We start from the raw sequence: 113,279 nt of genomic DNA, 5'->3' as shown, positions 1-113,279 counted from the left end.
ACCTCGCCGCTGCCGAGGATGACCACCGAGCCGATCAGCACGGCGACGGTGACGGAAGCGAGCCAGGCCGGCCGCGACCACTCGAAGACCGCCCGGCCGGGCAGGGTGGCGATGGGCAGCACCAGCACGACCACCGACCCGAGGCCCGCGAGGGCGACGGTGGCGAGGGTCTCACCCGCGAACAGCGCCCAGAATCCCGATGCCGAAGCGAACAGACCGTGAAGGAGCCACGCGGCCGCGGCGAGGGCTGTGACCGTGCCGATCTCCACGAGGCCCACGATGGCCCGGGCGTGTGCGGGGACGGTGCTCGCGAATCCGACCCCGATCAGCACTCCCGCGATCACCGGGGGATGGATGCCGGTGGCGCGCGACAGGAGCGCGGCGAGAAGTGCTGCGAGGAGCAGGAGCGGCACGAACCGCAGGCGCCCACTCACCCGCTGCCAGCGGGATCCGGCCCGGGTCGCCACGGCGACCCCGACCACGTTGAGTACTGCGAGACCGACCACGACCGCCGCGGAGAGCCGCAGGTAGCGCACCTGGTCGTCGATCCCGCCGGCGATCAGGATGAGGGCGGCTGCGGCGGCGAGCGGAACGGCTCCCGCGATCCACGGGTTCATTCCGTCGGTCAGGGCCGGCGACGGCTCGCGGGACCGCGACCGGTTGCGCCCCGTGAACTGCAGCGATGGCACCCGGATGCGCCCGCGGAGCGCGCCGGCCAATAGCCGGAGCGGCAGCGCCACGAGCACGACGAACACGAGCACGAGCAATGGCGCAAGGAACAGGTTGCCGGTGGAGACGCTGCTCGCGAGGGTGGGAATCAGGGCACCGAAGGTCGTCGGGGTGCCCCAGTTGTCGGGGGATCCCGCCGGCGGGGCGGCCGGGCCGGACTGGTCGGGGGCGGGCGTGCCGGGAGTCTCGCTCGGGGGAGGGCTTGTCGACGGCTGGCCGGGACTCGCCGGGCCGTCCGGCTGTGGGGGTGTGACCGGCGGCACCGGCACGATGGATCCGGGCTTTGCGCCGAAGTAGACGGTGACCGGGGTGCTCGGCATGCTGAAATTGCCGGCCGCGTCACGCTGAATCACGAGCAGGGAATGCGCGCCGGGAGCAGTGCCGTGAAGCACGCAACTCCAGGCGCCCCCGGTGATCGGCACGCGGCAGGCCGGAATGTTGTCGAGGTAGAGATCGGCAATGCCGTCGAGGCCCGGTGCCGCGACCTCACCGGTGCCCGAGACGGTCACGTCTGTGCCGGTGACGCGGGATCCCGCCGCGGGAGCGGTGATCGCCGCGGCCGCGGGGGCATCCCGGTCCACCACGAGCGAGAGGGAGCCGGACAGGGAGGACGAGGCACCACCTCCGAGGTCGGCGCGCGACTGTTCCACCCTCACGACATAGCGGCCGGAGGGCACGGTGAGTGCGCACGACCAGTAACCCGCGTCGGTGGCCACCGACGAGCATCCGATCGCACCGCCCTCGAGCACGGTGGACACGGTGCTGCCCGCGAAGCCGTAGCCGGAGACCAGGCCGGTGGTGACGGAGTCGGGCTCACCGTCGATGGTGGGAGCACCGAGCACATCGACCGTGGCGGAGAGGGGGGCGGATGCCACGCCGTCGAGTGTCTGGATCGCGCTGAGGACGATCGCTCGGCCGCTGGCCAGCGGTGCGTAACAGCTGTAGTCGGTGGCATCGGAGGCCGCGATCGTGCAGGCTGCCGAGCTGCCGGAGCCTGCCGTGACGGCGACCCCGGCGCCGGCATCCTTCGTGCCGGTGAGGCGTACCGCGTTGGTGGGGGAGAACGAGGGGGCGCTGAAGCTGAAGTCCGGAGTTGCCCCCATCGGGCTGGTCGGGGTCGGAGACGGCGACGGTGACGCGCTCTCGGTAAGCGGTCCCGGCGCTGTTGGCTCGACCGCCGCGGCACCCATCAGGGCCACGGATTGGACTGCGAATCCGGTGATGGCGAGGATGGTGCCGAGTCGCCGATGTGTGCTCGGTCGACGGCTGGCGCTCGCTCCGCGATCGCGAAACGGACGTCGGGAGACGTTCGAGAGGGAGGGCTGCACCGTGAGTCCATTCAGCCCGGCAATCCCACCGGTGTCAATTGTCTGTGCGCGGTAATGGAACCGGAGTCCCGGGGTGTTGACGACGCCGGTGATCCCCGCCATGATTCAAGTCATGCGTCTGGGACGACTGACCCACATCGCACCAGCCCCAGATCGCAGGGAGAGGATGGCGCCATGGCCCGCGTGAGTTCCGCCGAGAGACGTGCGGCCCTGGTGAGGGCCGCCCTTCGTGTCATCGACCGCGACGGCGTGCACGGCGCGACGACCCGAGCGATCGTCGCCGAGGCGGAGATGTCCCTGGCGAGCTTCCACTACGCCTTCAGCTCGCGCGACGAGATGATCCGCGAACTGATCGCCTTCGTGCTCCAGGACGAGCAGCGGGTCTCACTCGAAGCGCTCGACCCGGATGCCGACATCCGCTCCGCCGTGCGCGCGGGGATGCAGGCCTACTTCGACCTGCTGCGCGCGCATCCGTCGCGCGAGCAGGCGATGCAGGAGCTCGTGCAGTACTCCCTGCGCACCCCCGGTCTCGAGGAGCTGCCCCGGGCCCAATACGCGAGCTACCTCCACACAGCGCGGGTGCTTCTCGAGCGGGGAGCCGAGCTCACCGGGGTGGAATGGACCCTGCCGATCGAGCAACTCGCCCGCATCCTCATCGCCATCACGGATGGCCTCACCATCGCCTGGCTCGCCGACCGTGACGACGAGGCCGCCGGGCTCCTCATGGACTTCGCCGCCGACACGATCGGGGCTCTCGCGGTGAGCGTGGCCCTCCCCGCCCCCTCCGCGCCGAAAGGCAACTGACCGATGACGACACCCGCCCTCGACCGCTCGACCGCCGGCACCGCGGTCTCGCCGTTCGTCGAACCGAAGCGCCCGGTCTCCGGGGCGTGGATCGCCCTCTTCGCCATCGCCTGGCTCGGAGTGTGGATGGCGCAGCTCACGCCCATCCAGTTGCTGCTCCCCGCCCAGGTCGAGGCCCAGTTGACCGCCACCTCGTGGGTCGACAAGGTCGTCGCGTTCGGCATCGTCTCCGGCATCGCGGGCGTCTTCGCCCTGATCACCTTCCCCCTCACGGGGGCGCTCTCCGACCGCACGACCTCGCGCTTCGGCCGCCGCCGCCCCTGGATCTTCGGGGGAGCAGTCCTCTTCGCCGCGGCCCTCATCCTCCTGGGCGTGCAGGATTCGCTGGTGGGGATCGGCGTCTTCTGGTCGCTCGCCCTGATCGGATTCTGCGTGCTCACCGCGGCGCTCACGGCGGTGATCTCCGACCAGGTTCCTGTAGACCAGCGCGGATTCGTCTCGGGGTTCATCTCGGCGCCCCAGGCCACCGGCACCATCCTCGGCGTTCTGCTCGTGGTCGTGCTCGCGCTCAGCCAGGTGGTCGGGTACACCCTCGTCGCGGTTCTCCTCGTGCTGCTGGTGCTGCCGTTCGTGTTGCGCATACCGGATGCCGTGCTTCCGCGATCCGCTCGCTCGCCGCTCACCCTCCGCAGCCTGGTCGCCGGATTCTGGATCAGCCCGCGGCAGTATCCCGACTTCGGCTGGACCCTCACGAGTCGCATCCTGGTCAACTTCGGAAACGCCTTCGGCACCTCGCTCCTCTTGTACTTCCTGCAGGACGGCCTGAGGGTGAAGGACGCAGAGGATGTGCTGCTCGTGCTGATCCTCATCTACATGGTCTTCGTGGTGCTCGCTTCGCTCGTGCTCGGGCGACTCTCCGACCGGCTCGGGCGCCGCAAGGTCTTCGTCTTCGTTGCGGCGGCGCTCCAGGGGGTCGCGGCTCTCATGCTGGCCTTCGTTCCAGTGCTCGGGGTCGCGATGGTGGCGGCAGGCATCCTGGGCCTCGGCTACGGCTGCTTCCTCTCGGTGGACCAGGCGCTCGCCACCCAGGTGTTACCCGACGCCCACACCCGGGGCAAGGATCTCGGCATCATGAACATCGCCACCGCTGTTCCGCAGGCGATCGCGCCGCTCATCGGTGCCTTCGTGGTGGCCGCCCTCGCCGGATTCCAGGGGCTGTTCGTGCTGTCCGCGGTCGCCGCCATCCTCGGCGCCCTCGCCGTGCTTCCCATCCGATCGGTGCGTTGATGACCCTGACCCTCACCCCGCCGGCGGGCGAGCCCTGGCTCACCCCCGCCGAATACTGGCCGCGCCTGCAGGCGGCGACGGCCGAGCTCGATCCTCCCTTCGGGGTGATCTCGGTGCCCGCGCTCGCGCACAACGCGTTCGACATGCTGCGACGGGCCGGAGGCACCACCATCAGGGTCGCCTCGAAGTCGGTGCGAGTGCGCGGAGTGATGGACGCGGTGCTCGCCCTTCCGGGCTTTGCCGGGGTGCTCGCATACACGCTTCCCGAGGCGCTCTGGCTCGCGGAAGGGGATGGGCTGCACGAGGGCATCTCCGACGTCGTCGTGGGGTACCCGAGTGTCGATCGGGCGGCCATCCGACGGCTCGCGCTCGACCCCGTCCTCGCTTCCCGCGTCACCGTGATGATCGACAGCGTCGAGCAGCTCGATTACATCGATGCCGTCGTCTCGCCGCTGAATCGCGAGACCATCCGGGTCTGCCTCGAACTCGACGCCTCCTGGAGCCCACCGGTGCTCGGTCACCTCGGCACCTATCGTTCCCCCGTATTCACCGCAGCGGATGCCCGCGCCCTGGCCGAGCGGATCGTGGCTCGCGCCGGGTTCCGCCTGGTGGGGATGATGGCCTACGAGAGTCAGATCGCCGGTCTCGTGGACGAACCGGCGAGTGCTCTCCGCGGCATCGCCGTGCGCTGGATCCAGAAAAATTCGGCCAGGGAGCTCGCCGGGCGGCGGTCCGAGGCGGTGGCCGCGGTGCGGTCCCTCGCCGACCTCGAGTTCGTCAACGGCGGCGGCACCGGGTCGCTCGAGTCGACGAGTGCGGAGTCCGCCGTCACGGAGATCGCTGCCGGTAGTGGGCTGTTCGGCCCGCACCTCTTCGACCACTACCGGCGCTTCCTGCCGGCTCCGGCCGCCTCTTTCGTGCTGTCGGTGGTGCGAAAGCCGACACCGCAGATGGCGACGCTCCTCGGGGGCGGCTGGGTGGCATCCGGGCCGCCAGCCAGTGACCGGCTGCCGATCGTGGTCTGGCCGATAGGTACGAAGATGGTCGGCAACGAGATGGCCGGCGAGGTGCAGACCCCTCTCACGGGGGAGGCCGCGGGCCGGCTCGCCGTCGGTGACCGGGTGTGGCTGCGGCACACCAAGGCGGGCGAGCTCAGCGAGCACCTCGATGCCTTCGCCCTCGTCGACGGGGACCGGATCGTCGACACCTGTGCGACCTACCGGGGTGACGGAAAGGTCTTTCTGTGAACGGATCGAAATCCCGGCCCGCTAGAGTCGCGCTGAGGAGGCAATCGTGACTGTCGAAACAGCGATCGCGGGTCTCACGCCTGGCACGACCTGGCGCAACTGGGGCCGCACGGAATCGGTGCGCCCACTCATGATGGCCAGCCCCGCCAGCATCGACGAGGTCGCGGCCATCGTGCGCTTCGCCCGTGAACGCGAATACACCGTCAAGACGGTGGGCGCCGGCCACAGTTTCACCGCCATCGCCCGCGCCCAGGACGTGCAGCTCGACGTCTCCCGCATCGAGGGCCTTCTCGCGGTGGATCTCGACCACGACCGGGTGACTCTCGCCGCGGGAACCCGGTTGCACCAACTGCCCGCGCTGCTCGAGCCCTACGGCCTTGCCCTGCCGAACATGGGCGACATCGATCGCCAGACCATCGCCGGGGCCACGTCCACCGGCACGCATGGCACCGGAGCGTGCTTTCCGGGTCTCGCTGCCCAGATCGTGGCGCTGACGATGGTGACTTCGGATGGTTCGGTGCTGCGCATCAGCGAGACCGAGCATGCCGAACTGCTGCCCGCCGCACGCCTCGGACTCGGCGCCCTCGGCATCCTCGTCGACCTCACCCTGCAGTGCGTGCCCGCCTTCCTGCTGCACGCCGTCGAACGCCCGGGCGGTTTCTCCGAGGTGCTCGACGGACTCGAGCAACGGGTCGCCGCCGTCGATCACTTCGAGTTCTACTGGTGGCCGCACACCGACGGCGTGATGACCAAGTCCAACACCCGGCTACCCGCGGATGCGGAGAGGCACCCGGTCGGTGCGGTCGCGGGGTTCATCGAAGACCGGATCGTCTCGAATGCCGTGCTCGCGCTGCTCTGTAACGTCGGTCGCGTCGCGCCGCCGCTCACCCCCCGGATCAATCGTCTCGCGACCCGGGTCTACGGCAACCGCACCTACACCGACCATTCCTACGAGGTTTTCGTGAGTCCGCGCACCACCCGCTTCCACGAGATGGAGTACGCGATCCCTCGGGCGGCGATCCCGGAGGCCCTCCGCGACATCCGCTCGCTCATCGACGCGCGCGGGTGGACCATCTCCTTCCCGGTCGAAGTGCGGGTGGCGGCCGCCGACGACAACTGGTTGTCGACGGCATCCGGGCGCGACAGCGGCTACATCGCCGTCCACCGCTACTTCCGCGACGACCACAAGGAGTACTTCCGCGGCGTCGAGCAGATCATGCGCGGATACCAGGGCAGGCCGCACTGGGGCAAAATCCACTACCGCGATGCGGCATCGCTCGCCGAGGTGTATCCGCATCATGCCGACTTCGTCGCGGCGCGAGATCGGCTAGACCCCGACCGCGTGTTCACGAACGCGTACCTCGACCAGGTGCTCGGGGCCTAACTGACGTGCACGGCGGGCCGGCGCTTGGGGTCCTTCTCCGACTCCCGCAGCACCTCGCGCGTCACCGGGGCGACGTCGCCGACGCCGGTCACGAGGAATTTGAACATGTTGGAGATCGGATTGCCCGAGCTCCACTCGAAGTAGATCGTCGGCACCATCGCGGTCTCGTCCCGAATTTTCAGCAGTACAGCGGCGATGGTGTTCGGGATGTTGCCACTCCTGACCTCGAGCACGCGGTAACCGTGCTTGTCGACGCCCCGCACGTACAGGTCCTCCTCGAAATCGGAGGAGTCGGCCGGGTGCACCTCGAGGAAGATGATCTTCGACTTCGCGGGGATGTGGCTGAAGCGGCGTTCGTCGGAGTTCTTCTTCTTGTACTCCGACTTGCTTCCGTCGTCGGGCTCGTTCGCGATGATGCGGATGTGGCCGTTCGCCGCATCCGCCGTCACGAATTCGAGGGCCGTGGCATCCAGCTCGACCGAGGTCGCCCGTAGCTGCAGCGACCGCTGCACCCGGGAGACCGTCGAGATCACCAGGATGCCGATGATGAAGAGCGCAGCGATGCGGATGCCGTCCGGCCGCTCGATCACGTTGGCGATGGTCGTGTAGAGGAAGACGAGCGACACGATAGCGAACCCGACGGTGCGCTTGCGCTGCTTCTTGTGCAGCGCCGACAGCGTCACCGCGACGGATGCCGAGGTGATCAGCACGAGCACGCCGGTCGCGTAGGCACCACCCTGGGCATCCACGTTGGCCTGGAACACGATCGTGATGATGAAGGCGATCGTCGTGAACACGAGCACGAGGGGCCGTACTGCGCGGGCCCAGTTGGGCGCCATCCCGTAGCGGGGAAGGTAGCGCGGCACGAGGTTGAGCAGGCCGGCCATCGCGGACGCCCCGGCAAACCAGAGGATGCAGATCGTGGAGATGTCGTAGACGGTGCCGAAGATCGGTCCGAGGTATTCGTGCGCAAGGTAGGCGAGCGCTCGGCCGTTGGCCGGGCCGCCGGACTGGAACGCCTTCTGCGGGATGAGGATCGTGGTCACGAGGCTCGAGGTGATGAGGAAGACGCTCATGATGATGGCCGCGCTCGTGAGCAGGCGGTGGGCTCCCCGGATGCGTCCGACCGGCTTGGCATCCGTGTCAGTCGGATCCCCGGTGATCTGCGGCATCACCGCGACACCGGTCTCGAAGCCGGAGAGACCGAGGGCGAGCTTGGGGAACACGATGAGGGCGATGCCCACGATCACCAGCGGATTTCCGTGCTGGGTGTTCACGGCGGTCCACCAGTTGGTCACATCGATCGGGTGCACGAAGATCTGGCCGATAGAGACCAGGATCACGACCACGTTGAGGGCGAGGTACACCGCCACGAGCACGACGGCGATGCCGATCGCCTCCCGGAATCCGCGGAGGAAGACAATGCCGAGCAACGCGACGAGCAGCAGGGTGATCAGCACTTCGTTGCCATGGAACCAGGAGGGGGCGAAGGGATTCTCGATGGCGTGAGCCGAGGCATCCGCCGCGGAGAGGGTGATGGTGATCATGAAATCGGTGGCGGCGAAGCCGAGCAGCACAAGCACGAAGAGCTTGCCGGTCCACCAGGGCAGCAGGCGCTCGAGCATGGCGATCGAGCCGGAGCCGCGGAAACTCTCGCGGGCAACCCGACGGTAGACCGGCAGGGCGCCGAAGAGGGTGAGCGCCACGAGCACGATGGTGGCGAAGGGGGAGAGCAGCCCGGCCGCGACGGCCGCGATGGCCGGCTGGTACCCGAGGGTGGAGAAGTAGTCCACACCGGTGAGGCACATCACCCGCCACCAGGAGTGGGTCTTCTCGGCGACCTTGGCGTGGGGACCCTGGTGCGATCCGGATCGATCGGTCAGTCCCTGCAACATCCAGCTGCGGAAAGATCCGGATCTCCGCAGCGGTCCCGTCGTCGTGGCCATGAGCACCAATCCCCTCGGAGGTCGACCCTCGTCGTCCAGAATATCTGCCCCGCGCGCGGAATCTCACCCGATCAGGAGCGGGAATCGCTCAGATCGTGAGCAGCGAGTTCACCCGGCGGTCGGGCAGTTTGTCGGTGCCGTGCAGCGCGCCGAGCTCGAGCACCACGCTGATGCCCGCAACGGTCCAGCCCGCCCGCTCGGCGAGGCGGCAGCTGGCGGCCAGCGTGCCCCCGGTGGCGAGCACGTCGTCGAGCAGCAGCACGCGGGTGCCGGGGGCGAGCTCGTCGGGATGCACCTCGAGGGTCGCCGTGCCGTACTCGAGCTCGTAGTCCTCGGTGATCACCGGTCGCGGCAGTTTGCCCGGCTTGCGGATCATCACGCAGCCGAGCCCCGTGGCGTAGGCGGCTCCGGCGGCGAGCACGAAGCCCCGCGCCTCCATGCCGGCCAGGGCATCGAACTCTCCCTCGAAAGGCTCGAGGAGCGCATCGATCACGCTGGTGTAGGCGGGTCCGTCGGCGAACACCGGGCTCAGGTCGCGGAAGACGATCCCGGGGGAGGGGAAGTCGACGACAACCCGGCTCAGACGTTCTATCGCTTCGCGGGCGGCGTGCGACATCCGTTCTCCTTCGTCATGGGTGCATCGTCGGTGGGACTGTGCCGACAGTGAAGCCTGTCATGGCCCGCAGGCGACCGTCGGGGTTGGCTCGGAGTGTGCTCCGAACCCGCTGGGAGCAAAGCCACCGCGGTTATAGTTATGAGGTCCTGCGGTTCGCCGCTTCGCAGCATCTTTGCTCTCGAGAGAACAATCATGGAAACCCTTATCGTCGTCGGCATCATCGTCGTACTCGTCGTCATCATCGGCATCTACCTGTGGTCGACCTACAACGGTCTCGTGCGCCTCAACGTGCGCGTCGACGAGGCGTGGAGCGACATTACCGTGCAGCTCAAGCGCCGTGCCGACCTGCTTCCCAATCTCATCGAGACGGTGAAGGGGTACGCGGCCCACGAGTCCGGTGTCTTCGAGGCCGTGACCAAGGCCCGCGCCGAGTCCATCAGCGCCTCCACGCCAGCGGATGCGGCGGTCGCCGAGAACCACGTGCAGAGCGCCCTGAAGAGCATCTTCGCCGTCGCAGAGGCTTACCCGCAGCTCCAGGCCAGCCAGAACTACCTGCAGCTTCAGGGCGAGCTCGTCGACACCGAAGACAAGATCCAGGCTTCGCGCCGTTTCTACAACGGCGGCGTGCGGGAGCTCAACACCAAGATCAAGACCTTCCCGAACACCCTCTTCGTGCGCGGCCTCGGCTTCACCGAGCGCGATTTCTTCGAGGTGGCAGACTCCGCAGCCATCGCGGAGCCGCCTCGCGTCCAGTTCTGATCGCGGCGCGAAGCGCCCGTGATCAGGTCGAGTAGCGAGCGCCAGCGAGCGTGTCGAGACCTCTCCCATGCCGACTCCGTGAACTGAGCCATCCATGTATCGCGCAATAGCGAAGAACAAACGCAACACCGTCTTCATCATCCTGCTGTTCCTGCTGATCATCGGCGGGCTCGGCGCACTCGCGGCCTACGTGTACAACAGTCCGTCGATTGCGGTCACCGTGATCGTGATCGCAGTGGGATATGCCGCAATCCAGTACTTCGCGGCCTCGCGGCTGGCGATCTCGATCTCGGGTGGCCAGGAGATCCAGAAGGCCGACAATCCGCGGCTGTACCGCATCGTCGAGAACCTGTCGATCACCGACGGCCTTCCGATGCCGAAGGTGTACATCATCAACGATCCGGCCCCGAATGCCTTCGCCACCGGGCGGGACCCCCAGCATGCCTACGTCGCCGCAACCACGGGCCTCCTCGACCTGATGGACGATTCCGAGCTCGAGGGCGTGATGGCTCACGAGATGGGTCATGTGCAGAACTACGACACCCGGGTCTCGATGATCGTGTTCGGGCTCGTCGTCGCGATCGGCTTCATCGCCGACCTCTTTCTGCGCTTCGCCTTCTTCGGAGGCGGCCGCGGCAATGACCGCAACGGAGGAGGCGGCGGGGGCAACCCCATCGTCATCGTCTTCGGACTCGCCGCCATGATCGTCGCGCCCCTCGTCGCCGCCGGTGTGCAGGCGGCGATCTCGCGCCAGCGGGAGTACCTGGCCGACGCGACAAGCGCGATGACGACAAGGAACCCGGAGGCCCTCGCGAGCGCCCTGGAGAAGCTCGGGCAGTACGGCCGCCCGATGCGCAAGCAGAACTCCTCGATGGCGCACCTGTGGATCTCCGACCCGACCAAGCCCGGCTTCATGAGCCGCCTGTTCAGCACTCATCCCCCGATCGAGGACCGGGTCGCCCGGCTCCACAAGATCGGCGGGGAGTTCTAGCAGCCCCGACGGGGCCTTCTCGTTCTCCACGGATCCTCCCGCATCTCTGCCGCCGTGAGTGACACTCGCGCCTGCAATTGCGGTCGCGCGTGTCACTCACCGGCGCGCTGGCATGGCGTGGCGTGAGCTGGCGTGGAGCGGCGTGGCGTGAGCTATTCCACGACCGACGGAGCGTGCACGCCGAGCTCCGCGGCCAGGGCGGGGGCGAGGTCGCCCCTCGCCATGACCTCGATGCGTTCGAGCCCCTGCCAGGCGGCGGTCTCGTGAAGCAGGAAGGCGAGTCTCGCGGCCGTCTCGGGCGGGGCATCCGGCTCGGTCCAGGCCGATTGCACCCGCAGCACGCGGTCCTTGCGATCGTTCTTGAGATCCACGCGACCCACCAGCCGGTCGTCGATGAGCAGCGGCAGCGTGTAATAGCCGAACACGCGCTTGTCGGCTGGCGTGTAGATCTCGATCCGGTAGTGGAACCCGAACATCCGCTCCGCTCGCGTGCGCTCCCAGACCACCGGGTCGAAGGGCGAGAGCAGCGCCGTCGCGTCGATGCGACGGGGGATGCGGGCATCGCGATGCAGGAAGGCCGGCCGGTTCCAGCCCGGCACCGTCACCGGCTCCAGCTCCCCGGCATCCACGAGATCCTGCAGTGCGGCGCGGGCGGGCTCGGTCTTGATGCGGTAGTAGTCGGCGAAATCGGTGAGGGTGCCGATGCCGTGCGCGCGGGCGGAGCGCCGCATCAGCTCGCGGATGGCGTCGCTCGGGGAGACCTCCTTCTCGAACACCTCGGTGGGCAGCGCCGTCGATGCCAGGGCGTAGCGGCGCTCGAATCGGGTACGACCGGCAGACACCGCCTCGCCAAAGCGGAAGAGCCATTCCAGCCCCGTCTTGACCTCCGACCAGCCCCACCAGCCGCCGGCCCCCTTGCCGGTGTCGTGCTCGATCTCGCTCGCAGCGACCGGCCCGCGGGCGGCGAGCTCCGCGCGGAGCCAGTCGAGCATCGCCGTGTTGTCGGCAACCCAACTGCCGGATGCCGAGTACTTCTGCCGCATGGCGTCCATCCGCCAGCGGAACAGCGGCCACTCCTCCACGGGGATCAGCGCGGCCTCGTGCGCCCAGTACTCGACGAACCGGGTCTTGCGGCCGAAGGTGATTCGATCGAGGCCGGACTTGTCGTACGCCCCCAGCCGCGCGAAGAGCGGCAGATAGTGGCTGCGCTCGAAGACGTTGACGGAATCGAGCTGCAGCAGGCCGAGCCGGTCGATCGTGCTGTTCAGCTGACGGATGCCCGGATCCGCCGGGCGCGCGCGCCCGAAGCCCTGCGCGGCGAGAGCGATGCGGCGGGCCTGCGCTGGAGAAAGGGAAGCGGGCGTCACCCGACGACCCTATCCAGGGCAGCCGACCTTCGCGCCGCAATCCCGATTCTGGGCCGAAGCCTTCCGGTGCGGTGTTTGTCTGTCGTAGGGTCGTCGTTAGCCTGCCGTTCACGGACGGTACCCATGGCGGACAGTGTTGTTGCCTAGCCTCCCAAAAGGTCGTGGCGGTACCCACTGTCTGCTCACAGCGCAGGCGGCCGAGCGGCTCAATGGAGGAACAGTGTTCAACAGGCGCACCATCGTCGGAATCGCAGCAGTCGCCGCGATCACCATCTCTCTCAGCGCGTGCTCGAGCACGCCGACGCCGGCGTCGTCCGGCGCCGCGGACGCGAAGACCGCAACGAGCGTGTCGGCATTCGGCGACATGGCCGGCCTTGTGAAGGCCGCCAACAAGGAGGGCGCACTCAATGTGATCGCCCTTCCCGACAACTGGGCGAACTACGGCAAGATCATCGCCGCGTTCAAGAAGAAGTACCCCAAGATCACGGTGAACTCGGCGAATCCCGACGGCTCGAGTGCCGAGGAGATCAAGGCCGCCGACGACCTCGCCGGCCAGGACACGGCCCCGGATGTCTTCGACATCGGCCCGGCCGTCGCGCTCGCCAGCACGGCCAAGTTCGCGCCATACAAGGTGGCGACCTGGGACGACGTTCCCGCCGCCAACAAGGAGAAGACCGGCCTCTGGGTCAACGACTACACGGGCCTGATGTCGGTCGGTTACGACTCCAAGGTGATCAAGACGGCACCGAAGAAGCTCTCCGACCTGCTGGGAAGCGCCTACAAGGGCAAGGTCGCCATCAACGGCGATCCGACGCAGGCCGGCGCGGCCTTCGCCGCCGTCGGACTCGCGGCCATCCAGAACGGTGGCTCCGCCGACGATTTCCAGCCGGGCATCGACTTCTTCCAGAAGCTGAGCAAGGCGGGCAACTTCCTCACCCTCGACCCGACTCCGGCCACGATCGCCTCCGGTGAGACCCCGGTCGTCTTCGACTGGAGCTACAACAACCTGGCCCAGGCCGCGACAACGCCCAACTGGAAGACCGTCGTCTTCCCGGGAAGCGCCTATGGAAGCTACTACAACCAGGCAATCAACAAGGATGCCCCGCACCCGGCCGCAGCCCGCCTCTGGGAAGAGTTCGTCTACAGCCCCACTGTGCAGAACCTGTACCTGGCCGCCGGTGCGTTCCCGGTGCAGATCGCCGCGATGGACAAGGCCGGCACGACCGACAAGAAGGCGCAGGCAGTCGCCGGCAAGATGCCCTCCGAGTTCGTTTCGCCGACCGATGCCCAGACCACCACCGCGGGAGCACTCCTGACCGCGAAGTGGGCCGCGGCGATCAGCCAGTAGACCCGAACAGACCGGGTCACCGTCATCGCCATCTCCACCGCGAGCACCACCACAGAGACGAGCCGTCCGCGCCCCGCGCGGCGGCTCGCCTCCGTGCGCCCCTCCGTGCTCGGTCTCGCGCCTTTCGCCCTCTACGTGCTGCTGTTCCTGGCCATCCCCACAGTTCTCGCGGTGCTCTCCGGGCTCTTCGACGCACAGGGCAGGTTCACGACAGCCAATCTCGCGGCGCTCTTCGCACCCGACATCCTCAAGACCTTCGCCAGTTCGTTCTGGGTCTCCGCCGTCACGGCGATAGTGGGGGCCGTCGTCGGAGCGCTTGTCTGCTACGCCCTCCTCGGAACGAAGCCGCAGGGTGCCTTGCGGTCGATGGTCGACTCGGCGTCGAGCGTGCTCGCCCAGTTCGGCGGCGTGATGCTCGCCTTCGCGTTCATCGCGACCATCGGCATCCAGGGGTTCGTCACCGTGTTCCTCAAGGGGCTCGGCGTCGACATCTTCGCCGACGGGGTCTGGCTCTACCAGGTGCCGGGGCTGCTGCTTCCCTACATCTACTTCCAGGTGCCGCTCATGATCATCACCTTCATGCCGGCGCTCGAGGGGCTCAAGCCGCAGTGGGCCGAAGCGAACGCGACGCTCGGCGGCACCCGGCTCACTTACTGGGTGCGCATCGCGGGTCCGGTGCTCGCCCCCTCGTTCCTCGGAAGCCTGTTGCTGTTGTTCGCCAACGCTTTCTCGTCGTATGCCACCGCCGCAGCCCTGATCAGCCAGGGTGCCCAGATCGTGCCGCTGCAGATCCGCGCCGCCCTGATCAGCGAGACGGTGCTCGGTCGAAGCAACATGGCCGGCGCCCTCGCGCTCGGCATGATCGTGATCATGATCGTGCTGATGTGGGGCTATTCGGCGCTGCAGTCCCGCACCACGAGGTGGCAGCAGTGAGCGGAGTGCGCCCGGTCGGCGCCGCCCCGGGGCCGGTCGCCCGCACCGTCATCCTCGCTGTCGTCGGCATCGTGTTCGCCATCCCGATTCTCGCGATGCTCGAGTTCAGCTTCCGCAACCTCGCCGGGGGCTACACGATCGCCCACTGGGCCGGCGTCTTCTCTCCGACCGCCACCGTCACCTACGCCGCGGTCTTCACCGGGCTCGGCAATTCACTGCTGCTCGCCGTCGTGACCGTCGTGATCATCCTGGTGATCCTGCTTCCCACGATGATCCTCGTGCAACTTCAGTTTCCGCGGCTCCGTCGCGTACTCGAGTTCGTCTGCATCATCCCGATCACGGTGCCCGCCATCGTGATGGTGGTCGGCCTTGCGCCCGTGTACTCCGTGGTGGCGCGGCTCGCGGGATCCTCGATCTGGACGCTCGCCTTCGCCTACGGCGTGACGGTTCTGCCCTACGCCTACCGTGCCATCCAGTCCAACCTCAGCGCGGTGGATGTCGTCACCCTGTCCGAGGCGGCGCGCTCGCTCGGAGCGGGGTGGGGCAATGTGCTCTGGCGGGTGATCCTGCCGAACCTCCGGCGGGGCATCCTCGCCGCTGCCTTCATCACCGTTGCGGTGGTGCTCGGTGAGTTCACCATCGCGTCGCTGCTCAACCGCGTGAACCTCCAGACCGCGCTGGTGCAGGTCTCGAAGAGCGATCCTTTCGTCGCAGTCATCTTCTCGCTGCTCGCCCTCGCCTTCGCGTTCGTACTGCTCCTGCTCATCGGGCGCCTCGCGGCGGACCGCTCCACCCGCTCCCTCTCTCCCCGCGCCCAGAAGAAGGCCTCATGACCCCCTCGCCCACCGGCAGCGCCGGCGCCACCGTCGAACTCATCGACGTCGTCAAGGACTACGCCGGACATCGCGCCCTCACCGGGGTGAACCTCTCGGTGCGTCCGGGCGAGTTCGTCGCGTTGCTCGGCCCGTCGGGCTGCGGCAAGACCACCGCCCTCCGCGCCCTCTCCGGCCTCGAGCAGGTGGACGGCGGCAGCATCCTGATCGACGGGGTCGACGTCGTCGACGTGCCCGTGAACAAGCGCGACATCGGCATGGTGTTCCAGTCGTACTCCCTCTTCCCGCACCTCACGTCGATCGAGAACGTGGAGTTCGGGCTCCGGATGCGCAAAGTGCCGGCGTCAGACCGCCGCGCCCGCGCGGCGGAAGCACTCGAGCTCGTGGGGCTCGGCAGCCTCGCGGGCCGATACGCCCACCAGCTCTCGGGTGGGCAGCAGCAGCGCATCGCGCTCGCCCGCGCCCTCGTCACGCGTCCTCGAGTGCTGCTGCTCGATGAGCCGCTCTCGGCGCTCGACGCGAAGGTGCGCGTGCAGCTGCGCGACGAGATCCGCCGTATCCAGACCGAGCTCGGCATCACCACGCTCTTCGTCACCCACGATCAGGAGGAGGCGCTGGCCGTCGCCGACAGGGTGGCGGTGATGCGCGACGGCAACATCGAGCAGATCGGCACCCCCGAGGAGCTCTACACGATGCCGGCGACACCCTTCGTGGCGGCATTCGTCGGGCTCAGCAACCGGATGCCCGCGGCCCTGGCGAACGGGCGCGTCACCCTTCACGGCGAGACCCTCGCGGTGCTCGGGACCCCGCCGGCTAACGGACCGGTGCTCGCCTTCGTGCGACCGGAAGACCTGCTTCTGGTGAGCAGTGCCTCCGAGGGGAGCATCGCCGCCGTGGTGATCTCCACGAGCTTTCTCGGCTCCCTGCGCCGCACTCAGCTTTCGCTCGAGGACGGCACCGTGGTTTCCGTGCAGCACGACGTGTCAGAGCGTCCAGAGCCCGGTGAAACCGTCGGTGTCCGCCTGCGCGGCAACGCCGTCTCGGTGAGTGTCGTCGACGCCTGAATCGCATTCCCAAGAGTGCATGTAACCCGGCATAGACTGACCCGATGACGATCGGAAGACGTAAAACCGCGCCGGCACCGCTCGCTGCGATCGAGGCGGCAACGGCAAAGCAACAGGCCGATTCCACGCTTCCCGTCGGTATCCGCATCGCGGGTGCCTGGTCTTGGCGAGTGCTCGTCATCGCCGCCGTCATCACCCTCTTCATCTATCTCGTGATCACGCTGCGCGAGATCGTCGTGCCCTTCATGGTCGCGATCCTGCTCGCGGCGCTTCTCGTGCCGCTGGTGCAGTTCCTCGTGCGGCATCGCTGGCCCAAGTGGCTGGCCGTCGCCGTGGCCGAGATCGGTCTGATCGCCGTAGTCGCCGGCCTCGTCGTGCTCGTCGTGCTCCAGGTGCGCAGCGGATTCCCCGACCTGCAGAAGCAGAGCGTCGAGGCCTACGACAACTTCAAGCAGTACCTCCTCGACTCCCCGCTCCACTTGACCAATTCGGACATCAACGGGTACCTCGGCCAGGCTTGGACCGCGATCCAGAAAGACAGCCAGGCCCTGGTCTCGGGAGCGGTGACCTTCGGTACGACCGCCGGCCACGTCCTCGCCGGGATGCTGCTCACGCTCTTCGCCACGCTCTTCATGCTCATCGACGGCAAGGGCATCTGGGCCTGGGTGGTCCGGCTGTTCCCGAGGAAGGCGCGGCAGGCCATCGACGGCTCCGGCAGGGCGGGATGGGTCACGCTCACCAACTTCGTGCGCGTGCAGATCTTCGTCGCATTCGTCGACGCCGTCGGAATCGGACTCGGGGCCTGGATCATCGGTCTGTTCTTCGGCGGTTTCCCGCTGGTGATCCCGATCACCATCGCGGTCTTCCTCGGGTCGTTCATCCCCGTCGTCGGGGCGTTGTTCTCCGGAGTGCTCGCGATCTTCATCGCACTCGTCTACCTCAATCCGTTCGCGGCCCTGCTGATGCTCGCCGTCGTGATCGCCGTTCAGCAGATCGAGGGGCACGTTCTGCAGCCCTTCATCATGGGAACGGCGGTCAAGGTGCATCCGCTCGCCGTCGTCTTCGCGGTCGCCGCCGGGGGATTCCTCGCCGGCATCCCGGGTGCACTCTTCGCCGTTCCGGTCATCGCCACCCTCAATGTGATGGTCAACTACGTGGCGAGCGGCCGCTGGCGAACGACATCCGACCCGACCCTGAGACAGGCGGTGAGCCCCGCCCCGGGTACCCGCGCGGAGACGAATGCCTGAACTGACTCTCGCGGGCCCGACCCTCGCCGACTTCGAGTCTGCGCGGGCGGTGGTCTCGCGCGTCGCGGAGATCACGCCGATGGAGAGTTCGCGTTACCTCAGTGAGCTGCTGGGGTCACCTGTGCACCTCAAGTGTGAGAACCTCCAGCGCACCGGCTCCTACAAGATCCGGGGAGCGTACAACCGCATCTCGCGGCTCACCGACGAGGAGAAGTCCCACGGTGTGGTGGCCGCTTCCGCGGGTAACCACGCCCAGGGCGTCGCCTTCGCGGCCCGCGAGCTCGGCCTCTCCGCCACCATCTTCATGCCCGTCGGCGTCGCGCTGCCGAAGCTCCAGGCCACCCGCAACTACGGCGCCGAGGTCGTGCTGCGCGGACACGCGGTCGACGAGGCGCTTCGCCGGGCCGCGGAGTTCGCCGCCACCACCGGCGCCGTCTTCATCCCTCCCTTCGACCATCCGGATGTCGTCGCCGGCCAGGGCACGCTGGGTCTCGAGATGCTCGACCAGGTTCCCGATCTGCAGACCGTCATCGTGCCGATCGGCGGGGGCGGCCTCATCTCCGGGGTGGCCAGCGCACTCAAACAGAAGTTCGCGCTCCAGGGCCGCTCAGTGCGCATCATCGGTGTCCAGGCCGAGAACGCGGCGCCCTACCCGGTGTCGATCAAGAACGGCGTCTCAACCGCCATCACGATCCTGCCGACCATCGCCGACGGCATCGCTGTCAACAAGCCGGGCATCCTCAACTTCGAGATCATCAAAGACGCGGTCGACGAGATCATCACGGTGACCGACGACGATATTGCGCGCGCGATGCTCGTGTTGCTCGAGCGGGCCAAGCTCGTGGTCGAGCCCGCCGGGGCGGTCGCTGTGGCCGCGATCATGACGGGCCAGGTGACGGATGCGGGGGTCACCGTCGCCATCCTCAGCGGCGGCAACATCGATCCCCTCGTGATGGAGCGCGTGATCTCCCGCGGGCTCGCGGCATCCGATCGCTACCTCAAGCTGCGGCTGATGCTGCCCGACCGTCCGGGCCAGCTCGCCCGCATCGCGGAGCTCATCTCCGAGGCGAACGCCAACGTCGTCGAAGTGCTGCATACCCGGCACGGCCGCAACGCGCTCATCAGCGACGTGGAGATCGAGCTGAGCATCGAGACCCGCGGCCCGGAACACGTGCAGCGTGTTCTCGGCCACCTCATCGAAGCGGGATACGACCCCCGCGTCGACTTCTGAGGTTCCGCGCTCTTCCGCTCGTCGAATAGCACCCTCTAGGGCGGGTGTCGAGCCCCCCTACGGCAGGTACGTCTCGACCTTGTCGATCTGCACGGTGATCTCCTTGCCGTTCGGCGCGGTGTACGTCACCGTCTCGCCGACCGAATGGCCGAGGATCGCCGCACCGAGCGGGCTGCCTTCGCTGTAGACATCGAGGTCGCTGTCTTCGCCGACGATCTCCCGGCTGCCGAGCAGGAACACGCTCTCATCGCCGAGGATGCGCGCGCTCACGACGGTACCGGACTGCACGACGCCGGTGCTCTCGGGCGCGGCGCCGACTTTGGCGTGTCGCAGCAATTCGGTGAGCACCCGGATGCGGGCCTCCATCTTGCCCTGCTCTTCTTTGGCGGCGTGATATCCGCCGTTCTCCTTGAGGTCGCCCTCTTCGCGGGCGGACTCGATCTTCTTCGCGATCTCGGTGCGCCCGGTGGTCGACAGCTGGTCGAGCTCGGCGCTCCGGCGATCGAAGGCTTCCTGGGTCAGCCAGGTCTCAGTGGTCTCGGTAGACACGATGTGCTCCCTAAAAAACGCAAATGAGACCGGCCGTGGGGCCGGTCTCTGATCAGTAAGCCTCAGTTTAGGTCAGCCAGCACCGGTAGATCAAGCCGGTTACGCCCTGCTCCGAGCTCAACACCGTCTGGGTGTAGGAGGTCGTATAACGAGTGGATGCCGGCACTTTCACGATGCGCCAGCCCACGATCCCATGGGCTTCGTTCTGCACCTGGAGCGCGCAGCTCGCTGTCTTGCCCACTGGCATCGACACCTGGTAGCTGATGCTCACCGTGCGGGCGTCGACGATCGTCGACCCCTTGTCCTCGGCGTCGAGGGTGCCGCCGGTCTGGTCGAGCCCGGCCCAGAGCACCCAGGCCACGACGACGATCGCCGCGGCAGCGCCCGCCACGAGATAGATGAGGCGGTCGCGGCGCTTCTTCGCCGGGGTGCGCCCATACCGCGCGGCGATGCCCGCAGGCTCTGGCACCGCAGATGGGCGTGACTCGAGCACGCCCTCGTCGATCGGAGTCTCGTCGATCGCAGTCATGTCACCTCGGCTCTTATCACCAGCGTCGCACGCCTATTCTTGTAGTCCAAGGGTATCCGCCAATCCCTGCGTGTTCCCCACGCGCCCCTATACAAGGAGTTCGGTGACACAGCGCCTGCTTGCCGTGCACGCCCATCCCGACGACGAGTCGAGCAAGGGCGCCGCCACCTACGCCTACTACCGCAGCATCGGCACCGAGGTGCTCGTGGTGAGCTGCACCGGGGGAGAGCGGGGCGACATCCAGAACGAGGCCCTCGAGCCGAAGGCCATGGCGAACCGCGACATGGCAGGACTCCGGCGCATCGAGATGGCGGCCGCCCAGGCGGCCATCGGATTCGACCATCGTTGGCTCGGCTACCAGGATTCCGGCCTGCCCGAGAACGACGAGCCGGTGCCGGCGAACTCGTTCGCCGTCATCCCTCTGGAGATCTCGGCCGAGCCGCTCGTGAAGATCATTCGCGAGTTCCGGCCGCAGGTGCTGGTCACCTATGACGAGACGGGCGGATATCCGCACCCCGACCACATCCGCACCCACGAGATCTCCCTCTACGCCTTCGAGGCCGCGGCAGATGCCTCCCGTTACCCGGACGCCGGAGCGCCCTGGCAGGTCTCAAAGGTGTATTACGACCGCATCTTCAATGCCCCGCGCATCGAGGCGATGTACCAGTTCCTGCTCGCCAACGCTCCCGAGACCCCGCAACTGGCCCAGATGGAGGAGATCCGCGGCTGGATGAAGGATCGTCCCGACCTCACCACCACCCAGGTGCCGGTCGGCGAGTTCCTCGATGCCCGCGACCAGGCGTTGCGCGCCCACGCCAGCCAGGTCGCCCCGGACAGTGCCTTCTTCTTCTGGCCCAACGACCTCCAGCGTCGAGCCTGGCCCTGGGAAGACTTCCAGCTTGCGAAATCGCTCGTGGAGTCGCCCCTTCCCGAGACAGATCTCTTCGCGGGAATCGTGACCGAGGAGGTCAGCGTATGAACGGCCTGTACAGCGTGCTCATGACCAGCCCGGTGGTGACCGGTGCCGTCGTGTGGCTTGCGTCGACACCGACGCCGCAACCCAACTTCGACGAGAACTCGGTCACCCCCACCTGGGTCGGCTTCGCCGCGACCTTCGGAGTGGCTGCGGTAGTGGTGCTTCTGTGCATCGACATGGTGCGACGGGTGCGACGGGTGCGCTACCGCGGCGAGATCCGCGAACGCCTCGAGGCCGAGCGGGTCGCAGCCGAGGAGCAGTCCACCGACTGACACCTGTGCCGGTCGAGTAGGACCTGTGCCGGTCGAGTAGGACCTGTGCCGGTCGAGTGGCGAGCTCCAGCGAGCGTGTCGAGACCTTGTTGGCGGAGTCTCGACACGGCCGCGCGCGGCCTACTCGACCAGCGACGGTGGCTAGAACACCGGCGGGTTCGTCGCCACCAGGAAGATCGCCGTCCAGTGGCAGAGGAACGCGAGCAGTGTGAGCGCGTGGAAGATCTCGTGGAAGCCGAACACGCCCGGCACCGGATTCGGTCGTTTGAAGCCGTAGATGACCGCGCCGATCGTGTAGAACACGCCGCCGAGCAGGATGAGTGACATCATCAGCGCGTTGGCCTGGAAGAAGTCCACGATGAACGCGAGGGCCGCATAGCCGAGCAGCAGGTACAGCGGCACGTAGAGCCAGCGGGGTGCGCCGATCCAGAACACCCGGAATCCGATGCCGAGACCGGCCCCGATCCATACCAGCCACAGCAACAACACCGACTTGTCGTGCGGAAGGGCGAGAACGGTGATCGGTGTGTACGATCCGGCGATGAGCAGGAAGATGTTGGCGTGATCCATCCGCTTGAGCAATCGTTTCGTGCGATCGCTCCAGTTGATGCGGTGATAGAGCGCCGAGACGCCGAAGAGCAGCAGTGACGACAGCACGAACACCGCACTGGACACCTTGGCGGGAACGCCGTCGGCGAACACGATCAGCACGACGCCAAGCACGACCGCGACCGGGAATGTCACGGCGTGGATCCAGCCACGCCAGGTGGGCTTGCGAGCGAGGAGCTCTTCGCGGGTCAGCGCGCCGGCCGGTGACGGGGAATGGGCATCGAGCTCGTCATCGAGAAGGGGGATGTTGGGGAGGTCGGGACCGTCTTCTGCCTCGTCGAGCGCATCCTGATGGGGTTCCGTTGCCATGGAACCCGAGTTTACTTGCCGGGTACCGGCGCCTGACTGGGAGCACCCGGAGCCCGGTGCACTAGCGTATTGGTGTGGCACAGCGGGAAGTTCCCCTCGGACGAGGCATCCTCTACGGTCTGTATCAGAACCGTATCCGCCGCTTTCTTGCCACCCAGGAACTTCCCAAGCACATCGCGATGATCCTGGATGGCAACCGGCGCTGGGCGCGGCAGCGGCTGCTCGAGACGGCGGCGCACGGTCATCGTGCGGGGGCGGCGAAATTCCGGGAATTCCTGGTCTGGTGCGACGACCTCGGGATCGCGACCGCGACCCTCTACCTGCTGTCCACCGACAACCTCTCGGGACGCACGACGGAGGAGCTCGACGAACTGCTCCAGATCATCGCCGACCTCGCCGAGGACCTCTCGCACTTCCGCAACTGGCGGGTGCAGCACGTGGGTTCCGACGACGGCCTGCCGCCGCATCTGATCGAGGCGCTGAAGGCGGCGGAGAAGCGCACCTCGTCGAACACCGGTATGCACATCAACCTCGCGGTGGGCTACGGCGGCCGCCGGGAAATCGCCGATGCGATGCGCAGTATCGTCACCACCCACGAAGAGGGCGGCGGCACGCTCGACGCCCTCGCCGAGATCCTCACCCCCGAGCTGATCGGCGACCACCTCTACACCGGGGGACAGCCCGATCCGGACCTCGTCATCCGCACCTCGGGCGAGCAGCGCCTCAGCGACTTCATGCTGTGGCAGAGCGCGCACAGCGAGTTCTACTTCGTGGAGGCACTCGGCCCGGACCTGCGCGAGGTCGATTTCCTGCGGGCGCTGCGCGACTACGCTCGGCGCCAGCGCCGCTTCGGGAGCTGACGGATGACGACCATCGACGAATTCGCAGCCGGATTCACCGAAGAACCCGGCTACCTCAACTTCGCCTCGGTCGGGCCGCTCGGGCGTGCGGCGATCGAAGAAGAGCAGGCGCAGGTCGAGTTGCTGCGCCGGGCTCGATTCGGCAGTCTCGCCAGCCTCGAAGGGCAGGACGCGCGCGTGCGCGAGGCGGTGGGGCGGGTCATCGGATTCCCCTCCGACCGGGTCGTCTTCCAGCCGAACACGAGTACCGGGCTGATGCACGCGATGTTCGGTATCACGGGCGGGGTACTGCTGTCCGCGGCCGAATTCCCCTCTCTGCCGTTCGCCGCCGTTCGCGCGGCGGACTCGCTGTCGGTGCTGGCGCCCCACTGGCTCGCGACCGCCGGCGGCCCGGTCACCCCCGGCGTCATCCGCGACCAGCTCACCCCGAACGTCGTCGCGGTCGCCGTGAGCCTCGTCGACTTCCGCACCGGTTACCTCGCCGACATCGACGGGATCCGCCAGGTGATCGGGGACCGCTTGCTCATCGTCGACGCGATGCAGGGGTTCGGCGTCGTCGACGCACCCTTCGACGTGGCGGATGTGATCGCCAGCGGCGGGCAGAAATGGGCCCGCGCGGGCTGGGGCACCGGATTCCTCGCCCTCAGCGAGCGCGCCCTCGACCGCCTCACGCCCGTGTTCAGCGGCTTCAGCGCGACGGATGGCGCGGACCTGCCTCTCGACGAGGTACTGCCCCCCGCCACCGGAGCCGCGGCCTACAGCATCAGCAACCCGAGCCCGATCGACCAGGCCAGGTTCGCCGCCGCGCTCGAAGAGATCGCCGCGGTCGGTGTCCGCGCGATCGGCGCGCGCCTTGCCGAGAAGGTATCCCGCGTGATCGATCTCGCCGACGAGTATGCGGTGCCCGTGGCATCCTCCCGGGCCGAGAACGAGCGCGCGGGCATCGTCGTGCTCGAACCGGCAGCAGACCAGCTCACGATGCTCACCGCATCCCTCTTCAATCACGGGGTCACGGTGACCGTCCGGGGAGGCACAGTGCGCCTGAGTCCGCACGTCTCGACCGACGAGGACTCCTTCGACATGCTGCGCGGCGCCTTCACGAGCTACGCCTCCGCCATCACGGTCTGAGCTGCCTGACCCACGCGGAGACAAACGTTAATCTTCGCGTAACACGGCTCCGGGCGTGTCGGTTATGGCGGGGTCCGACCGCGGACGTAGCGTACGAACTATCAGGTATGGCACCTGATCGAGACGGCCACGCAAGTTCGTCTCGAAACGTGTAGTGGCCGTCACGAGGACTAGTTCCGGATGCTGACAAGCATCCGGGGATGGAGCTCACGTGGCCGCTTTCGACAAGACCAGCCCCGCACGCCGTTCTCAGAGTGATGGGGCGACAGGCACAGGCGCCAAGCAGGCCGAGCGCACCTACGTGCTCGACACCTCGGTGTTGCTGTCTGATCCGAAAGCCATCTTCCGCTTCTCTGAACACGCGGTGGTGCTTCCGGTGGTCGTGATCTCGGAGCTCGAAGGCAAACGGAACGATCCGGAGATCGGGTACTTCGCACGCCAGGCGCTGCGCAACCTCGATGAACTGCGGGTGCAGCACGAGAGGCTCGACTTCCCGATCTCGGTGGGGGATGGCGGATCGTTGCGGGTCGAACTCAACCACTCCAACATGTCGGTGCTTCCCTCCGGACTGCAGCTCAACGACAACGACTCGCGCATCCTCGCCGTCGCGCTCAACCTGTCGAACGACGGCCTGGATGTCACGGTGGTGTCCAAGGACCTCCCGCTGCGGGTGAAGGCGGCGTCGATCGGCCTCGCTGCCGAGGAGTACCGCGCGGAACTCGCGGTCGACTCGGGCTGGACGGGCATGGAGGACGTCACCCTCGGCTCCGAGCAGATGGCGAAGCTCTACGACACCGAGAAGCTCAGCACCCGCCAGATCGGTGACACCCCGATCAACACCGGTCTCGTCATCCACTCCGATCGCGGTTCGGCGCTCGGCCGGGTCACCGCCCGAGGAGAGATGCGGCTCGTGCGCGGAGACCGCGACATCTTCGGGCTGCACGGTCGATCGGCGGAACAGCGTCTCGCCATTGACATGCTGCTCGACCCGGAGATCGGAATCGTCTCGCTCGGCGGCCGCGCCGGCACCGGCAAGTCTGCGCTCGCGCTGTGCGCGGGGCTCGAAGCGGTGCTCGAGAAGCAGCAGCACAAGAAGATCATGGTCTTCCGCCCGCTCTACGCCGTCGGAGGCCAGGAACTCGGCTTCCTGCCGGGGGATGCCTCGGAGAAGATGAACCCGTGGGCCCAGGCGGTGTTCGACACCCTCGGCTCGGTCGTCTCCCAGAACGTGCTCGACGAGGTGGTGGAGCGCGGGATGCTCGAGGTGCTCCCCCTCACCCACATCCGTGGCCGCTCGCTGCACGATGCCTTCGTGATCGTCGACGAGGCGCAGTCCCTCGAGCGCAACGTGCTGCTCACGGTGCTGAGCCGTATCGGGCAGAACTCCCGGGTGGTGCTCACCCACGATGTCGCCCAGCGCGACAACCTCCGGGTCGGTCGGCACGACGGGGTGGCCTCGGTGATCGAGACGCTCAAGGGACACTCGCTCTTCGGCCACATCACGCTCACGCGGTCGGAACGATCCGCGATCGCGGCCCTCGTGACCGAGATGCTGGAATCGAACGAATTGGCCTGATCGGAACGATCGCCGGCACGACGACGCGGGGTAGACAGCTTAGGCTCTAAGGGTGAACCTGCCCCTCGTCGTCGTGCTCGGCGGGCTCACGATCCTCACACTCTGGGGATTCGCGGCCCCCCGCTCCCAATGGCGTGTGCTCACAGGGTGGAGCCACCGGGACTCGTCCCGGGACGAACCGGGAGCCGTGATCGTCGGCATCCATCGTCTCGTCGCCGGCATCGCGCTCGCGGGCCTTGCGGTCGGCGGCGCATCCGTCGTGGGCGGGCTCATCGACCCCTCCGGGCAGGCGAGCGAGCGCACGATCACCGACCCGGTGCGACTGCTCTGGGGCACGCCGGATCCCACGGTTGTCAATCGCGTCTTCGTGCCGGTGACGGTCGCTCCGGCGGGCCTGGTGCGAGAGCAGGCCGTGCGCTACCAGGCAGTGAGCGCGAAGACCCGCAGCCCCGGCTACCTCTTCAGTCTGAATACATATTCTCGGCCACACCCCAGCGCCACGGATGGGTATCTCGGCGCCTATCCGGCCGTCGGGCTTTCCGCCCTCGACACCGCCGACATCGTCGTGCAGGTGCGCGCGGATCGTCGCTGCACCCCGCAGCAGGTGCTCGTGGTCGAGTCCGGCACCGCCATCGTGATCGCCGTCTACTACGGTCGTCCGGTGGGCGAATCCCTCGACGCGAAGGCGCTCGCCGCGCCCTGCGACCCGAAGGCGTCCGGCGACAAGTCTTCGTCGGTGCTGATCCCGATCGACCTGACCGCCCCCGTCGCCAAGCGCGCCGTGGTCAACCTCGAGGGAACGCCGATCTCTCGGGCGGACTCGAACTAGGCGGTACGAACCGGGCTGGCCGGCGCTACGCGCGAGCGGGCGGCCGGGTCATCGAGAGCACATCGAGAGCACCATCGAGGAGTTCGAGGCTCACCTCGCCGCGCTCGACGAACCCGAGGTCGATCACGGACTCGCGCACGGTGATGGACTTCGCCACCGCGTTCTTCGCCACCTTCGCGGCGGCCTCATAGCCGATGACCCGGTTGAGAGGTGTCACGATCGAGGGCGAGGACTCGGCGAGGGCACGCGCGTGATCGATGTTCGCCGTGAGGCCGTCCACCGTCTTGTCCGCGAGCGCGACACTCGAGTTTGCGAGCAGCCGGATCGACTCGAGCAGTGCGGTTCCCATCACCGGGATCGCCACGTTGAGTTCGAAGGATCCGGAGGCGCCCGCCCATGCGATCGTCGCGTCGTTGCCGATCACGCGCGCAGCCACCATGAGTACGGCCTCGGGAATCACCGGGTTGACCTTGCCCGGCATGATCGACGAACCGGGCTGGAGGTCGGGGATGTTGAGCTCGCCGAGACCGGTGTTCGGGCCGGAGCCCATCCAACGCAGGTCGTTGCAGATCTTGGTGAGGCTCACCGCGATCACGCGGAGGGCTCCGGATGCCTCGACCAGCCCGTCACGGGCACCCTGGGCCTCGAAGTGGTCTCGCGCCTCGGTGAGGGGCAGGCCGGAATCCGTGGCCAGCAGTTCGATGACCTTCTGCGAGAACCCTGCCGGCGTGTTGATCCCGGTGCCGACGGCCGTGCCGCCGAGCGGAACCTCCGCGACTCGCACAATGGTGGACTGCACCCTTTCGATGCCGTAGCGTACCTGCGCCGCGTAGCCGGAGAACTCCTGGCCGAGTGTCACCGGAGTGGCATCCATCAGGTGGGTGCGGCCGGATTTGACCACGGTCTTCCACAGTTCGGCCTTCGCCTCGAGCGCGGTCGCGAGGTGATCGAGCGCGGGAACGAGGTCGCCGAGAAGCGCCCCAGTAACGGCCACGTGAACGGAGGTGGGGAAGACGTCGTTGGAGGATTGCGAGGCGTTGACATGGTCGTTCGGGTGCACCGGGGCGCCGGCGAACTTCGTGGCGAGGGTTGCGAGCACCTCGTTGATGTTCATGTTGGAGGAGGTGCCGCTGCCGGTCTGGTAGGTGTCCACCGGGAACTGGTCGTGGTGTCGACCGGCGATCAGCTCGTCGGCCGCGAGCACGACTGCCTGCGACACCGGAGCCTCGAGGATGCCGAGCTCGAGGTTGACGATCGCGGCGGCCTTTTTGATGCGCGCGAGGGCGACGATCTGGGCCGGCTCGAGTCCGCTGCCCGAGATGGGGAAGTTCTCGACCGCGCGCTGGGTCTGGGCACCGTAGAGGGCGGATACCGGCACGCGGACTTCGCCCATCGTGTCGTGCTCGATGCGGTAGTCGGATTCAGTCACGGCGATGTGCGTCCCTTGCTGTTGTGGTGAGGTGGTCGGGGCCTTAGACGGTGCCGACGATGATGTCGGGAACGGCCGTTCCTTCGAGCAGCCGGTAGTTCGCGCCGACGATAGCCAGCGTACCGGCGGCGATTGCGTCGCTGATCAATTCGGACGTCTCGAGCAGTTCGGCCACGGTGTCCCGCAGGTGCTCCCGACCGACCTCGGTCGAATCAGGGAGCACTGTCTCGTCTGCTCCGTCCGCGACCGACTTCGCGCTCACCCGCTTCACTGCCGGGATGATCTTCTCGATCAGCTGGTGGATGTGCGGTGGCAGGGCAGGGGCATCCGCTGCCTGGGAGTCGATGGCGGCCCGAACCGCCCCGCATTCGTCGTGGCCGAGCACCACGATCAGCGGCACGTGGAGAACGGCGACGGCGTATTCGAGGGAGCCGATCACGGAATCCGAGATGATCTGCCCGGCGTTGCGCACGACGAACAGGTCGCCGAGGCCCTTGTCGAAGATGATCTCCGCTGCGAGTCGGGAGTCGCTGCAGCCGAAGAGGGCGGCGTGGGGCGTCTGTTTGGCCACCAGCTGCTCGCGGCGTTCGACATCCTGCCGCGGATGGCTCGGCTCACCCTCGACGAAGCGCCGGTTGCCACGGCTCATCTGCGCCCACGCCTGAGCGGGAGTGCGGTGCGCGATGGTGGGTTCGATCGATTGCCCTGCTGCCTGCGTCATCCGTTGCCTCCGTCGAGTTGGGCGGCGATCGCCGCGGCGAGAGTGTCGAATTCTGTGCGCGATGCCGTGCCGTGCAGCACGATACTGCTCGACCCGATCACCGTGGTGAGGGAGTAGGCGTAGTTGCCGGGATCCTGGTCGGTGCGGCGGTCGTAGACCATCCAGTCGAGGCCACCGATCGAGGTCGTGCCGGTGGAGCGCTTGTTCTGGAGCTCATTCGCGACCCAGGTGGGATTTGCGTCGATGCCCTGCACGAGTCCGATGTACTGGGTGGAAGGGGTGATGAAGCCGACGCTCCAGGCGACGACGGAGTCGGAGCCGGTCGTGAGGCCGTCGTCGTTGGCGCTCCAGCCCTTCGGCAGGGGAGGGGCGGCGAGGGTCTGGCCGACCTGCGACTGCGAGTCCGCGGCGTCGGCCCGGTAGTCCACCGCCTGGCGCGGCGCGCCATCCGGGCGCACCACTACGAGCACGAGCGCCAGCACGACGGCGAGCGACGCGAGCAGGGCCAGCACGAGGTTTCGAAGGGTCTGGTTCGCGCGGTGCTTGCGGGAGTTCTCCGCCTTGCGCGCTGCGGTCTCCTCCGGAGTCTCGGGTCGCCCGAGCTCCGCGACGATGCGCGGCGGGCGATTCGGTGACGCTGCCATGATCTCCACGGGGCTAGGGGCGGGATTGGGATGGTGGGAGGGCTCAGGAGGTGGGATCTGTGCCGGCCGCGGAGCGGGCAGCATCGAGACGGGCCTTCGCTCCGATGAGCCACTCTTCGCAGCGACGGGCGAGGGCTTCGCCCCGCTCCCAGAGGGCGAGCGACTGTTCGAGGGTCGACGATCCCTGCTCGAGCTCGTTCACGACCCGGATCAGTTCGTCGCGCGCCTGCTCGTACGACAGCTCCGCGACGCTGGCGGTCGAGGATGGCGCTGCGGCGGACGGAGCAGGGGAGGTGGAGGGGGAGGATGCCACGGCCACGATTCTACCCGGCCTCGCTGGCGGTCTCCGGCGGAGCGGTGACCGTCGCGGAAGCCGAGCCGTCGGCGAGGGTGAGGAGGAGGGGAGTGCCGGGGACGGCATCCGCGGAGCTTCTGAGCACGGCCCCGCCGGGCAGCTGGGCGATGGCGTAGCCGCGGTCGAGGGTGCGCTGCGGGGAGAGCGCACGAAGCTGCGACCGGAGGTCGACCACACTCGTGTGGGAACGCTCGAGCAGGCGTTCGATGAGTTCGGCGCTGCGCTCGACGTAGCGACCGAGCTCTTCGGCCCGGGAGTCGACGATCCAGGCGGAGGCGGCAAGCACCGGCCGGGTCCGCAGCTGTTCGAGCCTGTCGATCTCGGTGCGAACGTGGGCGGTCATGCGATTGCCGATGCGCGCGCGGGCCTGCTGAACGCGGGCGAGCTCGTCCGCGACATCCGGCACCACACGCTTCGCCGCGTCCGTGGGAGTGGATGCCCGGAGGTCGGCGACGTCGTCGAGCAGCGGCCGGTCGGCCTCATGCCCGATCGCGCTCACGATCGGTGTGGTGCAGGCCGCCGCCGTGCGCACCAGGGTCTCGTCGCTGAAGACGAGCAGGTTCTGGAAGTCGCCGCCGCCGCGCGCAACGATGATCACGTCGACGTCGGGATCCGCGTCCAATTTCCGCAAGGCGGCGGTCACCTCTCCCGAGGCGCGATCACCCTGCACGGCGGTGTGAACCACGCGGAATTCGACGGCCGGCCAGCGCAGCTGGGCATTGCGCAGCACGTCTTTCTCGGCATCCGAATCCTTGCCCGTGATGAGTCCGATGCAACCGGGCAGGAACGGGAGCGCCTTCTTGCGGTCGAGGTCGAAGAGGCCTTCGGCACGGAGGCTCTGCCGCAGTCGCTCAAGCCGCTCGAGCAGGTCGCCGAGGCCGACGTGTCGCATCTCGAAGACCTGCATCGTGAGCGATCCGCCCTTGACCCAGTAGTTCGGCTTGACAAGCGTGACGACCCGGTCACCCTGCTTGAGGTCGTTCGGCAGCTTCGCCTTCACCGACGACCACACCGTGAAGCCCACTGTCGCATCGACGTCCAGGTCTTTGAGCTTTCCGTAGACGTTGCCCCCGGAGATGCCCCACTGGGTGATCTCGCCCTCGACCCAGACGGCGCCGAGCCGGTCGATCCAGCCCTTGATCTTGGCGGAGAGCAGCGCGACGGGCCACGGGGCATCCACGGTGGAAGGCCCGGTCTCGATCGTCACGAGCAGCCCTCCCAGTCCGACGCCAGCGCACCCCACGTAGAATCTGCAGGGTGAGCACCATTACCAACGGCGAGGCCGTGAGCCTGACCATGCCGCGGGTTCCCGCAGTACGCAACAGGCTACGGGACAACCCCGTCACGGGAGGCAAGCGAGTGCTGCTCGCGGCCCCACGCGGATACTGTGCAGGAGTGGACCGGGCGGTCATCGCGGTGGAGAAGGCCCTCGAGCACTACGGGTCTCCGGTCTATGTGCGTAAGCAGATCGTGCACAACATCCACGTCGTCTCCACCCTGGAGAAGAAGGGCGCCATCTTCGTCGACGAGGTCGGCGAGGTGCCGGAGGGCGCCCACATCGTCTTCTCCGCGCACGGTGTCTCCCCGGCGGTCGTCGCGGCCGCGGCCGAGCGCAACCTCGAGGCGATCGACGCCACCTGCCCGTTGGTGACCAAGGTGCATCGCGAAGCCGTGCGCTTCGCGAGGGACGACTTCCAGATCCTGCTCATCGGCCATGCCGGGCACGAAGAGGTCGAGGGCACCATGGGACACGCGCCGGAGCGCACCACCCTGGTGAACAGTCCCGCGGATGTCGCGACCCTCGAGGTCTCGGATCCCGACAACCTCGTCTGGCTCTCGCAGACCACCCTCAGCGTCGACGAGACGATGGAGACCGTGCGCCTGCTGCGCGAACGCTTCCCCAACCTGCACAACCCCCCGAGCGACGACATCTGCTACGCCACCCAGAACCGCCAGGTCGCCATCAAGAAGGTCGCCGAATCGGCGCAACTGGTGATCGTGGTCGGGTCGGCCAACAGCTCGAACACCGTGAGGCTCGTGGATGTCGCGCTCGAGAACGGCGCGACCGCCGCGTATCGAGTCGACTACGCGAGTGAGATCCAGCAGGAGTGGCTCGACGGCGTCGGCACCGTCGGCGTCACGTCCGGGGCATCCGTACCCGAGGTGCTCGTGCAGGAGGTGCTCGACGATCTCGCGGACGCCGGCTACACCGACGTGAGCCAGGTCGTCACCGCCGAGGAGGACCTCATGTTCTCCCTGCCGAAGGAGCTGCGCAAGGACGCGAACGGCCAGGACGACGCTCGGGGGCTCGGGGGTCGCATCCGCCAGCTCGATTGGCAGCAGAAGTGACCGAGCCCTCGACCGGCGGTGAACCGGAACTCCCGCGCTACGGGGAGCGCCGCCCGCGCCCGCAATACGGCGAGTACGCCACCCCCCAGGAGCAGGCGAAGATCATCGCCGAATCCCTTCCGCCGGTGTCACCGCTTCTGGTGCCGCCGACGATTCCGGGCGTTCCGCCGGCACCGGATGCCTCGACTCGCGTGAGCACGTCGTCGCCGCGGTCTCCCGGGCGTCGACCCCGCCGGTGGGACCTCATCCTCTCGGCCGCACTGCTCGGCTATGCCACGATCAACGTTATCGCCCAACTGGCGATCCGGGACACCCTCGCGACCATCGCTACCCAGTTCTTCCTCACCCAGGGGATCGGGGACTACACGCCGACCGCCCTCACAACCAGCCTCGGTGACACTCTCAACATCATCACGCTCGCGTTGTTCGTCGGGACGGTGCTCCTGACGGTGTGGATGCTGCGTCGCGGCCGCATCGCCTTCTGGGTGCCGATCGCCGGGGGAGTGGTCGCGACCATCGTGGCGCTCGTCTTCGTGGTGATCCTGCTGCAGTCGGACCCGGCATTCACCGCCTACCTCGGCAAACTCCGGGGCTAGGCTCCCGCCACCCGCCCGCCAAAACGGGCGAGTACGGACGTTCCGGGCCGGCGTGCTGGCCCGTGGTGTCCGTACCCGCCCGGCTTCGGAGCGTGTGGCGCGTGCCGTGCGGGTCAGCCCGCCGAGTGGCCGGCCGATCCGAGCTGCTTCGTCGCCTCGACGACGCGGGCAGCGAGCGCCGACTCCGCGAGCTTGCCCCAGGAGCGCGGGTCGTAGACCTTCTTGTTGCCGACCTCGCCATCCACCTTGAGGAACCCGTCGTAGTTCTTGAGCACGGTGTCCGCCACCGAGCGGCTGTAGGCGTACTGGGTGTCGGTATCGATGTTCATCTTGATCACGCCGTTCTTCACGGCGAGGGCGATCTCCTCGTCGGTCGAGCCGGATCCGCCGTGGAAGACGAGGTCGAGGGGCTTCGATCCGGTTCCATACTTCGCCTGGATGCCGGCCTGGATCTCGCCGAGCAGCTCGGGGCGCAGCTTCACGTTGCCCGGCTTGTAGACGCCATGCACGTTGCCGAAGGTGAGGGCCGCGATGTAGCGGCCGTTCTCACCGAGGCCGAGCGCTTCGACGGTCGCGATCGCGTCATCCAGCGTCGTGTACAGGTGCTCGTTGATGTCGTGGCTGACGCCGTCTTCCTCGCCGCCGACGACGCCGATCTCCACCTCGAGGATCGAGGAGATCGCCTTCATGCGGGGCAGGATCTGCTGCGCCACCCGCAGGTTCTCCTCGAGCGGCACCGCCGAGCCATCCCACATGTGGGACTGGAAGATCGGGCCGCGCCCGGCCGCGACCTCTGACTCGGATGCGGCGATCAGCGGGAGGAGGAAGTCGTCAAGGGCGTTGGTCGGGCAGTGGTCGGTGTGGAGCGCGACGGTTACGGGATAGTTCTTCGCCACCTCGGTGACGAAAGCCGCGAAGGCGAGGGCCCCGGATGCGCGGGCCTTGACGCTCTGGCCGGCGAAGAAGTCGGCCCCGCCGGTGGTGACCTGGATGATGCCGTCTGAGCCGGCCTCGGTCAGTCCCTGCAGAATGCCGTTGATCGTCGAGGACGACGACGCGTTGATTGCCGGGTAGGCGAAGCCGCTGGCTTTCGCCCGGTCGAGCATGTCTGCGTACTGCTCGGGGGTTGCGATGGGCATGGAGGTCTCCTTCGTGCGGCGGTGCGTGCGGGGCCGATGTCACCTGCGAGTCTATTGAACTAAAGAAGCAGCGATCTTTCGAACCCCTGTCGTGCCGGTGACCAGCCCCGCTCGGTACCCTTGTCGGGTGAACACTGACACCGGCTCGACCTTCCAGCACCCCGACCGCAACCTCGGAATGGAGCTGGTGCGTGCCACCGAGGCTGCCGCGATCCGGGCCGTGCCCTTCATCGGGCGCGGAGACAAGAACGCCGCGGATGGCGCCGCCGTCGACGCCATGCGCAAATTCCTCGGCACCGTCGATTTCGACGGGCTCGTCGTGATCGGCGAGGGCGAGAAGGACGACGCCCCCATGCTCTACAACGGTGAGCACGTGGGCACCGGTCAGGGCCAGGCCTGCGACATCGCCGTGGATCCCATCGATGGGACCTCCCTCACCGCAGCCGGCCGGCAGAACGCCCTGTCGATGATCGCGGTGGCGGATCGCGGCAGCATGTACGATCCCTCGGCCGTGTTCTACATGGACAAGATCGTCACCGGGCGTGAGGGGCACGGGGTCGTCGACCTCCGCAAGCCGATCGGCGAGAACATCCGCGCCCTGGCGAAGGCGATGAACAAGGAAGTCTCGGATCTCGTCGTCGCCGTGCTCGACCGTCCGCGCCACGCGCAGCTCATCGAGGACATCCGCGAGGCGGGGGCCGGGACGCGCCTGCTGCTGGACGGGGACGTGGCCGGCGGCATCAACGCCGCCCGCTATGACGCCCGCATCGACATGTGCGTCGGAAGGGGAGGCACGCCGGAGGGCATCATCACGGCGTGTGCGCTCAAGGGCCTGGGAGGTTTCATCCAGGCCAAACTCGCCCCGCAGAACGACGACGAGCGCCAGAAGGCGATCGACGCCGGGCACGATCTCGAGCGCATCCTCGAGATCGACGACCTGGTGACCAGCGACAACACCTATTTCGTCGCCACCGGAGTCACCGACGGCCAGTTGGTCGGAGGGGTGCGCAAGAAGGGTCCGATCATCCGCACCGAGAGCATCGTGCTTCGCGGTCGCTCCGGCACCATCCGTCGTGTGGTCGCCGATCACCTCGCGGAGAAGTGGCTGTAGGCCGGTTCAGCTCTCGCCCGACTCGGCGCGCCAGTAGCCCATGAAGGCGACGGATGCCCGGTCGATTCCGACCTCCCGCACCAGGTGACGGCGGAGGGTTGCGATCACGCGGGACTCCCCAGCGAGCCAGGCGTAGGTGCCCGCCGAGAAGTGCACCGCCGTTGCGACCCCGGTGTGCGGATCGAGACCCGGAACCTCCCAGAGGTCGCCGTCGGCAGTGTCGATGGGCACCCGCAGCGCAGCGGATGCCACGGGCATCGCCCGCAGCACCGCCGGCACGAGCAGGTCGCCGACCGGCGCCCCGTCCCGGGGGAGCCAGCGCACATCGACTCCTATGGGGGCCGCGATATCGAGCGCATCCTCGGCCGTCGGCACCTCGATGAACGCCTGCGCGGCGATGCCGGGCTGGAGGGATTCGAGAATCGATGCGATGGCGGGCGCCGCCGTCTCATCACCGGCGAGGAGCACGCGCGTCGCATCGAGCGGGGGATTCCACGCGACACTTCCGAAGGGACCGCCCGCGCGGGCATCCGGTCCGATGATCCGCACCCGGTCACCCGTGTTCGCCGCCGCCGCCCAGCGCGAGGCCGGGCCGCCGTCCCCGTGGAGCACGAAGTCCACCTCGAGACGCACCCCGGAGCCACGCCGCCACAGCCGCCGCACCGTGTAGGTGCGCAGCGGCGGCCTCTCGTCGCCGTCGAGCGCGCACCACGCCGCATACCACCCGTCCGCGCCCTCGATCGCCGGGCTGAGCCCGCGGGCATTCGGCAGCACGAGCTTGATGCGCTGGTCGAGGCCCTCCGGTGCGAAGTCGCGCAGGTCGTCACCGGCGAATGCGACCCGGAGGAAGGATGGGCTGAGCCGTTCGACGGCGGCGACGACTACCTCGAATGGACGGTACAGCGGGCGGGTGGTCGTGGTCAGGGCGTACTCGATTCTGCGGGTGGGGCGTGATGGCGGCCGATCGGCACGACGAGGGGGGAACCGGACACGGGGTCGCGGATGACGCGGCTCTCGAGCCCGAACACCTCGAGTACAACGGCCTCGGTGACGACCTCGGCAGGATTGCCCCTCGCCACGATCGCGCCCTGCCGGAGGGCGATCAGGTGGTCGGCGTAGCGGGCGGCGAGATTGAGGTCGTGCAGCACGATCACGATCGTCGAGCCGCGGCGGCGGTTGAGATCGGTGAGCAGGTCCAGCACGGCGATCTGGTGGGCGAGGTCGAGGAAGGTCGTGGGTTCGTCGAGCAGGAGGATGTCCGTGTCCTGGGCAAGCGCCATCGCGATCCAGACGCGCTGGCGCTGGCCCCCGGAGAGCTCGTCCACCGGCCGGGAGGCGAGCGCGAGCGTGTCGGTGGCGGTCAGGGCGTCGGCGACGGCCTCGTCATCCTGAGCGGTCCAGCGACGGAACCAGCCCTGGTGGGGATAGCGTCCCCGGCCGACCAGGTCGCCCACGGTGATGCCTTCGGGGGCGACCGGCGACTGCGGCAGCAGTCCGAGCACGCGCGCCACCTCGGCAGTCGGACGGGCATTCAGGTCTGCGTCATCGAGCAGCACGGTGCCCCGGGTCGGTCGCACCAGTCGGGCGAGCCCACGGAGCAGGGTGGATTTGCCGCAAGCGTTCGCCCCCACGATCACGGTCACCTTGCCGGGAGGCACGAGCGCGCTGAGGTCGTCGATGATCACCAGATCGCCGTAGGCGAGGGTCACCGAGCGGGCCTCGAGGGTGTGGTGGGGGGTTTCAGGCATAGGTGCCTCTCCTGTTCGAGCGGGCGAGCATCCAGAGCAGAAAGGGCGCCCCGATCACGCCGGTGACCACTCCGACGGGCAGGCGCGTGCCCAGGAGATGTTGCCCGACGAAGTCCGCCACCAGCACCACGAGGGCCCCGACGAGTGCCGAGGGGAGCAGGGCGGCTCCGGGACTCCGGGTGAGTCTCTTCGCGATCGGTCCCGAAAGCAGGGCGACGAACGCGACCGGACCGGCGGCGGCCGTGGCGACCGCGGCGAGCGCGACGGCGACGAGGATGAGCGCGAGACGCGAGCGCCCCACCCGTGCCCCGAGACCCGCCGCAGCGTCGTCGCCGAGCTGCAGGATGCCGAGGGGTCGGGCGAGCAGTGCCACGGCAGGCACGAGCACGAGGAGTGCTCCGGCGAGGGCGGGCACCTGGTTCCAGAGGCTGCGGTTGAGACTGCCGGTGAGCCAGACAAGGGCATCCTGCACCTCGCCGATCGACGAGCGGGTGAGCACGAACGAGACGACAGCCTGAAGGAGGGCCGCCACCCCGATCCCGATCAGGATCAGCCGGTAGCCGGAGAGCCCGTTGCGAGAGGCCAGCAGGTACATGATGGCGGCGGCCACGAGCGCGCCGGCGAGCGCGATGCCGGAGACCACAGCACCGGATGCCCCGATCACCGCGATCCCGACAACGGCCGAGGCGCTGGCCCCCGCCGTCACTCCGATCACATCCGGGCTCGCGAGCACGTTGCGGAGGAGCGTCTGGAAGATGGTGCCCGAGAGACCGAACGCGATCCCGACCAGAGCGGCGCAGATCGCGCGGGGGAGGCGGAGCTCACCGATGGTGAACCCGGCGCCGGGAACGGGCTGGCCTACGATCACCCGGAGTGCCTCGAGGGGGGAGAACACGGTGTCGCCGATGCACAGGGAGACGGTGAAGGCGCCAAGCACCGCGACGAAGAGGGTCACCGCAACCCGGATCGGCCGGGTCACAGGCTCGCCATCCGGCGGTAACGCACGATGAGGATGAACACCGGCGCGCCGATCAGCGCGGTGACGATGCCCACCTCGAGCTCGCCGGGGCGCGCGACAATCCGGCCGATGACATCCGCTCCGAGCAGAAGCACCGGTCCGAGCAGCGCCGAGAGCGGCAGGATCCAGCGATAGTCGGCACCGACGACCAGCCGGGCGACGTGGGGGATGACGAGACCGACGAAGCCGATCGGGCCGGCGAGGGCGGTCGCGGATCCGCAGAGCACCACGACGACGATCGCACCGACGAGGCGCGAGAGGCCGACGCGCTGGCCGAGCGCCCGCCCGAGGTCGTCGCCGAGGGCGAGCACATTGAGCATCCGCCCGCTGGCCAGAGCGAGGATGCCCGCCACGGCGATGAACGGCAACACCGCGGTGATCGATTCGATGCTGCGGCCCGACAGAGCGCCGACCTGCCAGAAACGGAACGCATCGAGCGAGTCCTGGCGGGTGAGCAGTACCGCCGTGACCAGGGAGGAGAGCGCCGCGGTGACCGCGGCACCGGCGAGTGCCAGCTTCACCGGCGTCGTACCCTCACGGCCGATCGCGGCGACGGAATACACCACCACCGCGGCGAGGGCGGCGCCCGCGAAGGCGAATCCGAGGTAGCCGAGGGTGGTGGTGACGCCGAGGAAGGTGAGCGCGACGACCACGAAGAGCGCGGCTCCGGCATTGACGCCGAGGATGCCCGGATCAGCGAGCGGGTTGCGCGCGACCCCCTGCATCATCGCCCCGGCGAGTCCGAGCGCGGACCCGACGAGCAGCCCGGCGATGGTGCGCGGGATGCGCGACTGCACCGCGAGGTCGTCGATCGAGTCCGGACTCGGCGACACCAGGCCGTGGAAGGCCACAGCGAGCGACATGTCCCGTGCCCCGAAGGCGAGAGACAGCCCGATCGCGATCAGGAGCGCCAGCCCGCACGCCGCGAGCGCGAGGGGCCGGCGGGCGATGCCGATTGCTAGACCCTGTCTGCGGCGGCGGCGATCAGCGAGGTGTACTTCTCGATCGACCACGGAATGGAGAGCAGCGACGGCGCGGAGGTCGACATGATGAACGGCTGGTCGATCATTGAGACGACGGATCCGCGCCTGATGGCCGGGATCAGGCTGAGCAGCGCGCTGTCCTTGATCGCGTCGAGCGAGCTGTCGTCGTCGAGGTAGAGGATCACGATATCGGCATCGATCGTGTCGGCGTTCTCGGCGCTGATGGTGCCGTAGAACTCGGAACTGCCGGAGCTCAGCTTCGTGACCGTCGGCGAGTTCTTGAGGCCGAGTTCGGTGACGAACTTCACCCGGGCGTCATTCGGCGTGTAGTAGGTGATCGCGTCGGGGTTCGCCGACGTGATCGACAGGTAGGCGAAGGTCTTGCCGGCGAGCTGCGGATGCTTCGCCACCTCGCTCGCGATCTGCTTCTCGACCTCGGCAATCCTGGTCTCGGCCTCGGCGGTCTTGCCGAGGGCCTTCGCGTCGATCCGCGTGGTGTCCTTCCACGAGGTGCTCCACGGCTTGTCGGGATAGCTCACGGTGGGGGCGATCTTCTGCAGGGTGTCGAAGTCCTCCTTGCTGAGGCCGGAGTAGGCACCGAGGATCACATCGGGTCGTGCATCGCTGATCTTCTCGAAGGGGATGCCGTCGGTCTCGTCGTGCAGCGGCGGCATCGTGGCACCCCGCTTCTTCAGCGCGTCGTAGGTCCAGGGGAGGTAGCCGTCGGTGTCGTCATCGCCGTAGTTGGCGAAGGCCATCGTCGTGGGGATGACGCCGAGGGCGATGGCCACATCCTGGTTGGTCCAGCTCACGGTGGCGACCCGTTTCGGCGTCGTATCGATGATCGCAGAGCCGTGAGTGCTCGCAATGGTGACCGGGAATCCGGCGGAGGAGGCGGTGTCCGCCTGCGGGGCGGTGGAGGAGCAGCCGCTGAGCAGGCCGACGATGAGCCCCGCGGCGGCGGTGCTGACGATGACGGGACGGGCGCGAGGGTGCGAGAGCAGAGACACGAGAATCCTTTGATCGGGAGTGCGAACAAAGGTTAGGCTAACCTAATAAAGTCAGTCGGATGGGCCCGGCGTCGCCTCGAGAGCGCTCACGATCTCGAGCTCTGCGACGAGCTCGAAAGCGGTGAGATCACGCGGAAGTTCCTCGATCTCGGCGTGGGTGCCGAGCACCTTCGACTCGTCGAGCACGTTCAGTTTGCGCGCCGAGGGGAGCACCTGGCGCTCGAGTGAACCGACGAACCCGTTGTAGTTCTTCACCGTGCTCTCGATGGACCGGCCGAGCTTCTCGATGTGTCCGGCAAGCGTGGCCAGACGTCCGTAGAGTTCGCGGCTGGTCTCGAACAGCATCTTCGCCTCCTGCGTGACGACATCCTGCTGCCAGCTGAAGGCCACGGTCTTGAGCACTGACCAGAGCGTCACGGGCGAGGAGAGCGCGACCCGCTTGGAGAAGGCGTAGTCCATGATGCCGGGATCGGCCTCCATGGCGGAGGCCACGAGCGACTCGCTCGGGATGAACGCGATCACGAGTTCGGGGGAGGCCTCGAGCCCGGCCCAATAGGCCTTGCTCCCCAGGGTGTCGATGTGGGCGCGCACCGCGCGCACATGCTGCTTGATGAATGCCTCTCGACGTGCTCCCTCTTCACCCGTCGCGGTGACGGCGATCTGGCTGGCCTCAAGATAGGCGGTGAAGGGCACCTTCGCGTCCACCGCGATGTTCTTGCCGCCCGGAAGATGGATGACCATGTCGGGCCGACCGGCTCCGGCATCCGAGGCGATGCTGGACTGTACGTCGAAGTCGACCCTCTCGATGAGGCCGGCGGCCTGCACCACGTTGCGCAGCTGGGTCTCGCCCCAGACCCCGCGCGTCGCGTTGTTGCGCAGTGCCGAGGCGAGGGACTCCGCGGTGCTGCGCAGTCGCTCCTCCGACTCGGTGGCGTTGCGCAACTGTTGCGTGAGTTGGCCGTGCTGCAGGCTGCGCTGCGTCTCGAGCGCTGTCACTTTCAGTTGCATCGAGCGGAGCGACTCCTGCACCGGAGTGAGGGCCTGGAGCACCTTGCTCTCGCGCTGCTGGCGGTCGGACTCCGCAGCCTGCTCCCGACGCTGGCGCTCGACGAGTTCGCGATACTGCTCCTGTTGCGCCCCGACCTGCTCCTTGAGGGCGATCGCGGTGGCCTGGATCGCTGCGAGCTCCGAGCCGAGGGCGGACCGGGCGGCCGCCTCCTCGGCGCGCACAGAAGCGAGAGCGATCTCGTGCTGCGAGGCGAGGAGCGCCTCGGCCGCGGCCTGGGCTGCGACGGAGGCAGGATCGACCGGTGCCGACGTGCGGCGGGCACGGGCGATGAGCAGGCCGATGACCGCGCCGAGCACGATGCCGATGACAAGGCCGATGATGAGCGCTGCGATGGGATCCATCCGCCCAGTCTGGCATCGGGCCCCGACAAAGCCGCCGAGGCGCCCACACGACGACGCACGGGCGGAGACATCCACTAGTGGGATGATCGTGAGGCAGCGTGTCAGCCTGTCACGCCCGATGAGAAAGCAGTCGATCGTGTCGAATCTCCCTGTAGTGCCGCATTGGATCGATGGAGCCGAGCGGCCGAGCGCGTCCGGCCGCACCGCGCCGGTCTTCGATCCGGCGCTGGGCGTGGCGACCAAGAACGTGGCGCTCGCGGACACTACCGAGATCGACGAGGCCGTCGCCTCTGCCAAGAAGGCGTTCCCGGCCTGGCGCGACACGTCGGTCACGAAGCGCCAGCAGATCATCTTCCGCTTTCGGGAGCTGCTCAACGAGCGCAAGGGCGAGCTGGCCGAGATCCTCACCTCCGAGCACGGCAAGGTGCTCTCCGACGCGGCCGGGGAGATCACCCGCGGCCTCGAGGTCGTCGAGCTCGCCACCGGCTTCCCGCACATCATCAAGGGCGAGTTCAGCGAGAACGTGTCGACCGGCGTCGACGTGTACTCCACCCGGGGTCCGCTCGGAGTCGTCGGCATCATCAGCCCGTTCAACTTCCCGGCGATGGTGCCGATGTGGTTCTTCCCGATCGCGATCGCGGCGGGTAACACCGTCGTGCTGAAGCCGTCCGAGAAGGACCCCTCGTCGGCCAACTGGCTCGCGGCCCTGTTCTCCGAGGCCGGGCTTCCCGATGGGGTGTTCAACGTGCTGCACGGCGACAAGGTCGCCGTCGACGGCCTGCTCGAGCACCCGGACGTGAAGTCGATCTCGTTCGTCGGCTCCACACCCATCGCGAAGTACATCTACGAGACATCCGCCCGCAACGGAAAGCGCGTGCAGGCCCTCGGCGGGGCGAAGAACCACATGCTGGTGCTTCCGGATGCCGACCTCGATCTCACCGCAGATGCCGCGATCAACGCCGGGTTCGGCTCGGCGGGTGAGCGCTGCATGGCGATCTCGGTGCTGGTCGCCGTCGAGCCGGTGGCGGACGCGCTGATCGAGAAGATCACCGCGCGCATGGCCACACTCGTGATCGGTGACGGCCGACGCTCCTGCGACATGGGACCGCTCGTCACCGAGGTGCACCGCGACAAGGTCGCCTCCTACATCGACATCGCGACCGAGGACGGCGCGACCGTCGTCGTCGACGGCCGCGGTGTCACCGCGGATGGCGATCCGAACGGCTTCTGGCTCGGCCCGACCCTCATCGACAACGTGCCGCTCACCTCGCGGGTCTACACCGACGAGATCTTCGGACCGGTGCTGTCGATCGTGCGGGTGAAGAGCTACGACGAGGGTGTCGCCCTCATCAACGCAAGCCGGTACGGCAACGGCACCGCGATCTTCACCAACGACGGGGGCGCGGCCCGCCGCTTCCAGAACGAGATCGAGGTCGGGATGATCGGAATCAACGTGCCGATCCCCGTTCCCGTTGCGTACTACTCGTTCGGCGGGTTCAAGGACTCGGCCTTCGGCGACTCGAAGGCCTACGGCATCCAGGGATTCCAGTTCTTCACGCGTGAGAAGGCGATCACCAGCCGCTGGCTCGACCCGAGCCACGGGGGAATCAACCTCGGCTTCCCGCAGAACTAGTCGCGCGGCTCGCAGCCCGCAGGCGCATCAGCCCCGGAACAGCGGGGCGGTGTCGGCCGCGCGCGGACCGATCGCGCCGATACGCGAGCCGGTGATGCGGGCGAGGTCTTCGATCGACGAGGCATCGTGCCGGTTCGCCGCGTGCACGATGATCGCTGCACACGCCTCGGAGTCGGCCAGCGCGTCGTGGTGAGCGAAGTCCTCGAAGCCGGCAGCCATGGCCGCCATCGGCAGGCGGTAGGAATCGAGGCTGTAGGTCTTGCGCGCCACCTGGAGGCTGCAGAGGTACCGCAGGTCGGGGATCTCGACGAAGCTCGCGCGACACGCGGCGGCGATGACCCCCATGTCGAAGCCGGCGTTGTGGGCGACGAGGAAGTCGTCGTCGGCGAATGCCACAAGGTCGGGCAGCTGTTCGCTCCAGAGCAGTGCGCCCGCGACATCCGGGGCCATGATGCCGTGGATGCGGGTGTTCCACTCGTTGAAGTGATCGAACCCGGCGGGCGGTCGGATGAACCAGGCCGCCCGATCGACGACGACGCCGTCTCGCACCTTCACCAGTCCCACCGAGCAGGCGGAAGCGGCGGACGAATTGGCGGTCTCGAAGTCGATCGCGGTGAAGTTGAGGGCCATCCCGGCATCGTCTCACGGGCCTGCGACGGCGCCCGGTGAGCGCGCCGCGTTGCGATCGTTTCGCACGAGCGGCATAGGGTCGAAGCATGGAAGCCCACGCTGTGCGTGACCCCACCGAGCTCGAACGGATGATCGTGCTCGCCGAGGCGGGGCGCGCCACGATGCTCGACGTGCTCGAGCTGTTCGCGGTGAGCCCGGTGATCGTGCCGAGTGGCACGCAGGTGACCGATAACCTGTCGCAGTTGCAGCCGGTTCTCTTCGACGTGAAGGGATCCTCGATGCTCGCGGTATTCACTCACGCTGACCAGATCGCCGACTTCGGCGACCTCGCCGCGTTCGCCCTCACCATCGATGGGCGATCGCTGCTCGTCTCGATTCCCCCGGGAGCCGGCGTCGTCGTCAATCCGTCGCGCTCGATCGGGTTCGAGCTGACGCCTGATGGCCTCGGCGCCTTCCTCGGACGACTGGGCGGGCGCAACTGATGGGACGCGACTGATGGACGAGAACCGCTCCGCCGAGCAGGCAAGCTCCTTCGGGCGGGCAGCGGGAGAGTACGACCGCGCTCGCCCTGGCTACCCCGATGCCGCGGTGGACTGGATGCTTCCGACCGGCGCCCGAACGGCGCTCGACCTCGGGGCGGGCACGGGCAAGTTCACCCGCTCGCTCGTCGCCCGCGGCCTCGAGGTGATCGCCGTGGAGCCGGATGACGTGATGCGTGCAACGCTCGCGGCGGCGCTGCCGAGCGTGCGGGCCGTCGCGGGCACGGGGGAGAGCATCCCCCTTCCCGATTCGAGTGTGGACGTGGTCACCGCAGCCCAGGCCTGGCACTGGATGGATGCCCCGCGGGCCGCCGCCGAGATCGCGAGGGTGTTGCGTCCGGGCGGTACCCTCGCGCTGGTCTGGAACATCCGGGACGAGAGCGTGGACTGGGTCGGGCGGCTGAGCGACATCATGGGTTCGAGCGATGCGGAGCGATTCATCCGGGGTGCGATCGAGATCCCTCCGCCGTTCGGGCCGACCGAGACGATGCAGGTCGACTGGCAGAACCCGATCGACGCGCAATCCCTCGTAGCGCTCGTCGCCTCCCGCAGCTACATCATCACGGCGTCGCCCGAGCGCCGGACGACCATCCTCGCCGCGGTGCGTGAGCTCGCGGCATCCGACCCCGCGTTGGCCGGTAGGTCGACCTTCGCCCTTCCATATCGAACTCACGCGTTCCGAGCGAAGCTTTCCGGGGGCCCGATACAGTAGACCCTCGTGGCTCTCACTATTGCAATCGTCGGACTGCCCAATGTCGGCAAGTCCACCCTGTTCAACGCCCTCACCAAGAACCAGGTGCTGGCGGCGAACTATCCCTTCGCCACCATCGAGCCCAACGTCGGCGTCGTGAGCCTCCCGGATCCCCGCCTCGACGCGCTCGCCGAGCTGTTCGGCAGCGAGCGCATCCTCGCGGCACCGGTCTCCTTCGTCGACATCGCCGGTATCGTGAAAGGCGCCTCCGTCGGGGAGGGGCTCGGCAACAAGTTCCTCGCCAACATCCGGGAAGCGGATGCGATCGCCCAGGTGATCCGTGGGTTCGCGGACCCGGATGTCGTGCACGTCGATGGCAAGGTCGACGCGGCCTCCGACATGGAGACCATCAACACCGAGCTCATCCTCGCCGACCTCCAGACCCTCGAGAAGGCCGTGCCGCGGTACGAGAAGGAAGTCAAGACCAAGCGCACCGAGCCCGCGGTGCTCGCGGCGGCGATCGAGGCGCAGAAGTTCCTCGACTCGGGCAAGCCGCTCTCGGCGTCCTCCATCGACCTCTCGCTCATCCAGGAACTCGGACTACTCACCACCAAGCCGTTCATCTACGTCTTCAACGTCGACGAGGACCTGCTGCAGGATGCCGCGGCCCTCGCCGGCCTCGCGGCCCTCGTCTCCCCGGCCAAGGCCATCTTCCTCGACGCGAAACTCGAGTCCGAGCTCATAGACCTCGAGCCCGCTGATGCTGCGGAACTGCTCGCCTCCACCGGCCAGGAGGAGAGCGGCCTCACCCAGCTCGCCCGCATCGGCTTCGACACTCTCGGCCTGCAGACCTACCTCACCGCCGGCCCGAAAGAGGCCCGGGCGTGGACGATCCCGAAGGGGGCAAAGGCCCCGCAGGCCGCCGGCGTGATCCACACCGACTTCGAGAAGGGCTTCATCAAGGCTGAGGTCATCGGCTTCCAGGACCTCGTCGACACCGGCTCCATCGCGGAGGCGCGGGCCAAGGGCAAGGCCCGCATCGAGGGCAAGGACTACGTGATGCAGGATGGCGACGTGGTGGAGTTCCGCTTCAATAACTAGCTGCCATGCCACCGGGTGCTCGCTCAACAGCAGAATTTCGCGGAATGGCTCTTTCAACAGCAGAGTTTCGGCCACGATGCGCCCGACCTGATGTTGAAGAGGCGCCTCCGCCGAGGTGGTCGATAGGTCGTACGCGTCAGGCCGTCGGAGCAGGCAGAGCGAGCGCTGGCTCGAAGCTGAGCGGGTTCGCCTGCACGAGCGCGATACCGCGCTGGATCGCCCCGAGCACGACGGCATCCGCTCCGAGAGGCGACGCGACGATCTCGGGCACCGGCTCATAGAACTCGTGCTCCAACACGGCGGTGGCCTTCTCGATGATGGGCCCCGCCGCGACAGCGACGGCGCCGACGAGGATGACGCGCTCGACGTCGAGCATGCTCGACAGCACGAAACACACTCTCGCCAGCCGCTCGCCGAGGCGGGCGACGATCGCGAGGCTGGCCGCATCGCCCGATGCGGCCTTGGCGAGCACGGCCTCGGCGGTCACCTCCACCGGGGCGATCGGGGCTGGGGGAGTGGACGATGCGACGGCGGCCTCCCGTCCCCAGTCGCGCGCGAGGGCGGCGAGGCCGTCAGCCGAACCGACGCCCTCCACGATGTCGAGCATCCGCATCTCGCCCGCGCCGCCGTGGCGGCCACGGATCAGCAGGTTGTCGATGATGAGACCGGCCCCGAACCGTTCACCGGAAAGCAGCGCGGCGAAGGACCGGATGCCCCTGCCCGCCCCGATCGACTGTTCCGCCAGCGCCGCGAGATTGGCATCGTTCTCCACGATCACCCGGCCGTAGCCGGCGAAGGCGGTCGAGAGATGGGGGTTCATGGCCGCCCAGTACCCCTCCTCGCCGAACGGTGAGCGACCGCCCTCGTCGGTGGGGGCAGGAATACCGAAAACCGTCGCGAGCACCGCTGCCCTGGAGACCTCCGCCTCGGCGAGCACGGTGTCCACGGCGTCTGTCATCACCGCAAGGCGCACGGTGGGATCGAGAGCCTCGTCGCCGAAGGATCGACGGACCCTGCCGACCACGTGACCGCGCACGTCGGCTACCACGGCGGTGGCGCTGTGCTGCCCGGCGTCGACGCCGACGATGAATCCTGCCGAGGCCCGGAGCTCGAAGCGGCGGGCCGGCCGGCCCTTGCTGTATTCGCCCGCCGCCCGTGCATCGTCGAGTCGATCGATCCAGCCGAGTTCGATCAGGTAGTCGCACAGCCCGATGACCGTCGACCGGGTCAGCCCGGTCGACTCGATCACGTCACTCGCGTTGAAGACCCCCGCGCCAAGCGCATAGCGGAGCACCGCCTCGGCATTCATCCGTCGGAGAAGCTGGGTGGATGCTGCTGCCTGCTCCAATGCCATATAGCGAAGGTACCGTGAACGGGGCTCGAAAATAATTGATGCGCGATCTAAATTTAGGATGTACATTATCTAAACAGCGGGGCCGATGGCGGCTCCGCTCCCAAAGGAGACAATGACGTGCATCCTCAACGACCTTCCTCCCTTCCGCATCTGAGCCGGCGCTCCCTGCTCCTCGGTGCCGGAGCGCTCGGTACCGGTTTCGCCCTCTCGGGCTGTGCGCCCCAGGGTGCCGGGGTGACCGAGATCAGCTTCTACATCTCGAAGCCCGAGGTGCTCGGGTACTTCGACAACTTGATCGCGGCCTTCCATAAGACACAGTCGAAGGTGCGCGTCGTGCGGGACTCGACGTCGAACCTGTCGGCCGACTTCGTGCGAGACAGCCCTCCGGACCTCGGATGCCTCAACTACAACTTCTCAATGGTGCAGTTCGTCGAGCGTGGCGCTCTCAGCGACCTCGCCGACATGCCAGAGGCGAGCCGGATCAATCCCGACATCACGCCGCTGGTCGCGGCAACCGCAGACTATCCGGGCCGCACGAGCGTCATCCCCTACTCGCTGACCGCCGCATCCGTGCTCTACAACAAAGACCTGTTCGCCAAGTACGGGGTGTCGGTTCCCACGACGTGGGACGAGCTCGTCGCGGTATCGGAGACCTTCACCTCTGCGGGCATCTCACCCTTCTACAACACTTACAAAGACAACTGGACCATCGCGCAGGGCATCTTCGACTACACGCTCGGGGGCATGCTCGACCTCCCGAAGTTCTTCGACAGGCTGAAGTCCGAGGGCACCTCGGTCGGCTCGTCGTCGAGGGTCTCGTTCCAGAAGGACTTCACGCCAGCGATGAAACGGGTCTCAGAGCTCGCGGCCTACGCCAACCGGGATGCCGCGAGCCGCGGCTACGGCGACGGGAACCTGGCCTTCGCGCAGGGCAAGTCGGCCATGTACCTGCAGGGCCCGTGGGCGCTCGGCGAGCTCGCCAAGACGAACAAGACGCTCAACGTCGGCACCTTCCCGCTCCCGGTGACGAACGACCCCGCCGACCTGAAGGTCCGCGTGAACGTGGACCTCGCACTCTGGATTCCCGAGGCCTCGAAGAAGCAGGAGGCGGCACGCAGCTTCCTCTCCTTCCTCATGCAGCCCGAGATCCAGAACAAGTACAACGCCGACAACAACGCCTTCGGAACGACGAAGGATGCCCCGCCGACCGGCAATCCGGCTCTGGTCGGCATGCAGAAGTACTACGACGATGCCGCGTTCTACCTCGGGGCGTCGCAGTTGATCCCCTCGGCGATCCCCGTCGCCAATTACGCCCAGTCCATCGTGCTCGGCGCTCGACCGGCTCCGGTGCTCGAGCAGCTCGACGGGGACTGGTCCCGCCTGGCCCTTCGATCCTGACCCTCCCCGATCTGCCCACCCCCCCACGAAACCCCCTTCGAAAGAAACGAGAACGACATGGCCGTCGTCACACCATCCCAGCCCCGCAGGAAGCTGAGGTTGCACGGGCGCGTCGATAAGACCTACTACGCCTTCCTCGTGCCTGCGATTGTGCTCTTCACCCTTGCGATCACGCTTCCGGCGCTCATGGGCATCTTCTACAGTTTCACCAACTCGGTCGGGTACGGTGACTTCGGTTTCGCCGGGATCATCAACTACATCGCGCTGTTCTCGGATCCGGCGATCCTCGCCGCCTACGGATTCACCATCGGCTTCGCCGTGGCGACGGTCGTCGTCGTCAACGTGGTCGCCTTCTTACTCGCGATCGGGCTCACGGCCCGGATCCGGGCGAAGGTCGCGCTTCGTGCGGTCTTCGTGTTGCCGATGGTCGTCTCGGGCATCGTGATCGCCTACGTGTTCAACTTCCTGTTCTCCAACTCCGTGCCGGCCGCGGCATCCGCCCTCGGCATCGCACCCCTCGAACAGAGCCTCCTTGCCAATCCCGACCTCGCCTGGATCGCCATCGTGATCGTGACCGCCTGGCAGGCCGTTCCGTCGACGATCCTGATCTACATCGCCGGCATCCTTGCCATTCCGACCGACGTGTACGAAGCGGCGGCCCTCGACGGAGCCTCGGCCAGAAGGCAGCTCTGGTCGATAACCGTGCCGCTCACCGCCGGCTACATCCTGATCAACGCGATCATCGGGTTCAAGAACTTCCTGAACGCCTACGACATCATCGTCGGACTCACGAACGGGGGCCCGGGCACGGCGACGACGTCCATCGCCATGTCGATCTTCCAGGGCTTCTCCAACGGCGATTATTCCTACCAGATGGCCAACGCCACCATCTTCTTCCTGATCGCGATAGTGATCGCCCTGCTCCAGTTGCGCTCGACGCGCGGAAAGGCGGGTTTCTGATGACCTCGCAGATCTCCCTTGCTCCGATCCCCACCGCCGGACGCACGGCACCGGCCAACGCCGACGCGGTTCGCCCCCGCGTCTCCGCCCGCGGCGAGAAGTTCAACTGGCCGCTCACCATCATCCTGGCCCTCTGCTCGCTCACGGTGCTCATCCCGCTCTACGTGACCCTCACTATGGCGTTCAAGACGACCGCGCAGGCCGTCGACGGCAACGCCTTCTCGCTGCCGGCGCCATTCAGCATCGACGGTTTCGTGCAGGCGTGGACGCTCACCGACTTTCCGCGGAGCTTCGCGATCTCGGTCGGCGTCTCGGCGATCAGCGTTGTCGGCAGTATCCTCCTCAGTGCATTCGCCGCCTTCGCGATCTCGCGAAACTGGAATCGCCGCTTCTTCCGTTGGTCGTTCTACTACCTGCTTGCGGCGCTCTTCCTGCCGTTTCCCGTACTCGCGTTGTCGCAGGTGAAGCTGACCGGGCTCGTGCACCTCGACAACCCGATCGGCGTGGCCATCCTCCACGTGATGTTCCAGCTCGGATTCAGCGTGCTGCTGTTCACGGCATTCCTCCGTTCGATCCCCGACGAGTTGGAGGAGAGCGCTCGCCTCGATGGGGCGAGCACCTCCCAGGTCTTCTGGCAGCTGATCTTCCCCCTGCTCGCCCCGATGAGCGCCACTGTCGGGATATTCGCCTTCCTCGCTTCGTGGAACGACTTCGTGATGCCCTCGCTGATCACGTCGAACCCGGCCCTGCAGACCCTTCCGGTGTTGCAGCAGATCTTCCAGACCCAGTTCAGCAACAACTACAACGTCTCCTTCGCCTCGTACCTCATGGCGATGGCGCCGGCGATCCTCGTCTACCTCGTCACGCAGCGCTGGGTCATGTCCGGCGTCACGCAGGGCGCCATCAAATAAATCGCTCTCGAGAGAACAGGACCCACCCGCTCAATGACCGACACCCTCCGACTCGACATCGCTCCGTCCGCCGATGAGACCTGGTGGCGGGATGCCGTCGTCTACCAGATCTATCCCCGTTCCTTCGCGGATTCCGACGGTGATGGCCTTGGCGACCTGCCCGGGATCACCTCGAGGGTTCCCTACCTGCAGAAGCTGGGGGTGGATGCCGTCTGGCTCAGCCCGTTCTATCCCTCCGCCCTTGCCGACGGCGGCTACGACGTCGATGACTACCGGGCGGTCGACCCGAAGCTGGGGACGCTGGATGATTTCGACGACCTGATGGAGGCGCTCGACGATGCGGGCATCCGCTGCATCGTCGACATCGTGCCCAATCACACCTCCGATCGCCACGTGTGGTTCCGGGAGGCGATCGCTTCGGCCAGGGGATCGGCGGCCCGCGACCGCTACATCTTCCGCGACGGTCTCGGCGAGAACGGTGAGCTGCCGCCCGCGGACTGGACCTCGGCGTTCGGCGGGCCGTCCTGGGAGCCGGTCGGCGACGGCCAGTGGTACCTGCACTATTTCGCGACGGAGCAACCGGACCTCAACTGGAAGAACCGTGACGTGCGGGACGACTTCCTCGAGACGCTCCGCTTCTGGTCTGACCGCGGGGTGGCCGGCTTCCGCATCGACGTGGCACACGGTCTCGCGAAGGACCTTCCCGACTCCCTGCCGACCCAGGCCGAGCTCGACGCCCTGCCGATCGACGGTAGCCATCCCCTCTGGGATCGTGACGACGTGCACGAGATCTACGCCGAATGGCGTACGGTCTTCAACTCCTACACGCCCGCCCGCACCGCCGTTGCCGAAGCCTGGGTCGAGGCGGACCGGCGCGCCCGATACGCCAGCGCCGACGGCCTCGGGCAGGCCTTCAACTTCGACCTCCTCGAGGCGGACTTCGATGCCGCGCAATTCCGCACCATCATCGAGTTCAACCTCGCCCTCAGCGAGACCTCGGGGTCCTCGTCTACCTGGGTGTTCTCCAACCACGACGTCGTACGCCACGCCAGTCGTTACGGCCTTCCGCCGCTGCACGGCCGCGCGGTCAAACAGGGGGCGGAATGGCTGCTCTCGGGAGGTGTCACCCCCACCATCGACACCGCCCTCGGCCTGCGCCGTGCCCGCGCCGCAACACTCCTGGAGCTGGCTCTTCCCGGATCGGCATACCTCTACCAGGGAGAGGAACTCGGGTTGCCGGAGGTCGCATCCATCCCGGACGCCGAGCGTCAGGATCCGACCTTCTTCCGTAACCACGGCACCGACATCGGCCGTGACGGATGTCGCGTTCCCCTGCCCTGGACGAGGGAGGGCGCCTCTTTCGGCTTCGGCACGGCGGGCGCGCACCTGACGCAGCCCCGGTGGTTCGGGCCCCTGTCCGTCGAGGCGCAGGAGAGTGATCCCGAGTCGACCCTCACTCTCTATCGCCGGGCGCTCGAGATCCGCGGCCACCGGCGTGAGGGCGGGCTCGAGTGGCTGGAGACGGGAAGCGACCAGGTCCTGGCCTTCCGGCGCTCGAACGGCTGGATGAACGTCACCAACTTCGGCGACATCCCCTGGCGCCTTCCGGAAGGTCGACTCCTCCTCAGCAGCGCGCCGATCGAGAACGGGGATTTGCCGGGCGCCGCCACCGCCTGGCTCGCCTTCTAGCGGACCTGGTCCTTGCCCCCCCCCCGACCTCCTCCCGTTTTTACTACCGCCACGGTGTTCGCGCACGACGGTGCTAGTAAAAACGGGAGGGGGAGGGCCGGCTGCCGGAATGCGCGAGTAAGGTTCACTGCGGCCCGGCGAGCATGCCGGAGCCTACGAAGAGCCGTCCTCGAAGGCGCGCCATCGAGAGGACAGCATGAGTCTGGTTCGACTGAACGATGTGGAACTCCGCTTCGAGAAAACGCCGATCCTGCGCGAGGCGTTCTTCCGTCTCGACGGCACGGACCGGGTCGGGATGATCGGGCGCAACGGCTCCGGCAAGACGAGCATCCTCAAACTGATCCTCGAACAGGTGACCCCCGACTCCGGAACGGTCACCATCGAGCCCGGCACCCGCATCGGGTACTTCTCCCAGTTCTCAGAGCTCGACGGCACCGCGACGATCATCGAGGTGCTCGAGGGGCTCTTTGGCGAGATTGCGGGCATCGAGGCCGAGCTCGCGTCGATCGACGCGGAGATAGCGGCCGATCCGACCGCCGATCTCGACCCGCTCATCCACCGCCAGTCCGATCTCTTCGCCGAGATGGATCGGCTTGATGGCTGGGACTACCGCCGTCGCATCGACACCGCGCTCTCCACCCTCGGCTTCACCGAAGCCCACCGCGTGTGCGCCATCGACGAGCTCTCCGGGGGATGGCGCAACCGGGCGGCCCTCGCCAAGATCCTGCTCGAAGACCCGGATGTGCTGCTGCTCGACGAGCCGACGAACTTCCTCGACGTGGCCGGGGTTGAATGGCTCGAGACCTGGTTCCGCGGCTTCCACGGTGCGGCGATCATCGTGTCGCACGATCGAAAGTTCCTCGACGCGGTGGCGACCCGCATCATCGAGATCGAGAATTTTCACCTCCACGAGTATCCGGGCAATTTCGGCGAGTACATCATCCAGAAACAGTTCCGGCTGAAGACGCTCGAGGCGCAGTTCCAGCACGAGTCGGAGCTGTTGGCGTTCGAGGCGGAGGGGATCGCCGACCGGCGCGAGGCAGCGAAGGCGGCGAGCCGGGGTCTGGACAAGCAGCTGTCCACTATCAAGAAATCACGCGCACCGCGCCCCGTCGATCAGATCATCACCGAGATCTACGGCGGCCTTCATGTGAAGGACGTGCTCTGCCGGGTAGAGGGTCTCGCCAAGTCCTTCGGCGGCAGGACGCTGTTCGAGGGCGTGTCCTTCGAGGTACGTCGCGGCAACCGGATCGTCGTCAGCGGCGCCAACGGCAGCGGCAAGACCACGCTCCTGCGGGTTCTCACCGGAGAAGAGAAGGCGGATGCCGGCGAGGTCGCCTGGGCCGCCGGCGCGAAGGTCGTCTCCTACAACGAGGTGCTCGCCGAGCTCGACGACACCGACACGGTCACTCATGCCGTCAACGCCTACCCCGACAGCCTCGCCCTCACAGCCACTCGCAAGTCGGTCGGCAGGTTCCTCGGGATGTTCCAGTTCTCCGAAGCAGACCTCAAGAACCGTATCGGCAACCTCTCAGGCGGCCAGCGCGCGCGTGTCGCCATGGCGCAGTGCCTGTTATCCGGGGCATCCGTGCTGCTGCTCGACGAGCCGACCAACCACCTCGACTTGGCCAGCACGCAGGTGATGGAGCGAGCGCTGCTGCATTTCCCCGGTGCGATCGTGGTGGTGAGCCACGACCGCTTCTTCAGCGAGAAAGTGGCCAACCGCCGCATCGTCTTCGGAGCGGATGGCGCGGATCCGGGCGAGCTGGACGTGCGCGCCGCCTGAACCAGATCCGCTGACTCGCACCCCGGCGCGGCGGAACACCGCAGACTGAGGGCATGCGCACCCCGAAGCCTCCCGCTCCCGTCGATCCCCATTTGCTCACCGGCGTTGCCGGGCTGGCGGTCTCCGGGCTCATTCTGCTCGAGGTGGGGGTGCGGGTGACGCTCGGGGTGCGACCGGCGCTCGACGACAGCGCAGCGCTGGCCGATTTCGCCAGTCGCACCAGCGGGCAGACCATCGCGATCACCCTGATCGACACGCTGATGATGGCGGGCCTCATCGTGTTCCTCGCCGGGTTCCGTGAGCTCATCACCCTCGCCGAGGGGCAGCTCGAATGGCTCACCTCGATCGTGCTCGGGGCCGGCTTCGTCTTCGTGGGAGTCACCCTGGTCGGCGACTCCCTCGAGGCAGGGGGAGCATTCGGTGCGATTGGCACCGCGCCCGATCCGACGACGATCCGGGTGCTCACTGAGGGATACCTGCTGTTGTTCGGCCCGGTCAGCTATGCGCTTGTGGCGCTCATTGCGGCGACCTCGGCCTATGTGATCTTCGCCTCAACCGCGTTTCCGCGCTGGACCGGACGCCTGGCCGTTGTCGTGGCAGCGCTCAACGTCGTGGCCTTGCTCACAGCGTTCGGCGGCACCGACAACCGCAGCTTCGCCTCGGTCGGTGGCTGGGGCGGCGCGGTGTTCGCCACCTTCCCCTGGCTGGTCTGGGTCGCCGCGACGAGCATCCTCGCCCTCCGGCAGCGCCGGGTCCGCTGAGGGCGGACCCGACGGCGCCGATCAGGACGCGGGGTGAGTGAACGGCACGCGCTCGAACACGAGCGGCGTCACGGACCCGCGTGGGGTCTCGGTTGCCTTGAGCCAGTCCTGGGCGTTGGAGGATCCATCGACCGTAAGGCGGGTGAGGTTGGTCGCGGCGGTCGTCTGGCCGTAGAACGACAGCCAGGTCGAACCGGCCGCAAGCGGGTGGTCCTCATTGAAGACGTGGCTGTCGCCGTTGATCAGGTAGACCGGGCCTCCGAAGGCATTCGCCTGCTCGATGAGCGTCTTCACCAGTGGAGTGAAAGCCGCGTAGTCGGATGGCGCGGGGTCGGTCACCGTCGGGTCGAACATGTCGGCCTGGGTCATCACGACCACAGCCCGATCATGGTGTCGGCGGGCATCCCGGAACGTGTCGGTGAGCTGACGGATGTCCGCCTGCGTGCGCGCCGTCACCTCGGCGGACTGCTCGGGTGTCGGAGCCGTCTGGCCGAGTCCGGTCCAGGGCAGAAGGGAATTGTCGCTTCCGGGGATGTTGACGGCGGCGAAGGAGATGCCCCTCAGCCGGAAGTCGACATTCTCCGGGTAGCCGGCGCGGGCCTGCGATTCGACCTTCATCGGCGTTCCGAGAGTGACGCCCGGGCGCGGGAAGAAGGTCTTCCGCACGGCGGCAAGACGCTCGAGCGGGTTGTAGGCCCCGTTGTTGGCGCGGTGGCAGTCTGTCCATTCGTTGTCGCCCGGCGTGTAGACCAGCGGAAGCCGAAACGTGTCGAAGTCGGCTCGGATGCTCGCGAAGTACTCGTCGGAGCAGACGGACGACCCGTTCTTGATGTCGCCGACATGGCCGACGAACGAGAGTTCCTTGTGGGCATTGAGGTCTTGGATATATGACGGGAAGGCGGCGATCTCGGCGCTTCCGTAGGGAACGTCGCCGATGATTCCGAAACTGAGGGCTCGGCGATCCGGACCGTGCTGGGAATCGTCGCGCCCGTGGCCGGAGTCGTCGGCGAAGGCAGGCGACGTCGCCCCCACCACCAGCAGTGCCGCGGCCGTCATAGCGAACATCAGGTTTCTCTTCGTGCGCATGGGATCCTCCCGGGTCGTTGAGTGTGAACCAGTGAGGAGGTTAGGAGCCCGATCTTTCCTCTCGGGGGTGAAGAGGTGAATTCTCTATGACCTGGGCCGCGCGCACCCCGGGGCCTTGACCATCGCCTGTTGCGCACGTACTGTTCCCAGCATCGTGCGCCCGAACGCCCGCCTCAATTCCTCAATGACGAAGAACGAGAGCAGGAGATCACCCATGGCCATTCTTGCCAACGGCTCGCGCCGCATCACTCGAGCAGTCCTGGCGGGCATCGTCGCGGCAGCCCTCGCCCTCTCCGGAGCAGCGCTCGCCCCGGCGGCTTTCGCCGACCAGGGGCGTGCACCGGGATCCGCCTCCGTCGACTTCGGGCCGAGCGTCAAGATCTTCGACCCGAGCATGCCGCAGAGCCAGATCCAGGCCACGGTGGATAAGATCGCCGCTGAGCAGGTCGACAACGAGATGGGCACGGCCCGGTACGCGCTGCTCTTCAAACCCGGCGTCTACGGCACGGTCGCGAATCCGCTGGTCTTCCAGGTCGGCTACTACACCGAGGTGGCCGGACTCGGCGTCTCGCCGGGGGACGTCACCATCAACGGGCACGTGGATGTCTACAACCGCTGCTTCACCGCCGACAACTGCAGCGCGCTCGACAACTTCTGGCGATCGGTCTCCAACCTCACGATCAACGTCGCGGGCGGCACCGACTGCCGGTCCTCCGGCGAGTTCTGGGCAGTGTCGCAGGCTGCTCCCCTGCGCCGGGTGGACGTCACCGGTGGCACCCTCACGTTCATGGACTACTGCACCGCCGGACCACAGTTCGCCAGCGGAGGGTTCATGGCCGACTCTCGGGCCGGCACGATCGTCAACGGCTCGCAGCAGCAGTTCCTCGTGCGCAACAGCTCCATCGGATCCTGGTCGAACGGCGTGTGGAACCAGGTCTTCTCCGGCGTGAGCGGGGCTCCGGCCCAGTCCTTCCCCGACCCCACCTACACGACCCTCGGGACGACTGCGGTGAGCCGGGAGAAGCCCTATCTCTTCTTGGACACCGTGAAGAACCGGTATAGCGTGTTCGTTCCCGACGCGCGGACCGACTCGAGAGGCACCACCTGGGAGAGCGCGCCGACGGCGGGCCGCGGCATCCCCCTTTCGGAGTTCTTCGTTGCCTCGCCGGGCGTCTCAGTGCGCACCATCAACGATCAGCTCGCCCGGGGCAAGAACCTTCTGTTCACGCCCGGTGTCTACGACATCGATCGCACCATTTCCGTCAAACGGGCCGACACCGTGGTTCTCGGCCTTGGCCTCGCAACCCTCACCGCGGTGAACGGAGCGGTACCCCTCGCTGTCTCCGACGTGCGCGGAGTGGATGTCGCGGGCCTCATGATCGACGCCGGATCGGTGAACTCACCGGTGCTCTTTCAGGTCGGCACGAAGCGCGACGGGCACTGGCACGACCACGACGCCGAGTCGGACGCCCTGCGACGTGGCGGATCGCGCAACCCGACCGCCCTCCAGGATGTGTACTTCCGTATCGGGGGACCACACGTGGGCAAGGCCACGGTCGCCCTCCAGGTCAACAGCGACAACGTGGTGCTCGACGATATCTGGGCCTGGCGTGCAGATCACGGCCAGGGGGTCGGGTGGACGAGCAACACCTCCGAGACCGGGGTCGTCGTCAACGGGCGCAACGTCACCGCCACCGGGCTCTTCTCCGAGCACTTCCAGAAGTACAACGTGATCTGGAACGGGGAGCGCGGCACAACCGTGTTCTTCCAGAACGAGCTGCCCTATGACGCGCCGAACCAGGCGGCCTGGCAGCACGATGGAGTGCTCGGCTGGGCAGGCTACAAGGTCGCGGACTCGGTGAAGACCCACACCCTCTGGGGCGGGGGAAGCTACATCTTCACGAACGTCGACCCGACGATCCACGCCACGCGTGGGTTCGAGGTGCCGGTGACGCCGGGCGTGCAGCTGCACGACCTGCTCACGGTGCAACTCGGTGCCGGCACTCTCGACCACGTGGTCAACGACACCGGTGCCCCGGTGACCTCGGCCGCCGTCGGAATCCCCAGTTTCGTGGTCAGCTTCTGACCCGCACGTGACTGCGGGCGTGGTCGATCGCCGCATCGAGGTCGTCGAACAGGTGTTTCTGGTGTCTCAGGGAGCCGACGATCCCGACCCGGGTGGCCAGTCGCAGGTGCCGTTCCTGGATGCCCTTGACCAGCACTGTGATGCCGCGCCTCTCGAGACCCTGGATCATCTCCGTGATCACCCGTGCGCCCGTGGCATCCATCACCTGCAACTGCGAGAGGCGCAGGATCACGACGTCGACACCGGTGATCCGGGTCACCTGGTCGAGCATGCGTTCGGCCGCACCGAAGAAGAGCGCGCCGTCGAAGCGGAAGAGGGCGATGTGCTCGTCGCCCGCCTTCGCCGTACCGGGCAGTTCCTCACGATGCACGCCGCCGGAGTTCGCCAAGGTGCGCAGGGCGAAGAAGGCGGCCACCGCGATGCCGATCCCCACGGCCACGATCAGGTCGAACGACACCGTGATGAGGGCGGTCAGCACGAAGACGATGGTGTCGGAGCGCGTCGACCCGACGACGCTCCGGACGGTCGCGAGCGAGACCATCCGGGTCGCGGTGACCATGAGCACCCCGGCGAGCGCCGCAAGCGGAATCTGCGAGACGACCGTGGAGGCGAGGGCGACGATACCGAGAAGAACCAGGGAGTGGATGATCGCGGCCAGCCGGGTCCGACCTCCCGACCTCACGTTGACGGCGGTTCGCGCGATGGCGCCGGTGGCGGGCATGCCGCCGAAGAATCCGGAGGCGATCGAGGCGAGCCCCTGGCCGACGAGCTCCCGATCGGGATCGTAGGCGCCGGTGTCCGCGAGCGCGGCGCCGACCCGGGCGGAAAGCAGCGACTCGATGGCGGCGAGAGCAGCGACCGTGAGGATCGGTCCCACCAGCGCACCGAGGGTCGTGGGGTCGAAGGCAGGAAATCTCGGCGCGGGAAGCGCACTCGGGAGCGCGCCGATTCTCGCGAGCGGAAGGTGGGCGACCGCGGCGATCACCGAGACCACGACGATCGCGACAAGGGATCCGGGTAACTTCGGATGGATGCGCGGCGACACCAGCATGATCGCCGCCACCAGCGCGACGGCCACTATCGCCCAGCCGATCGTAGACGGATCCACGGAGCCGAACGACTCGATAGCGGCGAAGAAGGCGTTGCTGCTCGCGCCGGCGGTCGCGCCGATCGCGGCCGGCACCTGTTGAAGGAAGATGATCACGGCGATTCCGAGGGTGAATCCCTCGATGACAGGCCAGGGGATGTAGGAGACCACCCGGCCGAGACGGAGCACCCCGGCCACGAGCACCACGACTCCGGCGGCGAGACTCACGAGTGCGACGACCCCCACGCCGTGGGAGACCACCACCGGACCGAGCACCACGACCATCGCGCCGGTCGGTCCGGAGACCTGGATGTTCGACCCCCCGAATACCGCTGCGACGACCCCGGCGATGATCGCTGTCACCAGGCCGCTCTCCGCTCCGGCGCCCGAGCTCACCCCGAACGCGAGGGCGAGAGGGAGTGCGACGATACCGACAGTGATCCCGGCGAGCAGATCGCCTCGCCAGGTGCGCTTCACCGACCGGTAGTCGCGCCAACTGGGGAGTAGTGCCGCGATCGAGCTGCCGACGGTCATCCGGGTGCCTCCTCGAGTACCGACGTCTCGAAAGTCCGGCATCACCCTCCACGCTAGGCCGCCGTAGTCGCCACTCCCGGGTCAAAGGTCCCGGCTGGTGCGGATCGGCGCCGAACGCGGCCGAACGGGCCAGTGCGGACATTCCGGGACGGCACGCCAGCCCGGAATGTCCGCGGCCGCCCGGAATGGGCCGGGCCGGTGCTCCCGGCCCGTTGCGTCAGGCCGCGGCGGCCCGATACCGCGACAGCCGCGTCGCGAGGGGCGCCGAGATCCTCAGAGCAAGAACCGCGATGCCGAGCAGGGTCAGCGCAGCGAGAATCAACGGAGGAATCGAATCGGAGAGGAGGGAGAACGGCGAAACGCCCAACGCGACGAGCGGCCAGAGTGCGCTGCCGAAAGCCAGCGCCGCGACGAAGAATTTCGCCGGCCGGCTGAAGCCGCCGACCATCCAGCCCACCGCCACAACCAGCGCGGGAATCACTCTGGGGGTGGTGAGGCCGAGCACTCCGGAGTAACTCCAGGCGAACACCACCGCGGTGATGGAGACGATCGCAGCAATCGAGACGACGGAGACGGTCATCCATGCCCGATAGCGCGCCCGGTTCGCAGCAAGCGATGGAGTCGGTGCCGCGGTGCGCGGCGGCGGCCGCCACTCGTCGTGAATGCGCGGGCCAGAAGCGCGCGGGCCAGGAGAAGTCGGCCAAGAAGAATGCGACGCCGCGGGGGAGTGGGTCGCACCGAAGCGGGATGCCCCCGCCCGCACACCGGCGCCGGCGTAGAGGTGCGCGCGGTCATAGCGCGCCCGCAACTCCGGATCGAGCAGGTCCCGCCGTGCCTCGTTGAGGCGAAGCGTCATCGCCTCGCCGGCGGCTCCGGAGACGTCGGGATGGTAGAGCCGGATGAGTCGGCGGTAGGCGTTACGAATCTCATCGGCTGTGGCTTCGGGGGTCACGCACAGCAATTCGTAATGGGTCGGGGTGTCCATTGAGTCTGATCCTAGGGGATCGAAGACCCCCCGAACGCGGGACAAGTCTGTCTGTGCCCCGGTTCGCCCGAAAGGGGTACAGATCGGTGTTCCGGGGGTGAACTCACAGCAGGGGGGACCTAGGCGCGGGCAGTCCTTCGTGGTTGCCTGTAGCAGTGACCGATTTTCCGATGTTCCCGCTGGGATCTGTGCTGTTCCCGCACATGCCGCTGCCACTGCGCGTGTTCGAGGAGCGCTATCTCGTGATGCTCTCGCGCATCCTCGCCGACGAGCCTTCGGAGTTCGGCGTCGTGCTCATCGAGCGCGGGCAGGAGGTGGGCGGGGGTGAGATGCGCTTCGGCATCGGCACCGTCGCGCAGATCCAGCAGCTCGATGCCAACGAGGAGTTCGTGGTGCTGGTCGCACAGGGCGAGCGGCGCATCGAGATCCTCGAGTGGCGGGAGGAGAGTCCGCATCCCGCCGCCCTCGTGCGTGATCTCCCAGAGCTCGAGTGGACCGACGAGCTCCGTCCTCTTCGCGACACGGCCGAAGAAGCGGTGCGCGGGGCGCTTCGGCTGGCCGGGGAGGCGGGCGAGCAGCTCTGGTCGCCGGATGTCGAGCTCTCCGACGATCCCGTGCCCGCGGCCTGGCAACTGGCAGCGATTGCTCCGCTCGGTCCGCTCGACCAGATCGCCCTGCTGCGCTCGGAATCGATGGAATCGCTGCTCTCGAGCCTCATCGCGCTGGTGGAGTCGTCTGGGCAGTCGCTCGGTGCACCCTGGCCAGAAGACGAAACCGGGGAGTAGCGGAGTCCCCGAAAGCTGCGCGTAGGCTTGAATCCATGGAATTCAGATACCTCGGAAACTCAGGCCTCAAGATCTCGGAGATCACCTACGGCAACTGGCTCACCCACGGCTCCCAGGTGGAGAACGACACCGCGAAGGCGTGCGTCACCGCCGCCCTCGATGCCGGCATCACCACTTTCGACACCGCGGATGTCTACGCGAACACCGCGGCCGAGACCGTGCTTGGCGAGGCGCTCAAGGGCCAGCGTCGGCAGTCCCTCGAGATCTTCACCAAGGTCTTCGGCCCGACCGGACCCAAGGGCCACAACGACCTCGGCCTGTCGCGCAAGCACATCCTCGAGTCGATCGACGGCTCGTTGCAGCGTCTCCAGACGGACTATGTCGACCTGTACCAGGCGCACCGTTTCGACTACGAGACACCCCTCGAGGAGACCTTCCAGGCATTCGCCGACATCGTCCGCCAGGGCAAGGCGCTCTACATCGGCGTGAGCGAGTGGACGGCCGACCAGCTGCGCGACGGTGCGGCGCTGGCGAAGGAGTTCGGCGTGCAGCTCATCTCCAACCAGCCGCAGTACTCGGCGCTGTGGAGGGTGATCGAGGCGGAGGTCGTGCCGACCTCGAAGGAACTCGGCATCTCGCAGATCGTCTGGTCCCCGATTGCCCAGGGCGTGCTCACCGGCAAGTACCAGCCGGGAGCCGCACTTCCCGAAGGAAGCCGGGCGACGGACGAGAAGGGCGGCGCGAACATGATCAAGCGCTTCCTCAACGACGATGTGCTCACCAGGGTGCAGGCCCTCTCGCCGATCGCCGCAGAGCTCGACCTCTCGCTCGCCCAGCTTGCGGTGGCGTGGGTGCTGCAGAACGACAATGTGGCCTCGGCCATCATCGGGGCGTCCCGCCCGGAGCAGGTCCACGAGAACGTGAAAGCCGCCGGAGTGACCATCCCGGCAGAGCTCCTCACCCGCATTGACGACGCGCTCGGCGAGATCGTCGAACGCGACCCGGCCAAGACGCTCGAAAGCTCGCCGAAGTCGCGCGAGGCGTAGTCGCGCGACGCTTGCGGCTGCGGCCGAGAGCGGATCAGTCGGATGACACGCCGCGGGGGCGGTTGCCTGTGCGGCGTGTCATCCAGATCTCCGCCCTTGGCCGTCGGGTCCGCGCGCGGAGAGCAGTCCGTCGTCGATCGATAACCGCGGGGCGACGTCGAACTGTTCCCTTGCTAGGCTGGCCCCACAATCGAAAACTGGGCCGCACACGCGATGCGGGAGAGCTCGACACTTCTCGGGCACCGAAGGAGCAAGCCTCCCCGCCAATCTCTCAGGTCTACGTACCGCATCGAACTGGCCACTCTGGAAAGTGGATGACCGGACGCTCGCGTTCGTCATCCCGCCGAAGGTGAAAGCGCTCCGGCGTGAAACTCTCAGGTCCATGACAGAGGGGGAGTTCCATCCGCAGCCCGCGCGCCAGGAGAACTCCGTGCCAGAGAAGACCGTGACCGAGAAGAACGAAGAACGATACTCGCCGCTTCATCGCGTCCATGTCGATGCGGGAGCCAGCTTCACCGACTTCGCCGGCTGGCAGATGCCGGTGCGTTACTCGAGCGACCTCGCCGAGCACCATGCCGTCCGCACCGCCGCCGGGCTCTTCGACCTCTCCCACATGGGCGAGATCGTGGTGATCGGACCGGAGAGCGCGGATGCCCTCGACTACGCCTTCGCCGGCAAGATCTCCGCAGTCGCACTCGGCCAGGCCAAGTACAGCCTGCTGCTCGGCCGCGAGGGCGGCATCATCGACGACCTGGTCGTCTACCGCACCGGCGAGGACCGCTTCATCGTGGTCGCGAACGCCTCCAACCGCGAGGCCGTGGCAGCGGAACTCCTCGAGCGCACCGCTCCCTTCGACTGCGAGGTCTTCGATGAGAGTGACGACATCGCCCTCATCGCCATCCAGGGGCCGAAGTCGTACGAGATCCTGAGCCAGGTGCCCGGGATCGTCGTCGCCGGACTCCCCGAACTCAAGTACTACTGGTCGACTCCCGGGCAGTTCGAGGGGCACGAGATCCTCGTCGCCCGCACCGGCTACACCGGTGAGGACGGCTACGAGCTCTATATCGCCCCCGATGCCGCACCCGCCCTGTGGAGCGCGATCGCCGAGACCGGCGCGGGAAGCGGCCTGGTGCCGGCGGGGCTGGCGAGTCGCGATACCCTCCGTCTCGAAGCGGGGATGCCCCTCTACGGCCACGAGCTCTCGCTGGACACCCTGCCGGTGCAGGCCGGACTCGAGCGGGTTGTGAACCTCAAGAAAGAGGGCGACTTCGTCGGGCGTGCCGCAGTCGAGGCCGGCCCGGCAGAAGGTGCCCGCGTTCTCGTCGGGCTTCGCGCCGAGGGCAAACGCGCCGGACGCGCCGACTACCTCGTTCTCGACGCCGATGGCGCGGAAGTCGGGGTGGTCACCAGCGGGGCGCTGAGCCCGACGCTTGGATACCCGATCGCGATGGCCTACGTCGACCCCGCGGTGCGGGAGATCGGCACCGAACTATTCCTGGATGTGCGCGGAACCCGCGTGCCCGCATCCGTCACCGCACTTCCCTTCTACACGAGAGAGGCCAAATAACCATGGCTGAGCAGGGCACCCTCAAATACACCTCCGAGCACGAGTGGCTCGATGTGCAGGGCGACATCGCGACCGTCGGCATCACCGCGTACGCGGCGGAGAAGCTCGGCGACGTGGTCTTCGTCGACCTCCCCGCCGTCGGAGCATCCGTCGCGAGCGGCAAGATCGTGGGCGAGATCGAGTCCACGAAGTCGGTGGGGGAGCTCTTTGCGCCGGTCGACGGCACCGTCACCGAGGTGAACGATGCGGTCGTCGCGAATCCCGAGCTGGTGAACAGCGATCCTTTCGGTGAGGGGTGGCTCATCAAGGTGAGTTTCACCGAGCTCCCGGCCCTCCTCAGCTTCGACGAGTACACCGCGCTGGTGGGCGAGTAGTGGCCGGGATCGACCAGCTCACACAGGACCTTTTGGCTACGGGTGGTTTCGCCGAGCGCCACATCGGTACGGATGCCGCGGCGCAGGCCACGATGCTCGACACGTTGGGATACGAGACCGTCGATGCTCTCGTGCGTGCCGCGGTGCCGGCATCCATCCATGTGGACGGATTCCGTTCGGCGGCAGACTCGGTGCTGCCTCCTGCGGCGACCGAACGCGAGGCGCTCGCCGAACTGCGCGTGCTCGCCCGCAAGAACACCGTCAACCGGTCGATGATCGGGCTCGGCTATTACGACACGATCACACCGGCCGTGATCAAGCGCAACGTGCTCGAGAACCCGAGCTGGTACACGGCGTACACGCCCTACCAGCCCGAGATCTCCCAGGGTCGCCTTGAGGCGCTCATCAACTTCCAGACGATGGTCACCGATCTCACGGGACTCGCCACGGCCAACGCCTCGATGCTCGACGAGGGCACGGCCGTCGTCGAGGGAATGATGCTCGCCCGCCGCGCCTCCAAGATCGACAGCACGACCTTCATCGTGGACTCTGATTCCCTTCCCCAGACGCTCGCGCTGCTCGAGAACCGTGCGGCCGCGGTCGGCATCGACCTCATCATGCTCGATCTCGCGGAGCTCGACCCCGAGAGACTCGACCTGCCGGAGGCATTCGGCATCTTCGTGCAGTACCCGGCACGCTCCGGCCGGGTCTGGGACCCGAGCGCCGTGATCGCCGCGGCGAAGGCCACCGGTGCCCTCGCGGTAGTGGCGGCCGACCTGCTCGCCCTCACCCTCATCGCCTCTCCCGGCGAGCTCGGCGCGGATGTCGCGGTCGGCACGAGCCAGCGCTTCGGTGTGCCGATGGGCTTCGGAGGCCCGCATGCCGGCTACATGGCCGTGCGAGCCGGACTCGAACGACAGCTGCCCGGGCGCCTGGTCGGAGTCTCGCAGGATGCCGCCGGGCACCCCGCCTACCGGCTCTCGCTCCAGGTGCGCGAGCAGCACATCCGTCGCGACAAGGCGACTTCCAACATCTGCACGGCCCAGGTGCTGCTCGCCGTGATGGCCTCGATGTACGCGGTCTACCACGGCCCCCAGGGCCTGAAGCAGATCGCGACCCGGGTGACCCGCCTCACTCGCGTGCTCGCCCGCGCGGCATCCGAGGCCGGTCACACCGTCGTCTCGGCGAACTTCTTCGACACGATCACACTGCACACCAAGACGAACGCGGCGCGGCTAGTCGAGCGCGCACACTCCGCGGGCTACCTGATCCACCTCGTGGACGACGATCACGTTCAACTTTCGGCGGACGAGACCACCACCCTCGACGACGTGCGCGCGATCGCCCGCATCCTCGGTGAGGACCTCATCGACGACTCGGTTGCGGCCGAGGTGGACTGGATCCCCGCCGCGCTGGTGCGGACGAGCGGATACCTCGAACACCCGGTGTTCAACACCCACCGCTCCGAGACCTCGATGATGCGCTACCTCAAGCACCTTGCCGACTACGACTACGCGCTCGATCGCGGCATGATCCCTCTCGGATCGTGCACGATGAAGCTCAACGCGGCCACCGAGATGGAAGCCGTCACCTGGCCGGAATTCGCCGGCCTGCACCCCTTCGCTCCCGAATCGGATGTCGAGGGCTACCTCCAGCTGATCGACCAGCTCCAGGGGTGGCTCGCGGATGTCACGGGCTACGACTCCGTCTCGCTGCAGCCGAACGCGGGCAGCCAGGGCGAGCTCGCCGGCCTCCTCGCCATCCGCGGCTACCACCGCTCCCGTGGCGACGATCAGCGCACCGTCTGCCTCATCCCGCAGAGCGCCCATGGCACCAACGCGGCCTCCGCGGTGCTCGCCGGCATGCGGGTCGTCGTGGTGGCCTGTGACGAGCTCGGCAACGTGGATGTCGACGACCTCCACGCGAAGATCGCCGAGCATGCCGATTCCCTCGCCGCCCTCATGATCACCTACCCCTCGACCCATGGCGTGTACGAGCACGAGGTCGGCACCATCTGCACGGCCGTGCACGATGCGGGCGGCCAGGTCTACGTCGACGGCGCGAATCTCAACGCCGTGCTCGGATTCGCCCGGTACGGCGATTTCGGGGGCGATGTCTCGCACCTCAACCTCCACAAGACCTTCTGCATCCCTCACGGTGGTGGTGGTCCGGGAGTCGGGCCGGTCGCGGCGAAGGCACACCTCGCACCGTTCCTCCCCGGGCATCCGATGGCGCAGCGCGCGCTGCACGCCGGACCTCCCGTGTCGGCCGCGCCCTACGGCTCGCCGAGCATCCTTCCCATCAGTTGGGCTTACGTGCGCATGATGGGTGCCGATGGCCTCCGGGAGGCGACCGGAGCCGCCGTGCTCGCGGCCAACTATGTCGCGGTGCGCCTGCGGGACCACTTCCCGGTGCTGTACGCCGGCGACAACGGCCTGGTCGCCCACGAGTGCATCCTCGACCTTCGTCCGCTCACCGAGGCGACGGGTGTGACCGTCGACGATGTGGCCAAGCGCCTCATCGACTTCGGATTCCACGCTCCGACGATGTCGTTCCCGGTCGCGGGAACGCTCATGGTCGAGCCGACGGAGAGCGAAGACCTCGACGAGATCGACCGCTTCATCGATGCGATGATCGCGATCCGGGCCGAGGCGGATGCCGTGGCCTCCGGCACCTGGCCGCTCGCCGACAACCCCCTCCACAACGCCCCGCACACGGCGCAGTCCGTGATCGAGGGGGAGTGGACCCACCCCTACACACGCGAGCAGGCCGTCTACCCGGTGCGCAGCCTCATCCGGTCGAAGTACTGGCCGCCGGTGCGCCGCATCGACAATGCCTACGGGGACCGCAACCTCGTCTGCGCCTGCCCGCCGCCGGAGGCCTTCGAGTAACGCGCTTCTGCTGATCGAGCAGCGAGCGCCCGCATCCCTTCCCGCGGCGGGAGACACAACTCCCTCCGCGAGGGATTTGTGCCGCCGTGACGCGTCGTTTATCCCGCCATGACCTCGGCGACCGCCACGCGCAAAAAGGGCCCGTCAGGCACTCGCCGAGGAGCTAATTCGCGACCCCGAACAACGCCGGAAACGCGGATGCCGCCCACGGGTACCCGACGAAGATCGCGGTGTCGATTACGAAGTGCGCGATCACCAGCGGAAGCACCCGACCGTAGCGAGAGTAGAGCCAACCGAACAGCACACCCATGGCGAAATTGCCCACGAAGGCCCCGAAGCCCTGGTACAGGTGGTACGTGCCCCTCAGCAGGGCGGCGGACAGGATGATCGGCCAGGTCTTCCAGCCGAGGTCACGCAACCGGGCGAAGAGATAGCCGATCACGATCACCTCCTCCTGGAGCCCGGCCCTCAGGGCCGAGAGCACGAGGATGGGGATGGTCCACCAATAAGTGTCGAGCGGCGATGCGGAGACGGTGACCCCGAGTCCGAGGGCCTTGCCACCCAGGTACACGAAGATGCCCGGGATGCCGATCACGAGGGCGAGGGCGAGTCCGAGAAGCGCGTCGCGGCCAGGCCTGTCGAACCGGAGGCCCAGCCGCCCGAGGTGTGGACGCGCGGCCTGCCAAAGAAGGAAGCAGACGAGGGCGACGGGAACCAGGTCGAAGAAGATGGCCAGGAACTGGTAGATGAAGTCGAAGATCGCCCGGGAGTTCAGCGAATTGTTGAGTGACTGCACCTGTCGGGACAGCGGGGTCGGGCGAGTGAGGCTGTCGGCGAGCGATACTATCGAGTAGACCGCGGATGCGCCGAGCGAGAGCCCGAGCACGAGAACGATCTCGCCCCTGATCCGTCTTCGATCGCCCAAGGGCACCGGGTCGAAATTTGTGGGATTCGACAAAGGCGACACGGACACGGTTTCGATGCTACGCCCTCGATCCGGCCAGTTCACACTTTGAGACACCTCAGAATTGCAATATTCGTGCGAAATGCGGCGTCCGAGCGCAATGATTCTTCCCCGGGCGCAAGAATTTGTTAGGTCTGTTACCACTGTGTAACGTTTGGCTCTACAGTTTGGCGGGGGGAGCACCCCCTACTTAGGGTTCTTCTATCTAGCGCGGCAGCACGCTAGGAATCGTGCTGCCGTTTGCTCATCTTGCACAGGAGGAAAATTGAAAATCAGAGGAAGATTGGCGCGTAATGCGATCGCAGTCGTCGCCATCGCCGGCGCTACGGCATTCGCGCTCGCCGGGTGCACAACATCCGGTACGCCGACACCCACCACAGCAAAGGGTGGAACCGCCACTGTCGCGACGGTGAACGACTTCACGTCGTTCAACCAGAACACTCCGGACGGCAACCTCGACACGAACGGCTTCGTCGGCTACATGACGACCGGTTCGTTCTACTACGTCGACCCGAAGTTCAAGGTCATCTACGACACCTCCTTCGGCAAGCTCGAGAAGATCTCGGACAGCCCCCTGACGGTCAAGTACACCCTCAAGAAGGGCCTCAAGTGGTCCGACGGCAAGCCGATCACCGCTGACGACATGGCTCTCGCCTGGGCGATCAACACCGGCTTCTACGACTCGGGCACCACCGACGCCGACGGCAACGTCACCGCCGGCACCAACTACTTCTCGACCGCGGGAAGCACCGCAGCTCTCAACGGCCCGAAGTTCCCGACCATCAGCTCGGACGACCTGTCCATGACGATGACCTACTCCGACCCGTACGTCGACTACGCGATCTTCAACCCGATCGCCCAGCCGGCCCATGTCGTGGCAGAGAAGGCGGGCCTCAAGAGCGCCGCCGACCTCACCGCGCTGCTCAAGAAGCTGCCGAAGGGCGACCCGGCGAAGCCCGCCGCGGCCGACCCGACCCTGCAGAAGGCGTCGGAGTTCGTCAACACCGGCTACGACGTCACCGCGATGCCGACCGACAAGTCGCTCCTCGTCTCGAGCGGCCCGATGGTCGTCTCCGACTTCGTGCCCACCCAGTCCCTCACCCTGGTGAAGAACAAGTACTACACCGGTGACCACGAGTCCAAGGTCGACAAGATCGTGCTCCGCAACATCCCGGACGCCAACGCGCAGGTCTCCGCTCTCGCCAACGGCGAGGTCGACGTGATCAACCCGCAGGCTTCCGCCGACACGCTCACCGCCCTCAAGGCGACCAGCGCGAAGGTCATCATCGGATCGCAGGCGTCGTACGACCACCTCGACCTGACGTTCAACGCCCCGGTGTTCCAGGATGCGAAGGTGCGCGAAGCGTTCCTCAAGACCATCCCGCGCCAGCAGATCCTCGACGCGATCGTCACGCCCGTAGACCCCAAGGCGAAGGTGCTCGACTCGCAGCAGTTCCTTCCGCAGCAGGCGGGCTACGCCGACTCGGTCAAGGGCAACGGTTCGTCCGCCTACGACAAGGTCGACATCGACGGAGCCAAGACTCTCCTCGCCGGTGCGACCCCGACGATCAAGTTGATGTACAACACCAACAACCCGAACCGCGTCGATGAGTTCCAGGCCATCCAGGCCTCGGCGACCAAGGCCGGCTTCAAGATCGTGGATGCCGGATCGCCCGACTGGAGCAAGAAGCTCGGCGACGGAACCTACGACGCCGTTCTCTTCGGTTGGATCAACCCGGGTTACGGCTACGCCGGAGTCCCGCAGATCTGGTCAACCGATGGTGGCGGAAACTACAACGCCTACAAGGGGACGAACAAGCTGGCTCTCTCGACCCAGTCGATCCTCGACACCAAGAAGATCACCCCCATCCTGCAGGAGATGGACAAGCAGGCGTTCTCTGACGCCTACGGCCTCCCTCTGTTCCAGCTGCCGGGTATCACCGGAGTAACGAGCCGCCTCACGGGCGTCGACACCTACTTCGCCGGCCAGACCGGACCCTTCTGGAACTTCTGGGAGTGGACCGTCAAGGGTAAGTAGTCCGTAGCTGTGGCCTCGATCCGTACTCCGGGTCGAGGTCACAGCCGCGTCGGCGCCGGGCCGGAGGGCCCGGCGCCTCTCACTGTGTACTTTCGTTCTGTCCGTCCCGAGGGCTGATGGCGCGGTAAATTAGAGCAGCCGGAATCGCGATGGAGCGATTCGCACGGCGAACCGAGCAAGCAAGGAAGCCATCGATGGTGAGCTTTATCCTGAGGCGAATACTCGTCTCGGTCCTCATTCTTCTCGCAGCATCGTTCATCATGTACATGCTGACGGCCTACTCGAGCGATCCTCTGGAAGACCTGCGACAGTCCAGCTCCCTCAACAAAGAGAAGCTCATCCAGGCCCGCATCCAGTCGCTCCAGCTCGATGTGCCTCCGCCGCTCCGCTGGTTCCTCTGGCTCGGCGGGGCCGCGAAGTGCCTGATCCCGCTGGCCAACGCCTGCGATCTCGGCCAGACGATCTCCAAGGCCGAAGTCACCGACATCCTGCCCCAGGCGATGCAGTCGACGATCCAGCTCGTCACTGGCGCCCTCGTGCTGGCGATCGTGCTCGGTCTCGCCCTCGGAATCATCACAGCCCTCCGCCAGTACAGCGGCCTCGACAACGTCGTGACCTTCACGAGCTTCTTCCTCTTCTCGCTCCCGTCGTTCCTCGTCGCCGTGCTGCTCAAGGAGTTCATCGCGATCGGCTTCAACAACTTCCTCGAGAAACCGATGATCGCGATACCCGTCATCCTCGTGATAGCGGTGATCCTGGGGTTGATTGTGCAGTCGGTCATCGGTGGCGACGGCAGGCGAAGACTGATCGTCGGCGGCGCGACCGCCGTCATCTCCGCGATCGTGCTCTACGGCATCTCGCTCTCCGGCTGGCTGCTCCACCCAGGCCTCGGACCGGTGGCGATCCTGCTGCTCTCCGTCGGAATCGCCGTCGGACTGACGGCGCTCATCGCCGGCCTGCGAAATCGCCGGGCGCTCATCACCGGCCTGATCGTCGTCGTGCTCGCCCTCGTGTCCTACTTCGCCCTTCAGGGCCTGTTCGACATCTCGTCGGCCGCCACGCTCGTGATCCTCGCGATCGTCACCATCGTCGTCGGCCTCGCTGTCGGTTTCTTCATGGGCGGCTACGACCGGTCGCAGTCGATGCGCGTCGGTGCGATCACCGCTCTCCTGTCGGGCGGTCTCGTGCTGCTCGACCGGTTCATGCAGTCCTGGCCCACCTACTTCAGCGACGTCAACGGCAGGCCGATCGCCACTGTCGGCTACCAGACCCCGAACCTCGGAGGGGATGTGTGGGAGTCGGGCATCGACTCGTTCACGCACTTCCTGCTTCCGACGATCGCGCTGCTGCTCATCTCGTTTGCGAGCTACACGCGGTATGCCCGCGCCGGAATGCTCGAGACCATGGGGCAGGACTACGTGCGCACGGCACGGGCGAAGGGCCTCCCGGAGCGCACCGTCGTCATCCGCCACGCCTTCCGCAACATGCTGATCCCGATCACCACCCTCGTGGCGTTCGACGTGGGGGCTCTCCTCGGTGGAGCGATCATCACGGAGCGGATCTTCGGTATCCCCGGAATGGGAAGCGTGTTCTTCGCGGGCCTTCAGCGCGGTGACCTCAACCCCGTTATGGGCTACTTCATCGTGATCGCGGGAATGGCGATCCTCTTCAACTTCCTTGCCGACCTGGCCTACGCGGCCCTCGACCCGAGAGTGAGGGTTCGCTGATGTCCAACGACAATTCGTCCGTGCTCGCCGCCGAAGCGATCCTTTCCGACAGCAAGCCGCCGGAGAGCCAGGGGCGACTGATTTTCAAGCGGTTCCTGTCCAACAAGGTCGCGGTCGGCGCCCTCATCCTGATCTTCGCGATCATCGTGTTCTCCATCTCGGCCATCGGGCTCGGCCCGATCCCCGGCTGGTGGAAGTACAACTACACCTCGCTCAACGACCAGCTGAACGGCGGCCAGCCGACCCTGTCGGTGGTGCCGGAGTGGCTCGGCGGCAAGGGCATCACCTTCGGTGATCACCCCTGGGGCCAGGACCGCATCGGCAAGGACTACTTCGCCATGACCATGCGCGGGGTTCAGAACTCCGTGCTGATCATGATCGTGATCGGCCTCATGGCTACGGTCATCGGGGTCGTCATCGGGTCGATCGCGGGCTACTACCGCGGCAAGATCGACGCGATCCTGATGCGCATCACCGACATCTTCATCGTGATCCCCGCACTCGTCATCGGATCTGTCGTCGGCCACGCTGTCGGCGGATTCGGAGCGGCGACGCTCGCCGTCATGCTCGGCTTCTTCACCTGGATGGGCATCGCCCGGCTGGTTCGTGGAGAGTTCCTGTCGCTGCGCGAACGCGAGTTCGTCGAAGCGGCGCGGGTGGCCGGAGCCTCGGATGCCCGCATCATCTTCCGCCACATCCTGCCGAACGCCCTCGGTACCGTTATCGTGAGCGCCACGCTCATCATGGCGTCGGCGATCCTGCTCGAGACCGCGCTGAGCTTCCTCGGCTTCGGTATTCGACCGCCGGATGTCTCCCTCGGAAACCTGATCTCGAGTAACCAGTCCGCCTTCCAGACCCGGCCGTGGCTCTTCTGGTGGCCGGCGCTCTTCATCGTCTCGCTCGCGCTGCTGGTGAACTTCGTCGGAGACGGCCTGCGCGACGCCTTCGACCCGCGTCATCGCCGCTTCAAGCTGCGTCGCATGACGGAGGAGCGCCCGAGCCTCGCCGAGGACGAGCAGGTGCGTGCCGGCGACGATGGCGACATCATCGACGCCGACAAGAAATGAACGGCAGCGAGATGACCGACCGCGCGGGGATTCCGGGCGTCGTTCGTTCCGGCGTGGTGTCAGGCGATGAGCAGCGCGGGAACCGAGACCGCCAGCAGAACCAGCAGGGCACTGATCGCCGGCCAATGCCACCGCACCGTCACCGGCACCTCGTGGGCGATGCCGGCCTCGACGAGCCCGGAGGTCTGCAACAGCTCCCAGCGGGACCGCACCAGGCTCGCTGCGGCACCGGACTCGCTCGTGACGAGGTCGCCCGGTCGCACCGTGCTGCTCGAGTGCGGCGAGGTGCGGCGGATCTCTCGGTCGGCCAGGGCCGCACTGCGGTAGCCGAACGACCGGCCGGGGGACGGCGCGACCCAGACCTCGAACTTGCGGCCGGGGGTGAACAAAGTCAGCGCGAACTTGGTGTCGACGTTCACCAACGCGTTCCACGGGATCCAGACGCTGCGCAACGGATTCATCACTTCGACACCGTCGTCCGAGATCGTCAGAAGGGGGCGCCAGAGGCCCTCCCCGGCCAGCAGGTTCACGAACGCGAGCGGCACGAGGTAGGCGAGCTGGCTCGGACGATCGACGAAGAACAGCGAGACCGCGATCACGGCGGAGATCGCCCAGATTCCGATCGCCAGCACCCGATTGAATCGGGAGTTCACGATCTCGCGCTCGGGGCCGGGCAGTGGGGGCATACCCCAATCGTCTCAGGCTTCACCCGCTGTGCACATTCCCAGACGGCGCACCCAGACTATTCGCACGCACGAAAGGCATGCCAATGACCACGATCCCTTCGACGGCCTCGTCGAACCAGCCGGCATCGACCGAGCCACGGACCCCCGTTCTCGAGGTGACCGATCTCAACGTCGACTTCGGCGTCGACAGCGAGTGGGTGCCCGCGGCCCGCCACATGAACTACCGCATCATGCCCGGAGAGGTGCTCGCGCTCGTCGGTGAGTCGGGGTCGGGCAAGAGCGCGAGCTCGATGGCACTCCTCGACCTGCTGCCGTCCAACAGCCGCATCCGGGGCAGCATCAAGCTGAACGGCGAGGAGATCACCGGCATCCGGGCGAACCACATGCGGCGCATCCGCGGGGGAGAGATCGCCGTGATCTTCCAGGAGCCGATGACGGCCCTCAACCCCGTCTACACGATCGGTTCGCAGATCATCGAGACGCTGCGGGTGCACTACGGCATCGCGCCGTCCGAGGCTAAGAAGCGCGCGCTCGAACTGCTCGGGATGGTGGAACTGCCCGATCCTCTTAAAGCCTTCAACTCCTACCCGCACCAGCTCTCCGGCGGACAGCGCCAGCGCGCGATGATCGCCCAGTCGATCTCGTGCGACCCGACGCTGCTCATCGCCGATGAGCCCACCACAGCCCTCGATGTGACGGTGCAGGCCGAGATCCTCGACCTGTTGCGGTCGCTGCGTGACCGGCTCGACAGCGCCATCCTTCTGATCACCCACGACATGGGTGTCGTGGCCGACCTCGCCGACTACATCGCCGTGATGAAGAACGGTGTGATCGTGGAGACCGGCACCGCCCTTGAGATCTTCTCCAACCCGCAGCACGCCTACACGAAGGCACTGCTGGCCGCCGTGCCCCACCTCGGACAGCGGGATGGTGAAGAGATCGACACCACGGCCGCGTTCGCGACGGATGCCGGGGGAGACGCTGAGCTGAAGCAGCGCATCGAGATCAACGAGCGCCTTGCCGAGCAGTCGAGGCTCGCCGCGGCCAGGGACACCCGGCCGGTGGTGCTCGACTTCGACAACGTCGTCATCGAATACCCGAAGCACGGCCGCGTCGCGGCATTCCGCGCCGTCGACCATGTGAGCCTTCAGGTGCATTCCGGCGAGGTCGTCGGTCTCGTGGGGGAGTCCGGGTCGGGCAAGACGACGCTCGGGCGCGCCGCCATCGGGCTGCTCCCAATCACCGAGGGAACCCTCACCGTGACCGGGCAGGACATCTCCAAGGCCGACCGCGAGGACATCCGCAAACTGCACAAGAAGGCCGGCATCGTCTTCCAGGACCCCGCTTCGTCGCTCAACCCGCGTATGCCCATCGGCGACAGCATCGGCGAACCCCTGCTCCTCGCGAAGCAGATGAAGGGCCAGGCCTTGTACAACGAGGTCGAGCGACTGCTCGACAGCGTCGAGCTTCCCCGGGCTTACCGCGGACGCTTCCCGCACGAGCTCTCGGGCGGCCAGAAGCAGCGCGTGGGCATCGCTCGGGCGATCGCCCTGAAGCCGCTGCTCCTCATCGCCGACGAGCCCACCAGTGCGCTCGACGTTTCGGTGCAGGCGCGCGTGCTCGAGCTGCTGCAGAACCTCCAGCAGGAGATGCAGTTCGCGTGCCTCTTCATCACCCACGACCTCGCGGTGATCGACGTGCTCGCCAATCGCATCGCGGTGATGCACCAGGGCAAGCTGGTGGAGGTCGGTACTCGCGACGAGATCCTGAGGAACCCGAAGGAGCCGTACACCCAGCGACTGCTGGCCGCGGTGCCGCTTCCCGACCCCATCCTCCAGCGAGAGCGTCGCGAGACCCGGCGAGAGCTGCTGCGACTGGGTTCATCGGAGTAAGGGACAGTCGGAGCAGCATCATCGGAGCGGGGCCTGTCGGCCTCCGCCGCACCGATCGCTACGATGGATCGGATGCGCAAGTCACTGGTTGCCGCCCTCGCGATCCTCGTCGTCGTGGGTCTCGCCCTCTCCGGGTGCACCAGCACGGTGGCCAAGGGCAGCACGGTGCGTGTGGCTGTGAGCCAGCCGTTCTCGTCCTATAACGCCAAGACGTCCTTCGGTAACGTCGCGGCGAACTCCAGCATCGTCGCGGCCACCAACTCGCAGTTCAACTTCTACGACAATCGTCCGGCGCTGCAGAAGGACGAGTCGTTCGGCACCTACCAGGTCGTCTCCCGGGATCCCTTCCGCGTGAAATACACCATCCGCGACGGTGTGAAGTGGTCCGACGGCACCGCCGTGGATGGTGCAGACCTGCTGCTGTCCTGGGCGGCGAATTCCGGATCACTGAACACCCCCGGTTTCGAGAATGACAGCTACACCGACGCCGACACGGGGCGCTATACGAAGCCGTTCCCCGCCGGGGTCGTGCACTTCGACGGTTTCAGTGGCAACGGACTGCAGCTGGTGACGAAGACTCCGGCCATCGGCGCGGACGGCCGCTCGCTCACTCTCACCTATGACCGTCCGTTCGTGGACTGGGAACTCGTGTTCGGGGTCGGCCTGCCGGCGCACGTGGTCGCAGAGAAGTCGCTCGGCATCACGGATGCCCGCACGGCGAAGGCGGCGCTGGTGACCGCCATCCAGAAGGGCGACACCACGAAGCTGGCGAAGATCGCCCGGTTCTGGGACACCGGTTTCGACTTCACGACGATGCCAAAGGACCGGAGCCTGGTCGTGGGAACCGGCCCCTATACGCTTACCGGCCTCACCGCGACGGGCGCGACCCTCAGCGCCAACCCGCAATACACCGGCGACCACCGACCGAAGTTCGAACGGGTGGAACTGACGGTCATCACCGATCCGCTCGCGGCTGTCGCAGCCCTCCGCACCGGTCGCATCGACGTGATCGCGCCCCAGCCGAGCGCGGATGTCGCGAAGGCGCTGCTCTCCATCGACAACGCGACGGTGCTCAGCGGCTCCGACGGTCCCTACGAACACCTCGACCTGCAGTTCGCCCACTCCCGGTCTGGCACCTTCGACAACCCGATCGTGCGCAAGGCCTTCCTCCAGACGGTGCCGCGCCAGAGGATCCTCGACGACCTGATCGTGCCCCTGCAGGAGGAGGCTCGCCTGAGGTCGTCACAGGTCTTCCTCCCCGGCGAACGCGGCTACGCGACATCCGTGCGCAAGAACGGCTCGAGCGTCTATGCCGCCGTGGACATCGAGGAGGCGAAGACGCTGCTCGCCCAGGCGGGGGTGGTGAATCCGCAGGTCTGCGTGCTGTTCGACCCTTCGAACCCCCGTCGGGTCGCCGAATTCACGGCGATAAAGGACTCGGCGGCTCGTGCGGGATTCATCGTCACCGACTGCTCCAGCACCGACTGGCGCCAGCTGCTCGGCACGGATGGTGCGTACGATGCCTCCCTCTACGCACTGAGGCCCTCGAGCCTCGCGGTCAGTGCCGTCTCGGCGGCCTTCCGCAGCGACTCGCAGGTGGGCAACGACAATTTCTACGCGAATCCGAAGGTGGATGCGCTCATCGATTCGCTCGACACCACCTTCGATCGAGACCAACAGCTGGTCATCCGTCAGAAGATCGATGCGCTGGTCTGGGCGGATTCCTACGGGGTGCCGCTCTACCAGTTCCCCGCCGTCACCGCCTTCAACGAACACGTCAGGGGGGTGGCACCGTCGCCGCTGTCGCCGAATCTGCTGTGGAATGTCTGGGACTGGTCGCCGGTTGATAAGTAGGTGCCCGGGGTCCATTCCCAGCACGAGGTAGCCGGCACGAGGTAGACTGTGCAGTGCGGAGCACCACTGACGTGATTCTGCCGTCACGATTGCACCCGAATGCGGTTCTTCCGCACGGCGGTTCTGTCGCTGGCCTCCCTCCTTCTCGAGACAAATCTGGACGTATACCTATGGCTATCGCCACCCGTAATGACCTGCGCAACGTAGCGATCGTCGCTCACGTCGACCATGGCAAGACCACGCTCGTCGACGCCATGCTGCGCCAGACCAACTCCTTCGCCGCGCACGCGCACCTTGAAGAGCGCGCGATGGACTCGAATGACCTCGAACGCGAAAAGGGCATCACGATCCTCGCGAAGAACACCGCGGTCTCGTATTCCGGTGTGCACGCGACCGACGGTCCCATCACCATCAACGTGATCGACACCCCCGGCCACGCCGACTTCGGTGGAGAGGTCGAGCGCGGCCTGAGCATGGTCGACGGCGTCGTGTTGCTCGTCGACGCCAGTGAGGGCCCGCTGCCGCAGACCCGCTTCGTGCTGCGCAAGGCGCTCGAGTCGAACCTCCCCGTCATCCTTCTCGTCAACAAGACCGACCGCCCGGATGCCCGCATCGACGAGGTCGTCACCGAGAGCCAGGACCTGCTCCTCGGCCTCGCGAGCGACATGTCCGACGACTACCCGGACCTCGACCTCGACGCGATCCTCAACGTGCCGATCGTGTACGCGTCCGGCCGCAACGGCGCCGCGAGCTGGAACAAGCCCGAGAATGGCTCGCTGCCCGACAACGACGACCTCGAGCCGCTGTTCGACGCGATCCTGCAGCACATCCCCGCGCCGAGCTATGACGACGAGCACCCGCTGCAGGCGCACGTCACCAACCTCGACGCGTCGCCGTTTCTCGGCCGCCTGGCCCTCTTGCGCGTCTTCAACGGCACCATCAAGAAGGGCCAGACCGTCGCGTGGGTCAAGCACGACGGATCGGTGCACAACGTCAAGGTGACGGAGCTGCTCATCACGCGCGCCCTCGACCGCTTCCCCACCGAGTCCGCGGGACCCGGTGACATCGTCGCCGTCGCCGGCTTCGAGGACATCACCATCGGTGAAACACTCGCCGACCCGAACGACGTGCGCCCGCTGCCGACCATCACTGTCGACGACCCCGCGATCTCGATGACCATCGGCACCAACACGAGCCCCATGATCGGCAAGGTCAAGGGCCACAAGCTCACCGCCCGCATGGTCAAGGACCGCCTCGACCGCGAGCTCGTCGGTAACGTCTCGATCAAGCTCGTCGACATCGGACGCCCGGATGCCTGGGAGGTGCAGGGTCGTGGAGAACTGGCCCTCGCCATCCTCGTCGAGCAGATGCGTCGCGAGGGCTTCGAGCTCACCGTCGGCAAGCCGCAGGTGGTCGTCAAGCGCGTCGACGGCAAGATCCACGAGCCCTTCGAGCACCTGACCACGGATGCCCCGGAGGAATACCTCGGCGCCATCACCCAGCTCCTCGCCTCCCGCAAGGGTCGCATGGAGGGCATGTCGAACCACGGCACGGGCTGGGTGCGCATGGAGTTCATCGTTCCGTCCCGTGGCCTCATCGGCTTCCGCACCGAGTTCCTCACGATCACGCGCGGATCCGGCATCGCCAACGCCGTCTCCCACGGGTACGAGCAGTGGGCCGGCGAGATCACGACCCGCGTGAACGGTTCCATCGTCGCCGACCGCGCCGGTGTCGCCACCCCGTTCGCCATGGTGGCACTGCAGGAGCGCATGTCGTTCTTCGTGGAGCCCACCCAGGAGGTCTACGAGGGCATGGTCGTCGGTGAGAACTCGCGTGCCGACGACATGGACGTGAACATCACCAAGGAGAAGCAGCTCACCAACATGCGCCAGTCCACCTCGGACACCTTCGAGCGCATGACCCCGTCGCGCAAGCTGACCCTCGAGGAGTGCCTCGAGTTCGCCCGTGAAGACGAGTGCGTCGAGGTGACTCCCGAGTTCGTGCGTATCCGCAAGGTCGAGCTCGCCGCGGGCGACCGTGCCCGTCGCGTCTCGCGCCTCAAGAAGCAGAACGCGTAGCCCGCAGCCACCACTGTTGTGAGACATGCCCCCGGCCCTAGGCTGGGCGGCATGTCTCACTCGGTTAAGCGCCTCACCGTTCCGATCGCCATCGTGATCGCCCTGTTCGCCGGTCCGGCCCTCGCCGGATGCTCCGTGCAGAACCTGGTGCACGATGTCACCGGCGGCAAGGTGGATGTGCCGGGCAAGAGCGTGCCGAAGGACTTCCCCAGCGAGGTACCCCTCGCCTCGGGCGAGATTCTCTCGGGAGCCGGGGTCGGAGACGCGAAGTCGAAGATCTGGAACGTGAGTGTGCGCGCGAAGGACAGCACGGCGATCAACGACGTGCTCACCACCCTCACGGCGGCGGGCTTCGACTGCAAGACGCTCACGGAGACCACCGCCGAGGGCGGCGCCCTCGTCGGCGACAAGGACACCCTCAACGTGGCCGTCGTCGAGATCAAGGACGACAAGGGCTTCGTGCTCAACTACACCGTCACCAAGGGCGACGGAAAGTAGGCTCCGTCAACTGAAGAGGCCGGCGCCGACGTAACTCCCCTCGCGCGCCCCGGGTGGTACCGCGAAGATACCCGAACCCACGTGGCGGATGTACTCGTTCATCGCGTCGTTGCGGGCCAGCTTCAGTTGGATCGGCACGAACTGCGTGCGGGGATCGCGTTGGAACGCGATGAAGAACAGCCCGGCATCGAGGCGCCCGAGTGAGTCGTTGCCGTCGACGAAGTTGTATCCCCGGCGCAGCAGCACCGCGCCGTGGTTCTGTTTCGGATGCGCCAGACGCACATGGGCATCCGCGTCGATCACGGGTTCGCCGTCCTTCTCCGCGGCGAAGTCCGGCTCCGTGAACTCGGTGCCGCCGCTACGAGGTGCACCCTGGCTCTTGGTGCGTCCGACGACGCGCTCCTGTTCGCGGAGGGCGGCACGGTCCCAGGTCTCGATGGTCATGCGGATCTTTCGCGAGACCAGGTACGAACCGCCGGTCATCCACTCTGCACCATCCCCGCTCGGCACCCACACGTGCTCGTCGACGATTGTGGTGTCCTCCGCCTTCACATTGGCGGTGCCGTCCTTGAAACCGAAGAGATTGCGCGGGGTGACCTGGGCGCGAGTCGTGGACGAGGTACGCCCGAAGCCCAGCTGGGACCATCGGATGGATGCCCGCCCGAAGGCGATGCGGGAGAGGTTGCGGATGGCGTGGACGGCCACCTGAGGGTCGTCGCTGCAGGCCTGGATGCAGAGGTCGCCGCCGACGAGGGAGTCCTCGAGAGCATCGCCGGAGAAGTGCGGCAGATCCACAAGCGCGGCCGGTCGCCGGGAGGAGAGGCCGAAGCGATCGTCGAACAGGGAGGGCCCGAATCCGAAGGTGATCGTGAGCCCGGAGGGAGGAAGGTCCAGCGCCTCGCCGGTATCGTCCTGCGGGGCGTCGTACGCCCCCTCGGTCGCACCCTCTCCGACGGACTTGCCGGCTGTCATTCGGGCGGCCGCCGCCGTCCAGTCCTTCAGCAGGTCGATGAGGTCCGACCGGCTGGTGCCGGACACGTCGTAGCTCGCGAAGTGCAGGCGATCCTGGGCAGCGGTGACGATGCCGGACTGGTGGGCGCCGTAGAAGGGATAGGAGGCCGCAGCGCCGGAGTCTCCCGTGGCGGCCTGAGCCATCACCACACGATCGGAGGCGAATCCGACTCCCGCGCCGACCACGCCGGCCCCGGCGAGGCCGAGGAGTCCGCGACGCGACAGGCCCGGCTTCTCGGCGGCCGATTCGCTGGTTTCCGTCATCGGAGGGCTATTTCACGAGCGCGGCGGTGAGCTTGCTGAGCGGCTCGCTCAACGCGTTCACGCCATCGGCCAGTTGCCGCACCTGCGTGGTGCTCAGTTCGTTGTAGTAGGCGAAACCGGTGGTGAGTGAGCCGTAGGCGGCGAGTTGCTTCTCGAGCGCGGCGAACTCGGTGTCGATCTGAGTGACGAGTTTCGGGTTCTTGGACTTCACGATGTCACGAACGCCCTCATACGCGACGCGGGCGCCCTCGAGATTGCCTTGGAAGTCCCAGAGGTCCGTGTGAGACCAGATCTCCTCTTCGCCGGTGATCTTGCCGTTCGCGACCTCATCGAGGAGTCCGATGGCGCCGTTCGAGATCGCGGCGGCGGTGACCGAGTAGGTCTTCGCGTTCACGGCATCCGCGAGCTGTTGAGTGTTGGTGGTGAGCTTCGCGGCGAAGGTGGCACGTTCGGCGGGCGTGAGAGCGACGTAGACCTTCCCACCGTTCTCGGCCGCTGTCGGGGGCCAGAGATCCTTCTCGAGGCGGTGCCAGCCTGTCCACTGGTCTCCGGCGGCGACATCCGCCTCCCTGAAGTCGAGCTCGGGGTCGAGGTCGCCGAAGGACTCCGCCACCGGCTCGATGCGTTCGTAGAAGGCCCGGGCGGCCGGGTACAGGGTCTTCGCCCTGGCGGTGTCGCCGGCGAGGTAGGCGTCGAGGAATGCACTCGTCGCCGGCACCAGCTTGGACACCTGATCCTTCACGTAGGCGACGTAGTTGGCGGCGGCGGCGGCGGTCTGAGTCTTCTCGTTGCCGGCGAGTTCGATGCTCTTGCCGGAGTCGGTGACGACGAAGGCGGCACGCCCGACACCGTCTCCGACCATCCCCGGCTTGCAGGTGGTGAAGTAGTCTCCCGGAGCGAGTTGCACCGTGAGCTTGCGGGGAGCGCCGGGGGCGATGTTCTCCACCTCGCCCACGATGCGGAGACCGTCGCCGGCGAGCACGTAGAACTCGGTGGTCTGGTCGGTGGAATTGGTGATCGTGAAGGCGACGGTGCCGCTCGGAGCGGCGGCGGCCGATACGCTGCAGGCCGTTGCGCTCGAATCGACGGTGAGAGCCGTCGCTTTCGATGCCGACACGCCGGTCGCCGTCGTCGGGGTATTGGCGACACAGGCGCTCAGCAGCATCAGGGCCGTCGCGGCGGTCGCCGTCACGAGCAGGGTTCGGGCGAGGGTCGGACGCGAGGTCATCGGGCTCCTTCGGAGACAGGGGTCGAGGTGACGCGGGGCGCCGGGGCGGAGGGGGTCGTGCTCATCGGGCGCTGGGAACGGATGCGCCTGATGAAGAGGACGAGGACCGGCACGACGTAGAGCGTCCAGACGATCGCCTGGAGCCAGGTGGTGGCGGGGGAGAAGTTGATGGTGCCCTTCAGCAGCGTGCCGTACCAGCTGGCGGGCGGGATCACCGATGAGACATCGAAGGCGAGGGAGCCGAGCCCCGGGAGGATGCCGGCCTCCTGCAGGTCATGAACGCCGTAGGAGAGCACCCCGCCCGCGACGACGATGAGGAAGAGACCGGTGTAGGTGAAGAATTTCGAGAGGTTGATGCTGAGCACGCCCCGGTAGATCAGGTAGCCGAGCACCAGCGCGACAAGGAGGCCGAGGGCCGCTCCGAGGAGCGGGAAGGTCGTCGATCCGGTGGCCTGCACCGCGGCCCAAAGGAACAGTGCCGTCTCGATGCCCTCCCGGCCGACGGCGAGGAACGCGACGAGCACAAGACCCCAGCCCGCGCCGGCAAGGTGCTTGTCGACATCCGAGCGCAGGGTGCCGCTGAGGTTGCGTGCGGTCTTCAGCATCCAGAAGATCATCCAGGTGACGAACCCGGTCGCGACGATGGACAGGCTTCCCCCGATCGCCTCCTGCGCCTCGAAGGTGAGCCCGTAGGCACCGAAGGTGAGCAGCGCTCCGATGGACAGCGCAAGCACCACGGCGAGACCGACGCCGATCCAGATGCGGCGGAGCACGTCGCGCCGACCGATCTTGATGACATAGGCCACGAGGATCCCGACGACCAGGGCGGCCTCGAGGCCTTCGCGCAGGCCGATGAGAAAGTTTGCGAACACGGGAAATCCCTCAATATAAGGTTGGTAAGGCTAACCTTACTGGATCGTCGCGAGTCCCGCATCGCCGCGAATCCGAGACTTCGCCGGGTTTTCGCCCTGTGCGGGGTGCCAGCCGTGCTGGGGTAAATTCGGCAGGTGGAATCAGACTTTCGTGCCGGTGGACCATCGTCGATGGAGCGCGTGCTCTTCGTGCACGCGCACCCCGACGACGAGAGCATCACGACCGGCGGCACGATCGCTCTCTTGATCGGGCGGGGCGCACAGGTCACCGTCGTCACCTGCACGAGGGGAGAGCTCGGGGAGGTGATCCCGGCCGATCTCGCCTCGCTGCAGGGCGACGGCCCGCGCCTCGCGGAGGTGCGCACGGCGGAACTCGCGGTGGCGATGAGAGCACTCGGAGTCGTCGATCATCGCTTCCTCGGCGACCCCGGCGCCCGGTGGGTCGAGCGCGAGCCGCGACGATACACCGACTCCGGCATGCGCTGGGGGGCGAACGGGGCTGAGCCGGCCGACGCCCTCGCAGCCGACTCCTTCTGCGCCGCGGACTTCGGCGAGGCCGCCGCCGACCTCGCCACCGTCATCGACGACGTCCGGCCGGCGGCGGTGGTCAGCTACGACTCGAACGGCGGCTACGGGCATCCGGATCACGTGCGGGCGCACGAGGTTGCACGCCATGCCGCCGAAGTGATGGGCGTTCCGTTCTGGACCGTCGACTCGGATGCTGCGGGGTCCGGCCTGCAGGTCGATGTCTCCTCCGTGCTCGAACGCAAGACCGCGGCGCTTGCCGCCCATCGCACCCAGATCACGGTCGAGGGAGACCGGTTCTCGCTTTCGAGCGGTCCGAGCCGCCCCATCGAGCCTGTGGAAGGCTTCACGCGCCTGGTCACGGCCGCCCCGGGCATGGTGGCGTGGAAGGACCAGAGCCTCACAATCAAGCTGTTCGCGTGGGTTCTCGCCGCGATCGTCGGGGCGGCCCTCGGTGGCATCGCGGTGGTCAATCACCAGTTCGCGCCGCGGATCCTCGCCATCACTCCGCCCGTGGGGATCGTCGTGTCCCTGCTCATCATCGCCTCCCTTCTTGCGGGGCTTCGCATCGTGTTCTCCGGTCGGGTGGTGACCGGATCCGCCGCCGTCGGGCTCCTCGTCGTCATCGGCCTCCTCTCGGTGAAGTCCACCGGGGGGTCCGTGCTCGTGCCGGCGAACGCGGCCGGCTATGCCCTCACCTACGGCTCGCTCGTGATCGCGGGTCTCGCCCTCGCGTGGCCGAAATTCGGCACCTTCTCGCGAGATAGGCTTGGATCAAGGCCTGAACCGAAAGGACCGACTCGACAGTGACTTACGTCATCGCCCTCCCGTGTGTGGATGTCAAAGACCGAGCGTGCATCGACGAATGTCCCGTCGACTGCATCTACGAGGGCGACCGCATGCTCTACATCCACCCCGACGAATGCGTCGACTGCGGTGCGTGCGAGCCGGTGTGCCCCGTCGAGGCGATCTACTACGAAGACGACGTGCCCGAGCAGTGGGCCGAGTACTACAAGGCCAACGTGGAATTCTTCGATGAGGTCGGCTCCCCGGGGGGAGCGGCGAAGGTCGGAGTCATCCACAAGGACCACGCCATCATCGACGCACTGCCGCCCCAGGGTCCCGCGGCCTGACCGTGGCCCTGAGCCTGCCTGACTGGCCTTGGGATGCGCTCGAGCCCTACGCGGCCCGGGCGAAGGCGCATCCGGAGGGCGTGATCGACCTCTCGGTGGGATCCCCGGTCGATGCGACCCCTGAGCTCATCCGGCAGGCGCTCTCGGCCGCGACGGATGCCCACGCCTACCCCCTCACCGCCGGGACTCCCGCACTGTGCGAGGCGATCGTCGAGTGGTTCGGACGCCGGCGCGGGGTCGACGACCTCGGCGTGGACAACGTGCTTCCGACGATCGGATCGAAGGAGTTCATCGCTGGGCTCGCCCTCTGGCTGGGCCTCGGTCCGGGTGACGTCGTGGTGCAACCGACGCTCGCCTACCCGACCTATGCGGTGGGCGCCGCGCTCGTCGGCGCCACCGTCGTTTCCAGCGACGATCCCGCCGAGTGGCCGGATGGCACCCGGCTGGTTTGGATCAACAGCCCCGGCAACCCGAACGGGCGCATCCTCTCGGTCGACGAATTGGCTGTAGCGGTCGCAAGGGCGCGCGAGCTCGGCGCGGTGATCGCGAGTGACGAGTGCTACGCCGAGCTCGGCTGGAGCGACGAGTACGACAGGGCGGCGACCCCGAGTATCCTCGACCCCCGCGTGATCGCGGGCGTGCGCAGTTCGGTGCTCTGTGTCTATTCGTTGAGCAAACAGTCCAACCTCGCGGGGTATCGAGCCGGATTCGTCGCGGGCTGCAGCATCCTCATCGCCCAGCTTCTCGCCGTGCGCAAGCATCTCGGAACCCTCCCGCCGGCACCGATCCAGGCAGCCATGATCACCGCCCTCGGCGACGACGACCACGTGCGCGTGCAGAAGGCGCTCTATCGCTCACGTCGAGATCGTCTCCGTCCCGCTCTCGAGGCCGCCGGATTCCGCATCGACGACAGCGAGGGTGGCCTCTACCTCTGGGCGACAGAGGGGGGCGACGCGTGGGATGCCGTCGCACGACTCGCGGATCTCGGCATCCTCGTCGTGCCGGGCACCTTCTACGGTGCGGAGACGTCCCATCACGTGCGGGTGGCGCTGACGGCGTCGGACGACGCCATCGACTCGGCGGTCTCGCGGTTGGCTGCGGCGGCCTCAACTCGCCGGATTTAGCGGCTTCCTCCAACCAGCCCGACGATTCCTTGGCGGATGCCGCGCTCGACGGGGGTGCCGAGGGCGTGTGTTCAGCCAATTAGGCTGTAGTCGTGAATGCTGCCGCCAATGACCCTGCCGCCGACAAGGCCACCCTCCAGTTCCCGGGCGGCACCGCCGAGTTCCCGATACTGGCGAGCACGGATGGCGCGCCCGCGATCGACATCTCCACCTTCACGCGCCAAACGGGGTACACGACGCTCGACCAGGGCTTCGTCAACACCTCGGCGACCAAGAGCGCGATCACCTATATCGACGGCGAGAAGGGCATCCTGCGCTATCGCGGGTATGCGATCGAGGATGTCGCGGCCAACTCCACCTACCTCGAGGTGGCGTGGCTGCTCATCTACGGGCAGCTGCCCTCTCCTTCGGAGCTCGAAGCCTTCGAGGACCGCGTGCGTCGTCACACGCTCCTGCACGAGGACCTCCGTCGTTTCTTCGACGCCCTCCCGCACAACGCCCACCCCATGTCGGTGCTCTCGAGCGCGGTATCGGCGCTCTCCACCTTCTACGAGGACTCGCTCAGCGTGCACGATCCGGAGCAGGTCGAGCTCTCGACCATCCGGCTGCTCGCCAAGCTCCCGGTGATAGCGGCCTATGCGCACAAGAAGGCGCTCGGCCAGGCGTTCCTCTACCCGGACAACTCGCTGAGCTTCACCGACAACTTCCTCAAGCTCAACTTCGGCAACATGGCGGAGCCCTACGAGGTCAACCCCGTCGTCTCCAAGGCACTCGAGCGCCTGCTCATCCTGCACGAGGATCACGAGCAGAATGCTTCAACCTCGACGGTGCGACTTGTCGGGTCGACCGAGGCCAACATGTTCGCGTCGATCTCGGCCGGCATCAACGCCCTCTATGGTCCGCTCCACGGTGGCGCGAACGAGGCTGTGCTCAAGATGCTCGGAGAGATCAAGGAGTCGGGCGAATCGGTGGAGAAGTTCGTCGAGCGCGTCAAGAACAAGGAAGACGGCATCCGCTTGATGGGCTTCGGCCACCGCGTCTACAAGAACTTCGACCCGCGCGCCAAGCTCGTGAAGGAGAGCGCGGACGAGGTGCTCGCGGCGCTCGGGGTCAAGGACGACCTCCTCGACATCGCCAAGGAGCTCGAGGCCGTTGCGCTCGCCGACGATTACTTCATCGAGCGAAAGCTCTACCCCAACGTCGACTTCTACACCGGCGTGATCTACAAGGCGATGGGATTCCCGCCACGGATGTTCACGGTCCTGTTCGCCATCGGGCGGCTCCCGGGGTGGATCGCGCACTGGCGCGAGATGAACAACGACCCGTCGACCAAGATCGGGCGCCCGCAGCAGCTGTACGTGGGCGAGCCGCGTCGGGACTGGCCCGCCCGCTAGGGTCGCGTCTCGCGTCGGGTGCGGGCCCGTGCGGAGTCGGGTCCGGCTCGTTGCGGACAACTCGGGTCGGCGCGCCGGCCCGTAAAGTCCGTGCCAGCCCGGGTTCGCGTGACGGTCCTGCCGCCGTGTCCAGTTGCGGCTCCGTGACCGCGGCGGATGGGACCGCCCACTTCGCTCGCCCAGGGTTCGATCGCCCCGGTTCGCTCGCCCGCGTTCGCTCCCCCGTGTTCGCTCGCCCGCGTTCGCTCCCGCCCTGTCGCAAATGCAGGATCAAGTGTGACTAGTGAGGTTGGTGCGGCTCATCCGTCACATTGACCACAGGTCTTCCTGCATTTGCTACTCAACGCGGCAGAAACGGAGCGGTGGTGGTGGCGCTCGAGTGCTCTACGCCCTCGCCAGGTGGTCGCCACGCCGGACGGCGGCGAGAATCGCGGCCTCAACGGAGGGCCAGTCGTACATCACCTGGACGTAGCTGAAGTGCAGCACCCGGTACCCAAGAGCACCAAGGCGCGCATCCCGAAGCCGATCCCGTTCGAATTCCGCGGGGCCCGAGTGGTGCTCCTGGCCGTCGACTTCGACGACCAATAGTTCGCCGATGAGGAAATCCACACGCAAGCGAGGTGCAAGAGTCACTTGAATTCTCAGCCGCAGGCCCAGCGCGCGACAGCGAACCCGGGTAAGCGACTCGATGATCGATTCGGATCTGCCATCGACATCCGCGAGCTGCATTCGAAGTCGGAAGGGCAATTTCGCCACCCGGCGCGCCCAGGCCGCGCGGCTGACGAGGCCCAGTCGAAGCGCGCTGTCGACCGCGGCCACGACGAATTCGGGAGATTCGCACTGGCACATATCGATCAGGCAGTTCAGGGGCGTCTCCACGAATGCGGGTCCGCTGCGGCGTGGGCGCCAGTGCACCGTCACACCGGATTTCGTTTGTAGACGATGCCGCATGTCTGAGGGATCCCGGAGCCGGGAAGCCGTGAGGGAAACCGCGACATGAAGAGAGTCGTTCACTCGGGTCGCGAGTCCGAAATGGGAGGCTCCGCTCACGCAGGTGAGTCGACCGCCAACCCGCCACGCTGCGAGCATCTCTTCGGACTCGAATGCCGAGGCATACCATCCCTGCCGCACGCGAACGATGGCGCCGGAGCGAACTGCCGCCGCCAGCGAGCGCCCACTCCAACCCAGCTGGAGAAGCCTGTAGGTAGGTGCCACGCCGCCAAGGGAACGGATGCTGCCCAGAAGATCCATGATTGCGACGGTGGTCCATTTGGCTCCCGTCCTGGTCTCTTCCGGTAGATCTGTGGAGTAAAAGTCTTCGCCGCAACCGTGAAGGAGCAGTTATCCGCGCCGTCATCGTCCGAAATGCAGGACTTCCTGTGACGGGAGTTGCCAGTGAGGCTCACCCGCATCATCTGTCACAGGGAGTCCTGCATTTCGGACACGGCGTCGTCTCGAAGGTCACTGGGAGGGCTCTCACCGTGCGGAGGTACGAGAGCAGGCGGAGGTACGAGAGCAGGCGAAGGTACGAGAGCAGGCGGAGGTACGAGAGCAGGCGAAGGTACGAGAGCAGGCGAAGGTACGAGAGCAGGCGAAGGTGCGAGAGCAGGCGAAGGTGCGAGAGCAGGCGGAGGTAGGAGAGCAGGCGGAGGTGCGAGAGCAGGCGGATGCGCGCCGCGCTCAGGCGTGCAGGGCGGCGTTCAGCTGGATGCCGCGGCCGCTGCGGGCGAGCACCTCTACGGCGCCCGTGAGGGAATTGCGGCGGAACAACAGCCCGGGCACCCCGGACAGCTCGACGGCCTTCGCGGTGCGGGGGGACTCCCCGATAACGGTGAGCTTCGTGCCGGCCGTGAGGTAGAGCCCCGCCTCGACCACGGAGTCGTCGCCGATCGAGATTCCGATGCCCGAGTTGGCACCGAGCAGTGCCCGCTTGCCCACCGTCACGCGCTCCGTTCCACCACCCGAGAGGGTTCCCATGATGGATGCCCCGCCTCCGACGTCCGATCCGTCACCGATGACAACACCCTGCGATACGCGTCCCTCGATCATCGACGAGCCGAGCGTGCCGGCATTGAAGTTCACGAAGCCCTCGTGCATCACGGTCGTTCCCGGAGCGAGGTGAGCCCCCAGTCGCACACGGGAGGCATCCGCGATGCGCACCCGGTCGGGCGAGACGTAGTCGGTGAGGCGCGGGAACTTGTCGATCGAATGGGCGGAGATCCCGAGCCGCTGAAGAGTGAGCCGCTGGTCCGCGTAGTCGAGCGGATGCACCGGGCCCGCGTTCGTCCAGGCGACGATGGGCAGGTACCCGAAGAGCCCGTCGAGGTTGATCGTGTTGGGCTGGACCACGAGGTGGCTGAGCAGGTGAAGGCGCAGGTAGGCGTCCGGGGTGGAGGCCGGCGCGGCATCCAGGTCGATCTGCACCATCACGAAATCGACGGTCACGTTGCGTCGCGCATCTCGGCCGACGACGGAGGCGAAGTCTGCCGGCGCGATGTGCGGATCACGCCCGGCGGGGAAGCCCCCGAGCACGGGAGTGCGGAACCAGGTGTCGAGCACGGTGCCGTCGCCGGCGATGGTCGCGAGTCCGTAGCCCCAGGCTGCTCGATCAGTCATGGCTCAAGGTTAGCGAGGGACCGACTTATAAACTGACCGCATGTCCGCCCCCGTGATCGAGCCAGTGCTCGACCTGACCGCCTCCTCGATCGAGATCACCCGGCAGCTCTGCGACATCGAATCCGTCTCGGGCGATGAGGGGACCATCACGGATGCCATCGCCGCCGCTCTCGCCCCGTACGGTCATCTCGAGGTCACCAGGGATGCCGACGCCATCGTCGCTCGCACCACCCACGGTCGCGGCCGTCGGGTCGTGATCGCCGGGCACACCGACACCGTTCCCCTCAACCACAACCTTCCGACCCGGTTCGAGACCGAGGACGGGGTCGACTACCTCTGGGGGCGCGGCACGGTCGACATGAAGGCGGGGGTCGCGGTGCAGCTCAAGCTCGCCGCCGAACTCACCGAGTCCGCCGTCGACCTCACCTGGATCTGGTACGACAACGAGGAGGTCGCCTCCGACCTCAATGGCCTCGGCCGGTTGGCGGCGCACCGCCCGGAGCTTCTCGCGGGCGACTTCGCCATCCTCGGGGAGCCGACGAACTCGCTCATCGAAGGCGGCTGCAACGGCACCATGCGCGTCGAACTGCGCACCGCGGGCAAGCGGGCGCACTCGGCCCGGGCCTGGGTCGGTGTCAACGCCATCCACGCGGCGGCCCCGATCCTCGAGATCCTCTCCGAGTACGAGCCCCGCTCGATCGAGGTGGACGGCCTGGTCTATCGCGAAGGCCTCAACGCCGTTGCCATCGGCGGGGGAGTGGCCGGCAACGTGATCCCGGACGAGTGCGTCGTCACCGTGAACTACCGCTTCGCTCCGGACAAGACCGGAGCGGAGGCCGAGGCCTATCTTCGCGAGGTCTTCTCCGGGATCGACCTCACGGTAACCGACAGCGCCGACGGAGCCCGTCCGGGCCTCGATGCGCCTCTCGCGCAGCAGTTCCTCGCGGCGGTCGGCGGCGAGGCGAAGCCCAAGTACGGCTGGACGGATGTCGCCCGCTTCTCCGCTCTCGGCATCCCGGCGGTCAATTACGGGCCGGGTGATCCTCTGCTGGCTCACGCGGACGACGAGCGGGTGGCCGTCGACCAGATAACCGAGTGCGAACGGGGACTGCGGGCGTGGCTCGCACAGCGCCCCGCCTGAGATCGCCGTCCCTGCGGGTGCGCTACCGCCTCACCCCGTGGTGGGTGAAGGTGACCGTCATCTGGGCAGCATCACGGCTCGTCTCGACGAGCCTCCTGTTGTTCTTCGCGAGCCGCCAGGCCCCGAATCCCTGGTCGGGGGCGCATCCGGACTACCTCGTGTTCGCCCAGTTCTGGGACAGCACCTGGTACCACATCGTCGCGGTGAGCGGGTATCCCTCGGTGCTGCCGCTCACGACGGATGGGCACGTCGCCGAGAACGCGTGGGCGTTCCTCCCGGCCTATCCGATGCTCGTGCGGAGTGTCATGGTGGTGACGTCGTTGCCGTGGGAGCCGGTGTCCTTGGCCGTCTCGTTCGTGTTCTCGCTGCTCGCCGCCCTCATGATCTACCGGCTCATCCTGCTGCGACTGCCCGCCGAGACAGCCCTCTTCGCGGTGGTGCTCTGGTGCGTCGCGCCACTGTCGCCCATCCTGCAGGTCTCCTACGCGGAGTCGATGCACGCGTTCTTCCTCGCGCTCGCGCTCTACCTGCTCCTCGAGCGGCGCTACACGCTGCTGTTCCCGGTGGTGGCGATCATGTCGCTCACCCGGCCGAGTGGGCTCGCCTTCGCCCTCGCGCTCGGGTTGCACTTCGCTCACCGGTGGTTCACGCGCGGCCGGGATCCCTTTCCCGGCCGGGAGAGGATGCTCGGGGCCGGCCTCACCGCGTTCAGCCTCGCGATGGGCCTGGTCTGGCCCCTCGCCGCCTGGATCGTCACCGGATCGGCCTCCGCGTACACTGACACCGAGCTCGCCTGGCGCTCTCCCTACATCGGCTACCTAGAACTGCTGCCCTTCGCCCCGTGGCTGCAGGGCGGGCGATTCTGGGGAGACCTCTGGCACATCGGTGCATTCTCCTTCGTGCTTGTCGCGCTGGTCGTCGTCGGCTTCGCTGCGGCGCTGTTTACTCCGGCGGTCCGCCGGCTCGGCACCGACCTCCGGTTCTGGAGTGCGAGCTACGCGGTGTACCTCCTCGCGGTGTTCTTTCCGCAGTCGAGTACCTTCCGGCTCCTCGTTCCGCTCTTCCCGCTGCTCGGCGCCGTGGCACAGCCCCGATCGCGGCCGTACCGGATCGGCATCGTCGCGGCATGCATCGTCGGGCAGTTCGCCTGGCTCGCTCTCTGCTGGTGGGTCGACGGCTACGACTGGACACCCCCGTAACCCCTCGCCAGAGCCCCCGTTTTCGGGTTAGCGCTCAGTTACGGGATAATGGGAAGTCATTCCACGAAAGGGGATCCATCATGGCAGCCATGAAGCCGAGGACCGGAGACGGACCAATGGAGGCTGTTAAGGAGGGTCGCCTCATCATCGTGCGCGTCCCGCTCGAAGGTGGGGGTCGCCTCGTCGTTTCGGTCAACGATGCCGAAGCGAAAGAACTGCACGACGCGCTGGCCGGGGTTGTCGCCGCGGCCAGCTAGGGCCGTTTTTCGTCCCAACGACCGGGCTTTCAGAGCTTGGTCAGCTGAAGCAGCCCGTCGCCGACCGGTGACAGCGCGCTGATCACGGCCGAGGATTCGGCGATCTCCGCGAGGAGGGAACGGAATCCGGTCACGGTGTCATCGCGCTGCGCCGGGTCGGCGACGCGGCCGCGCCAGAGAGCATGAGCGACGAGCACCGTGCCGCCCGTGCGAACGAGCCGCAATCCGTGCTCCACATACTGGATGACCGACTGCGGGTCGGCATCCACGAGCACCACGTCGTAGGACTGCTCGTTCATGCGCGGGAGCACGTCGATAGCCCGCCCGGCGATGAGCCGCACCCGGTTGCCGGGGATGCCGGCCTCGAGGAATGCCTTCTTGGCGGACTGCTGGTAGTCGAGTTCGAAGTCGATGGAGGTGAGGGTGGCTTCCGGGGCTCCCGAGAGCAGCCAGAGTCCGCTGACCCCGACCCCGGTGCCGATCTCGATGATGCTGGTGGCGGCCGTAGCGGCCGCGATCACGGCGAGTTGGGCGCCCATTGCCGCACTCACGGCATCGATTCCGAGTTCGATCGAATGCTGCCTCGCCTGCGCGATCTCGGCGCGTTCGACGATGAAGTCCTCCGCGAACTTCCAGCTCGACTCTTTGTCTGCCAATTCCACTCCTCGTTCACAGCCCAGCGTAGGGGAGGGTTTGCGGCTGGGAGCGTTAGTCTGAACGAGTGTTCGGCGGCCTGACTATCGATAAGTTCCTCGTGATCCTCGTGATCGCGGTCTTCCTGCTGGGTCCGGAGCGGATCCCGCACTACGCCGCGCAGCTCGGGCGTCTCGTGCGCAGCATCCGCGACATGGCGGATGGCGCGAAGGAACGCCTTCGCGAGGAGATGGGTCCGGACTTCGACGATGTCGACTGGAAGAAGCTCGATCCGCGCCAGTATGACCCGCGCCGAATCATCCGCGAGGCACTCCTCGAGGACTCCGACGCCAAGGCTGATGTACCACTGACGATCGTGCAGCCGAGCGGCGAATCGGCGTATGCCAAGCGCAAACGGCTGATGGCCGAGAGCGCGGGCGGCGCGGCGACGACGACCGCTCCCTACGACACCGAAGCGACCTGACCGGTTTCCCTGGCTGAACGGTCGAACCGCTCAGGCGAGATCCCAGATCCGGCCCCTAGGATCGCGCCATGACTGAGTTGAGTGGAGCCGTCGTGCTCGTCGTTGGGGCGTCCGGGGTGCTTGGCGGGGAGATCTCGAAGCGACTCGAGGCGGCCGGCGCGACCGTCGTCCGTGCCGGACGGAACCCCGGTCATCTCGGCGGACCGGACGCTTTCCTCGCCGACCTCACGGACGAGACAGCCGCAGCGGCCCTCATCGCGGCATCCCTCCGTGCGCACGACCGGCTCGACGGGGTTGTCATCGCCGCGGGCGTGGTGGCCTTCGGCCCCGCAAGCGCGGTCACCGACGCGACGCTGGATCGGCTGTTCGAGACGAACGCGCTCGCGCCCATCCGCCTCATCCGGGAGGCGGCAGCGCCCCTCGAGGCATCCGCCGCCGCCGGTCGGAAGCCGTTCGTCGTGACCCTGAGTGGAATCGTGGCCGAGTCTCCGACCGCGGGTCTCGCGGCGTATTCGGCATCGAAGGCGGCGCTCGCGGCCTTCGTGCAGGCTTCCGCGCGTGAACTTCGTCGCGTCGGCATCCGCCTGCTGGATGCCCGCCCGGGGCACACCGAGACGGGTCTCGCGACCCGGGCGATCGCCGGCACCGCCCCGGCTTTTCCCCCTGGCCTGGATCCCGCGGCCGTCGCGGAACGGATCGTGCGGGCGATCGTCGACGAGGAGAAGGATCTCCCGAGCAGCGCGTTCTGAGCTCCCGGCCCTCAGGCCTCGTGCTGGGCGGCGACTCCGGACGCCACATCGCGCAATGCCCGTACGACGAGACGCACCGATGGCCGCTCGGCGCGATCCGGTCGCATCAGCGCCGAGATCTGCCGGGTGGAACGGATGCCGGTGAGGGGCCGGGTGACCAACCCGTTCTCGTGGTCGCGCGTCGTGAAGCGCGGCAGGATCGCGATGCCGTGCCCGGTGGCCACGAGAGCCTCCACGATGCCGTTGTCGAGGAATCTCTGCCCGATGGTCGCCGGAACGCCCGTGATGGCCTCCAGCTGGCGCAGGATGCGGTCGTAGGGGAAGCCGAGAGGCACGCCGATCCAGGTGACATCGACGAGGTCCTTCGCCGAGAGGCTGGCCTTCGCCGAGAGGGGGTGACCCTCGGGCAGCGCGATGTCCAGCGGCTCGTCCATGAGCTTCACCACGGCGAGGCCGCGTTCGCGCCAGGACGGCATGAGCCCGGGAGCATCGGCGATCACGATGTCGAAGTCGGGGGTCAGGTCGGCGAAGTCCGGATGCAGCGGATCCTGGTCGCTCGCGATGAGCGTGAGGTCGGGGATTGCGGCGACCGCGTCGAGCAGCCCGGGGAGGAGCATCTGGCCGCCGGTCGGGAAGGTGGTGAGGGTCACCTCGCCGCGGGGGGAGAGCGTGAACTCCTTCCAGACGGCATCGGCGCGCTCGAGGGCGATCGCGACATCCGTGGCCGTCTGGGCGAGCATCCGCCCCGCGCCGGTGAGCACGATCCCTCGCCCGGAGCGCTCCGTGAGGGGAAGGCCTGCCTCGCGCTCGAGCACCTTGAGCTGCTGCGAAACCGCCGAGACCGTGCGGTTAGTCGCCTGGGCGACGGCGGTGATGCTGCCGCGTTCTGCCAGTTCGCGGAGCAGCTCGAGTCGATGCACATCCATGAAGTCAGACTACACAGTTAGTCCATTTCTATTTGATTGTGCTAAAGAGAGAACGGGTGTGGAATTGAAGCAATCAATCAATCGAAGTCTCACCAGAGGTCACCATGTTCGCCATCATCATCCCCGCCGCCATCGCCGTTCTCTCGGTCTGGGGCATCGCCGCCGCAATCGTCGTCAGCCTCCGCGACGGATACCGCCAGGCACCGACCCGCCAGGTCTGATCCCGGCCCTCAGGGCCACTGCCGGTCGAGCGAGCCCCGCAGAGGTCAGCTGACGCTGAGGCCGAGTTTGCGTCCCGCAAGCCCCCGGCCGCGGCGCGAGATCTGGTCCGCCACCGCCAGGATCGCGACGGATGCCGGATCCCGCGGGTCCGACAGCACGATCGGTACCCCCGCGTCCCCTCCTTCGCGGAGAGCGATGCTGAGCGGCACGGCGGAGAGTACGGGAACGGGCTGCTCCTGGCCCGCCGAGAGGCGTGCCGCGACAGCCGCGCCACCGCCCGACCCGAAGAGTTCGAGCACAGTGCCATCGGGCTGCACGAGTCCCGACATGTTCTCGATCACCCCGATCACGCGCTGGCCCGTCTGGCGCGCAACGGTAGCGCTGCGTTCGGCGACCTCCGCAGCCGCACCCTGCGGGGTGGTGACGACGATGACGTCGGCGTGCGGCAACAGCTGCCCGAGTGAGATCGCCACGTCTCCGGTGCCCGGCGGAAGGTCGAGAAGCAGCACATCGAGATCGCCGAAGTAGACGTCGGTGAGGAATTGCTGAATGGTGCGGTGGAGCATCGGTCCGCGCCAGGAGACGGCGGCATTGTCGTCGACGAACATGCCGATCGAGATCACTTTGACGCCGTAGTTGATGGGCGGAAGGATCATCTCGCCGACCTTCGTCGGCTTCGCGCCGGTGAGCCCGAGGATGCCCGGAATCGAGAACCCGAAGACATCCGCGTCGACGAGCCCGACCGACAGTCCGCGAGCCGCCAGCGCGACCGCGAGATTGGCGGTGATCGTGGACTTACCGACGCCGCCCTTGCCGCTCGTGATGGCGATGATGCGGGTGAGCGACTGTGGTCCGAACTGCAACTCGCGTGACCGTCCTCCGCGCAGTTTCTCGGTGAGCGCGCTTCGCTGCTCGCGGGTCATGATACTGACATCGACGTCAACCGAGGTGACACCGGCAACGGACGCCGCGGCCTCGCGGACATCGCGCTCGATACTGGCGGCGGCGGGGCATCCGACGATCGTCAGGGTGAGACCGACGGTGACGGCGCCCTTGGCGGTGCTGACGACGGATCCGATCATGTCGAGCTCGGTGATGGGCTTGCGGATCTCCGGGTCGATCACCCGGGAGAGGGCCGCGCGCACCCGCTCATCCACTCCGCCATTCACGCCGTCGACGATGCTCAACCGGCGGTACCGTCGGGCTTGCGCTCCTTCTCGAGCTCTTCGAGAAGGGCACGAAGCTCGGCGCGGATGAAGTCCTTCGAGGCGAGCTCGCGCACGGCGAGCCGAAGCGAGACGACCTCGCGTGCGAGATATTCCGTGTCGGCGAGATTGCGTTCGGCGCGCTGCCGGTCCTGCTCGAACTGCACGCGGTCGCGGTCATCCTGCCGATTCTGCGCCAACAGGATGAGGGGTGCGGCATACGAGGCCTGCAGCGACAGGATCAGGGTGAGCAGAGTGAAGTTCGTCTTGATCGGGTCGAACTGCGACCCGGCCGGGGCGTAGCTGTTGAAGGCCAGCCAAGCGACGACGAAGACCGTCATGCCCACGAGGAAGTACGAGGTCCCCATTGCACGAGCGAAGCCCTCGGAGAAGCGTCCTACGCGGTCCCGCCCGCCCATGCGGGGCACGAAACGATTGCGCAGGCCCTTCGGGGTGTCCAGGGAATCAGAACGACGGGCCACTTGACGACCTCCTTCCGGCAGAAGCGATTACGGGGATGCTGCTGGTGTCGGCATTCGCCGGCGCTGGATCGTCGTCGTCGTGACTTCGCCAGTCATCGGGCAGGAGGTAGTCGAGGACATCGTCAATGGTCACCACCCCGACCAGTCGGTGGTTGTCGTCGACAACGGGGAGGGACACGAGGTTGTAACTCGCGAGGGTGCGGGCGACCTCGGCGGCAGACGCGCTCGCTTTCACGGGCTCGAGCTTCTGGTCGAGCAGCGTACCGAGGCGTTCCATGGGCGGGTACCGCAGCATCCGCTGGAAATGCACCATGCCGAGGAAGCGGCCGGTCGGTGGTTCGTAGGGCGGAAGGGTGACGCACACCGCCGCGCCGAGGGCCGGCGCGAGTTCGTGGCGACGGATCAGCGCGAGGCCCTCCGCGACGGTCGCGTCGGCGGAGACGATGATCGGCTCCGGTGTCATGAGGCCGCCCGCGGTATCCGGGGCGTAGGCGAGCAGCATGCGCACGTCCTCTGCCTCTTCGGGCTGCATGAGGTCGAGAAGCACTTCGCCACGTTCATCGCTGAGCTGTGCGATGAGGTCGGCCGCGTCATCCGGCTGCATCTGGTCGAGCACGTCGGCGGCCCGGTCGTCGTCCAACTGGTTGAGGATGTCGACCTGCTCGCTCTCCGGCATCTCCTCGAGCACGTCGGCGAGGCGTTCGTCGCTCATCTCCTCTGCGACCTCGAGCATGCGCTGTTCCGGCAGGTCGAGCATGGCGTTCGCGAGGTCGGCGGGCAGCAGGTCCTCGTAGGTCGCGAGAAGCTGCGTCGCGGACTGGGCCTCTCCGGTGGAGCGCTCGCGCATGCCGGCCCACGGGGAGAACACGGTCTGGCCTTTGGCGAACGGCGAAGAACTCGTCTTCGGCCGACGAAGGAACAGCTCGTTGACGGCCCACTCGCCCGGACCGCTCTCCTCGATCGCGACATCCTCGATCGTCGCACTGCCCGTCTTGTCGACGAGGGTCACCTCGCGACCGAGCATCTCGGCGATCACCCGCACCTCGCCCCCGCGCTGTTCGAAGCGGCGCAGGTTGATGAGGCCGGTCGTGATGACCTGCCCGGACCCGAAGCTCGTCACGCGGCCGATCGACAGGAAGACCCGACGCTTGCCCGGAACCTCGACGATGAGGCCGACGACGCGCGGTGGTTCTTTCTGCCGGTAGACCACGAGCACATCGCGCACCCGCCCGACCTTGTCGCCGGCGGGGTCGAAAACGGAGCACCCGGCAAGTCGGGCGACGAAGACTCTTGCGGCGCTCACAGATCTAACTTAGACCTTGCGGATGCCCGGGGAGGATAATGGCGGCATGACCAACCAAAGCCCCCTCGCACCCCGTGGCCGTCTCATCCCGACCCTTCCGAAGGGCGACGTGCTCGGCACCTACGACACCTACTTCGAGGCCCAGGCCGTGGTCGATCGCCTGGCGAAAGCCGACTTCCCGGTGAAGCAGGTCGCGATCGTCGGAAGCGATCTGAAGACGGTCGAGAGGGTCACCGGAAAGCTCACCTACGGCCGTGCCGCCGGGGCCGGGGCGGCGAGCGGCGCCTGGTTCGGGCTCTTCATCGGCGTGCTCTTCACCTTCGGAGGCACCGGCACGGTGCTCCAGTACGTGATCGCCGCGATCATCATCGGTGCCGGATTCGGCGCGCTGTTCGGCATCGCCGCCACCGCGGTAACGCGGCGCACCCGCGACTTCACCTCCACCCACCAGGTGCTCGCGAGCCGTTACGAGATCGTCGTCGACCCCACCCTGCTCTCCAAGGCGCAGGACGTGTTGTCGCGCACCTCCTGACCACCGGCCGTCCGCGGCTCAGCGCAGCCAGGCCTCCACGTCGTCCGCGGTGCGGGGGATGCCGATCGACAGGTTCTCCGCACCCGCCTCGGTGACGAGGATGTTGTCTTCGATGCGCACACCGATGCCGCGGAACTCCTCGGGCACCGTGAGATCGTCGGGCTGGAAGTAGAGACCCGGCTCGATGGTGAAAACCATCCCGGCCTCGAGCACGCCGTCGAGGTAGAGATCTCGCCGAGCCTGCGCGCAGTCGTGCACGTCGAGCCCCAGGTGGTGGGAGGTGCCGTGCACCATGTAGCGGCGATGGAACTGGTTCTCCGGCTTGATCGATTCTTCGGCGCTCACCGGCAGGAAGCCCCACTCGGCGGTCTTCGCAGCGATGACCGCCATGGCCGTCGCATGGATCTCGCGGAATCGGATGCCCGGCCGCACGATCGCGAACGCGGCATCCGCTGCCTCCAGTACCGCTTCATACACGAGCCGCTGCGTCTCGCCGAAGACACCGTTCACGGGCAGGGTGCGCGTGATGTCGGCGGTGTAGAGGCTGTCCAGCTCGATGCCGGCGTCCATCAGGATCAGGTCCCCGGGCACGACGGGGCCATCGTTGCGGGTCCAGTGCAGGATGCAGGCGTGTGGTCCGGAGGCGGCGATCGTGTCGTAGCCGACCGCATTGCCCTCGGCGCGGGCTCGCCGGTTGAAGGTGCCCTCGACGAGTCGCTCACCGCGCTCGTGGGCCACGATGGCCTCCCGGTCGGCGATCACGTCGTCGAAACCCTTCTTCGTAGCCGCGACGGTCAGGCGCATCTGATCGATCTCCCAGGCATCTTTGACAAGGCGGAGTTCCGAGAGATCGCGGGCCAGCGTGGTGTCGTCGTCGTTCTCGAGGTTGTCGGACGCGAGGCTCCCCACATCCGCCGAGAGCAGACGTCGTCCGTCGACCTGGTCGGTGAGATCGCGGTCGCCGTCGCGCAGGATGACCGTGCGCCCGTCGACGGTGTCGAGAACCCGCTCGAATTCTGCGAGGTCGGCGGTGAGCAGGCCGAGATCGTGGGCGACGTGAGCGAGGGACGGGCGCGGCCCCGTCCAGAACTCGCCGATCTCGGGGTTCGCGTAGAACTCGTCCGAGTCACGGCCCGCGGCTTTGCGGAAGTAGAGCGTGGCCTCGTGGCCATTCGCCGAGGGTTCGAGTACGAGCACGCTACCGGGCACCGCGTCGCTCGCCCAACCGGTGAGGTGAGAGAACGCGGAGTGCGCGCGGTAGGCGTAGTCGGTGTCGTTGGAGCGCACCTTGGCTGCGCCCGCGGGGACGATCAGACGCTTTCCCGGGTAGAGCGCCGAGATCCGCTCTCGCCGCGCCGCAGCCCACGGCGATTGCGCCCTCGGCCGGGGCTTCGCCTCGGTGCGCTCGGCCCACTCACCCGAGATGTAGTGCTTGAAGGTGTCGGAGACGGGCACGGTGGAGCGGTTGGAGGTCGCGCGCGGCGCGGGTGCATTCTTGTCGGACATGCATCCATTCTCCACCGCGGCCCCGGCAACTGCCACGCCACGGTCGGGAGGGGCTGCGGTTCAGCTCGCCTGCCGGTGCGGATGCGCGCGAAGCCCGAATGGCCAGATCGGCTTCGGGGGCACGAGTGACTCCCGGCTGGCCGTCGAGCGGGCGACGTGCTCGAACGAGGAGACGGGCGCGGGGAGCTCTGAATCGTCGAGAGCCACCAAGGCCCTCGCGATGGTGGTGCCCTCCTGGTCGGGGGCTTGCGCGATGAAGCGCGCCTCGCCGGCGTCGGGGGAACTGTTGAGGATATCTTCGAAGCTCTTCATTGCTGTGTCCCTGCCTCTGCCTTCGTCACCTCTGACCCGGCTTGCTATATCCAAACAGAGACTGCACTGTCTTGTCTATGACGCGCCGCCCTCCTTGACGCCCGATGATCGATCGAGTATGAAGGCACAAGGATGTACAACAGGTCGGCTCAGACCCCGCAGACCTGATCGGGAGTGAATAGTCGTGGCACGCGCAATTTCAGACCCGACGTCCACAGCGGTCGGGTTGCGGGTGCGGGCCCCGGCTTTCGCGGAAACCCATGAACGCATCATCGACGCCAGTTACCGGCTCTTCAGCCGACGGGCGATCCGGGATGTCGCGATGGACGAGATCGTCGTAGCCTCCGGCGTCGCCAAAGCCACGCTGTACCGCCACTTCGCGACGAAGGACGATCTGGTGCTCGCCTTCCTCGCCCGCCGGGAGGTCGACTGGACCTTCGGCATCGTCGAACAGGGTGCCCGCTCCCGCTCCTCAGATCCCGAGGAGCGGCTCCTCGCCATCTTCGACGTCTTCGACGACTGGTTCCAGCGCGACGATTTCGAGGCCTGTTCGTTCGTGAACGTACTGCTGGAGATGGGAGCAGAGCATCCGCTCGGCCGGGCGAGCTCGGCGCACCTCGCCACCATCCGCGACATGGTCGGCAGGCTCGCCGCCGAGGCCGGGCTCGACGATCCCGCCGAGTTCGCGCGATGCTGGTACATCCTGATGAAGGGGTGCATCGTGCAGGCCGCCGAGGGCGACCGGGGCGCCGCTCGCCGCGCCCGTGGCCTCGGCGTCTTGCTCATCGCGGCGAATCGAGCAGACTCCGCTGCTTGACAAATCCCCTCTTGCCTGCTTGGTTAGTTACATAACCAACTAACCAGACGAGCGAGGGGGATCATGGACGACTCCCGGCCGATCTTCCAGCAAATCGCCGAGCAGGTGGAGAACGACATCATCGCGGGGGTCGTCACCGAGGAGTCGCAGGTGCCGTCGACCAATGAGTTCGCGGCGTTCTATCGCATCAATCCGGCCACAGCGCTGAAGGGTGTGAACCTGCTCGTGGACGCGGGAGTGATCTATAAGAAACGCGGCATCGGGATGTTCGTGGTCGCCGGCGCGAGAGAGCGCCTGATGGCGCGCCGACGTGACCAGTTCCTCGTCGAGTTCGTACGTCCCCTACTTTCAGAAGCCTCGAAGCTCGGCATCACACCCCAGCAGCTCAGCAGCATGATCGACAGGGAAGGCACGCCATGACAGCAGTCATCGAGGTCGAGAACCTCACCAAGCGCTACCGCGATGTGACCGCGGTGGATGCCGCTACGTTCGTCGTCGAAGAGAACACGATCCACGGACTCCTCGGTCGCAACGGTGCGGGCAAGACCACGATGATGCAATTGCTCACCGGGCAGGAGTTCGCCACGAGCGGCTCGATCAGCGTCTTCGGGGAGTCGCCGGTCGAGAATGCCGCGGTATTGCAGAACATCTGTTTCATCAAGGAAGGGCAGCGATATCCCGAGGATTTCCGGCCCCGCCATGTGTTCGCCAGCGCCCCATGGTTCTTCGCCAATTGGGATGCGACCTTAGCCGAACAGCTCATCGAGGAATTCCGGGTGCCGCTCAACCGCCGAATCAAGAAGCTCTCCCGCGGCCAGGTGTCGGCAATCGGGGTGGTGGTCGGACTCGCGTCCCGCGCACCGCTGACCTTTTTCGATGAGCCATATCTCGGCCTCGACGCCGTCGCGAGGCAGCTCTTCTACGATCGCCTGCTCGCGGACTACGCGGAGTATCCGCGCACCGTCGTTCTCTCCACCCACCTCATCGACGAAGTTTCGAACCTGCTCGAGCACGTACTCGTCATCGACGAGGGCCGCGTCATCATCGACGAGGACGCGGAGAGCTTGCGGGGGTCCGCGACGAATGTCGTCGGCCCGAAGGCATCCGTCGACGCGTTCCTCGCCGGTCGCGACATCCTGCACCGGGACGGCATCGGCGGGTTGGCGTCCGCGACGGTGGAGGGATTCTCCGCCGAGGATCGACGGGATGCGACCGCCGCCGGCCTCGAGCTCGCCCCGGTCTCGCTTCAGCAGCTCATCATCCGGCGCACCAGCTCGAGCGACAAGGAATTCGAGGCAGCATCATGACGACCACCGCATCGTTCGCGAGGGTGGTGCCCACGACGGCCGCCCAGCGCATCGGGCGCATCGTGCGCCTGCATTTCGCCAACCCGTGGGGCACTATCGTGCTGCCCTGGATCATCCTCGGCATCATCTTCGTCGCCAACCTCGCGATCTGGCTCCTCGTGTACTGGTCGGTGCAGGACGCCTCAGGCCGCACTGGAGTCTCGGACGGCATGCAGTACAGCGGCGCGAGCTTTTACATCTTCGTGTACATGCTCGTCGTCGCCATCCAGGCCATCAACGTGACCTTCCCCTTTGCACTCGGCTACGGCGTCACCCGACGGGACTACTACCTCGGCACGGCGCTGAATTTCGTGATCCTCTCCCTTCTCTACTCTGCAGGCATCACCGTGCTCTCGGTCATCGAGGACCTCACGAACGGCTGGGGTGTCGGTGGACGGATGTTCAGTGCCGTGTACTTCGGAGACAGTTGGCCCGTTCGCTTCTACATCTTCTTCGTCGCACTGCTGTTCTTCTTCTTCCTCGGGGCGCTGTTCGGGTCGATCTACGTGCGGTGGAAAGCCACAGGTATGGTGGCACTCTTCGTCGGGCTCGGCCTGGTGGGCGTCGGCATCGTCGCTCTGCTGATCCTCACCGACGGGTGGTCGGCAGTCGGGGCGTTCTTCGCTTCCGCGGGCCTCATCGGATCGATATCCCTGAGCCTGGTGGTCACGGCTCTCGCCGGCACGGCGGGATTCTTCGTGCTGCGGCGTGCCACCCCACGCGGCTGAGCTGGGACAGGGCTGATCTGGCACGGGTCAGGGCGTCGGCTGCAGCCGCACGACGATCGGCCGATGATCGCTGCCGGCTCCGTCGAGGTCCTGCACGACCCGCGCTCCGACGACCGACCAGGCCTTCGTCGTCATCACGTGATCGATGGGCGCCCCGAGCAGTGCCGGGGCAAAGCTCGGCCAGGTGCCGAACGCTGCGGCGTGAGCCCGGAGCGCGGCGTCCGTGCAGGCGCCGACGGTGGCGCCGGGGGTGGTGCCCAAGCCGGCCAGGTGGTCGAGCGTCGCGTTGAAATCACCGGCCAGGATCACATTCCCCGACGGGCACGCGCCCGCAAGCCAGTGCAGGTCGGAGTTCCAGCCCTGCAGCTCGCTGGGCTGCGGGGCGACCGCGTGGGCGGCGACGATCGTGGGACCGGATCCGTTGTCAGGCACCATGACGAGACTCGGCAGCGTCTCGGTGGAGCCGGCTGATTCGTCCAGGTGATAGATGCCGAGTGCGCTGCTGATCAGCACCGACGTCGACCGCGACTTCGAGACGAGCCCGTGGGCGACGGTGTGGGTGGTCATCGGCAGCCCGGCCGCGGTCATCAGCACCGCGACAGCCTTCGCCGTCTGCTCCGTGGTCTCGGGAAGGGAGACGATGTCCGCATCGGAGTCGATCGCCAGTTTCGCTATCGCGGCCGGTCCCGGGGCGTCACCGAGCGTGTTCCAGGCGACGACGGTGAGGTCGTTCGCCGCGCGAGCGGGGAGCGGCGTGCTGCCGAAACCGCGGCTGGAGAGAACGGCGGCGTTCAACAGCACGAAGACAAGCGCGAGGGCCGAGAGGGAGAGGGCGAGCCGCCGGAAGCGGGGGATAGCCGCCGCAAGCACCAGGAGCAGCACCAGGACCGCGGCGGCACCGATCGTCGCTGCCCCCCGGAATGCCACGAGCTGGGCGATCCCGGCGGATCGTTGAAGGGAGAACAGCTGCGGCCAGCCCAGCACGAGCACGGCCGCCGCCACCGCGATCAGAAGCACGGCGGCGAGCAGGCGGCGAAACATCGTAACCCAGACTAACCGCAATAGAGTTGCAGGATGCCCGCACCGATAGACCTGCACACTCACAGCAGCGTCTCCGACGGCACCGAAACCCCGACCGAGCTCGTGCGGGCCGCGGTAGCCGCCGGCCTCGGAACGGTGGCGATCACCGACCACGATTCGACCGCGGGCTGGCAGGAAGCCTTCGCTGCCGCATCCGGAACCGGCCTCACCGTGATCCCCGGCATGGAACTCAGCACGAACTACGGACCGGCGAGCGTGCACATGCTCGCCTATCTCTTCGACCCGGCGGACCCGACGATCATCGCCGAGACCGCGCGGATCCGTGACGGGCGGATGCATCGTGCCGAGCGCATCGTCGAACGGATCGCCGTCGATTACGACATCACCTGGGCCGATGTGCTCGCCCAGTCGGTGGACGGGGGCACCCTCGGGCGGCCCCACATCGCCGACGCCCTGGTGGCGAAAGGACTGGTGAGTGATCGCAGCGCGGCGTTCGAGAGCATCCTGCACTGGCAGAGCGGCTATTACGAGAAGTACTACGCCCCGTCTCCGCTCGAAGGTGTGCGGATGATCGTCGCGGCCGGAGGAGTACCGGTGCTCGCGCACCCGGCCACCCACGGACGCTATCGGGTGATCGAGGAGCGGGCGATCGCCGAACTGGTGCACGCCGGACTCGTGGGACTCGAGATCCACCACCGCGACAACACGGAAGACGGAAAGGTGAGGCTCTACGAGCTCGCCGCGAAGTACGACCTCGTGGTCACCGGATCCAGTGACTACCACGGCGAGGGCAAACCGAACCGTCTCGCAGAGAACACCACGGAGCCTGACGCGTTGGCACGCATCGTCGCGGCCGGTACCGGATCAGCTCCGTTTTACGGCTGACCCGACATTGCGGCCGACGGGCACCCGGTGATTCGACAGCAGCCGCACCCCGAATCATCCGAACTTCTGATGTTGGGGCGCCCGCGGACGGAGAGCCTGATGTCGAACGAGCCAGCTGCCCGGTGAGGCGTAGGTGCCTAGGCGGACGGCGGCGTGTTGCCGGCTCCGCCGCGGCGGGACCGGGTGCGACGACGACGCGTCGGCGAGGTGCCATCGTGCGTTCCGCCACCTTCGGCACTCTCGCGCACAACGTCGGTCGATCCCTCACGAGGGGGTCGTCCTCCGGTCGCACCGGCGGGACGGCCACTGTTCCGGCCGGTTCCGCCGTGATCGCCGGAGCGACCACCGCGGTCTCCGGTGCGGCTGCGGTCGCCGCCGCCATCACGAGAGCCGCCATCACGAGAGCCGCCACGGCCCCCGCGGTCGCCATCTGCCGGACGGGGCTCGCGCGCCCGAACCGGCCCGGCGGACGCGAGGCGCCCCTTGGTGCCTTCGGGGATGTCGAGGTCGGTGAAGAGGTGTGGCGACGACGAATAGGTCTCGACCGGCTCCGGCTGGCCCATGTCGAGCGCCTTGTTGATCGCGGCCCACTTGTGCATGTCGTCCCAGTCGACGAACGTGACCGCGATGCCGGTCTTGCCCGCGCGACCGGTGCGGCCGGCACGGTGCAGGTAGGTGTCGTCGTCGTCCGGAATGGTGTGGTTGATGACGTGGGTCACGTCGTTCACGTCGATGCCGCGGGCCGCGACATCCGTGGCGATGAGGATGTCCTTCTTGCCGGCCTTGAACGCCGCCATGGCGCGCTCGCGCTGCTCCTGGTTGAGGTCGCCGTGCACGGCGGCGGCATTGAAACCGCGATCGTTGAGCTCTTCGACGAGCTTGGCCGCAGCGCGCTTGGTGCGGGTGAAGACCACGGTCTTGCCGCGTCCCTCGGCCTGCAGGATGCGGGCGATGACCTCGTCCTTGTCCATCGAGTGGGCGCGGTAGACGACGTGCTTGATGTTGGCCTGGGTGCGGCCCTCATCCGGATCCGTCGCGCGGATGTGGATGGGCCGGTTCATGAAGCGACGAGCGAGGGCGACGATCGGCCCGGGCATCGTGGCGGAGAAGAGCATGGTGTGGCGGGTCGGGCTGGTCTGCGCGAACAGCTTCTCGATGTCGGAGAGGAACCCGAGGTCGAGCATCTTGTCGGCCTCGTCGAGCACCATCACCTTGACGTCCTTGAGCGAGAGCATCCGCTGGCTGGCGAGGTCGAGGAGGCGACCGGGGGTTCCGACGACGACCTGGGCGCCGGCCTTGAGCTGCTCGACCTGGCCCTCGTAGGCCTTGCCGCCGTAGATCGCGGCGACCTGGGTGCCGCGATTGGATGCTGCGAGCACGAGGTCTTCGGCCACCTGCACGCACAGCTCGCGGGTCGGCACGACGACGAGTGCCTTGACGCCCGGCTCGGGGTTGAGGCCGAGCGACTGGAGGAGGGGGAGCCCGAAGCCGAGGGTCTTACCCGTTCCGGTCTTGGCCTGGCCGATGATGTCCTGGCCGGCGAGCCCCATGGGGATCGTCTGCACCTGGATCGGGAAGGGGGAGATGATGCCCTTCGTGGCGAGTGCGTCGACCATGTCCTGGTCGATGTTGAGATCTGAAAATGTAGTGATGATGATGCCCTGTCTAAAAAGCGGCTACGCCCGCTTTGACCTGGGGCGTGCTGAGCCTCCACCAGAAATGGGAGGCATTACTCACAGTTTAGCCGCTTGCCGCTCCACTGGGGCTGTGGGGGCGGCTGGCGGCCTGTCGCGGATAGGCTGTGCGCGTGGTCTCCTTGTTTTCCCGACGCCCCCGGCGCACCGATGTCCCCCGGCTGAAGCCGCGACGCGAATCCGTTGCGCCGGTGGACCGGGTCGACCTCGCCGAACTGACACCGGAGCTGCTCCCCTACCTCGGACAGGCCGCCTATGTGCAGCTCGCGCTCTTCGAGACACTCAGCCACGCGGTCAGTGTCGCTCCCACGGCGGCTTCTAAAGTGGCGGTGAGTCGGGTCGCGGCCCTCGCTCTCGCCAAGCACCACGGCCTCGCCGCGGAGATCAAGAGGCTCGGGCACGAGCCAGGCCCGGCGATGGCCCCCTTCGCGGCCCGCATCGACGAGTACGCCCACACGACCCTCGGGGCGGACTGGTACGAGATGCTCGTGACGGCATATCTCACCGCCGGCCTCCTGGGGGACTTCCAGCTTCAGCTCGCGGCCGGGCTCTCCGCCGACGCCCGGGCACGCATCATCCCCCTCCTCTCCGGAGACGACGGGCACGCGCTGCTCGTCGACGAGCTGAGATCGGCCATCGACGCCAACCCGCGGCTGGCCTCGCGGCTCGCCATGTGGGGACGCCGCCTCGTGGGCGACACTCTGCTCATCGCCCGGTCGTCGCTCGCCAACATCGGCCACACGCGCCGCGACGAGGCACGGTTGGAGCCGGCATTCACCGAGCTCATCGCCTCGCACACCCGCCGGATGGATGCCCTCGGCCTGACCGCCTGATCTCCCGACCCGCCTGACCGCCCGACCCGCCTGACCGCCCGACCCGCCTGACCGCCCGACCCGCCTGACCGCCCGACCGCCCGACCCGCCCGACCCGCGCCGGCAGCTCGGCCCGCCCCGTCAGCTCGGCCCGCCTGGTCAGCCGATCTGTTCGGCGAGGGCGACGATGATGCCCGCCGGCCCGCGCAGGTAACAGAGTCGGAAGCTGCTCTCGTATTTCGCCACCTCTCCGAGGAGTTCGGCGCCGTGGTCGCGGAGACGGTCGAGGGCGCCGTCGATGTCGTCGACGGCGAACATGATGCGATGCAGGCCGAGCGTGTTGGGCGGCGGGTTCTCCGGCTCGGCGACGATCATGACGGGGGAGTGGTACTTGGTCAACTCCACCGCACTGTGGCCGTCGGGGGTGCGTATCATCGCGATCTCGCTGCGGATGCCGTCGAGACCGACCGTGAGGTCAGCCCATGGTCCCTCGATCTCGGCCCGGCCCTCCAGCTCGAGGCCGAGAGCTGCGAAGAAGGCGACTGCAGCGTGGAGGTCATCGACGACGATGGCGACGTTGTCCATCCGCTGAACTGTCATGTCGCCGAGCCTAGTGATTCGATAGGACGGCAAGCTCCGGACTAATACTCGCTATTTTGCTTGAGACATGATTCATGTGAATCGGGCCTGGGATTACGCCGCGACGCCCTTCCGTCCCATCGAGATGCCACTTTCTGTCCCCAAACCGCCGCGGAAGCGCAGAAATTGGCGTCTCGATGGACCTTTTTGCTTGCCGAAGACGGTCACGCGCACCGTCGACTTCGGGCGTCGGCACCCGCGGACTGTGCGTCGAGGGCGAACCTAGAAGAGAGGGAGGCGCTTCCATCCGCTCAACGAAGTCCACGTTTCGACGTCGAAGGTGAAGTAGCTGCCGAGCCCGGGCTGGTCGAGCGCTCGACTGATCGAAGATCCACTGAGGCTCGCCAGGAGAAGCGCGCCGACCCCGCCGTGACTGACGAAGGCGGTGGAGTTTGTGTGTCCGATCGTCGTGTTGCGTCGAATCGCATCAACGATGCGGGTCTGCGCATCTATTGCCCGTTCCCAGCTGCAGATAGAGCGCTGAGGTTCGCCGAAGAACGATTCGACCAACCTCTCGAATTCTTGGGGCGGAAGGTATCCGGTCGCGCTCCGATCGAGTTCCCCCGAGGGCGGGATCGACCTCAGCAGGGATGCTGAGGCCCGCGGCTAAGAGGGCCGCAGTATCCGTCGCCTTGCGTTCTGCACTGCTCAGGATGCGGTCGACCCCCGGCCTCGCATCAGTCCCGCTAGGCACCGCGCGCGGGCCGTTCCTGCGGCCGACAGCCCCCAGTGTTCGATGGGCACCACGGGGTCGATCACCACGGGGTCGATCACCACGGGGTCGATCACCACCTCGGGATGGGTGATGAAGACGCTGGGCACGCACCGAGAGCAACTGCCGCGACCGAGGTCAAGACGCTACCGGATCCCTAGTCGTAGATGACCGCGCGGCCCCGGCGCTGCAGATCGGCGAGACCGTCGCGCATCGCCTGCAGTTTCTCGGGGGAGTGCCCGACCCACTCCTCGAGCTCGCCCACGATCTCCACCGGCTCCCGCGTGCGGTACGAGCGGGTCGGATTGCCGGGGAACTTCTTGTCCGTGACGTTGGGGTCGTCTTCGAGGGTGCCCGTCGGCTTCACGATGTAGATCCGGCCCGGAGCGTCGCACACTGCCAGTTCGGCTCCCCACGCTGCCGCATCCAGCGTCTCGGTCAGGTACACGTAGTTGGTCGTGCGGCCCGCTTCGAAATTGGAGGTGCGACCGGGCGTCAGGAGGTCGCCGATCGACAGATCGGCTTTGGTCCCATGGAGCAAGGTGCCCGATTCGTGGACCTCGAAAGGAACGGGTTCGTTCGTCATGTGCGGGTGGTCAGGCGCGCGAACGAGATCACGCGCGGCTGAGCCGGGACAGCAGTTCGTTATCGCTGGCTGTGCGCTGGCGGCCGAGGAACACGCTCGCGAGCGCCGCGACGACACCCGCGGCCACCAGGCTCACCACCCAAATCCAGCCGCCGTCGAATTTCCAGCCCACCCAGGTGAGCGCGGCCCAGACGATGGATGCCACGATCGCTCCGATCGCCGGAACGAGGAGAGCCCCGTGGGTCTCACGCTGAGGCAACCCGTAGCGCGCGGCGAGGCCGAGGATGGCGCCGCCGAGCGTCACGAACAGCAGCTCCATGATCAGGCCACGAAGCCGACGCGACGGGACTCTTCCGACCCGATCTCGAGGTAGCCGAAGGTCGCGAGGGGAACGACGTAGACGTTGCCCTTCTGGTCGACGAGCTTGAAGAATTTGGCGTCAGAGGCCAGGGCCGCGGTGACGATGCCCTCGACATCCGCCGCCGACTGCGACGACTCGAGGTTGATCTCACGGGGGCTGTTGGTGATGCCGATTCGTATGTCCACGTGCCCAGATTACGACAACTGAGGCGGCGCGATTCTCCCCGTTCTCTTTGGGCGCAACGAGTGGCTGCACCGAAGCGCGCCCCGGCTCGGGGATGTCACCCGGCCGCGCTACCTTGGGTCGATGGCGATCACCGGGTTCCGCAGGGCGACGCCGGCGCCGCGGGGGAGCGGGCAGGACGAGGTGCACGCGGATTCCCCCCACCCGGATGCGTCCCAGCTGGATTCTTCCCAACGGGAAGTGCTCGCCCTCGCGGACGAATCGTCCGCCGCAGTCATCGGGGCACCGGGCTCCGGGAAGACAGCGACGCTCATCGAGCTGGTCGCCCACCGCGTCGAGCGCCGCGGCTTCGCGCCGGAAGACCTGCTCGTCCTCACCTCGAGCCGCACGACGGCGACGCGGCTGCGCGACATCCTGGCCCTCCGCCTCGGGGTGCCGACCAACGGGCCGATCGCCCGCACGGTCAACTCCCTCGCCTTCGAGATCGTCGGCAATGCCGCCCGCGCCGCCGGGGTCGATGCTCCCCGGCTCGCGACCGGTGGCGACCAGGACAGCGACATCGCCCAGCTCATCGACGGAGACATCGAAGACGGCACGGGTGCGCGCTGGCCGGATCAACTCGGGCCGGAGGTGCGTCGCCTGCGCGGATTCCGCACGGAATTGCGCGAGCTGCTCGGGCGCGCGACGGAATACGGAGTCACCCCGCAGCGACTGCGTGAACTCGGGGCGCAGCGCGACCGGCCGGAATGGGTCGCTTCCTCCGACTTCATCGCGGACTACCTCGCGGTAGTCAGCAGCTCCCGAAGCACCCAGCTCGATTCCACGGAGCTCGTTCAATTCGCGATCGCCGCGCTCGGGAGGGGCGAGGGCGGGACATCCGTCGACAGGCTGCGCCTGGTGATCGTCGACGACCTGCAGGAGGCGACGCGATCGACGATCGGTCTGCTGGCCGCCCTCGCCGCCCGGGGCGTGTCGGTGATCGCCTTCGGGGACCCGGATGTCGCGGCCAACGCCTTCCGCGGAGGAGAGCCGGACGCCCTCGCCAGGCTCGGGGTGCTGCTCGATCTCCCGGGACTCTCCACGCTCACCCTCTCGACCGTGCACCGCCAGGGCGAGACCCTTCGCGGGTTCACCCGCCGGGTCACCGAACGCATCGGCACGGCGGGGGTGTTCGCGCAGCGGGAGGCGCAGGCGGCGGTCGACGATGAGAGCCCCTTGGTTCCGGTGCTGAAGATCCTCGCCGAGAGCCCGGCGCGCCAGTGGGCGGCGATCGCGCGCCAGCTGCGGGAGCGCCATCTGCTCGACGGCATCCCCTGGAATCGACTTGCCGTGATCGTGCGCAGCGGTGCACTCGTGCCGCAGATCGCTCGTGCTCTCGCCCTCGCCGAGGTGCCCACCCGAACGTCGGTCGGTGGCCGCGCCTTGCGTGACGACCATGCCGCCCGCGCCCTCCTCACGGTGGTGGATGTCGGGGTCGGCCGCACTCCGCTCGACTCGGAGATCGCTGCGGGGTTGCTTCTCGGTCCGTTCGGCGGTCTCGACAAACTCGCCGTTCGTCGGTTGCGCCTCGCACTGCGCGCGGAGGAGCTGGCAGGGGGAGGTCGCCGATCCAGCGACGAGCTGCTCGTCGATGCGCTCGGGGCGCCCGGCCGATTCGCCACGATCGATCATCGGGTCGGGCGCAATGCCGATCGGCTTGCCCGAACTCTCGCTGCCATCGGAGTCGCCGCGACCGACGGCGCCACCATCGAGGAGCTGCTCTGGCTGGCCTGGGATCGCAGCGGTCTCGCCCCGGAATGGTTCGCCCGTGCGACGAGCGCGGGCATCGCCGCCGACGAGGCGAATCGCGACCTCGACGGTGTTGTCGCGCTCTTCACGGCGGCCAAGCGATTCGTGGAGCGCCAGCCCGGCACCGCCGCCGGAATCTTTCTCGATGGCGTGCTCGATGCGGAGGTGCCGGAAGACACGCTCTCGCCGCAATCGCTCTCCGATGCGGTGCTGGTCACGACTCCCTCGGGTGCGGTCGGTCTGGAGTTCGACGTGGTGGTCGTCGCAGCACTGCAGGACGGAGTCTGGCCGAACCTGCGCCTGCGCGGATCGCTGCTCTACCCGCAGGAACTCGTGCGCGTCATGACCGGGCTCGGCGACGTGCCCCTCGACGAACGACGGCAGGTGCGCGATGACGAGCTGAGGATGTTCGCGCTCGCGGTCTCCCGCGCGCGCCGCCAGGTGATCCTCGCCGCGGTCGACAACGAGGACGAGTCGGCCAGCGTGCTCTTCTCCCTCGCGCCGGCGGATGCGCCGACAGTGGACACCGCCGCGCTGCGTCCACTGTCATTGCGGGCGTTGACCGGCCGACTGCGGAGAGAGCTCGCCCAGGAGAGGCGCACCGGGG

105 protein-coding genes, 1 pseudogene and 2 riboswitches (2 of these 108 only partly in view) are annotated in these 113,279 nt (G+C 67.2%); of the genes and pseudogenes, 61 read left to right on the top strand and 45 right to left on the bottom strand.

Annotated elements, in window-relative coordinates; translation table 11 throughout:
* Positions 1–2,159 carry the 5' portion of a hypothetical protein gene (locus ACVXZ4_RS14100; RefSeq protein ID WP_461795450.1) on the bottom strand. 115 nt of this gene lie to the left of the window's left edge, so only the first 2,159 of its 2,274 coding nucleotides appear in the window; the start codon lies at positions 2,157–2,159; its stop codon lies beyond the left edge, outside the window.
* A gap of 72 nt (positions 2,160–2,231) precedes the next feature.
* Here ACVXZ4_RS14100 and ACVXZ4_RS14095 point away from each other — a divergent pair, with 72 nt between their 5' ends.
* The 4 genes from ACVXZ4_RS14095 to ACVXZ4_RS14080 all read left to right on the top strand — a co-directional run bounded on the left by ACVXZ4_RS14095 (position 2,232) and on the right by ACVXZ4_RS14080 (position 6,779).
* Positions 2,232–2,861 carry a TetR/AcrR family transcriptional regulator gene (locus tag ACVXZ4_RS14095; RefSeq protein ID WP_461795449.1) on the top strand — a complete coding sequence of 210 codons (630 nt, stop codon included), beginning with the start codon at positions 2,232–2,234 and terminating at the stop codon, positions 2,859–2,861.
* Positions 2,862–2,864: 3 nt separating this feature from the next.
* On the top strand, positions 2,865–4,148 hold the full coding sequence (locus ACVXZ4_RS14090; RefSeq protein WP_461795448.1) for an MFS transporter: 1,284 nt from the start codon (positions 2,865–2,867) through the stop codon (positions 4,146–4,148).
* Entirely contained in the window at positions 4,148–5,395 is a 1,248-nt protein-coding gene (locus tag ACVXZ4_RS14085; RefSeq protein WP_461795447.1) for an amino acid deaminase/aldolase, read from the top strand. Before ACVXZ4_RS14090 ends, ACVXZ4_RS14085 begins: the two co-directional genes overlap by 1 nt.
* Positions 5,396–5,525: 130 nt before the next feature.
* The gene (locus ACVXZ4_RS14080; RefSeq protein ID WP_461797991.1) at positions 5,526–6,779 is read left to right on the top strand and encodes a D-arabinono-1,4-lactone oxidase; all 1,254 of its coding nucleotides are present in this window, start codon (positions 5,526–5,528) and stop codon (positions 6,777–6,779) included.
* On the opposite strand, the gene ACVXZ4_RS14075 is transcribed toward ACVXZ4_RS14080, so the two are convergent.
* Positions 6,776–8,725, bottom strand: coding sequence for an APC family permease (locus ACVXZ4_RS14075; RefSeq protein ID WP_461795446.1), 1,950 nt, complete (start codon positions 8,723–8,725; stop codon positions 6,776–6,778). The genes ACVXZ4_RS14080 and ACVXZ4_RS14075 overlap by 4 nt on opposite strands.
* Before the next feature lie 88 nt (positions 8,726–8,813).
* Complete coding sequence (locus ACVXZ4_RS14070; RefSeq protein ID WP_461795445.1) at positions 8,814–9,341, bottom strand: adenine phosphoribosyltransferase; 528 nt, start codon at positions 9,339–9,341, stop codon at positions 8,814–8,816.
* Between the two features lie 192 nt (positions 9,342–9,533).
* On the opposite strand from ACVXZ4_RS14070, the gene ACVXZ4_RS14065 reads away from it, so the two are divergent.
* Positions 9,534–10,100, top strand: a complete 567-nt coding sequence (locus tag ACVXZ4_RS14065) for a LemA family protein (RefSeq protein WP_461795444.1) — start codon at positions 9,534–9,536, stop codon at positions 10,098–10,100.
* A gap of 94 nt (positions 10,101–10,194) precedes the next feature.
* A complete protein-coding gene (locus ACVXZ4_RS14060) occupies positions 10,195–11,091 on the top strand; it encodes a M48 family metallopeptidase (RefSeq protein ID WP_461795443.1) in 897 nt (298 codons plus the stop codon).
* Positions 11,092–11,243: 152 nt separating this feature from the next.
* On the opposite strand, the gene ACVXZ4_RS14055 is transcribed toward ACVXZ4_RS14060, so the two are convergent.
* Positions 11,244–12,458 (bottom strand): winged helix-turn-helix domain-containing protein, encoded by a 1,215-nt coding sequence (locus ACVXZ4_RS14055; protein WP_461795442.1) that lies wholly within the window; start codon positions 12,456–12,458, stop codon positions 11,244–11,246.
* A 220-nt stretch (positions 12,459–12,678) separates the two neighbouring features.
* On the opposite strand from ACVXZ4_RS14055, the gene ACVXZ4_RS14050 reads away from it, so the two are divergent.
* Genes ACVXZ4_RS14050 through ilvA form a run of 6 tightly spaced genes read left to right on the top strand, consistent with a single transcriptional unit; the run spans position 12,679 to position 19,114 of the window.
* Positions 12,679–13,806: an ABC transporter substrate-binding protein gene (locus ACVXZ4_RS14050; protein ID WP_461795441.1), complete on the top strand. Its 1,128-nt coding sequence runs from the start codon at positions 12,679–12,681 to the stop codon at positions 13,804–13,806.
* A 24-nt stretch (positions 13,807–13,830) separates the two neighbouring features.
* Complete coding sequence (locus ACVXZ4_RS14045) at positions 13,831–14,739, top strand: ABC transporter permease (protein WP_461797990.1); 909 nt, start codon at positions 13,831–13,833, stop codon at positions 14,737–14,739.
* A complete protein-coding gene (locus tag ACVXZ4_RS14040; protein ID WP_461795440.1) occupies positions 14,736–15,572 on the top strand; it encodes an ABC transporter permease in 837 nt (278 codons plus the stop codon). Before ACVXZ4_RS14045 ends, ACVXZ4_RS14040 begins: the two co-directional genes overlap by 4 nt.
* Positions 15,569–16,636 carry an ABC transporter ATP-binding protein gene (locus ACVXZ4_RS14035; RefSeq protein ID WP_461795439.1) on the top strand — a complete coding sequence of 356 codons (1,068 nt, stop codon included), beginning with the start codon at positions 15,569–15,571 and terminating at the stop codon, positions 16,634–16,636. Before ACVXZ4_RS14040 ends, ACVXZ4_RS14035 begins: the two co-directional genes overlap by 4 nt.
* Before the next feature lie 44 nt (positions 16,637–16,680).
* The gene (locus ACVXZ4_RS14030; protein ID WP_461795438.1) at positions 16,681–17,883 is read left to right on the top strand and encodes an AI-2E family transporter; all 1,203 of its coding nucleotides are present in this window, start codon (positions 16,681–16,683) and stop codon (positions 17,881–17,883) included.
* Positions 17,876–19,114, top strand: coding sequence for a threonine ammonia-lyase (gene ilvA / locus ACVXZ4_RS14025; RefSeq protein ID WP_461795437.1), 1,239 nt, complete (start codon positions 17,876–17,878; stop codon positions 19,112–19,114). Before ACVXZ4_RS14030 ends, ilvA begins: the two co-directional genes overlap by 8 nt.
* A 57-nt stretch (positions 19,115–19,171) precedes the next feature.
* On the opposite strand, the gene greA is transcribed toward ilvA, so the two are convergent.
* Together greA and ACVXZ4_RS14015 are read right to left on the bottom strand one after the other, a co-directional pair.
* Positions 19,172–19,663, bottom strand: coding sequence for a transcription elongation factor GreA (gene greA, locus ACVXZ4_RS14020; RefSeq protein ID WP_461795436.1), 492 nt, complete (start codon positions 19,661–19,663; stop codon positions 19,172–19,174).
* Positions 19,664–19,730: 67 nt separating this feature from the next.
* Positions 19,731–20,192 (bottom strand): DUF4307 domain-containing protein, encoded by a 462-nt coding sequence (locus tag ACVXZ4_RS14015; RefSeq protein WP_461795435.1) that lies wholly within the window; start codon positions 20,190–20,192, stop codon positions 19,731–19,733.
* A 103-nt stretch (positions 20,193–20,295) separates the two neighbouring features.
* On the opposite strand from ACVXZ4_RS14015, the gene mca reads away from it, so the two are divergent.
* Entirely contained in the window at positions 20,296–21,171 is an 876-nt protein-coding gene (mca, locus tag ACVXZ4_RS14010; RefSeq protein WP_461795434.1) for a mycothiol conjugate amidase Mca, read from the top strand.
* Complete coding sequence (locus tag ACVXZ4_RS14005; protein ID WP_461795433.1) at positions 21,168–21,440, top strand: hypothetical protein; 273 nt, start codon at positions 21,168–21,170, stop codon at positions 21,438–21,440. Before mca ends, ACVXZ4_RS14005 begins: the two co-directional genes overlap by 4 nt.
* A 141-nt stretch (positions 21,441–21,581) precedes the next feature.
* Here the strand turns inward: ACVXZ4_RS14005 and trhA are convergent, their stop codons facing one another.
* Complete coding sequence (gene trhA, locus ACVXZ4_RS14000; RefSeq protein ID WP_461795432.1) at positions 21,582–22,358, bottom strand: PAQR family membrane homeostasis protein TrhA; 777 nt, start codon at positions 22,356–22,358, stop codon at positions 21,582–21,584.
* Between the two features lie 74 nt (positions 22,359–22,432).
* On the opposite strand from trhA, the gene ACVXZ4_RS13995 reads away from it, so the two are divergent.
* The 4 genes from ACVXZ4_RS13995 to ACVXZ4_RS13980 all read left to right on the top strand — a co-directional run bounded on the left by ACVXZ4_RS13995 (position 22,433) and on the right by ACVXZ4_RS13980 (position 26,751).
* Positions 22,433–23,218: an isoprenyl transferase gene (locus ACVXZ4_RS13995; protein WP_461795431.1), complete on the top strand. Its 786-nt coding sequence runs from the start codon at positions 22,433–22,435 to the stop codon at positions 23,216–23,218.
* A gap of 3 nt (positions 23,219–23,221) precedes the next feature.
* Positions 23,222–24,346, top strand: a complete 1,125-nt coding sequence (locus ACVXZ4_RS13990; protein WP_461795430.1) for an aminotransferase class V-fold PLP-dependent enzyme — start codon at positions 23,222–23,224, stop codon at positions 24,344–24,346.
* A gap of 211 nt (positions 24,347–24,557) precedes the next feature.
* Positions 24,558–25,922 (top strand): PhoH family protein, encoded by a 1,365-nt coding sequence (locus ACVXZ4_RS13985; protein WP_461795429.1) that lies wholly within the window; start codon positions 24,558–24,560, stop codon positions 25,920–25,922.
* 52 nt (positions 25,923–25,974) lie between these two features.
* Positions 25,975–26,751: a hypothetical protein gene (locus tag ACVXZ4_RS13980; RefSeq protein ID WP_461795428.1), complete on the top strand. Its 777-nt coding sequence runs from the start codon at positions 25,975–25,977 to the stop codon at positions 26,749–26,751.
* A 25-nt stretch (positions 26,752–26,776) separates the two neighbouring features.
* On the opposite strand, the gene ACVXZ4_RS13975 is transcribed toward ACVXZ4_RS13980, so the two are convergent.
* From ACVXZ4_RS13975 to xseA, 5 genes and pseudogenes are all read right to left on the bottom strand, one after another.
* Positions 26,777–28,180 (bottom strand): class II fumarate hydratase, encoded by a 1,404-nt coding sequence (locus tag ACVXZ4_RS13975; protein ID WP_461795427.1) that lies wholly within the window; start codon positions 28,178–28,180, stop codon positions 26,777–26,779.
* Between the two features lie 43 nt (positions 28,181–28,223).
* Positions 28,224–28,901, bottom strand: a complete 678-nt coding sequence (locus ACVXZ4_RS13970; RefSeq protein ID WP_461795426.1) for a carbonic anhydrase — start codon at positions 28,899–28,901, stop codon at positions 28,224–28,226.
* Entirely contained in the window at positions 28,898–29,545 is a 648-nt protein-coding gene (locus ACVXZ4_RS13965) for a DUF4245 domain-containing protein (protein ID WP_461795425.1), read from the bottom strand. The genes ACVXZ4_RS13970 and ACVXZ4_RS13965 overlap by 4 nt, the downstream gene beginning before the upstream one ends.
* Before the next feature lie 43 nt (positions 29,546–29,588).
* The gene (locus tag ACVXZ4_RS13960) at positions 29,589–29,786 is read right to left on the bottom strand and encodes an exodeoxyribonuclease VII small subunit (protein ID WP_461797989.1); all 198 of its coding nucleotides are present in this window, start codon (positions 29,784–29,786) and stop codon (positions 29,589–29,591) included.
* Positions 29,787–29,807: 21 nt separating this feature from the next.
* A pseudogene (gene xseA, locus ACVXZ4_RS13955) lies at positions 29,808–31,122 on the bottom strand (exodeoxyribonuclease VII large subunit); the annotation flags it as partial.
* 74 nt (positions 31,123–31,196) lie between these two features.
* Here xseA and ACVXZ4_RS13950 point away from each other — a divergent pair.
* Both ACVXZ4_RS13950 and ACVXZ4_RS13945 read left to right on the top strand, forming a co-directional pair.
* Positions 31,197–32,249, top strand: coding sequence for a 4-hydroxy-3-methylbut-2-enyl diphosphate reductase (locus ACVXZ4_RS13950; RefSeq protein ID WP_461797988.1), 1,053 nt, complete (start codon positions 31,197–31,199; stop codon positions 32,247–32,249).
* Positions 32,246–32,845: a DUF6264 family protein gene (locus tag ACVXZ4_RS13945; RefSeq protein ID WP_461795424.1), complete on the top strand. Its 600-nt coding sequence runs from the start codon at positions 32,246–32,248 to the stop codon at positions 32,843–32,845. The genes ACVXZ4_RS13950 and ACVXZ4_RS13945 overlap by 4 nt, the downstream gene beginning before the upstream one ends.
* A gap of 113 nt (positions 32,846–32,958) precedes the next feature.
* On the opposite strand, the gene fbaA is transcribed toward ACVXZ4_RS13945, so the two are convergent.
* On the bottom strand, positions 32,959–33,984 hold the full coding sequence (gene fbaA, locus ACVXZ4_RS13940) for a class II fructose-bisphosphate aldolase (RefSeq protein WP_461795423.1): 1,026 nt from the start codon (positions 33,982–33,984) through the stop codon (positions 32,959–32,961).
* A 178-nt stretch (positions 33,985–34,162) separates the two neighbouring features.
* Here fbaA and glpX point away from each other — a divergent pair, with 178 nt between their 5' ends.
* Positions 34,163–35,095, top strand: a complete 933-nt coding sequence (gene glpX, locus ACVXZ4_RS13935) for a class II fructose-bisphosphatase (protein ID WP_461797987.1) — start codon at positions 34,163–34,165, stop codon at positions 35,093–35,095.
* A gap of 6 nt (positions 35,096–35,101) precedes the next feature.
* Here the strand turns inward: glpX and ACVXZ4_RS13930 are convergent, their stop codons facing one another.
* The 6 genes from ACVXZ4_RS13930 to ACVXZ4_RS13905 are packed head-to-tail and all read right to left on the bottom strand — an operon-like array spanning position 35,102 to position 41,264.
* Positions 35,102–35,998 carry a siderophore-interacting protein gene (locus ACVXZ4_RS13930; protein WP_461797986.1) on the bottom strand — a complete coding sequence of 299 codons (897 nt, stop codon included), beginning with the start codon at positions 35,996–35,998 and terminating at the stop codon, positions 35,102–35,104.
* A gap of 17 nt (positions 35,999–36,015) precedes the next feature.
* Positions 36,016–36,843: an ABC transporter ATP-binding protein gene (locus tag ACVXZ4_RS13925; RefSeq protein WP_461795422.1), complete on the bottom strand. Its 828-nt coding sequence runs from the start codon at positions 36,841–36,843 to the stop codon at positions 36,016–36,018.
* A complete protein-coding gene (locus ACVXZ4_RS13920; RefSeq protein WP_461795421.1) occupies positions 36,836–37,822 on the bottom strand; it encodes a FecCD family ABC transporter permease in 987 nt (328 codons plus the stop codon). Before ACVXZ4_RS13920 ends, ACVXZ4_RS13925 begins: the two co-directional genes overlap by 8 nt.
* The gene (locus tag ACVXZ4_RS13915) at positions 37,819–38,874 is read right to left on the bottom strand and encodes a FecCD family ABC transporter permease (protein ID WP_461795420.1); all 1,056 of its coding nucleotides are present in this window, start codon (positions 38,872–38,874) and stop codon (positions 37,819–37,821) included. The genes ACVXZ4_RS13920 and ACVXZ4_RS13915 overlap by 4 nt, the downstream gene beginning before the upstream one ends.
* Entirely contained in the window at positions 38,820–39,854 is a 1,035-nt protein-coding gene (locus ACVXZ4_RS13910; protein ID WP_461795419.1) for an iron-siderophore ABC transporter substrate-binding protein, read from the bottom strand. Before ACVXZ4_RS13910 ends, ACVXZ4_RS13915 begins: the two co-directional genes overlap by 55 nt.
* Positions 39,855–39,905: 51 nt before the next feature.
* On the bottom strand, positions 39,906–41,264 hold the full coding sequence (locus tag ACVXZ4_RS13905; RefSeq protein ID WP_461795418.1) for a DNA recombination protein RmuC: 1,359 nt from the start codon (positions 41,262–41,264) through the stop codon (positions 39,906–39,908).
* Positions 41,265–41,382: 118 nt separating this feature from the next.
* On the opposite strand from ACVXZ4_RS13905, the gene ACVXZ4_RS13900 reads away from it, so the two are divergent.
* On the top strand, positions 41,383–42,897 hold the full coding sequence (locus ACVXZ4_RS13900; protein ID WP_461795417.1) for a CoA-acylating methylmalonate-semialdehyde dehydrogenase: 1,515 nt from the start codon (positions 41,383–41,385) through the stop codon (positions 42,895–42,897).
* A 27-nt stretch (positions 42,898–42,924) separates the two neighbouring features.
* Here the strand turns inward: ACVXZ4_RS13900 and ACVXZ4_RS13895 are convergent, their stop codons facing one another.
* Entirely contained in the window at positions 42,925–43,527 is a 603-nt protein-coding gene (locus ACVXZ4_RS13895) for an exonuclease domain-containing protein (RefSeq protein WP_461795416.1), read from the bottom strand.
* An 86-nt stretch (positions 43,528–43,613) separates the two neighbouring features.
* Between ACVXZ4_RS13895 and ACVXZ4_RS13890 the strand changes: the two genes are divergently transcribed.
* The 3 genes from ACVXZ4_RS13890 to ychF are packed head-to-tail and all read left to right on the top strand — an operon-like array spanning position 43,614 to position 45,858.
* Complete coding sequence (locus tag ACVXZ4_RS13890) at positions 43,614–44,009, top strand: SseB family protein (protein WP_461795415.1); 396 nt, start codon at positions 43,614–43,616, stop codon at positions 44,007–44,009.
* Positions 44,010–44,022: 13 nt separating this feature from the next.
* The gene (locus tag ACVXZ4_RS13885; protein ID WP_461795414.1) at positions 44,023–44,778 is read left to right on the top strand and encodes a class I SAM-dependent methyltransferase; all 756 of its coding nucleotides are present in this window, start codon (positions 44,023–44,025) and stop codon (positions 44,776–44,778) included.
* Between the two features lie 6 nt (positions 44,779–44,784).
* Positions 44,785–45,858 carry a redox-regulated ATPase YchF gene (ychF, locus tag ACVXZ4_RS13880; RefSeq protein WP_461795413.1) on the top strand — a complete coding sequence of 358 codons (1,074 nt, stop codon included), beginning with the start codon at positions 44,785–44,787 and terminating at the stop codon, positions 45,856–45,858.
* Positions 45,859–45,994: 136 nt separating this feature from the next.
* Here the strand turns inward: ychF and ACVXZ4_RS13875 are convergent, their stop codons facing one another.
* Positions 45,995–47,212 (bottom strand): ROK family protein, encoded by a 1,218-nt coding sequence (locus tag ACVXZ4_RS13875; RefSeq protein WP_461795412.1) that lies wholly within the window; start codon positions 47,210–47,212, stop codon positions 45,995–45,997.
* A gap of 117 nt (positions 47,213–47,329) precedes the next feature.
* Between ACVXZ4_RS13875 and ACVXZ4_RS13870 the strand changes: the two genes are divergently transcribed.
* From ACVXZ4_RS13870 to ACVXZ4_RS13845, 6 genes are all read left to right on the top strand, one after another.
* Positions 47,330–48,610, top strand: a complete 1,281-nt coding sequence (locus tag ACVXZ4_RS13870) for an ABC transporter substrate-binding protein (protein ID WP_461795411.1) — start codon at positions 47,330–47,332, stop codon at positions 48,608–48,610.
* Between the two features lie 57 nt (positions 48,611–48,667).
* Entirely contained in the window at positions 48,668–49,570 is a 903-nt protein-coding gene (locus ACVXZ4_RS13865) for a carbohydrate ABC transporter permease (protein WP_461795410.1), read from the top strand.
* A complete protein-coding gene (locus tag ACVXZ4_RS13860) occupies positions 49,570–50,481 on the top strand; it encodes a carbohydrate ABC transporter permease (RefSeq protein ID WP_461795409.1) in 912 nt (303 codons plus the stop codon). The genes ACVXZ4_RS13865 and ACVXZ4_RS13860 overlap by 1 nt, the downstream gene beginning before the upstream one ends.
* A 33-nt stretch (positions 50,482–50,514) precedes the next feature.
* Complete coding sequence (locus ACVXZ4_RS13855; RefSeq protein ID WP_461795408.1) at positions 50,515–52,170, top strand: glycoside hydrolase family 13 protein; 1,656 nt, start codon at positions 50,515–50,517, stop codon at positions 52,168–52,170.
* A 196-nt stretch (positions 52,171–52,366) separates the two neighbouring features.
* On the top strand, positions 52,367–53,956 hold the full coding sequence (locus ACVXZ4_RS13850) for an ABC-F family ATP-binding cassette domain-containing protein (RefSeq protein ID WP_461795407.1): 1,590 nt from the start codon (positions 52,367–52,369) through the stop codon (positions 53,954–53,956).
* A gap of 53 nt (positions 53,957–54,009) precedes the next feature.
* Positions 54,010–54,717 (top strand): hypothetical protein, encoded by a 708-nt coding sequence (locus ACVXZ4_RS13845; protein ID WP_461795406.1) that lies wholly within the window; start codon positions 54,010–54,012, stop codon positions 54,715–54,717.
* A 21-nt stretch (positions 54,718–54,738) separates the two neighbouring features.
* On the opposite strand, the gene ACVXZ4_RS13840 is transcribed toward ACVXZ4_RS13845, so the two are convergent.
* Positions 54,739–55,803: a hypothetical protein gene (locus ACVXZ4_RS13840; RefSeq protein WP_461795405.1), complete on the bottom strand. Its 1,065-nt coding sequence runs from the start codon at positions 55,801–55,803 to the stop codon at positions 54,739–54,741.
* A 214-nt stretch (positions 55,804–56,017) separates the two neighbouring features.
* Here ACVXZ4_RS13840 and ACVXZ4_RS13835 point away from each other — a divergent pair, with 214 nt between their 5' ends.
* Positions 56,018–57,889, top strand: coding sequence for an adenylyl cyclase (locus ACVXZ4_RS13835; RefSeq protein WP_461795404.1), 1,872 nt, complete (start codon positions 56,018–56,020; stop codon positions 57,887–57,889).
* On the opposite strand, the gene ACVXZ4_RS13830 is transcribed toward ACVXZ4_RS13835, so the two are convergent.
* Entirely contained in the window at positions 57,879–59,510 is a 1,632-nt protein-coding gene (locus tag ACVXZ4_RS13830) for a SulP family inorganic anion transporter (RefSeq protein ID WP_461795403.1), read from the bottom strand. The two genes, ACVXZ4_RS13835 and ACVXZ4_RS13830, sit on opposite strands and share 11 nt — an antisense overlap.
* A gap of 217 nt (positions 59,511–59,727) precedes the next feature.
* On the bottom strand, positions 59,728–60,495 hold the full coding sequence (locus tag ACVXZ4_RS13825; protein ID WP_461795402.1) for a J domain-containing protein: 768 nt from the start codon (positions 60,493–60,495) through the stop codon (positions 59,728–59,730).
* 155 nt (positions 60,496–60,650) lie between these two features.
* Here ACVXZ4_RS13825 and ACVXZ4_RS13820 point away from each other — a divergent pair, with 155 nt between their 5' ends.
* The 5 genes from ACVXZ4_RS13820 (at position 60,651) to gcvP (ending at position 67,158) form a co-directional block, all read left to right on the top strand.
* Entirely contained in the window at positions 60,651–61,280 is a 630-nt protein-coding gene (locus tag ACVXZ4_RS13820) for an LON peptidase substrate-binding domain-containing protein (protein ID WP_461795401.1), read from the top strand.
* Positions 61,281–61,315: 35 nt separating this feature from the next.
* Positions 61,316–62,326: an aldo/keto reductase family protein gene (locus ACVXZ4_RS13815; RefSeq protein ID WP_461795400.1), complete on the top strand. Its 1,011-nt coding sequence runs from the start codon at positions 61,316–61,318 to the stop codon at positions 62,324–62,326.
* 206 nt (positions 62,327–62,532) lie between these two features.
* Positions 62,533–62,623, top strand: a riboswitch (glycine riboswitch).
* 1 nt (position 62,624) lies between these two features.
* Positions 62,625–62,722: riboswitch (glycine riboswitch) on the top strand.
* Positions 62,709–63,893, top strand: a complete 1,185-nt coding sequence (gcvT, locus tag ACVXZ4_RS13810; RefSeq protein ID WP_461795399.1) for a glycine cleavage system aminomethyltransferase GcvT — start codon at positions 62,709–62,711, stop codon at positions 63,891–63,893. Its footprint overlaps the riboswitch before it by 14 nt.
* 2 nt (positions 63,894–63,895) lie before the next feature.
* Entirely contained in the window at positions 63,896–64,267 is a 372-nt protein-coding gene (gcvH, locus tag ACVXZ4_RS13805; RefSeq protein ID WP_461795398.1) for a glycine cleavage system protein GcvH, read from the top strand.
* Between the two features lie 92 nt (positions 64,268–64,359).
* Positions 64,360–67,158, top strand: coding sequence for an aminomethyl-transferring glycine dehydrogenase (gcvP, locus tag ACVXZ4_RS13800; RefSeq protein ID WP_461797985.1), 2,799 nt, complete (start codon positions 64,360–64,362; stop codon positions 67,156–67,158).
* 163 nt (positions 67,159–67,321) lie between these two features.
* Here the strand turns inward: gcvP and ACVXZ4_RS13795 are convergent, their stop codons facing one another.
* Positions 67,322–68,125, bottom strand: coding sequence for a CPBP family intramembrane glutamic endopeptidase (locus ACVXZ4_RS13795; RefSeq protein WP_461797984.1), 804 nt, complete (start codon positions 68,123–68,125; stop codon positions 67,322–67,324).
* 262 nt (positions 68,126–68,387) lie between these two features.
* On the opposite strand from ACVXZ4_RS13795, the gene ACVXZ4_RS13790 reads away from it, so the two are divergent.
* The 3 genes from ACVXZ4_RS13790 to ACVXZ4_RS13780 all read left to right on the top strand — a co-directional run bounded on the left by ACVXZ4_RS13790 (position 68,388) and on the right by ACVXZ4_RS13780 (position 72,954).
* A complete protein-coding gene (locus ACVXZ4_RS13790; RefSeq protein ID WP_461795397.1) occupies positions 68,388–70,160 on the top strand; it encodes an ABC transporter family substrate-binding protein in 1,773 nt (590 codons plus the stop codon).
* 194 nt (positions 70,161–70,354) lie between these two features.
* Positions 70,355–71,887 carry an ABC transporter permease gene (locus ACVXZ4_RS13785; protein WP_461795396.1) on the top strand — a complete coding sequence of 511 codons (1,533 nt, stop codon included), beginning with the start codon at positions 70,355–70,357 and terminating at the stop codon, positions 71,885–71,887.
* A complete protein-coding gene (locus ACVXZ4_RS13780; RefSeq protein WP_461795395.1) occupies positions 71,887–72,954 on the top strand; it encodes an ABC transporter permease in 1,068 nt (355 codons plus the stop codon). Before ACVXZ4_RS13785 ends, ACVXZ4_RS13780 begins: the two co-directional genes overlap by 1 nt.
* Before the next feature lie 59 nt (positions 72,955–73,013).
* Here ACVXZ4_RS13780 and ACVXZ4_RS13775 read toward each other — a convergent pair whose 3' ends face one another.
* A complete protein-coding gene (locus ACVXZ4_RS13775) occupies positions 73,014–73,640 on the bottom strand; it encodes a PH domain-containing protein (protein WP_461795394.1) in 627 nt (208 codons plus the stop codon).
* A gap of 83 nt (positions 73,641–73,723) precedes the next feature.
* Between ACVXZ4_RS13775 and ACVXZ4_RS13770 the strand changes: the two genes are divergently transcribed.
* From ACVXZ4_RS13770 to ACVXZ4_RS13755, 4 genes are all read left to right on the top strand, one after another.
* A complete protein-coding gene (locus ACVXZ4_RS13770; protein WP_461795393.1) occupies positions 73,724–75,532 on the top strand; it encodes an ABC transporter ATP-binding protein in 1,809 nt (602 codons plus the stop codon).
* 72 nt (positions 75,533–75,604) lie between these two features.
* A complete protein-coding gene (locus ACVXZ4_RS13765; protein WP_461795392.1) occupies positions 75,605–77,386 on the top strand; it encodes an ABC transporter family substrate-binding protein in 1,782 nt (593 codons plus the stop codon).
* A gap of 170 nt (positions 77,387–77,556) precedes the next feature.
* The gene (typA, locus tag ACVXZ4_RS13760; RefSeq protein ID WP_461795391.1) at positions 77,557–79,464 is read left to right on the top strand and encodes a translational GTPase TypA; all 1,908 of its coding nucleotides are present in this window, start codon (positions 77,557–77,559) and stop codon (positions 79,462–79,464) included.
* A gap of 51 nt (positions 79,465–79,515) precedes the next feature.
* Positions 79,516–79,962: a hypothetical protein gene (locus tag ACVXZ4_RS13755; RefSeq protein ID WP_461795390.1), complete on the top strand. Its 447-nt coding sequence runs from the start codon at positions 79,516–79,518 to the stop codon at positions 79,960–79,962.
* 6 nt (positions 79,963–79,968) lie between these two features.
* Here the strand turns inward: ACVXZ4_RS13755 and efeB are convergent, their stop codons facing one another.
* Genes efeB through efeU form a run of 3 tightly spaced genes read right to left on the bottom strand, consistent with a single transcriptional unit; the run spans position 79,969 to position 83,337 of the window.
* Positions 79,969–81,237, bottom strand: a complete 1,269-nt coding sequence (gene efeB / locus ACVXZ4_RS13750; RefSeq protein ID WP_461795389.1) for an iron uptake transporter deferrochelatase/peroxidase subunit — start codon at positions 81,235–81,237, stop codon at positions 79,969–79,971.
* A 7-nt stretch (positions 81,238–81,244) separates the two neighbouring features.
* Positions 81,245–82,465, bottom strand: a complete 1,221-nt coding sequence (gene efeO, locus ACVXZ4_RS13745) for an iron uptake system protein EfeO (RefSeq protein ID WP_461795388.1) — start codon at positions 82,463–82,465, stop codon at positions 81,245–81,247.
* Positions 82,462–83,337, bottom strand: coding sequence for an iron uptake transporter permease EfeU (gene efeU, locus ACVXZ4_RS13740; RefSeq protein ID WP_461795387.1), 876 nt, complete (start codon positions 83,335–83,337; stop codon positions 82,462–82,464). Before efeU ends, efeO begins: the two co-directional genes overlap by 4 nt.
* A 135-nt stretch (positions 83,338–83,472) precedes the next feature.
* Between efeU and ACVXZ4_RS13735 the strand changes: the two genes are divergently transcribed.
* From ACVXZ4_RS13735 to ACVXZ4_RS13720, 4 genes are all read left to right on the top strand, one after another.
* The gene (locus tag ACVXZ4_RS13735) at positions 83,473–84,672 is read left to right on the top strand and encodes a PIG-L family deacetylase (RefSeq protein ID WP_461795386.1); all 1,200 of its coding nucleotides are present in this window, start codon (positions 83,473–83,475) and stop codon (positions 84,670–84,672) included.
* Positions 84,669–84,995: a ferredoxin gene (gene fdxA / locus ACVXZ4_RS13730; protein ID WP_461795385.1), complete on the top strand. Its 327-nt coding sequence runs from the start codon at positions 84,669–84,671 to the stop codon at positions 84,993–84,995. The genes ACVXZ4_RS13735 and fdxA overlap by 4 nt, the downstream gene beginning before the upstream one ends.
* Positions 84,996–84,997: 2 nt before the next feature.
* Positions 84,998–86,119 (top strand): succinyldiaminopimelate transaminase, encoded by a 1,122-nt coding sequence (gene dapC / locus ACVXZ4_RS13725; protein ID WP_461795384.1) that lies wholly within the window; start codon positions 84,998–85,000, stop codon positions 86,117–86,119.
* Between the two features lie 92 nt (positions 86,120–86,211).
* Positions 86,212–87,513: a citrate synthase gene (locus ACVXZ4_RS13720; RefSeq protein WP_461795383.1), complete on the top strand. Its 1,302-nt coding sequence runs from the start codon at positions 86,212–86,214 to the stop codon at positions 87,511–87,513.
* Positions 87,514–87,897: 384 nt separating this feature from the next.
* Here ACVXZ4_RS13720 and ACVXZ4_RS13715 read toward each other — a convergent pair whose 3' ends face one another.
* Both ACVXZ4_RS13715 and dapD read right to left on the bottom strand, forming a co-directional pair.
* Positions 87,898–88,764, bottom strand: coding sequence for a DUF559 domain-containing protein (locus tag ACVXZ4_RS13715; RefSeq protein ID WP_461795382.1), 867 nt, complete (start codon positions 88,762–88,764; stop codon positions 87,898–87,900).
* Between the two features lie 429 nt (positions 88,765–89,193).
* Positions 89,194–90,129 (bottom strand): 2,3,4,5-tetrahydropyridine-2,6-dicarboxylate N-succinyltransferase, encoded by a 936-nt coding sequence (gene dapD / locus ACVXZ4_RS13710; RefSeq protein ID WP_461795381.1) that lies wholly within the window; start codon positions 90,127–90,129, stop codon positions 89,194–89,196.
* Positions 90,130–90,169: 40 nt separating this feature from the next.
* Between dapD and dapE the strand changes: the two genes are divergently transcribed.
* From dapE to ACVXZ4_RS13695, 3 genes are all read left to right on the top strand, one after another.
* On the top strand, positions 90,170–91,270 hold the full coding sequence (gene dapE, locus ACVXZ4_RS13705; protein ID WP_461795380.1) for a succinyl-diaminopimelate desuccinylase: 1,101 nt from the start codon (positions 90,170–90,172) through the stop codon (positions 91,268–91,270).
* Positions 91,246–92,469: a hypothetical protein gene (locus ACVXZ4_RS13700; protein WP_461795379.1), complete on the top strand. Its 1,224-nt coding sequence runs from the start codon at positions 91,246–91,248 to the stop codon at positions 92,467–92,469. The genes dapE and ACVXZ4_RS13700 overlap by 25 nt, the downstream gene beginning before the upstream one ends.
* Before the next feature lie 80 nt (positions 92,470–92,549).
* Complete coding sequence (locus ACVXZ4_RS13695) at positions 92,550–92,726, top strand: DUF3117 domain-containing protein (RefSeq protein ID WP_165063777.1); 177 nt, start codon at positions 92,550–92,552, stop codon at positions 92,724–92,726.
* A gap of 29 nt (positions 92,727–92,755) precedes the next feature.
* On the opposite strand, the gene ACVXZ4_RS13690 is transcribed toward ACVXZ4_RS13695, so the two are convergent.
* Positions 92,756–93,382 carry an O-methyltransferase gene (locus ACVXZ4_RS13690; RefSeq protein WP_461795378.1) on the bottom strand — a complete coding sequence of 209 codons (627 nt, stop codon included), beginning with the start codon at positions 93,380–93,382 and terminating at the stop codon, positions 92,756–92,758.
* A gap of 65 nt (positions 93,383–93,447) precedes the next feature.
* On the opposite strand from ACVXZ4_RS13690, the gene ACVXZ4_RS13685 reads away from it, so the two are divergent.
* Both ACVXZ4_RS13685 and ACVXZ4_RS13680 read left to right on the top strand, forming a co-directional pair.
* The gene (locus ACVXZ4_RS13685; protein ID WP_461795377.1) at positions 93,448–93,843 is read left to right on the top strand and encodes a twin-arginine translocase TatA/TatE family subunit; all 396 of its coding nucleotides are present in this window, start codon (positions 93,448–93,450) and stop codon (positions 93,841–93,843) included.
* Between the two features lie 68 nt (positions 93,844–93,911).
* Positions 93,912–94,592: an SDR family NAD(P)-dependent oxidoreductase gene (locus ACVXZ4_RS13680; protein ID WP_461795376.1), complete on the top strand. Its 681-nt coding sequence runs from the start codon at positions 93,912–93,914 to the stop codon at positions 94,590–94,592.
* Between the two features lie 11 nt (positions 94,593–94,603).
* Here ACVXZ4_RS13680 and ACVXZ4_RS13675 read toward each other — a convergent pair whose 3' ends face one another.
* The 4 genes from ACVXZ4_RS13675 to ACVXZ4_RS13660 form a co-directional block, all read right to left on the bottom strand.
* Entirely contained in the window at positions 94,604–95,518 is a 915-nt protein-coding gene (locus ACVXZ4_RS13675) for a LysR family transcriptional regulator (protein ID WP_461795375.1), read from the bottom strand.
* Between the two features lie 266 nt (positions 95,519–95,784).
* Entirely contained in the window at positions 95,785–96,927 is a 1,143-nt protein-coding gene (locus ACVXZ4_RS13670; RefSeq protein WP_461795374.1) for an Mrp/NBP35 family ATP-binding protein, read from the bottom strand.
* A complete protein-coding gene (locus tag ACVXZ4_RS13665) occupies positions 96,924–97,427 on the bottom strand; it encodes a DUF1003 domain-containing protein (protein WP_461795373.1) in 504 nt (167 codons plus the stop codon). Before ACVXZ4_RS13665 ends, ACVXZ4_RS13670 begins: the two co-directional genes overlap by 4 nt.
* Positions 97,411–98,730, bottom strand: coding sequence for a magnesium transporter MgtE N-terminal domain-containing protein (locus tag ACVXZ4_RS13660; protein WP_461795372.1), 1,320 nt, complete (start codon positions 98,728–98,730; stop codon positions 97,411–97,413). The genes ACVXZ4_RS13665 and ACVXZ4_RS13660 overlap by 17 nt, the downstream gene beginning before the upstream one ends.
* A gap of 46 nt (positions 98,731–98,776) precedes the next feature.
* On the opposite strand from ACVXZ4_RS13660, the gene ACVXZ4_RS13655 reads away from it, so the two are divergent.
* Positions 98,777–99,262 carry a YflT domain-containing protein gene (locus ACVXZ4_RS13655; protein ID WP_461795371.1) on the top strand — a complete coding sequence of 162 codons (486 nt, stop codon included), beginning with the start codon at positions 98,777–98,779 and terminating at the stop codon, positions 99,260–99,262.
* Between the two features lie 18 nt (positions 99,263–99,280).
* On the opposite strand, the gene ACVXZ4_RS13650 is transcribed toward ACVXZ4_RS13655, so the two are convergent.
* Entirely contained in the window at positions 99,281–100,768 is a 1,488-nt protein-coding gene (locus ACVXZ4_RS13650; RefSeq protein ID WP_461795370.1) for an aminopeptidase P family protein, read from the bottom strand.
* A gap of 60 nt (positions 100,769–100,828) precedes the next feature.
* Positions 100,829–101,080, bottom strand: coding sequence for a hypothetical protein (locus ACVXZ4_RS13645; RefSeq protein WP_461795369.1), 252 nt, complete (start codon positions 101,078–101,080; stop codon positions 100,829–100,831).
* Between the two features lie 184 nt (positions 101,081–101,264).
* Between ACVXZ4_RS13645 and ACVXZ4_RS13640 the strand changes: the two genes are divergently transcribed.
* The 4 genes from ACVXZ4_RS13640 to ACVXZ4_RS13625 all read left to right on the top strand — a co-directional run bounded on the left by ACVXZ4_RS13640 (position 101,265) and on the right by ACVXZ4_RS13625 (position 103,971).
* On the top strand, positions 101,265–101,897 hold the full coding sequence (locus tag ACVXZ4_RS13640) for a TetR/AcrR family transcriptional regulator (RefSeq protein WP_461795368.1): 633 nt from the start codon (positions 101,265–101,267) through the stop codon (positions 101,895–101,897).
* Positions 101,898–101,960: 63 nt separating this feature from the next.
* Positions 101,961–102,317, top strand: coding sequence for a GntR family transcriptional regulator (locus ACVXZ4_RS13635; RefSeq protein WP_461795367.1), 357 nt, complete (start codon positions 101,961–101,963; stop codon positions 102,315–102,317).
* A complete protein-coding gene (locus tag ACVXZ4_RS13630; RefSeq protein ID WP_461795366.1) occupies positions 102,314–103,204 on the top strand; it encodes an ABC transporter ATP-binding protein in 891 nt (296 codons plus the stop codon). Before ACVXZ4_RS13635 ends, ACVXZ4_RS13630 begins: the two co-directional genes overlap by 4 nt.
* On the top strand, positions 103,201–103,971 hold the full coding sequence (locus ACVXZ4_RS13625; RefSeq protein ID WP_461795365.1) for an ABC transporter permease: 771 nt from the start codon (positions 103,201–103,203) through the stop codon (positions 103,969–103,971). Before ACVXZ4_RS13630 ends, ACVXZ4_RS13625 begins: the two co-directional genes overlap by 4 nt.
* A gap of 27 nt (positions 103,972–103,998) precedes the next feature.
* On the opposite strand, the gene ACVXZ4_RS13620 is transcribed toward ACVXZ4_RS13625, so the two are convergent.
* Complete coding sequence (locus ACVXZ4_RS13620; protein WP_461795364.1) at positions 103,999–105,012, bottom strand: endonuclease/exonuclease/phosphatase family protein; 1,014 nt, start codon at positions 105,010–105,012, stop codon at positions 103,999–104,001.
* 33 nt (positions 105,013–105,045) lie between these two features.
* Between ACVXZ4_RS13620 and ACVXZ4_RS13615 the strand changes: the two genes are divergently transcribed.
* Positions 105,046–105,897, top strand: coding sequence for a PHP domain-containing protein (locus tag ACVXZ4_RS13615; protein WP_461795363.1), 852 nt, complete (start codon positions 105,046–105,048; stop codon positions 105,895–105,897).
* Positions 105,898–106,034: 137 nt separating this feature from the next.
* Here the strand turns inward: ACVXZ4_RS13615 and ACVXZ4_RS13610 are convergent, their stop codons facing one another.
* Positions 106,035–107,513, bottom strand: a complete 1,479-nt coding sequence (locus ACVXZ4_RS13610; protein ID WP_461795362.1) for a DEAD/DEAH box helicase — start codon at positions 107,511–107,513, stop codon at positions 106,035–106,037.
* 191 nt (positions 107,514–107,704) lie between these two features.
* On the opposite strand from ACVXZ4_RS13610, the gene ACVXZ4_RS13605 reads away from it, so the two are divergent.
* The gene (locus ACVXZ4_RS13605; protein WP_461795361.1) at positions 107,705–108,424 is read left to right on the top strand and encodes a ferritin-like fold-containing protein; all 720 of its coding nucleotides are present in this window, start codon (positions 107,705–107,707) and stop codon (positions 108,422–108,424) included.
* Positions 108,425–108,562: 138 nt separating this feature from the next.
* On the opposite strand, the gene ACVXZ4_RS13600 is transcribed toward ACVXZ4_RS13605, so the two are convergent.
* The 5 genes from ACVXZ4_RS13600 to ACVXZ4_RS13580 form a co-directional block, all read right to left on the bottom strand.
* The gene (locus ACVXZ4_RS13600; RefSeq protein ID WP_461795360.1) at positions 108,563–109,003 is read right to left on the bottom strand and encodes a VOC family protein; all 441 of its coding nucleotides are present in this window, start codon (positions 109,001–109,003) and stop codon (positions 108,563–108,565) included.
* Positions 109,004–109,690: 687 nt separating this feature from the next.
* The gene (locus tag ACVXZ4_RS13595) at positions 109,691–109,864 is read right to left on the bottom strand and encodes a hypothetical protein (protein WP_461795359.1); all 174 of its coding nucleotides are present in this window, start codon (positions 109,862–109,864) and stop codon (positions 109,691–109,693) included.
* A gap of 47 nt (positions 109,865–109,911) precedes the next feature.
* Positions 109,912–110,340, bottom strand: a complete 429-nt coding sequence (gene arr / locus ACVXZ4_RS13590) for an NAD(+)--rifampin ADP-ribosyltransferase (RefSeq protein ID WP_461795358.1) — start codon at positions 110,338–110,340, stop codon at positions 109,912–109,914.
* A gap of 28 nt (positions 110,341–110,368) precedes the next feature.
* Entirely contained in the window at positions 110,369–110,659 is a 291-nt protein-coding gene (locus ACVXZ4_RS13585) for a hypothetical protein (protein WP_461795357.1), read from the bottom strand.
* Between the two features lie 2 nt (positions 110,660–110,661).
* Entirely contained in the window at positions 110,662–110,886 is a 225-nt protein-coding gene (locus tag ACVXZ4_RS13580; RefSeq protein ID WP_409156974.1) for a DUF3107 domain-containing protein, read from the bottom strand.
* 121 nt (positions 110,887–111,007) lie between these two features.
* Between ACVXZ4_RS13580 and ACVXZ4_RS13575 the strand changes: the two genes are divergently transcribed.
* On the top strand, positions 111,008–113,279 hold the 5' portion of the coding sequence (locus ACVXZ4_RS13575) for an ATP-dependent helicase (RefSeq protein WP_461795356.1). It continues 899 nt past the right edge of the window; 2,272 of the gene's 3,171 nt are visible here — the first part of the coding sequence; it begins with the start codon at positions 111,008–111,010; its stop codon lies beyond the right edge, outside the window.

Source organism: Lacisediminihabitans sp. FW035, assembly GCF_054880895.1.
Note: the sequence above shows the minus strand (reverse complement) of the source record. Positions and strands in the feature narration are given on the sequence as shown.

What these genes read in the sequence shown, in the direction of transcription:
- ACVXZ4_RS14095 (WP_461795449.1), top strand. Translation starts at nt 2,232, where the DNA reads ATGGCCCGCGTGAGTTCCGCCGAGAGACGTGCGGCCCTGGTGAGGGCC.
- ACVXZ4_RS14090 (WP_461795448.1), top strand. Translation starts at nt 2,865, where the DNA reads ATGACGACACCCGCCCTCGACCGCTCGACCGCCGGCACCGCGGTCTCG.
- ACVXZ4_RS14085 (WP_461795447.1), top strand. Translation starts at nt 4,148, where the DNA reads ATGACCCTGACCCTCACCCCGCCGGCGGGCGAGCCCTGGCTCACCCCC.
- ACVXZ4_RS14080 (WP_461797991.1), top strand. Translation starts at nt 5,526, where the DNA reads ATGATGGCCAGCCCCGCCAGCATCGACGAGGTCGCGGCCATCGTGCGC.
- ACVXZ4_RS14075 (WP_461795446.1), bottom strand. Translation starts at nt 8,725, where the DNA reads ATGGCCACGACGACGGGACCGCTGCGGAGATCCGGATCTTTCCGCAGC.
- ACVXZ4_RS14070 (WP_461795445.1), bottom strand. Translation starts at nt 9,341, where the DNA reads ATGTCGCACGCCGCCCGCGAAGCGATAGAACGTCTGAGCCGGGTTGTC.
- ACVXZ4_RS14065 (WP_461795444.1), top strand. Translation starts at nt 9,534, where the DNA reads ATGGAAACCCTTATCGTCGTCGGCATCATCGTCGTACTCGTCGTCATC.
- ACVXZ4_RS14060 (WP_461795443.1), top strand. Translation starts at nt 10,195, where the DNA reads ATGTATCGCGCAATAGCGAAGAACAAACGCAACACCGTCTTCATCATC.
- ACVXZ4_RS14035 (WP_461795439.1), top strand. Translation starts at nt 15,569, where the DNA reads ATGACCCCCTCGCCCACCGGCAGCGCCGGCGCCACCGTCGAACTCATC.
- ACVXZ4_RS14030 (WP_461795438.1), top strand. Translation starts at nt 16,681, where the DNA reads ATGACGATCGGAAGACGTAAAACCGCGCCGGCACCGCTCGCTGCGATC.
- ilvA (WP_461795437.1), top strand. Translation starts at nt 17,876, where the DNA reads ATGCCTGAACTGACTCTCGCGGGCCCGACCCTCGCCGACTTCGAGTCT.
- ACVXZ4_RS14015 (WP_461795435.1), bottom strand. Translation starts at nt 20,192, where the DNA reads ATGACTGCGATCGACGAGACTCCGATCGACGAGGGCGTGCTCGAGTCA.
- ACVXZ4_RS14005 (WP_461795433.1), top strand. Translation starts at nt 21,168, where the DNA reads ATGAACGGCCTGTACAGCGTGCTCATGACCAGCCCGGTGGTGACCGGT.
- trhA (WP_461795432.1), bottom strand. Translation starts at nt 22,358, where the DNA reads ATGGCAACGGAACCCCATCAGGATGCGCTCGACGAGGCAGAAGACGGT.
- ACVXZ4_RS13990 (WP_461795430.1), top strand. Translation starts at nt 23,222, where the DNA reads ATGACGACCATCGACGAATTCGCAGCCGGATTCACCGAAGAACCCGGC.
- ACVXZ4_RS13970 (WP_461795426.1), bottom strand. Translation starts at nt 28,901, where the DNA reads ATGACGCAGGCAGCAGGGCAATCGATCGAACCCACCATCGCGCACCGC.
- ACVXZ4_RS13965 (WP_461795425.1), bottom strand. Translation starts at nt 29,545, where the DNA reads ATGGCAGCGTCACCGAATCGCCCGCCGCGCATCGTCGCGGAGCTCGGG.
- ACVXZ4_RS13950 (WP_461797988.1), top strand. Translation starts at nt 31,197, where the DNA reads ATGCCGCGGGTTCCCGCAGTACGCAACAGGCTACGGGACAACCCCGTC.
- fbaA (WP_461795423.1), bottom strand. Translation starts at nt 33,984, where the DNA reads ATGCCCATCGCAACCCCCGAGCAGTACGCAGACATGCTCGACCGGGCG.
- glpX (WP_461797987.1), top strand. Translation starts at nt 34,163, where the DNA reads ATGGAGCTGGTGCGTGCCACCGAGGCTGCCGCGATCCGGGCCGTGCCC.
- ACVXZ4_RS13925 (WP_461795422.1), bottom strand. Translation starts at nt 36,843, where the DNA reads ATGCCTGAAACCCCCCACCACACCCTCGAGGCCCGCTCGGTGACCCTC.
- ACVXZ4_RS13905 (WP_461795418.1), bottom strand. Translation starts at nt 41,264, where the DNA reads ATGGATCCCATCGCAGCGCTCATCATCGGCCTTGTCATCGGCATCGTG.
- ACVXZ4_RS13900 (WP_461795417.1), top strand. Translation starts at nt 41,383, where the DNA reads ATGAGAAAGCAGTCGATCGTGTCGAATCTCCCTGTAGTGCCGCATTGG.
- ACVXZ4_RS13895 (WP_461795416.1), bottom strand. Translation starts at nt 43,527, where the DNA reads ATGGCCCTCAACTTCACCGCGATCGACTTCGAGACCGCCAATTCGTCC.
- ACVXZ4_RS13890 (WP_461795415.1), top strand. Translation starts at nt 43,614, where the DNA reads ATGGAAGCCCACGCTGTGCGTGACCCCACCGAGCTCGAACGGATGATC.
- ACVXZ4_RS13885 (WP_461795414.1), top strand. Translation starts at nt 44,023, where the DNA reads ATGGACGAGAACCGCTCCGCCGAGCAGGCAAGCTCCTTCGGGCGGGCA.
- ACVXZ4_RS13875 (WP_461795412.1), bottom strand. Translation starts at nt 47,212, where the DNA reads ATGGCATTGGAGCAGGCAGCAGCATCCACCCAGCTTCTCCGACGGATG.
- ACVXZ4_RS13865 (WP_461795410.1), top strand. Translation starts at nt 48,668, where the DNA reads ATGGCCGTCGTCACACCATCCCAGCCCCGCAGGAAGCTGAGGTTGCAC.
- ACVXZ4_RS13860 (WP_461795409.1), top strand. Translation starts at nt 49,570, where the DNA reads ATGACCTCGCAGATCTCCCTTGCTCCGATCCCCACCGCCGGACGCACG.
- ACVXZ4_RS13855 (WP_461795408.1), top strand. Translation starts at nt 50,515, where the DNA reads ATGACCGACACCCTCCGACTCGACATCGCTCCGTCCGCCGATGAGACC.
- ACVXZ4_RS13850 (WP_461795407.1), top strand. Translation starts at nt 52,367, where the DNA reads ATGAGTCTGGTTCGACTGAACGATGTGGAACTCCGCTTCGAGAAAACG.
- ACVXZ4_RS13845 (WP_461795406.1), top strand. Translation starts at nt 54,010, where the DNA reads ATGCGCACCCCGAAGCCTCCCGCTCCCGTCGATCCCCATTTGCTCACC.
- ACVXZ4_RS13840 (WP_461795405.1), bottom strand. Translation starts at nt 55,803, where the DNA reads ATGCGCACGAAGAGAAACCTGATGTTCGCTATGACGGCCGCGGCACTG.
- ACVXZ4_RS13835 (WP_461795404.1), top strand. Translation starts at nt 56,018, where the DNA reads ATGGCCATTCTTGCCAACGGCTCGCGCCGCATCACTCGAGCAGTCCTG.
- ACVXZ4_RS13830 (WP_461795403.1), bottom strand. Translation starts at nt 59,510, where the DNA reads ATGACCGTCGGCAGCTCGATCGCGGCACTACTCCCCAGTTGGCGCGAC.
- ACVXZ4_RS13825 (WP_461795402.1), bottom strand. Translation starts at nt 60,495, where the DNA reads ATGGACACCCCGACCCATTACGAATTGCTGTGCGTGACCCCCGAAGCC.
- ACVXZ4_RS13815 (WP_461795400.1), top strand. Translation starts at nt 61,316, where the DNA reads ATGGAATTCAGATACCTCGGAAACTCAGGCCTCAAGATCTCGGAGATC.
- gcvT (WP_461795399.1), top strand. Translation starts at nt 62,709, where the DNA reads ATGACAGAGGGGGAGTTCCATCCGCAGCCCGCGCGCCAGGAGAACTCC.
- gcvH (WP_461795398.1), top strand. Translation starts at nt 63,896, where the DNA reads ATGGCTGAGCAGGGCACCCTCAAATACACCTCCGAGCACGAGTGGCTC.
- gcvP (WP_461797985.1), top strand. Translation starts at nt 64,360, where the DNA reads ATGCTCGACACGTTGGGATACGAGACCGTCGATGCTCTCGTGCGTGCC.
- ACVXZ4_RS13785 (WP_461795396.1), top strand. Translation starts at nt 70,355, where the DNA reads ATGGTGAGCTTTATCCTGAGGCGAATACTCGTCTCGGTCCTCATTCTT.
- ACVXZ4_RS13780 (WP_461795395.1), top strand. Translation starts at nt 71,887, where the DNA reads ATGTCCAACGACAATTCGTCCGTGCTCGCCGCCGAAGCGATCCTTTCC.
- ACVXZ4_RS13775 (WP_461795394.1), bottom strand. Translation starts at nt 73,640, where the DNA reads ATGCCCCCACTGCCCGGCCCCGAGCGCGAGATCGTGAACTCCCGATTC.
- ACVXZ4_RS13770 (WP_461795393.1), top strand. Translation starts at nt 73,724, where the DNA reads ATGACCACGATCCCTTCGACGGCCTCGTCGAACCAGCCGGCATCGACC.
- ACVXZ4_RS13765 (WP_461795392.1), top strand. Translation starts at nt 75,605, where the DNA reads ATGCGCAAGTCACTGGTTGCCGCCCTCGCGATCCTCGTCGTCGTGGGT.
- typA (WP_461795391.1), top strand. Translation starts at nt 77,557, where the DNA reads ATGGCTATCGCCACCCGTAATGACCTGCGCAACGTAGCGATCGTCGCT.
- ACVXZ4_RS13755 (WP_461795390.1), top strand. Translation starts at nt 79,516, where the DNA reads ATGTCTCACTCGGTTAAGCGCCTCACCGTTCCGATCGCCATCGTGATC.
- efeB (WP_461795389.1), bottom strand. Translation starts at nt 81,237, where the DNA reads ATGACGGAAACCAGCGAATCGGCCGCCGAGAAGCCGGGCCTGTCGCGT.
- efeO (WP_461795388.1), bottom strand. Translation starts at nt 82,465, where the DNA reads ATGACCTCGCGTCCGACCCTCGCCCGAACCCTGCTCGTGACGGCGACC.
- ACVXZ4_RS13715 (WP_461795382.1), bottom strand. Translation starts at nt 88,764, where the DNA reads ATGGATCTTCTGGGCAGCATCCGTTCCCTTGGCGGCGTGGCACCTACC.
- dapD (WP_461795381.1), bottom strand. Translation starts at nt 90,129, where the DNA reads ATGACTGATCGAGCAGCCTGGGGCTACGGACTCGCGACCATCGCCGGC.
- dapE (WP_461795380.1), top strand. Translation starts at nt 90,170, where the DNA reads ATGTCCGCCCCCGTGATCGAGCCAGTGCTCGACCTGACCGCCTCCTCG.
- ACVXZ4_RS13695 (WP_165063777.1), top strand. Translation starts at nt 92,550, where the DNA reads ATGGCAGCCATGAAGCCGAGGACCGGAGACGGACCAATGGAGGCTGTT.
- ACVXZ4_RS13680 (WP_461795376.1), top strand. Translation starts at nt 93,912, where the DNA reads ATGACTGAGTTGAGTGGAGCCGTCGTGCTCGTCGTTGGGGCGTCCGGG.
- ACVXZ4_RS13675 (WP_461795375.1), bottom strand. Translation starts at nt 95,518, where the DNA reads ATGGATGTGCATCGACTCGAGCTGCTCCGCGAACTGGCAGAACGCGGC.
- ACVXZ4_RS13655 (WP_461795371.1), top strand. Translation starts at nt 98,777, where the DNA reads ATGACCAACCAAAGCCCCCTCGCACCCCGTGGCCGTCTCATCCCGACC.
- ACVXZ4_RS13650 (WP_461795370.1), bottom strand. Translation starts at nt 100,768, where the DNA reads ATGTCCGACAAGAATGCACCCGCGCCGCGCGCGACCTCCAACCGCTCC.
- ACVXZ4_RS13645 (WP_461795369.1), bottom strand. Translation starts at nt 101,080, where the DNA reads ATGAAGAGCTTCGAAGATATCCTCAACAGTTCCCCCGACGCCGGCGAG.
- ACVXZ4_RS13635 (WP_461795367.1), top strand. Translation starts at nt 101,961, where the DNA reads ATGGACGACTCCCGGCCGATCTTCCAGCAAATCGCCGAGCAGGTGGAG.
- ACVXZ4_RS13630 (WP_461795366.1), top strand. Translation starts at nt 102,314, where the DNA reads ATGACAGCAGTCATCGAGGTCGAGAACCTCACCAAGCGCTACCGCGAT.
- ACVXZ4_RS13625 (WP_461795365.1), top strand. Translation starts at nt 103,201, where the DNA reads ATGACGACCACCGCATCGTTCGCGAGGGTGGTGCCCACGACGGCCGCC.
- ACVXZ4_RS13620 (WP_461795364.1), bottom strand. Translation starts at nt 105,012, where the DNA reads ATGTTTCGCCGCCTGCTCGCCGCCGTGCTTCTGATCGCGGTGGCGGCG.
- ACVXZ4_RS13615 (WP_461795363.1), top strand. Translation starts at nt 105,046, where the DNA reads ATGCCCGCACCGATAGACCTGCACACTCACAGCAGCGTCTCCGACGGC.
- ACVXZ4_RS13610 (WP_461795362.1), bottom strand. Translation starts at nt 107,513, where the DNA reads ATGGTCGACGCACTCGCCACGAAGGGCATCATCTCCCCCTTCCCGATC.
- ACVXZ4_RS13600 (WP_461795360.1), bottom strand. Translation starts at nt 109,003, where the DNA reads ATGACAGTTCAGCGGATGGACAACGTCGCCATCGTCGTCGATGACCTC.
- arr (WP_461795358.1), bottom strand. Translation starts at nt 110,340, where the DNA reads ATGACGAACGAACCCGTTCCTTTCGAGGTCCACGAATCGGGCACCTTG.
- ACVXZ4_RS13585 (WP_461795357.1), bottom strand. Translation starts at nt 110,659, where the DNA reads ATGGAGCTGCTGTTCGTGACGCTCGGCGGCGCCATCCTCGGCCTCGCC.